The 115,343-nt window shown below is 43.6% G+C and carries 120 protein-coding genes and 2 tRNA genes; 36 read left to right on the top strand and 86 right to left on the bottom strand.

The window, feature by feature from the left end; all coding sequences use genetic code 11:
* Window positions 1-424 precede the first annotated feature (424 nt).
* The gene (gene ctlX / locus DN53_RS04695) at window positions 425-1,330 is read right to left on the bottom strand and encodes a citrulline utilization hydrolase CtlX (protein ID WP_129653360.1); all 906 of its coding nucleotides are present in this window, start codon (window positions 1,328-1,330) and stop codon (window positions 425-427) included.
* Between the two features lie 67 nt (window positions 1,331-1,397).
* Window positions 1,398-2,312 carry a dimethylarginine dimethylaminohydrolase family protein gene (locus tag DN53_RS04700; RefSeq protein ID WP_129653228.1) on the bottom strand — a complete coding sequence of 305 codons (915 nt, stop codon included), beginning with the start codon at window positions 2,310-2,312 and terminating at the stop codon, window positions 1,398-1,400.
* Between the two features lie 283 nt (window positions 2,313-2,595).
* On the opposite strand from DN53_RS04700, the gene DN53_RS04705 reads away from it, so the two are divergent.
* Window positions 2,596-3,057 (top strand): hypothetical protein, encoded by a 462-nt coding sequence (locus tag DN53_RS04705; protein ID WP_129653229.1) that lies wholly within the window; start codon window positions 2,596-2,598, stop codon window positions 3,055-3,057.
* Between the two features lie 52 nt (window positions 3,058-3,109).
* On the opposite strand, the gene DN53_RS04710 is transcribed toward DN53_RS04705, so the two are convergent.
* From DN53_RS04710 to DN53_RS04905, 40 genes are all read right to left on the bottom strand, one after another.
* Complete coding sequence (locus tag DN53_RS04710) at window positions 3,110-4,393, bottom strand: citrate synthase (protein ID WP_129653230.1); 1,284 nt, start codon at window positions 4,391-4,393, stop codon at window positions 3,110-3,112.
* Between the two features lie 122 nt (window positions 4,394-4,515).
* Window positions 4,516-6,057 carry a glycogen synthase gene (locus DN53_RS04715; RefSeq protein WP_129653231.1) on the bottom strand — a complete coding sequence of 514 codons (1,542 nt, stop codon included), beginning with the start codon at window positions 6,055-6,057 and terminating at the stop codon, window positions 4,516-4,518.
* Window positions 6,058-6,175: 118 nt separating this feature from the next.
* The gene (eno, locus tag DN53_RS04720; RefSeq protein ID WP_129653232.1) at window positions 6,176-7,468 is read right to left on the bottom strand and encodes a phosphopyruvate hydratase; all 1,293 of its coding nucleotides are present in this window, start codon (window positions 7,466-7,468) and stop codon (window positions 6,176-6,178) included.
* Between the two features lie 118 nt (window positions 7,469-7,586).
* Window positions 7,587-8,699 carry a glutamine-hydrolyzing carbamoyl-phosphate synthase small subunit gene (gene carA, locus DN53_RS04725; RefSeq protein ID WP_129653233.1) on the bottom strand — a complete coding sequence of 371 codons (1,113 nt, stop codon included), beginning with the start codon at window positions 8,697-8,699 and terminating at the stop codon, window positions 7,587-7,589.
* 98 nt (window positions 8,700-8,797) lie between these two features.
* Window positions 8,798-9,298 (bottom strand): 50S ribosomal protein L17, encoded by a 501-nt coding sequence (rplQ, locus tag DN53_RS04730; RefSeq protein WP_129653234.1) that lies wholly within the window; start codon window positions 9,296-9,298, stop codon window positions 8,798-8,800.
* Between the two features lie 61 nt (window positions 9,299-9,359).
* On the bottom strand, window positions 9,360-10,352 hold the full coding sequence (locus DN53_RS04735) for a DNA-directed RNA polymerase subunit alpha (protein ID WP_116218571.1): 993 nt from the start codon (window positions 10,350-10,352) through the stop codon (window positions 9,360-9,362).
* 21 nt (window positions 10,353-10,373) lie between these two features.
* Entirely contained in the window at window positions 10,374-10,979 is a 606-nt protein-coding gene (gene rpsD, locus DN53_RS04740) for a 30S ribosomal protein S4 (RefSeq protein ID WP_129653235.1), read from the bottom strand.
* 104 nt (window positions 10,980-11,083) lie between these two features.
* Window positions 11,084-11,476, bottom strand: a complete 393-nt coding sequence (gene rpsK / locus DN53_RS04745; protein ID WP_129653236.1) for a 30S ribosomal protein S11 — start codon at window positions 11,474-11,476, stop codon at window positions 11,084-11,086.
* 107 nt (window positions 11,477-11,583) lie between these two features.
* Window positions 11,584-11,958 (bottom strand): 30S ribosomal protein S13, encoded by a 375-nt coding sequence (gene rpsM / locus DN53_RS04750; RefSeq protein WP_116218574.1) that lies wholly within the window; start codon window positions 11,956-11,958, stop codon window positions 11,584-11,586.
* Window positions 11,959-11,960: 2 nt separating this feature from the next.
* Entirely contained in the window at window positions 11,961-12,077 is a 117-nt protein-coding gene (ykgO, locus tag DN53_RS04755; protein WP_013621733.1) for a type B 50S ribosomal protein L36, read from the bottom strand.
* 5 nt (window positions 12,078-12,082) lie between these two features.
* On the bottom strand, window positions 12,083-12,298 hold the full coding sequence (gene infA / locus DN53_RS04760) for a translation initiation factor IF-1 (RefSeq protein WP_008613577.1): 216 nt from the start codon (window positions 12,296-12,298) through the stop codon (window positions 12,083-12,085).
* 3 nt (window positions 12,299-12,301) lie between these two features.
* On the bottom strand, window positions 12,302-13,645 hold the full coding sequence (secY, locus tag DN53_RS04765; RefSeq protein WP_116218575.1) for a preprotein translocase subunit SecY: 1,344 nt from the start codon (window positions 13,643-13,645) through the stop codon (window positions 12,302-12,304).
* A 14-nt stretch (window positions 13,646-13,659) separates the two neighbouring features.
* Complete coding sequence (rplO, locus tag DN53_RS04770; RefSeq protein WP_116218576.1) at window positions 13,660-14,112, bottom strand: 50S ribosomal protein L15; 453 nt, start codon at window positions 14,110-14,112, stop codon at window positions 13,660-13,662.
* Between the two features lie 13 nt (window positions 14,113-14,125).
* Window positions 14,126-14,305 carry a 50S ribosomal protein L30 gene (gene rpmD / locus DN53_RS04775; RefSeq protein ID WP_207211079.1) on the bottom strand — a complete coding sequence of 60 codons (180 nt, stop codon included), beginning with the start codon at window positions 14,303-14,305 and terminating at the stop codon, window positions 14,126-14,128.
* Between the two features lie 13 nt (window positions 14,306-14,318).
* The gene (rpsE, locus tag DN53_RS04780) at window positions 14,319-14,843 is read right to left on the bottom strand and encodes a 30S ribosomal protein S5 (protein ID WP_116218578.1); all 525 of its coding nucleotides are present in this window, start codon (window positions 14,841-14,843) and stop codon (window positions 14,319-14,321) included.
* A gap of 7 nt (window positions 14,844-14,850) precedes the next feature.
* A complete protein-coding gene (rplR, locus tag DN53_RS04785; RefSeq protein ID WP_129653237.1) occupies window positions 14,851-15,204 on the bottom strand; it encodes a 50S ribosomal protein L18 in 354 nt (117 codons plus the stop codon).
* 11 nt (window positions 15,205-15,215) lie between these two features.
* The gene (rplF, locus tag DN53_RS04790; RefSeq protein WP_129653238.1) at window positions 15,216-15,758 is read right to left on the bottom strand and encodes a 50S ribosomal protein L6; all 543 of its coding nucleotides are present in this window, start codon (window positions 15,756-15,758) and stop codon (window positions 15,216-15,218) included.
* An 18-nt stretch (window positions 15,759-15,776) separates the two neighbouring features.
* Complete coding sequence (gene rpsH / locus DN53_RS04795) at window positions 15,777-16,175, bottom strand: 30S ribosomal protein S8 (RefSeq protein WP_129653239.1); 399 nt, start codon at window positions 16,173-16,175, stop codon at window positions 15,777-15,779.
* Window positions 16,176-16,193: 18 nt separating this feature from the next.
* Complete coding sequence (rpsN, locus tag DN53_RS04800; RefSeq protein ID WP_116218582.1) at window positions 16,194-16,463, bottom strand: 30S ribosomal protein S14; 270 nt, start codon at window positions 16,461-16,463, stop codon at window positions 16,194-16,196.
* A gap of 1 nt (window position 16,464) precedes the next feature.
* Window positions 16,465-17,016 (bottom strand): 50S ribosomal protein L5, encoded by a 552-nt coding sequence (gene rplE, locus DN53_RS04805; protein ID WP_116218583.1) that lies wholly within the window; start codon window positions 17,014-17,016, stop codon window positions 16,465-16,467.
* A 2-nt stretch (window positions 17,017-17,018) separates the two neighbouring features.
* The gene (rplX, locus tag DN53_RS04810; RefSeq protein ID WP_116218584.1) at window positions 17,019-17,330 is read right to left on the bottom strand and encodes a 50S ribosomal protein L24; all 312 of its coding nucleotides are present in this window, start codon (window positions 17,328-17,330) and stop codon (window positions 17,019-17,021) included.
* 14 nt (window positions 17,331-17,344) lie between these two features.
* Window positions 17,345-17,713, bottom strand: coding sequence for a 50S ribosomal protein L14 (gene rplN, locus DN53_RS04815; protein ID WP_106145060.1), 369 nt, complete (start codon window positions 17,711-17,713; stop codon window positions 17,345-17,347).
* A 2-nt stretch (window positions 17,714-17,715) separates the two neighbouring features.
* Window positions 17,716-17,973 carry a 30S ribosomal protein S17 gene (rpsQ, locus tag DN53_RS04820; RefSeq protein ID WP_014032003.1) on the bottom strand — a complete coding sequence of 86 codons (258 nt, stop codon included), beginning with the start codon at window positions 17,971-17,973 and terminating at the stop codon, window positions 17,716-17,718.
* Window positions 17,974-17,986: 13 nt separating this feature from the next.
* Window positions 17,987-18,178: a 50S ribosomal protein L29 gene (gene rpmC / locus DN53_RS04825; RefSeq protein ID WP_116218585.1), complete on the bottom strand. Its 192-nt coding sequence runs from the start codon at window positions 18,176-18,178 to the stop codon at window positions 17,987-17,989.
* 19 nt (window positions 18,179-18,197) lie between these two features.
* Window positions 18,198-18,617 carry a 50S ribosomal protein L16 gene (gene rplP / locus DN53_RS04830; RefSeq protein WP_129653240.1) on the bottom strand — a complete coding sequence of 140 codons (420 nt, stop codon included), beginning with the start codon at window positions 18,615-18,617 and terminating at the stop codon, window positions 18,198-18,200.
* 19 nt (window positions 18,618-18,636) lie between these two features.
* A complete protein-coding gene (gene rpsC, locus DN53_RS04835; protein WP_116218587.1) occupies window positions 18,637-19,356 on the bottom strand; it encodes a 30S ribosomal protein S3 in 720 nt (239 codons plus the stop codon).
* A gap of 10 nt (window positions 19,357-19,366) precedes the next feature.
* The gene (rplV, locus tag DN53_RS04840; RefSeq protein ID WP_129653241.1) at window positions 19,367-19,774 is read right to left on the bottom strand and encodes a 50S ribosomal protein L22; all 408 of its coding nucleotides are present in this window, start codon (window positions 19,772-19,774) and stop codon (window positions 19,367-19,369) included.
* A gap of 7 nt (window positions 19,775-19,781) precedes the next feature.
* Complete coding sequence (gene rpsS / locus DN53_RS04845; protein ID WP_116218589.1) at window positions 19,782-20,060, bottom strand: 30S ribosomal protein S19; 279 nt, start codon at window positions 20,058-20,060, stop codon at window positions 19,782-19,784.
* 12 nt (window positions 20,061-20,072) lie between these two features.
* Window positions 20,073-20,897, bottom strand: a complete 825-nt coding sequence (gene rplB, locus DN53_RS04850) for a 50S ribosomal protein L2 (protein WP_129653242.1) — start codon at window positions 20,895-20,897, stop codon at window positions 20,073-20,075.
* A 9-nt stretch (window positions 20,898-20,906) separates the two neighbouring features.
* Entirely contained in the window at window positions 20,907-21,197 is a 291-nt protein-coding gene (gene rplW / locus DN53_RS04855; RefSeq protein WP_129653243.1) for a 50S ribosomal protein L23, read from the bottom strand.
* A gap of 7 nt (window positions 21,198-21,204) precedes the next feature.
* Window positions 21,205-21,834, bottom strand: coding sequence for a 50S ribosomal protein L4 (gene rplD / locus DN53_RS04860; RefSeq protein WP_116218592.1), 630 nt, complete (start codon window positions 21,832-21,834; stop codon window positions 21,205-21,207).
* A complete protein-coding gene (gene rplC / locus DN53_RS04865) occupies window positions 21,834-22,451 on the bottom strand; it encodes a 50S ribosomal protein L3 (protein ID WP_129653244.1) in 618 nt (205 codons plus the stop codon). Before rplC ends, rplD begins: the two co-directional genes overlap by 1 nt.
* A 204-nt stretch (window positions 22,452-22,655) precedes the next feature.
* Complete coding sequence (rpsJ, locus tag DN53_RS04870) at window positions 22,656-22,961, bottom strand: 30S ribosomal protein S10 (RefSeq protein WP_007094989.1); 306 nt, start codon at window positions 22,959-22,961, stop codon at window positions 22,656-22,658.
* 10 nt (window positions 22,962-22,971) lie between these two features.
* Entirely contained in the window at window positions 22,972-25,101 is a 2,130-nt protein-coding gene (gene fusA / locus DN53_RS04875; protein WP_129653245.1) for an elongation factor G, read from the bottom strand.
* A gap of 8 nt (window positions 25,102-25,109) precedes the next feature.
* Window positions 25,110-25,586, bottom strand: coding sequence for a 30S ribosomal protein S7 (gene rpsG, locus DN53_RS04880; RefSeq protein ID WP_116218595.1), 477 nt, complete (start codon window positions 25,584-25,586; stop codon window positions 25,110-25,112).
* Window positions 25,587-25,605: 19 nt separating this feature from the next.
* Window positions 25,606-25,980, bottom strand: coding sequence for a 30S ribosomal protein S12 (rpsL, locus tag DN53_RS04885; protein WP_013305196.1), 375 nt, complete (start codon window positions 25,978-25,980; stop codon window positions 25,606-25,608).
* Between the two features lie 227 nt (window positions 25,981-26,207).
* Window positions 26,208-27,029, bottom strand: coding sequence for a hypothetical protein (locus DN53_RS04890; protein ID WP_129653246.1), 822 nt, complete (start codon window positions 27,027-27,029; stop codon window positions 26,208-26,210).
* Between the two features lie 393 nt (window positions 27,030-27,422).
* Complete coding sequence (locus tag DN53_RS04895; RefSeq protein WP_129653247.1) at window positions 27,423-28,190, bottom strand: hypothetical protein; 768 nt, start codon at window positions 28,188-28,190, stop codon at window positions 27,423-27,425.
* 59 nt (window positions 28,191-28,249) lie between these two features.
* Window positions 28,250-29,017 (bottom strand): hypothetical protein, encoded by a 768-nt coding sequence (locus DN53_RS04900; RefSeq protein WP_129653248.1) that lies wholly within the window; start codon window positions 29,015-29,017, stop codon window positions 28,250-28,252.
* 32 nt (window positions 29,018-29,049) lie between these two features.
* Window positions 29,050-29,808 (bottom strand): hypothetical protein, encoded by a 759-nt coding sequence (locus DN53_RS04905; RefSeq protein ID WP_129653249.1) that lies wholly within the window; start codon window positions 29,806-29,808, stop codon window positions 29,050-29,052.
* Window positions 29,809-30,350: 542 nt separating this feature from the next.
* Here DN53_RS04905 and DN53_RS04910 point away from each other — a divergent pair.
* The 5 genes from DN53_RS04910 (at window position 30,351) to rlmB (ending at window position 41,073) form a co-directional block, all read left to right on the top strand.
* On the top strand, window positions 30,351-33,602 hold the full coding sequence (locus tag DN53_RS04910; protein ID WP_129653250.1) for a SusC/RagA family TonB-linked outer membrane protein: 3,252 nt from the start codon (window positions 30,351-30,353) through the stop codon (window positions 33,600-33,602).
* Between the two features lie 22 nt (window positions 33,603-33,624).
* Window positions 33,625-35,355: a SusD/RagB family nutrient-binding outer membrane lipoprotein gene (locus DN53_RS04915; protein WP_129653251.1), complete on the top strand. Its 1,731-nt coding sequence runs from the start codon at window positions 33,625-33,627 to the stop codon at window positions 35,353-35,355.
* 28 nt (window positions 35,356-35,383) lie between these two features.
* Window positions 35,384-36,703: a hypothetical protein gene (locus DN53_RS04920; RefSeq protein ID WP_129653252.1), complete on the top strand. Its 1,320-nt coding sequence runs from the start codon at window positions 35,384-35,386 to the stop codon at window positions 36,701-36,703.
* A gap of 283 nt (window positions 36,704-36,986) precedes the next feature.
* The gene (locus tag DN53_RS04925) at window positions 36,987-40,316 is read left to right on the top strand and encodes a VCBS repeat-containing protein (RefSeq protein WP_129653253.1); all 3,330 of its coding nucleotides are present in this window, start codon (window positions 36,987-36,989) and stop codon (window positions 40,314-40,316) included.
* A gap of 25 nt (window positions 40,317-40,341) precedes the next feature.
* Window positions 40,342-41,073, top strand: coding sequence for a 23S rRNA (guanosine(2251)-2'-O)-methyltransferase RlmB (gene rlmB, locus DN53_RS04930; RefSeq protein ID WP_129653254.1), 732 nt, complete (start codon window positions 40,342-40,344; stop codon window positions 41,071-41,073).
* A 3-nt stretch (window positions 41,074-41,076) separates the two neighbouring features.
* Here the strand turns inward: rlmB and DN53_RS04935 are convergent, their stop codons facing one another.
* Window positions 41,077-41,799, bottom strand: coding sequence for a rhomboid family intramembrane serine protease (locus DN53_RS04935; RefSeq protein WP_129653255.1), 723 nt, complete (start codon window positions 41,797-41,799; stop codon window positions 41,077-41,079).
* 122 nt (window positions 41,800-41,921) lie between these two features.
* Between DN53_RS04935 and DN53_RS04940 the strand changes: the two genes are divergently transcribed.
* Entirely contained in the window at window positions 41,922-43,199 is a 1,278-nt protein-coding gene (locus DN53_RS04940; protein ID WP_129653256.1) for a replication-associated recombination protein A, read from the top strand.
* Here DN53_RS04940 and DN53_RS04945 read toward each other — a convergent pair.
* The 6 genes from DN53_RS04945 to radC all read right to left on the bottom strand — a co-directional run bounded on the left by DN53_RS04945 (window position 43,196) and on the right by radC (window position 48,814).
* Entirely contained in the window at window positions 43,196-44,044 is an 849-nt protein-coding gene (locus DN53_RS04945; RefSeq protein ID WP_129653257.1) for a hypothetical protein, read from the bottom strand. The genes DN53_RS04940 and DN53_RS04945 overlap by 4 nt on opposite strands.
* A gap of 13 nt (window positions 44,045-44,057) precedes the next feature.
* On the bottom strand, window positions 44,058-45,446 hold the full coding sequence (locus tag DN53_RS04950) for a DUF5723 family protein (protein ID WP_242502062.1): 1,389 nt from the start codon (window positions 45,444-45,446) through the stop codon (window positions 44,058-44,060).
* Between the two features lie 68 nt (window positions 45,447-45,514).
* Window positions 45,515-46,069 carry a hypothetical protein gene (locus DN53_RS04955; protein ID WP_129653259.1) on the bottom strand — a complete coding sequence of 185 codons (555 nt, stop codon included), beginning with the start codon at window positions 46,067-46,069 and terminating at the stop codon, window positions 45,515-45,517.
* A 56-nt stretch (window positions 46,070-46,125) separates the two neighbouring features.
* A complete protein-coding gene (locus DN53_RS04960) occupies window positions 46,126-46,815 on the bottom strand; it encodes a YjjG family noncanonical pyrimidine nucleotidase (RefSeq protein WP_129653260.1) in 690 nt (229 codons plus the stop codon).
* On the bottom strand, window positions 46,808-48,103 hold the full coding sequence (locus DN53_RS04965; protein WP_129653261.1) for a polysaccharide deacetylase family protein: 1,296 nt from the start codon (window positions 48,101-48,103) through the stop codon (window positions 46,808-46,810). Before DN53_RS04965 ends, DN53_RS04960 begins: the two co-directional genes overlap by 8 nt.
* Window positions 48,104-48,115: 12 nt before the next feature.
* Window positions 48,116-48,814, bottom strand: a complete 699-nt coding sequence (radC, locus tag DN53_RS04970; protein WP_129653262.1) for a RadC family protein — start codon at window positions 48,812-48,814, stop codon at window positions 48,116-48,118.
* Between the two features lie 53 nt (window positions 48,815-48,867).
* Between radC and DN53_RS04975 the strand changes: the two genes are divergently transcribed.
* On the top strand, window positions 48,868-49,317 hold the full coding sequence (locus DN53_RS04975; protein ID WP_129653263.1) for a DUF1569 domain-containing protein: 450 nt from the start codon (window positions 48,868-48,870) through the stop codon (window positions 49,315-49,317).
* A gap of 3 nt (window positions 49,318-49,320) precedes the next feature.
* On the opposite strand, the gene DN53_RS04980 is transcribed toward DN53_RS04975, so the two are convergent.
* Window positions 49,321-50,241: a Mur ligase domain-containing protein gene (locus DN53_RS04980; protein WP_129653264.1), complete on the bottom strand. Its 921-nt coding sequence runs from the start codon at window positions 50,239-50,241 to the stop codon at window positions 49,321-49,323.
* A gap of 95 nt (window positions 50,242-50,336) precedes the next feature.
* On the opposite strand from DN53_RS04980, the gene DN53_RS04985 reads away from it, so the two are divergent.
* The 3 genes from DN53_RS04985 to DN53_RS04995 all read left to right on the top strand — a co-directional run bounded on the left by DN53_RS04985 (window position 50,337) and on the right by DN53_RS04995 (window position 51,910).
* Entirely contained in the window at window positions 50,337-50,648 is a 312-nt protein-coding gene (locus DN53_RS04985) for a cupin domain-containing protein (protein WP_129653265.1), read from the top strand.
* Window positions 50,649-50,650: 2 nt separating this feature from the next.
* Entirely contained in the window at window positions 50,651-51,436 is a 786-nt protein-coding gene (locus tag DN53_RS04990; RefSeq protein WP_129653266.1) for an SDR family oxidoreductase, read from the top strand.
* A gap of 96 nt (window positions 51,437-51,532) precedes the next feature.
* On the top strand, window positions 51,533-51,910 hold the full coding sequence (locus DN53_RS04995) for a DoxX family membrane protein (protein ID WP_129653267.1): 378 nt from the start codon (window positions 51,533-51,535) through the stop codon (window positions 51,908-51,910).
* Window positions 51,911-52,012: 102 nt separating this feature from the next.
* Here DN53_RS04995 and DN53_RS05000 read toward each other — a convergent pair whose 3' ends face one another.
* The 7 genes from DN53_RS05000 to DN53_RS05030 all read right to left on the bottom strand — a co-directional run bounded on the left by DN53_RS05000 (window position 52,013) and on the right by DN53_RS05030 (window position 59,238).
* A complete protein-coding gene (locus DN53_RS05000; protein WP_129653268.1) occupies window positions 52,013-52,738 on the bottom strand; it encodes a LytR/AlgR family response regulator transcription factor in 726 nt (241 codons plus the stop codon).
* A complete protein-coding gene (locus tag DN53_RS05005) occupies window positions 52,735-53,793 on the bottom strand; it encodes a sensor histidine kinase (protein WP_129653269.1) in 1,059 nt (352 codons plus the stop codon). The genes DN53_RS05000 and DN53_RS05005 overlap by 4 nt, the downstream gene beginning before the upstream one ends.
* A gap of 59 nt (window positions 53,794-53,852) precedes the next feature.
* A complete protein-coding gene (locus tag DN53_RS05010; RefSeq protein WP_129653270.1) occupies window positions 53,853-54,062 on the bottom strand; it encodes a hypothetical protein in 210 nt (69 codons plus the stop codon).
* Window positions 54,063-54,320: 258 nt separating this feature from the next.
* Window positions 54,321-56,345: a S9 family peptidase gene (locus DN53_RS05015; protein ID WP_129653271.1), complete on the bottom strand. Its 2,025-nt coding sequence runs from the start codon at window positions 56,343-56,345 to the stop codon at window positions 54,321-54,323.
* 141 nt (window positions 56,346-56,486) lie between these two features.
* Window positions 56,487-57,011 (bottom strand): DUF4136 domain-containing protein, encoded by a 525-nt coding sequence (locus tag DN53_RS05020; protein WP_129653272.1) that lies wholly within the window; start codon window positions 57,009-57,011, stop codon window positions 56,487-56,489.
* A gap of 65 nt (window positions 57,012-57,076) precedes the next feature.
* Window positions 57,077-58,078: a GTPase ObgE gene (gene obgE, locus DN53_RS05025; RefSeq protein ID WP_129653273.1), complete on the bottom strand. Its 1,002-nt coding sequence runs from the start codon at window positions 58,076-58,078 to the stop codon at window positions 57,077-57,079.
* Between the two features lie 50 nt (window positions 58,079-58,128).
* Window positions 58,129-59,238, bottom strand: a complete 1,110-nt coding sequence (locus DN53_RS05030; protein ID WP_129653362.1) for an adenylate kinase — start codon at window positions 59,236-59,238, stop codon at window positions 58,129-58,131.
* A 118-nt stretch (window positions 59,239-59,356) separates the two neighbouring features.
* Between DN53_RS05030 and DN53_RS05035 the strand changes: the two genes are divergently transcribed.
* From DN53_RS05035 to DN53_RS05050, 4 genes are read left to right on the top strand one after another with little or no spacing between them, the layout of a single operon-like run.
* Entirely contained in the window at window positions 59,357-60,511 is a 1,155-nt protein-coding gene (locus DN53_RS05035) for a 5-(carboxyamino)imidazole ribonucleotide synthase (RefSeq protein WP_129653274.1), read from the top strand.
* A gap of 4 nt (window positions 60,512-60,515) precedes the next feature.
* Entirely contained in the window at window positions 60,516-61,004 is a 489-nt protein-coding gene (purE, locus tag DN53_RS05040) for a 5-(carboxyamino)imidazole ribonucleotide mutase (protein ID WP_129653275.1), read from the top strand.
* A gap of 12 nt (window positions 61,005-61,016) precedes the next feature.
* A complete protein-coding gene (locus tag DN53_RS05045) occupies window positions 61,017-61,412 on the top strand; it encodes a hypothetical protein (RefSeq protein ID WP_129653276.1) in 396 nt (131 codons plus the stop codon).
* A 2-nt stretch (window positions 61,413-61,414) separates the two neighbouring features.
* Window positions 61,415-63,445: a M3 family metallopeptidase gene (locus DN53_RS05050; RefSeq protein WP_129653363.1), complete on the top strand. Its 2,031-nt coding sequence runs from the start codon at window positions 61,415-61,417 to the stop codon at window positions 63,443-63,445.
* On the opposite strand, the gene DN53_RS05055 is transcribed toward DN53_RS05050, so the two are convergent.
* A complete protein-coding gene (locus tag DN53_RS05055; RefSeq protein WP_129653277.1) occupies window positions 63,442-63,801 on the bottom strand; it encodes a hypothetical protein in 360 nt (119 codons plus the stop codon). The genes DN53_RS05050 and DN53_RS05055 overlap by 4 nt on opposite strands.
* A gap of 228 nt (window positions 63,802-64,029) precedes the next feature.
* Here DN53_RS05055 and DN53_RS05060 point away from each other — a divergent pair, with 228 nt between their 5' ends.
* Both DN53_RS05060 and DN53_RS05065 read left to right on the top strand, forming a co-directional pair.
* Window positions 64,030-64,584, top strand: coding sequence for a sigma-70 family RNA polymerase sigma factor (locus DN53_RS05060; RefSeq protein WP_129653364.1), 555 nt, complete (start codon window positions 64,030-64,032; stop codon window positions 64,582-64,584).
* Window positions 64,585-64,586: 2 nt separating this feature from the next.
* A complete protein-coding gene (locus DN53_RS05065; protein WP_129653278.1) occupies window positions 64,587-64,817 on the top strand; it encodes a hypothetical protein in 231 nt (76 codons plus the stop codon).
* Here DN53_RS05065 and DN53_RS05070 read toward each other — a convergent pair.
* A complete protein-coding gene (locus DN53_RS05070; RefSeq protein ID WP_129653279.1) occupies window positions 64,814-65,641 on the bottom strand; it encodes a UbiA prenyltransferase family protein in 828 nt (275 codons plus the stop codon). The genes DN53_RS05065 and DN53_RS05070 overlap by 4 nt on opposite strands.
* Window positions 65,642-65,763: 122 nt before the next feature.
* Between DN53_RS05070 and gcvP the strand changes: the two genes are divergently transcribed.
* From gcvP to DN53_RS05095, 5 genes are all read left to right on the top strand, one after another.
* Window positions 65,764-68,616 (top strand): aminomethyl-transferring glycine dehydrogenase, encoded by a 2,853-nt coding sequence (gcvP, locus tag DN53_RS05075; RefSeq protein WP_129653280.1) that lies wholly within the window; start codon window positions 65,764-65,766, stop codon window positions 68,614-68,616.
* A gap of 164 nt (window positions 68,617-68,780) precedes the next feature.
* Window positions 68,781-69,839: a 3-oxoacyl-ACP synthase III family protein gene (locus tag DN53_RS05080; RefSeq protein WP_129653281.1), complete on the top strand. Its 1,059-nt coding sequence runs from the start codon at window positions 68,781-68,783 to the stop codon at window positions 69,837-69,839.
* Window positions 69,840-70,358 (top strand): class I SAM-dependent methyltransferase, encoded by a 519-nt coding sequence (locus DN53_RS05085; RefSeq protein WP_129653282.1) that lies wholly within the window; start codon window positions 69,840-69,842, stop codon window positions 70,356-70,358.
* Between the two features lie 193 nt (window positions 70,359-70,551).
* Complete coding sequence (locus DN53_RS05090) at window positions 70,552-71,394, top strand: glycosyltransferase family 2 protein (RefSeq protein WP_129653283.1); 843 nt, start codon at window positions 70,552-70,554, stop codon at window positions 71,392-71,394.
* A gap of 414 nt (window positions 71,395-71,808) precedes the next feature.
* Window positions 71,809-72,384: a hypothetical protein gene (locus tag DN53_RS05095; protein WP_129653284.1), complete on the top strand. Its 576-nt coding sequence runs from the start codon at window positions 71,809-71,811 to the stop codon at window positions 72,382-72,384.
* Window positions 72,385-72,616: 232 nt separating this feature from the next.
* On the opposite strand, the gene pafA is transcribed toward DN53_RS05095, so the two are convergent.
* Window positions 72,617-74,299 carry an alkaline phosphatase PafA gene (gene pafA / locus DN53_RS05100; protein WP_129653285.1) on the bottom strand — a complete coding sequence of 561 codons (1,683 nt, stop codon included), beginning with the start codon at window positions 74,297-74,299 and terminating at the stop codon, window positions 72,617-72,619.
* Between the two features lie 116 nt (window positions 74,300-74,415).
* Here pafA and DN53_RS05105 point away from each other — a divergent pair, with 116 nt between their 5' ends.
* The 3 genes from DN53_RS05105 to DN53_RS05115 all read left to right on the top strand — a co-directional run bounded on the left by DN53_RS05105 (window position 74,416) and on the right by DN53_RS05115 (window position 77,868).
* Window positions 74,416-75,153: an MlaE family ABC transporter permease gene (locus tag DN53_RS05105; protein ID WP_116218634.1), complete on the top strand. Its 738-nt coding sequence runs from the start codon at window positions 74,416-74,418 to the stop codon at window positions 75,151-75,153.
* Entirely contained in the window at window positions 75,153-75,920 is a 768-nt protein-coding gene (locus DN53_RS05110) for an ABC transporter ATP-binding protein (RefSeq protein ID WP_129653286.1), read from the top strand. The genes DN53_RS05105 and DN53_RS05110 overlap by 1 nt, the downstream gene beginning before the upstream one ends.
* 118 nt (window positions 75,921-76,038) lie before the next feature.
* Window positions 76,039-77,868: a metallophosphoesterase gene (locus tag DN53_RS05115; RefSeq protein WP_129653287.1), complete on the top strand. Its 1,830-nt coding sequence runs from the start codon at window positions 76,039-76,041 to the stop codon at window positions 77,866-77,868.
* Window positions 77,869-77,871: 3 nt separating this feature from the next.
* Here DN53_RS05115 and DN53_RS05120 read toward each other — a convergent pair whose 3' ends face one another.
* The 9 genes from DN53_RS05120 to porV form a co-directional block, all read right to left on the bottom strand.
* The gene (locus DN53_RS05120; RefSeq protein WP_129653288.1) at window positions 77,872-79,326 is read right to left on the bottom strand and encodes a DUF389 domain-containing protein; all 1,455 of its coding nucleotides are present in this window, start codon (window positions 79,324-79,326) and stop codon (window positions 77,872-77,874) included.
* Between the two features lie 3 nt (window positions 79,327-79,329).
* Entirely contained in the window at window positions 79,330-80,409 is a 1,080-nt protein-coding gene (locus tag DN53_RS05125; protein WP_129653289.1) for a mannose-1-phosphate guanylyltransferase, read from the bottom strand.
* A 166-nt stretch (window positions 80,410-80,575) separates the two neighbouring features.
* Complete coding sequence (locus DN53_RS05130; protein WP_129653290.1) at window positions 80,576-81,175, bottom strand: SprT-like domain-containing protein; 600 nt, start codon at window positions 81,173-81,175, stop codon at window positions 80,576-80,578.
* Window positions 81,176-81,245: 70 nt separating this feature from the next.
* Window positions 81,246-81,923, bottom strand: coding sequence for an SDR family NAD(P)-dependent oxidoreductase (locus tag DN53_RS05135; protein WP_129653291.1), 678 nt, complete (start codon window positions 81,921-81,923; stop codon window positions 81,246-81,248).
* A gap of 87 nt (window positions 81,924-82,010) precedes the next feature.
* Window positions 82,011-83,036, bottom strand: a complete 1,026-nt coding sequence (locus DN53_RS05140; protein WP_129653292.1) for a M28 family metallopeptidase — start codon at window positions 83,034-83,036, stop codon at window positions 82,011-82,013.
* A gap of 94 nt (window positions 83,037-83,130) precedes the next feature.
* On the bottom strand, window positions 83,131-84,756 hold the full coding sequence (locus tag DN53_RS05145; protein ID WP_129653293.1) for a pyruvate dehydrogenase complex dihydrolipoamide acetyltransferase: 1,626 nt from the start codon (window positions 84,754-84,756) through the stop codon (window positions 83,131-83,133).
* 4 nt (window positions 84,757-84,760) lie between these two features.
* Window positions 84,761-85,759 (bottom strand): pyruvate dehydrogenase (acetyl-transferring) E1 component subunit alpha, encoded by a 999-nt coding sequence (gene pdhA / locus DN53_RS05150; protein WP_129653294.1) that lies wholly within the window; start codon window positions 85,757-85,759, stop codon window positions 84,761-84,763.
* Between the two features lie 81 nt (window positions 85,760-85,840).
* Window positions 85,841-86,332 carry a cytidine deaminase gene (cdd, locus tag DN53_RS05155; protein WP_129653295.1) on the bottom strand — a complete coding sequence of 164 codons (492 nt, stop codon included), beginning with the start codon at window positions 86,330-86,332 and terminating at the stop codon, window positions 85,841-85,843.
* A gap of 78 nt (window positions 86,333-86,410) precedes the next feature.
* Window positions 86,411-87,556: a type IX secretion system outer membrane channel protein PorV gene (porV, locus tag DN53_RS05160; RefSeq protein WP_129653296.1), complete on the bottom strand. Its 1,146-nt coding sequence runs from the start codon at window positions 87,554-87,556 to the stop codon at window positions 86,411-86,413.
* Window positions 87,557-87,940: 384 nt separating this feature from the next.
* On the opposite strand from porV, the gene gldJ reads away from it, so the two are divergent.
* Window positions 87,941-89,596, top strand: coding sequence for a gliding motility lipoprotein GldJ (gene gldJ, locus DN53_RS05165; protein WP_116218645.1), 1,656 nt, complete (start codon window positions 87,941-87,943; stop codon window positions 89,594-89,596).
* Window positions 89,597-89,660: 64 nt separating this feature from the next.
* The gene (locus tag DN53_RS05170) at window positions 89,661-90,935 is read left to right on the top strand and encodes a UDP-N-acetylmuramoyl-tripeptide--D-alanyl-D-alanine ligase (protein WP_129653297.1); all 1,275 of its coding nucleotides are present in this window, start codon (window positions 89,661-89,663) and stop codon (window positions 90,933-90,935) included.
* 19 nt (window positions 90,936-90,954) lie between these two features.
* Here the strand turns inward: DN53_RS05170 and DN53_RS05175 are convergent, their stop codons facing one another.
* From DN53_RS05175 to DN53_RS05190, 4 genes are all read right to left on the bottom strand, one after another.
* Window positions 90,955-91,401, bottom strand: coding sequence for a hypothetical protein (locus tag DN53_RS05175; protein WP_129653298.1), 447 nt, complete (start codon window positions 91,399-91,401; stop codon window positions 90,955-90,957).
* 72 nt (window positions 91,402-91,473) lie between these two features.
* Window positions 91,474-92,052 carry a hypothetical protein gene (locus tag DN53_RS05180; RefSeq protein ID WP_129653299.1) on the bottom strand — a complete coding sequence of 193 codons (579 nt, stop codon included), beginning with the start codon at window positions 92,050-92,052 and terminating at the stop codon, window positions 91,474-91,476.
* A 153-nt stretch (window positions 92,053-92,205) separates the two neighbouring features.
* Window positions 92,206-93,465, bottom strand: coding sequence for an AlbA family DNA-binding domain-containing protein (locus tag DN53_RS05185; RefSeq protein ID WP_207211080.1), 1,260 nt, complete (start codon window positions 93,463-93,465; stop codon window positions 92,206-92,208).
* Between the two features lies 1 nt (window position 93,466).
* Window positions 93,467-93,673: a helix-turn-helix transcriptional regulator gene (locus DN53_RS05190; RefSeq protein WP_129653301.1), complete on the bottom strand. Its 207-nt coding sequence runs from the start codon at window positions 93,671-93,673 to the stop codon at window positions 93,467-93,469.
* Window positions 93,674-93,835: 162 nt separating this feature from the next.
* On the opposite strand from DN53_RS05190, the gene DN53_RS17880 reads away from it, so the two are divergent.
* A complete protein-coding gene (locus DN53_RS17880) occupies window positions 93,836-93,997 on the top strand; it encodes a hypothetical protein (protein ID WP_161594437.1) in 162 nt (53 codons plus the stop codon).
* Window positions 93,998-94,047: 50 nt separating this feature from the next.
* On the opposite strand, the gene DN53_RS05195 is transcribed toward DN53_RS17880, so the two are convergent.
* Together DN53_RS05195 and DN53_RS05200 are read right to left on the bottom strand one after the other, a co-directional pair.
* Window positions 94,048-94,122, bottom strand: a tRNA-Val gene (locus tag DN53_RS05195).
* A 31-nt stretch (window positions 94,123-94,153) separates the two neighbouring features.
* Window positions 94,154-94,564 carry a 6-pyruvoyl trahydropterin synthase family protein gene (locus DN53_RS05200; RefSeq protein WP_116218652.1) on the bottom strand — a complete coding sequence of 137 codons (411 nt, stop codon included), beginning with the start codon at window positions 94,562-94,564 and terminating at the stop codon, window positions 94,154-94,156.
* Between the two features lie 89 nt (window positions 94,565-94,653).
* Between DN53_RS05200 and DN53_RS05205 the strand changes: the two genes are divergently transcribed.
* Window positions 94,654-97,401, top strand: a complete 2,748-nt coding sequence (locus DN53_RS05205) for a glycoside hydrolase family 78 protein (protein ID WP_242502063.1) — start codon at window positions 94,654-94,656, stop codon at window positions 97,399-97,401.
* 6 nt (window positions 97,402-97,407) lie between these two features.
* Here DN53_RS05205 and DN53_RS05210 read toward each other — a convergent pair whose 3' ends face one another.
* The 3 genes from DN53_RS05210 to DN53_RS05220 form a co-directional block, all read right to left on the bottom strand.
* Entirely contained in the window at window positions 97,408-98,535 is a 1,128-nt protein-coding gene (locus DN53_RS05210) for an aldose epimerase family protein (RefSeq protein ID WP_129653302.1), read from the bottom strand.
* Window positions 98,536-98,540: 5 nt separating this feature from the next.
* Window positions 98,541-100,379: a glycoside hydrolase family 2 protein gene (locus DN53_RS05215; RefSeq protein WP_207211081.1), complete on the bottom strand. Its 1,839-nt coding sequence runs from the start codon at window positions 100,377-100,379 to the stop codon at window positions 98,541-98,543.
* A 142-nt stretch (window positions 100,380-100,521) separates the two neighbouring features.
* Window positions 100,522-101,430 carry a DUF1338 domain-containing protein gene (locus DN53_RS05220; protein WP_129653303.1) on the bottom strand — a complete coding sequence of 303 codons (909 nt, stop codon included), beginning with the start codon at window positions 101,428-101,430 and terminating at the stop codon, window positions 100,522-100,524.
* Window positions 101,431-101,503: 73 nt separating this feature from the next.
* Between DN53_RS05220 and DN53_RS05225 the strand changes: the two genes are divergently transcribed.
* Window positions 101,504-102,391 (top strand): LysR family transcriptional regulator, encoded by an 888-nt coding sequence (locus DN53_RS05225; RefSeq protein ID WP_129653304.1) that lies wholly within the window; start codon window positions 101,504-101,506, stop codon window positions 102,389-102,391.
* 14 nt (window positions 102,392-102,405) lie between these two features.
* Here DN53_RS05225 and DN53_RS05230 read toward each other — a convergent pair whose 3' ends face one another.
* Both DN53_RS05230 and DN53_RS05235 read right to left on the bottom strand, forming a co-directional pair.
* Window positions 102,406-103,956, bottom strand: coding sequence for a sodium/sugar symporter (locus DN53_RS05230; RefSeq protein WP_129653305.1), 1,551 nt, complete (start codon window positions 103,954-103,956; stop codon window positions 102,406-102,408).
* 91 nt (window positions 103,957-104,047) lie between these two features.
* Window positions 104,048-104,761, bottom strand: a complete 714-nt coding sequence (locus DN53_RS05235) for an NUDIX hydrolase (protein WP_242502064.1) — start codon at window positions 104,759-104,761, stop codon at window positions 104,048-104,050.
* 162 nt (window positions 104,762-104,923) lie between these two features.
* Between DN53_RS05235 and galK the strand changes: the two genes are divergently transcribed.
* The 6 genes from galK (at window position 104,924) to DN53_RS05260 (ending at window position 110,280) form a co-directional block, all read left to right on the top strand.
* On the top strand, window positions 104,924-106,075 hold the full coding sequence (gene galK / locus DN53_RS05240; protein WP_242502065.1) for a galactokinase: 1,152 nt from the start codon (window positions 104,924-104,926) through the stop codon (window positions 106,073-106,075).
* Window positions 106,062-107,096 (top strand): UDP-glucose--hexose-1-phosphate uridylyltransferase, encoded by a 1,035-nt coding sequence (locus DN53_RS05245; RefSeq protein WP_129653306.1) that lies wholly within the window; start codon window positions 106,062-106,064, stop codon window positions 107,094-107,096. The genes galK and DN53_RS05245 overlap by 14 nt, the downstream gene beginning before the upstream one ends.
* A gap of 92 nt (window positions 107,097-107,188) precedes the next feature.
* Window positions 107,189-107,548: an outer membrane protein assembly factor BamE gene (locus DN53_RS05250; RefSeq protein ID WP_242502066.1), complete on the top strand. Its 360-nt coding sequence runs from the start codon at window positions 107,189-107,191 to the stop codon at window positions 107,546-107,548.
* A 9-nt stretch (window positions 107,549-107,557) separates the two neighbouring features.
* On the top strand, window positions 107,558-107,713 hold the full coding sequence (locus tag DN53_RS17885; protein ID WP_165357280.1) for a hypothetical protein: 156 nt from the start codon (window positions 107,558-107,560) through the stop codon (window positions 107,711-107,713).
* 35 nt (window positions 107,714-107,748) lie between these two features.
* The gene (locus DN53_RS05255; protein WP_129653307.1) at window positions 107,749-108,978 is read left to right on the top strand and encodes a glycoside hydrolase family protein; all 1,230 of its coding nucleotides are present in this window, start codon (window positions 107,749-107,751) and stop codon (window positions 108,976-108,978) included.
* A gap of 9 nt (window positions 108,979-108,987) precedes the next feature.
* Window positions 108,988-110,280, top strand: a complete 1,293-nt coding sequence (locus DN53_RS05260; RefSeq protein WP_129653308.1) for an APC family permease — start codon at window positions 108,988-108,990, stop codon at window positions 110,278-110,280.
* 99 nt (window positions 110,281-110,379) lie between these two features.
* Here the strand turns inward: DN53_RS05260 and DN53_RS05265 are convergent.
* The 6 genes from DN53_RS05265 to nhaD all read right to left on the bottom strand — a co-directional run bounded on the left by DN53_RS05265 (window position 110,380) and on the right by nhaD (window position 115,153).
* Window positions 110,380-110,454 (bottom strand) — tRNA-Val (locus tag DN53_RS05265).
* A 74-nt stretch (window positions 110,455-110,528) separates the two neighbouring features.
* Window positions 110,529-111,740, bottom strand: coding sequence for a bifunctional folylpolyglutamate synthase/dihydrofolate synthase (locus DN53_RS05270; protein WP_129653309.1), 1,212 nt, complete (start codon window positions 111,738-111,740; stop codon window positions 110,529-110,531).
* Window positions 111,740-112,621, bottom strand: a complete 882-nt coding sequence (locus tag DN53_RS05275; protein WP_129653310.1) for an energy transducer TonB — start codon at window positions 112,619-112,621, stop codon at window positions 111,740-111,742. Before DN53_RS05275 ends, DN53_RS05270 begins: the two co-directional genes overlap by 1 nt.
* Window positions 112,621-113,007 carry an ExbD/TolR family protein gene (locus tag DN53_RS05280; RefSeq protein WP_116218663.1) on the bottom strand — a complete coding sequence of 129 codons (387 nt, stop codon included), beginning with the start codon at window positions 113,005-113,007 and terminating at the stop codon, window positions 112,621-112,623. Before DN53_RS05280 ends, DN53_RS05275 begins: the two co-directional genes overlap by 1 nt.
* A 9-nt stretch (window positions 113,008-113,016) precedes the next feature.
* Entirely contained in the window at window positions 113,017-113,709 is a 693-nt protein-coding gene (locus tag DN53_RS05285; protein WP_129653311.1) for a MotA/TolQ/ExbB proton channel family protein, read from the bottom strand.
* Between the two features lie 58 nt (window positions 113,710-113,767).
* On the bottom strand, window positions 113,768-115,153 hold the full coding sequence (gene nhaD / locus DN53_RS05290; protein ID WP_129653312.1) for a sodium:proton antiporter NhaD: 1,386 nt from the start codon (window positions 115,151-115,153) through the stop codon (window positions 113,768-113,770).
* Window positions 115,154-115,343: the final 190 nt, after the last annotated feature.

Genomic DNA, 115,343 nt, shown 5'->3' on the forward strand with positions numbered 1-115,343 from the left:
CCATAGTCTCAGGACAGGGTTCAGAATGACATTGGAGATTCGTGAAAGTTTGTGCCATTAGTGTCAAACCATAAAAGATTTCTCGACTGCGCTCGAAATGACAAAAAAGGCAAATCATCATTTCGATATGAGATGCAAAACATCGATTGAGAAATCCCATCCAACCCTTAGATTTCTCACAGCCCCTTCGTCATACGCTCAGGGCAGGGTTCGAAATGACATAAGGTTTTTGGGAAAATTCGTGTAGTTCGTGTCAAACCCCAAAAGGAGATTTCTCACATTGGTTCGAAATGACCCAGAGCATTCGAGAAAATTGGTGCCATTCGTGTCAAAACCTCAGAAGAGATTCTTCGCTTTGCTCAGAATGACAAATAAAAACTAACATCATAAGAGATGCGCCCCTGAAACGAGTTCAGGGTGACGGCTACTTCTTTGGGAGAAAAACTTCCGCCATCATACAACGGGCACTGCCACCGCCGCAGGTCTCAATAGTATCCAACGGACTGTGGATGATAGCACAATGTTTTTCAATGGCCTTGATTTGATTATCGCGAAGACTGTTGTAGGCCGCTGAACTCATCACCATAAAACGTTGGTCGTTGGCCCCGATTACTTGGAGCATGTTCCCGGCAAAGTGGTACATCTGCTCCTCGGTAATGTCTATGATTTCCTTACCGTCCATCTTAAGATGGTCCACCACATTCTTACGCTCCTTTTTGTCATCGATCGTGGCCAAACAAATCACTGCAAAGGTCTCGGCCATGGCCATCATCACATTGGTATGGTAAATGGGCAAACGCTGCCCGTCCACGGTCTGGTTGGCCGTAAAAATCACAGGGAAACAGTCAAAATCCTCACAAAACTCAATAAAAAGTTCCTCATGGGCCCGTTCGGATAGGGCGCAATAGGCCTTTTGATGGACCCGGTCCAAAAGAATGCTTCCCGTTCCCTCCAAAAACACGCCCTCTTCCTCAGCTTCTGTATAGTCCATGACATTGTTGATGGCAAAGCCTTGCTGCTCCAGAATGTCCAAAATGTCCTCACGACGTTCCTTTCTTCGGTTTTCGGCAAACATAGGATATACGCAAACTGTTCCATCTTCATGAAAGGAGACCCAGTTGTTCGGAAAAATGGAATCCGGGGTATCCTGTTCCTTGATATCGTCCACCACAACCACATGGACCCCATGCCCCCTAAGTTCCTGTACAAAGGCGTCAAACTCCTGCTGCGCCTTTTGGTTGATCTCCGTGTTCTTCAGGTCGAGGTCTTCCTGAAAATAATTGTTGACGGCCGTTTGTTCGTTCATCCGGAAAGCCACCGGACGAATCATGAGAATGGTATTGGTGATCTGTGTTCTCAATGCTTGTTTTGTTAAGTTTTCTAGACAAAGGTGGGTATTATTCCCGAATCAAGGGCATGGTACTGCAACGAAGTAACCCTTCTTGTTTGGCGATTTCGGCATAGGGGATTTCCTCTACGGTAAAACCTTGCTCGCGCAACCAGTTGTTGAGTCGGGTAAATCCTTTTTCGGACACCACCACTTCGGGGGAAATGGAAAATACGTTGCTGAACATTTGGTACATCTCGTCCTTGGTGATCTCAAAAACATTGTCTTTTCCAAAATAGTCCACCAACCATTGGTATTCCTCTTCCAACAAAAATCCATTTTTATGTAAAATGGCCTTGTCCTTCCCCACCGGCTGAAAACAGCAATCCAAATGCAAGGCATTTTCCTTGGGGTCTGTGTTGGATTTTCGAAGTTCAAAAGACTTTACGGTTTTGTGGGGAAACATCCTTCGGATGTACTCCACAGCCTCCTTATTGGTACGGGCCGTAATAAAATCCGGATAGTCCGGGCCGATGTAGGTTCCAATAAAGATATGATCGTTCCAGGGCATTACATCCCCTCCTTCGATATGGACTTCTTCCGGAGGACGAATGACCTTGTTGGGGTCTATTTTGTACAACACCTCATGAATAGCCACAAACTCCCGTTCGCGATCTGGAAGGATATTGGCATGGAAAAGTTTGTCCTCTATTACAAAAGCAATATCTCGGGCAAAAATCTGATTGCAGTCCTCCAATACTTCCGGGCGGTATACCTCCACTCCATGTTTCTGGAACACTTGGGCAAAGGCATCCATTTCCAAGATCATATCGGCTTCCTTAGGATAGGTTCCTGCCAAAATATGCTCCAAGGATTTGGGATCATAGGCCTCATCAGGACTAGGTATGGGACCACAGCTCTTGGCCGTACCCAAAATTACCGCCTTCAAGGGGCTGGTTTCATCCACAATATTCAATTGCATCATACCGGGTTATGCTATTATTGATACATGAGTATCAAGATACATGGGGTTTTCCCTGAAATTTTAAGGCAAATCTAGTGTTTTACTATCTATTTTCCATTTGTAGGAAAAGAAAAAACCATAGTCTTTTTATGGGTTTCCTTTAGTTGACATTAGCAATTAGGCAAAATCTTAATAATTTGATTATCATGTTATTAAAAACCACTACTTCATGCATTTTTTTACCCTAGAAATGTGAAGACTACTTTTTTAATTATTACATTTGTACTAAGATTTTTCTTACAAAATGAAAAAAGTGTTTTTTTCTTCCATATTGGTCGTAGGGCTGGTTGCCATCCTTGGTCAAATCAATGCCAAGCATTACGGAGGTCTCTTTTCAGACGACACCAAGGCTGAGCATAAAGAGCCTGTGGTGTATTCCGCAAAATTCAAGGAATGCATCGATATGAAGGATTTCCCCAAAAAGAAAACCTCAAAATATGAAGCTGCTTTTGAAGAAAGTGGCAGGGATATGGAGATGGTCGAAGCTTCCCTAAAAAAATTCAGGGCTTCTCTGGACTCTACCTTAAAAAACTTGAGCTATATAGACGCGCACGAATTTTTGCACGCACGGTTTGAACAATCCAAAGCGTTTGTGTCGCTTCATGACGATATCTCCAAAACACAAGAATACTACCACCGCGAAATTATGCGGATATGCTATGACAATGATCGGCTCCTAAATCTTGATTCGGGTAACTTCCATTAAAGGTTCAACAAAAAAGGCGATTGAAAATTCAATCGCCTTTTTATTATGTTGTCTATCTTTTTTCCAAGGGAACAAAAGACCTTAAGTTTTCGCCAATATAAATCTGACGTGGTCTTCCGATAGGCTCTTTTCGCAATCGCATCTCTCTCCATTGTGCAATCCACCCGGGTAGTCTACCCAAAGCAAACATCACGGTGAACATTTCGGTTGGGATGCCCAACGCCCTGTATATAATTCCGGAATAGAAATCCACGTTGGGATATAGTTTTCTATCCACAAAGTACTTATCCTCCAAAGCTTCTTTCTCCAATCCTTTGGCGATATCCAAGATAGGATCATCTATTCCCAAGTTGCCCAATACTTCATCGGCAGCTTTTTTGATGATCCTTGCCCTTGGGTCAAAGTTTTTGTACACTCGGTGTCCAAAGCCCATCAACCTGAAAGGATCGTTCTTATCCTTGGCCTTGGCCATATATTTTTTGGTATCCCCACCATCTTCCTGTATAGCTTCCAACATCTCCAAAACGGCTTGGTTGGCCCCACCGTGCAATGGCCCCCATAGCGCAGAGATTCCCGCTGATAGCGAAGCAAACAAACCTGCATGGGACGATCCCACAATACGTACCGTAGATGTGGAACAGTTTTGCTCATGGTCTGCATGCAAAATCAATAGTTTGTCCAATGCATTGATGGCAATAGGGTCTTTCCTGTATTCTTGGTTGGGCCTTTTGAACATCATTTTATGGATGTTCTCCACGTAACCCAAACTATCATCACCATAATCCAACGGCAATCCTTTTTTCTTGCGCTGTGTCCAAGCGACCAAAACCGGAAACTTGGCCAGAATACGTACAATGGAGGTATACATAGCCTTTTCGGAAGAGACATCAACAGAACTTGGATTGAAAGCAACCAAGGCACTGGTCAAGGAGGACAGGACACCCATGGGGTGCGCTGATTTTGGAAAGCCATCCAAGATTTTCTTCATCTCTTCATCCACTTGCGACTCTTCTTTGATATCACTGTGGAATTTTTCCAATTGTTCTTTATTGGGCAATTCGCCAAAAATCAACAAATATGCCACTTCCAAAAAGTCGGCCTTCTCCGCCAGCTCTTCAATGGAGTACCCTCGATACCTTAAAATTCCTTTTTCTCCGTCCAAAAAGGTAATGGCACTTTCACAGGATCCTGTGTTCTTGTACCCTGGATCCAAGGTCACTATCCCACTTTCCGCCCTCAAGTTTTTTATATCAATTGCCAATTCATCTTCAGTACCTTTCACCACGGGAAATTCATACCGTTTCCCTCCATATTCGAGTATAGCTGTATCCGACATTTTATGTTTTAATAGATTAGTAAAAATAGAGGTGGAAAAATACGAAAAAGCAGAACCATTAACAATTTACAATTACTATTTGTGTTGGTATTAACAGTAAAATACCAATTGCCAAAAAATTGTTACGATTCTAATCGGTATAGGACCTTGTAATACTCATCCACAGACTTCTTCCATGTAAATCGCATGCGTTTGGCGGATGTCTGTATCTTCTTCCACATAGGCTTATCGTTTTGATATACATCCAACGCTTGGTCCAGAACTTCCAACATGTTCTTGATCTTTTCCTCATAGTTCTCGCCATCAAAACTGAAACCGGTCTTCATGTGTTTCACGGTATCTTTCAGTCCACCTGTATTGTGCACCAGACAAGGGTTTCCGTTACGCATGGCCAACATCTGGCTAATCCCACAAGGCTCAAAAAGGCTGGGCATAAAATAAAGATCCGATTCCAGATAAATGGAGTCTATCAAATTTTCCGATTGACCGTTGGTAAAAATGAAGTTTTTATGTTCGTAGCTCAATTTTCGGAAGAGCTCCTCATACTCCGGAGCCCCAGTGCCCAACAGCATGAAGATACCGTCCACTTTTTCCAGCTTCTTTAAAATCTCCACAAAGGCTTCCGGGGAACGCATAAAAAAGTAAAACTTTTGTTCGGTCAACCGGGCCACACTGGAGGCAATGAACTTGGGTCTGTTATCCACAAATTCCATGATCTTTTCACCCGTATGGGCCAGAAAATCCGCCTTGTACTTTTTGGACTCTTCCTGCAACCATCTGAACAAGGCCTTTACCGTATTTCTATATATAAAGCCTTTTGATTCCTTGTTGATGTTTTTGTAATTGCATCCGTTCAGGATGCCGAACAGTCTTCCTTCCTTATCCGCTTTTTGTAGGTCTCTTTCCAGTCCCTCTCCCCCTATGAATTCCGGTGGCGAGCTCGGCAATAAAATATCTTCTTTGTAGGAGGGGGAAACGGTGTGTACCGCATCAGCAAAACGGATTCCGACGGCCATAAGGTTGATGCAATCCTTGTACCTGTAATCCATTAGCGCCTTATAATCAAGGGGCACATTGGGGAACCAGTTTTTCACGGACGAATAGTTGTCATCAAAAGGTCGTATGCCCTGAATCGCCAAATTATGGATGCTATATACAAACCGTATGTCCTTTAGGTTTTTGTACTCAGGATGATATTGTCTTAAAAACAGCAAAAGACTGGAATGCCAATCGTGTAAATGGACCACATCCAAATCGCCAAAGGCACCTTTTTTTATGGCCTCGGCCACTGCGGTACAAAAAATGAAATATTTAATGGCATCGGTATAAAAAGGCTCTTCGGGGTCATTATGGTAAATATGGGCAATATCCCCTGCCTCAATCTCTGGGTGGTGCAACACATAGTGCACAATATTCGGGTATTCCTTTTTGGGCTTTACCTCATAGAGTTCTGCCATGTATCCCAAGCCCCTAAGGCTAAAGTTCAGGTTGGTCCTAAGCAACTCTCCATGATGTAACCTTCCGTAGGAAGGCACTACAACATGTACCTTGTCTCCACGTTCGGAAATCATCCGGGGCACATCCCGGACCACATCACCCATTCCTCCGGCCTTGCAATTGGCCAGTCCATCATTTTCCGCAGCAACAAAAAGGAAATTGTTCATAGGTACGTTTTAGTTTGTTCAGTTACAAACATTAATTTATATAAAGTTTGCTACTGTTACAAATAAAAAGCCTTTCTCTGTTGAGAAAGGCTTTCCTATGCTAAAAAAACATTATGATTTACTTTACCTTAAAGGCTTTTTCCTTAGGGTAATAGGCTACACTTCCCAACTCCTCCTCTATGCGGAGCAATTGGTTGTATTTTGCCATACGGTCACTTCTTGAAGCTGAACCGGTCTTGATCTGACCCGTGTTCAACGCCACGGCCAAATCGGCAATGGTATTGTCTTCGGTCTCCCCGGAGCGGTGCGACATTACTGAAGTATACCCGGCATTTTTGGCCATGTTCACGGCAGCAATGGTCTCTGTAAGCGTACCTATTTGGTTTACCTTGATCAAGATGGAATTGGCAATACCGTTTTCGATACCTCTGGACAAACGCTCTACATTGGTCACGAACAAATCGTCACCTACCAACTGTACCTTGTCACCAACCTTATCGGTAAGCATCTTCCAGCCATCCCAGTCGTTTTCATCCATACCGTCCTCAATGGAGATGATTGGATATTTTTCACAAAGATCGGCCAAGTATTGGGCTTGCTCTTCAGAAGTCCTTACCATTCCTTTATCTCCTTCAAACTTGGTGTAGTCGTACTTTCCATCCACATAAAACTCCGCAGATGCACAGTCCAAAGCAATCATGACATCATCACCCAATTTATATCCAGCCTTTTCAACCGCTTTTGCAATGGTATCCAAAGCATCTTCGGTACCACCTTCCAAAGTAGGGGCAAAACCACCTTCATCACCAACAGCGGTACTCAAACCACGATCGTGCAATACTTTTTTCAGGTTGTGGAAAATCTCGGTCCCCATTTGCATGGCGTGGGTAAAGTTTTTGGCTTTGACCGGCATTACCATAAACTCTTGGAATGCGATAGGAGCATCTGAGTGCGACCCACCGTTGATAATGTTCATCATGGGCACGGGAAGCGTGTTGGCACTTACCCCACCTACATAACGATACAAGGGCATACCCAATTCGTTGGCAGCAGCTTTGGCCACAGCCAAGGAAACCCCTAGAATGGCATTGGCGCCAAGCTTGGATTTGTTGGCAGTTCCGTCCAACGCTATCATGGTCTGGTCTATAAGGTTCTGCTCAAATACAGAGGTACCCACCAATTCTTCGGCAATGATCGAATTGACATTGTCCACAGCCTTGGCCACACCTTTACCCATATAGGTATTTCCTCCATCCCTTAGTTCAACAGCTTCATGCTCTCCTGTTGAGGCGCCTGAAGGTACGGCAGCCCTTCCCAAAATTCCATTTTCGGTAACTACATCTACCTCTACCGTAGGATTACCTCTTGAATCCAATATCTGTCTTGCATGAATGTTGATAATAATGCTCATTTTTAACTAAATGTTTGTTGTTTTTATTAATTGGGCTAAGATACGAAAGGCGTCTCTTTTTACGCCATCTTACTGCCCATAAAACGTGCTAAATAACCTAAAAATAAACTATAACGTTTTAGTTTTTCCCAGTCTTGATCGCATCAAAAAATTGGTCGAAAAGGTAATCGGCATCGTGTGGTCCAGGACTTGCTTCTGGGTGATATTGCACAGAGAACACCTCTTTATCCTTCATCCGTATTCCGGCCACCGTTTGGTCGTTCAAATGGGTATGGGTAATCTCCAAATCGGGGTGGGCCTCGGTCTCTTCCCTATTGATGGCAAAACCGTGGTTTTGCGAAGTGATTTCTCCCTTCCCTGTCACCAAATTAAGGATAGGATGATTGATTCCCCTGTGCCCATTGTACATTTTATAGGTGGAAACCCCATTGGCCAAGGCCAATACTTGGTGTCCCAAACAAATCCCAAAAAGCGGTTTGTCCGAATTGATCATTTTCTTGGCCGCGGCAATGGCATCCGTCAACGGCTCTGGATCACCAGGCCCATTGGAGATGAAATACCCATCCGGGTTCCATTCCTTCATCTCTTCAAAAGAGGCGTTGTATGGAAAGACTTTAATGTAAGCTCCCCTTTTCGCCAAGTTTCTCAGGATGTTCTTTTTGATTCCGATATCCAAAGCGGATATTTTGTATGTTGAATTTTCATCGCCATAGTAATAAGGCTCTTTGGTGGACACTTTTGAGGAAAGCTCCAAACCTTCCATACTTGGAACGCTTTTCAACTCTTCCTTTAGGGCGTCTATTTCATCCACACGGGTAGAGATCAAAGCGTTCATGGCCCCATGGTCCCTGATATAGCTTACCAAGGCTCGGGTATCCACATCCGAAATGGCCAAAAGGTTATTCTTGTCCAAGAACTCCAAAAGGCTCATATTGGCGCTGGGCCTGGAGTATTCGTAACTGAAATTTTTACAGATAAGACCTGCAATCTTAACGGAGTCAGACTCGATCTCATCGGCGTGCGTGCCATAGTTTCCAATGTGGGCATTGGTGGTCACCATCAACTGCCCAAAATAAGAGGGGTCGGTAAAAATTTCCTGATAACCGGTCATCCCGGTATTAAAACAAACCTCTCCTACAGCGGTGCCTTCTTTTCCTCCCACGGCCTTACCATAAAAAATGGTTCCATCGGCCAACAATAGTAATGCTCTTTTTTTCGCGTGATACTTCATTTGTGTGCTCTAATTTCAGTTATGACAAAAAAACATAAAAAAAGGATAAGTTCTCACTTATCCTTTTTCCACTAATACAATAGTTAATAACATTGTTCTTATTCTTCAGAATCGTCGGTTTTGGTTTCGGCCACTGGCGCTACAGGCTCAGCTTTCTTAGTTCCTCCCCTTCTACTTCTTCTTGTGGTTTTCTTCTTAGGCTGACCTGCGTTGTACAGTTCGTTGAAATCCACCAATTCTATCATGGCCATATCGGCGTTATCCCCTAGTCGGTTACCCAACTTAATGATTCGGGTATACCCTCCTGGTCTATCAGCAACTTTTTCAGCTACGCTTCCAAAAAGTTCTGTAATGGCCTCCTTGTTTCTTAGGCTACTGAAAACAATCCTTCTGTTGTGCATGCCTTTTTCGGCAGTTTGGTTGTTCTCTGTCTTGGCCTTGGTGATCAAGGGCTCCACAAATTGTTTCAAAGCCTTGGCCTTGGCAACTGTGGTGTTGATTCTCTTGTGCTCTATAAGTGAGCAAGCCATATTGGCCAACATCGCCTTTCTGTGGGCCGATTTTCTTCCTAAGTGATTAAACTTCTTTCCGTGTCTCATTGTTTCTATTTATCATCTTGCTACCAAATCCCTACGTTATGGGGAGAGCAAAATATGATTGTTAATCTTTATCTAATTTGTATTTGGAAAGGTCCATACCAAATTGTAGGCCTTTATTGATGACCAACTCTTCCAATTCGGTCAGGGATTTTTTACCAAAGTTCCTGAACTTCATCAAATCGTTCTTGTTGAAGGAAACCAAGTCTCCCAAAGTATCCACTTCGGCAGCCTTAAGGCAGTTCAAGGCTCTTACGGAAAGGTCCATGTCTACCAATTTGGTCTTCAACAGCTGACGCATGTGCAAAGATTCCTCATCGTAGGTCTCTGTTTGTGCTATTTCATCAGCCTCAAGGGTGATGCGTTCATCAGAGAACAACATAAAGTGATGGATCAAAACCTTGGCAGCTTCGGTCAACGCATCTTTTGGGTGGATGGAACCATCGGTAAGAATCTCGAAAACCAATTTTTCGTAATCGGTCTTTTGTTCTACCCTGAAGTTCTCAATGCTGTATTTTACGTTTTTCACCGGAGTGTAAACGGAATCCACGGCAATGCTTCCCAAAGGTGCATTGGATTTTTTGTTTTCCTCGGCAGGAACGTAACCACGTCCTTTTTCTATAACGATCTCAAGGTTGATGCTCACTTTGGGATCCATGTTACAGATCACCAACTCTGGGTTGAGTACTTGGTATCCTGAGATAAATTTTTGGAAATCACCAGCGGTCAATTGTTCCTTTCCACTAACGGAAATGGAAACAGTCTCGCTCTCAACATCATCAATCTGTCTTTTAAAACGAACCTGCTTAAGGTTCAAAATGATTTCAGTTACGTCTTCAACAACGCCTGGGATAACAGAAAACTCATGTTCAACTCCATCTATGCGCACAGAAGTGATGGCAAAACCTTCCAAAGAGGAAAGCAATACCCTTCTCAGCGCATTCCCAACTGTTAATCCATAGCCAGGTTCCAAAGGGCGGAATTCAAATTTCCCTTCGAAATCTGTTGAATCGATCATTATAACTTTATCGGGCTTCTGAAAATTAAGTAATGCCATAATTGGATTAATGTTGAATTCTTATTTAGAGTACAATTCGACGATCAGTTGTTCCTTGATGTTTTCAGGAATCTGAAGTCTTTCTGGAATGGTTACAAAAGTTCCTTCTTTTGTAGCCGAGTTCCAAGTGATCCATTCGTAAACACTACTGTTGTTGGCCAATGAATCTTCGATAGCTTGAACGGATTTGGATTTTTCCCTAACACCTACTACATCACCTGGCTTCAATTTGTAGGAAGGAATGTTCACTACATCACCATTTACGGTAATGTGACGGTGCGATACCAACTGGCGCGCTCCTCTTCTGGAAGGGGAAATACCCATTCTGTAGACCACATTGTCCAAACGGGATTCGCACAATTGAAGCAATACCTCACCAGTTACTCCTTCTTTTCTTTTCGCTTCAGCGAAAAGGTTACGGAACTGACGCTCCAAAATACCATAGGTATACTTGGCCTTTTGCTTTTCGGCCAACTGAACGGCATATTCCGATTTTTTACCACGGCGTCTGTTGTTACCGTGTTGTCCTGGAGGGTAATTTTTCTTTTCAAAAGACTTGTCGTCCCCGAATATCGCTTCTCCAAACTTTCTAGCGATCTTTGTTTTTGGTCCTGTGTATCTTGCCATCTTCTTTAAAAATTGGAAAGTGCGATTATGAATTAAGGCTTATCCTTCGATAATCTAACTGCACCTTCGGTGAAGACCCTATTGGGCCGTTGAATATACTAAAATTAAACTCTTCTTCTTTTGGGTGGTCTACAACCGTTGTGTGGAAGTGGTGTAACATCTACAATCTCGGTAACTTCGATTCCCGAATTGTGGATGGAACGGATGGCAGATTCCCTACCGTTTCCTGGTCCTTTCACGTATACCTTAACTTTGCGCAAACCTGCTTCGTGGGCGATTTTTGCACAATCCTCTGCTGCTATCTGGGCAGCATAAGGGGTATTTTTCTTGGAACCACGGAATCCCATTTTTCCTGCGGAAGACCATGAAATCACATCTCCTTTTTTGTTGGTAAGGGATATGATGATGTTATTAAAAGATGCAACAACGTGTGCTTCGCCAGTAGATTCGACGATTACTTTACGCTTTTTTGCTGTTTTGGTATTTGCCTTTGCCATATTTTTTAGTTTCTAGTGTTAGCTCTTAGTTATTGGAATCCTAGACTTTTACATTTCAAACAGATTCTTCTAACGTCTAAATACTAACTAATGACTGTTACTGCTTATTATTTAGTTGCTTTTTTCTTGTTGGCAACCGTCTTTCTTTTTCCTTTTCTGGTCCTAGAGTTGTTCTTGGTACGCTGACCTCTAAGCGGCAATCCTGCTCTGTGGCGAATTCCACGGTAACAACCGATGTCCATCAATCGTTTGATGTTCAATTGGGTCTCTGAGCGAAGTTCACCTTCAATGGTATAAGCGGAAACAGCTTCCCTGATACGACCGATTTCATCATCGTTCCATTCAGAAACTTTTGTATCCTCACTTACTTGGGCGGTCTTCAAAATCTCTTGCGCCCTACTTTTACCTACTCCGAAGATGTAGGTAAGTGCAATAACGCCACGCTTTTGTTTAGGTATATCTACACCTGCAATTCTTGCCATAATTACCCTTGTCTTTGTTTAAATCTAGGATTCTTTTTGTTGATTACGTACAATCTGCCTTTTCTGCGAACTATTTTGCATTCGGCACTCCTCTTCTTTATTGATGCTCTTACTTTCATCGTAATTAGTATCTATAAGTAATTCTTGCTTTCGTTAAATCGTATGGACTCATTTCCAACTTTACTTTATCCCCGGGGAGCAACTTGATGTAGTGCATCCTCATTTTCCCGGAGATGTGTGCCGTTACCACGTGTCCGTTTTCCAATTCTACCCTGAACATTGCATTGGACAATGCTTCAATGATAGATCCGTCTTGTTCTATTGCTGGCTGTTTTGCCATAAATTATGCTACTTTTCTATTCTTTCCGGTTTTCATCAAACCGTCGTAATGCCTGTTCAACAAATACGAGTTCACTTGCTGCACGGTATCTATTGCCACACCAACCATGATCAGCAATGATGTTCCTCCGTAGAACAGTGCCCATCCGGCCTGTACATCCATCAACTTTACCACGATGGCCGGCAAAACGGCCAACAGTGCCAAGAACACGGAACCCGGAAGGGTAATCAATGACATGATCTTGTCCAAATAATCACCAGTTTCCTTTCCAGGTCTGATCCCGGGAATAAAACCTCCACTTCTCTTTAAATCATCTGCCATTTTATTGGTAGGCACGGTGATGGCTGTATAGAAGTAGGTGAAAATGATGATCAATACTCCAAACAAGATGTTGTAGGCCAATCCGAATATATCGGCAAACTGAACCTCCATCCATTGTCCCACAGCTGTATTGTTGAATGTTCTTCCCAATAAACTTGGTGCAAACATAATAGCTTGTGCGAAAATGATAGGCATTACTCCAGAGGCATTCAATTTTAAAGGAATGTACTGGCGCGCTCCCATTACGTTTTTCTCGTATCCACCTGAAGCTGTTCTTCTGGCGTATTGTACCGGAATCTGTCTTACGGCCATGACCAAAAGTACACTGGCCAAGATAACCAAGAACCAAACAATGACCTCAATCAACATAAACATGATACCTCCCGTGTTATTGGTAGTCCTTGAAACAAATTCCTGAACAAAGGACTGTGGCATGGTGGCAATAATACCGATCATGATCAATAGGGAGATACCGTTACCGATACCTTTATCCGTGATTTTCTCACCCAACCACATGGCAAAAACACATCCGGTCACCAAAATAATCACTGCTGGAACAATAAAGTCCAACCCCTTGCCCAATACAAAGGCGCTATCTGGAACTCCAAGTGCTCCAAGTCCGTACAAATATGCAGGAGCTTGAACAATACAGATACCAATGGTCAACCATCGTGTAATCTGGTTGATGGTCTTTCTACCACTTTCTCCTTCTTTCTGCAATTTTTGCAGATAAGGAATGGCAATTCCCATCAACTGTACCACAATGGATGCGGAGATATAAGGCATAATTCCCAGTGCAAATACGGACGCATTGGCAAAAGCTCCTCCGGTGAACGCATTAAGCAATCCCAAAATACCATCCTCTGCGGCCGTATTCAATTGGGTCAATTGCGTAGTATCAATACCAGGAAGGACAATTCGGGTACCGAAACGGTATACCAACAACAACCCTAGGGTAAGGATGATACGTTGTCTCAGTTCCTCAATCTTCCAGATATTTGATATGGTATCTATAAATTTCTTCATGCTATACGAATTCCTTATAAACTTATTGCTTCGCCTCCTGCAGCTTCAATGGCAGCTTTGGCGGAAGCCGTAAATTTATGTACAGATACTTTTAGGCCGGCTTTCAATTCGCCATCACCCAAAATCTTAACCAAGTCATTTTTGTGGGCCAATCCGTTTTCCACAAGCGTGTCCAAAGTAACCTCTTTTTTCACAGTTCCATTGTCCACCAATTCTTGTAGTTTACCAAGATTGATTCCTCTGTATTCCTTTCTGTTGATGTTTTTGAACCCAAACTTGGGGACACGTCTTTGCAAAGGCATTTGACCTCCTTCAAAACCAATCTTTTTGGAATATCCTGATCTGGACTTGGCACCTTTGTGTCCACGGGCGGCAGTACCTCCCTTACCGGAGCCTTCTCCCCTACCTAAGCGTTTTCCCTCTTTGTGAACAGCGCCTTCCGCTGGTTTAAGATTGTGTAAATCCATGTTCCGTTATATTTTAAGCTTCCTCTGTGGAAACCAAGTGTTTTACCTTATTTACCATTCCAAGGATACTAGGTGTTGCTTCATGCTCAACAACATGCCCGATCTTGCGCAGTCCAAGGGCCTCCAAAGTCCTTTTTTGGTCCTGTGTCCTTTTGATAGCGCTCTTTACTTGTGTAACCTTAATCTTTGACATAATATCCTCGTGTTTATCCTTTAAAGACTTTTTCCAAAGAAACTCCTCTCTGCTTGGCCACGGTATCGGCACTCCTTAACTGCAACAAGGCATCAAAGGTAGCTTTTACCACGTTGTGTGGGTTGGATGAACCTTGGGACTTGGACAATACGTCTTGTACCCCAACAGCTTCCAATACGGCCCTTACAGCTCCACCGGCGATTACCCCGGTACCGTGTGATGCAGGCTTAATGAAAACCCTAGCACCTCCATATTTTCCTTTTTGTTCGTGGGGAAGTGTGGCTTTGGTCAAAGGAATACGAACCAAATTCTTTTTGGCATCCTCAATGGCCTTTGCAATTGCAGTGGCTACTTCCTTGGATTTTCCCAAACCATGTCCAACAACACCGTTTTCATCACCAACAACAACTATGGCTGAAAAACCAAAAGCTCTACCACCCTTGGTTACTTTGGTAACCCGTTGTACACCAACCAAACGGTCTTTCAACTCAAGTCCTCCTGGCTTTACTATTTCTACGTTCTTGTAATTCTGGTACATAGTCTTATTAGAATTTTAGTCCTGCTTCCCTAGCTCCTTCAGCCAATGATTTAACTCTTCCGTGATAAAGGTTTCCACCTCGATCAAAAGACACGGTCTCAACCCCTAGCTTAAGCGCTTTTTCCGCTATGGCCTTACCCACATTGGTTGCGACCTCACTTTTGGTTCCTTTGGCTTCCACATCCTTATCGCGTGATGAGGCTGCGGCCAAAGTTACTCCCTTGTTGTCGTCGATCAACTGGGCATATATTTCCTTATTGCTTCTGAAGACAGACAATCTTGGTCTTGCCTCAGTTCCGAAGGATACCTTTCGTATTCTTCTTCGGATGCGTAATTTTCTTTCAGTCTTAGATAATCCCATAGTCTTAATTATTAAGCTGATTTACCTGCTTTTCTTCTCAATTGTTCACCCACAAACTTGACACCTTTTCCTTTGTAAGGTTCTGGCTTACGGAAGGATCGTATCTTGGCGGCCACCTGACCTACCAATTGCTTATCGTGGGATGTTAGTTTTATGATAGGGTTTTTCCCTTTTTCGGAGACGGTCTCAACTTTTACTTCTGGAGCAATGTCCATAACGATGTTATGAGAGAATCCGAGGGCCAAGTCCAATTTCTGACCTTGGTTGCTGGCTCTGTATCCAACACCCACAAGTTCCAATTCCTTGCTCCATCCTTGAGAGACTCCTTTTACCATATTGGCAAAAAGGGCACGATATAACCCATGCTTTGCTTTGTGTTCCTTGGAATCAGAGGGTCTTTCTACCAAAACGTTACCATCCTCAACCTTTACATCAACTCCAGAGAATTCTTGGGAAAGCTCTCCCATTTTACCTTTTACGGTAACCAAGGTATCTTTCACCTCTACGGTGACTCCTTCTGGAATTGCAACTGGACTGTTACCTATTCTTGACATTTTCTTCTCTTTTCTCGATTAATATACGTAGCACAATACTTCACCACCTACATTCTCCTGCTTGGCTTGTTTGCTGGTCATTACACCGTGGGATGTAGACACAATGGCTATCCCCAAACCGTTCAATACCCTTGGTAGTTCATCTGAACTGGAATACTTTCTCAAACCGGGCTTACTTACCCGTTGCAGTTTCTTTATAATGGGCTCCTTGGAAAACTTATCGTACTTAAGGGCTATTTTGATGTTCCCCTGTGCACCGTCATCCTCGAACTTGTAACTCAAAATATAGCCTTGATCAAACAATATTTTGGTAATTTGTTTCTTTAGATTGGAAGCGGGAACGTCCACTACCCTATGACCTGCCATGTTGGCATTTCTGATTCTGGTCAAATAATCTGAAATTGGATCTGTAAGCATTTCTTTTCTTTATCTAAATTACCAACTTGCCTTTTTAACTCCTGGTATCAAACCTTGATTGGCCATCTCCCTGAAAGTAACCCTTGATATTCCAAAAGTTCTCATATAACCTCTTGGTCTTCCTGTCAATTTGCAACGGTTACGCATACGTACCGGAGATGCATTCTTAGGCAACTTCTGAAGGGCTTCGTAATCTCCAGCCTCCTTTAGCGCCTTTCTTTTCTCGGCATATTTTGCAACCATTTTTGCCCTTTTTCTCTCACGGGCTTTCATTGATTCCTTGGCCATACTAGTTCTTTTTAAAGGGTACTCCCATTTCGGTTAACAATGATTTTGCTTCTTTATCGGTTTGTGCCGATGTAACAAACGTGATGTCCATCCCGTTGATCCTATTGATCCTGTCTATATTGATCTCTGGGAAGATGATCTGCTCAGTGATACCCAAGTTGTAGTTACCTCTACCGTCAAAACCAGTAGCTTTAACCCCTTGGAAATCCCTTACCCTTGGTAGGGCAGATGTGATCAATCTATCCAAGAATTCGTACATACGCTCACCTCTCAAGGTAACTTTGGCTCCAATGGGCATTCCCTTTCTCAATTTAAAGGTAGCAACGTCCTTTTTGGAAAGAGTGGCAACTGCTTTCTGACCTGTAATGTTGGTCAACTCGTCCACTGCATGATCAATAAGCTTCTTGTCGGAAACAGCTGCTCCAACACCACGGCTTACCACAATCTTTTCCAACTTGGGAACCTGCATTACGTTACTGTAACCGAATTCTTCGGTAAGCGCCTTTATTACACGCTCTTTATATTCCTGCTTTAATCTTGGTATATAACTCATGACTAAATTACTTCATTGGATTTTTTGGAAACCCTTACTTTTTTCCCATCTCTTTCTTCGTACCCAACTCGGGTTGCATCACCAGATTTTGGATCGATCAAGGAAAGATTGGAAACATGTATTGGCGCCTCCTTTTTGGTTATACCTCCCTGAGGGTTTTGTGCGCTCGGCTTTTCGTGCTTGGATACCTCATTGACACCCTCCACGATAGCTTTGTTCTTTTCACGGAATACGCGAAGCACTTTACCTTCACTGCCTTTGTGGTCTCCCGCAATGACTCTTACCGTATCCCCTGTTTTTATTTTCAACTTCATCTCTCTGTATTCTTTTACAGCACTTCGGGTGCCAATGAAACAATCTTCATAAACTGCTTGTCCCTAAGCTCCCTTGCAACCGGTCCAAAGACACGGGTTCCTCTCATTTCACCAGTAGGGTTCAACAATACGCAGGCATTGTCATCAAAACGGATGTAAGAACCGTCGGGTCTTCTGACCTCTTTTTTGGTTCGAACAACCACTGCAGTGGAAACAGAACCTTTCTTTACAGTACCGTTTGGAGTAGCTTCCTTAACCGTGACAACAATCTTGTCACCCAATGAAGCATACCTTCTCTTTGTTCCTCCAAGTACGCGGATGGTCAAAACTTCTTTTGCACCAGTATTGTCCGCAACCTTTAATCGTGATTCTTGCTGTACCATAATTATTTAGCTCTTTCAAGGATTTCTACCAACCTCCAGCACTTGGTCTTACTCAAGGGCCTGGTCTCCATTATCTTCACGGTATCACCTTCGTTGCAATCGTTCTTTTCGTCGTGGGCAACATATTTCTTGGTCTTCAAAACGAATTTACCGTACATAGGGTGTTTTACTCGCTTTACCTCAGAAACCACAATTGATTTCTCCATTTTGTTGCTGGTAACAACGCCTATTCTTTCTTTTCTTAAATTTCTGTTTTCCATAAGGCAGAACCAATTATTGTAATTCCCTTTTAGTTAATTCTGTTGCAAGTCTAGCTACCGTCCTTCTTGCCTTTCTGATCTGTAAAGGATTTTCCAAAGGAGTTACGGCATGTGCCATTTTAAGGTCGGCATGTTGTTTCTTGAACTCGGCCAACTTCTCCTTTAGCTCTTCAATTGAAAGTTCTTTTACTTCTGATTGTCTCATCTTTCTTCTCAATTAAAAATTAAGCGGAATAATCCCTAGCTACGATAAACTTGGTTTTGACTGGCAATTTCTGGGCCGCTAGTCTTAGGGCTTCTTTAGCCACATCCATTGGCACCCCAGCAATTTCGAACATGATTCTTCCAGGCTTCACAACAGCTACCCAATATTCTGGAGCACCCTTACCTTTACCCATACGTACCTCAAGAGGCTTTTTGGTGATGGGCTTGTCCGGGAATATTTTGATCCACAACTGGCCTTGTCTTTTCATGTACCTTGTCGCAGCAATACGCGCAGCCTCGATTTGACGGGAAGTAATGAAGTGTGAATCCATGGACTTGATACCGAACATCCCATTGGAAAGTTGGTGTCCTCTTTGTGAGATTCCTTTCATACGCCCCTTCTGGGCTTTACGAAATTTCGTTCTTTTTGGCTGTAACATCTTACCTTACTTTATCTTATTACTTTCTACGGCGTGGTTTTTTACCACCATCTTGTTTACCGCCTTTTCCTCCTTGACTCTTGCTCAATCCTACCAATGGGGAAAGCTCTCTTTTTCCATAGACCTCACCCTTCATGATCCAAACTTTGATACCCAATCTACCATAGGTAGTGTGGGCTTCGTGCAATGCATAATCTACATCGGCACGGAAAGTGGACAATGGGATTCTTCCTTCCTTGTAAGATTCGGAACGCGCCATCTCAGCACCGTTCAAACGTCCAGAAATCTGAATCTTGATTCCTTCGGCATTCATACGGATTGCCGCAGCAATGGCCATCTTAATGGCTCTTCTGTATGAAATCCTGCTCTCAATTTGTCTTGCTACACTGGCAGCAACCAAATTGGCATCAAGCTCAGGTCTCTTGATCTCGTGAATATTGATCTGAACCTCTTTGTTGGTAATTTTCTTAAGCTCTTCCTTAAGCTTATCAACTTCTTGACCTCCTTTACCAATGATGATACCTGGACGAGCCGTGGTAATGGTAATAGTGATCAATTTTAAGGTTCTCTCTATGATAACCCGTGATACACTGGCCTTGGCCAAACGTGCATGCACGTACTTTCTAATTTTATCATCCTCAGCCAGCTTATCGCCGTAATCGTTTCCTCCGTACCAGTTGGATTCCCATCCTCTGATAATTCCCAAGCGATTTCCTATTGGATTGGTCTTCTGTCCCATATTCTATTTTCTAGCTTTGAACGTTGTTATTGGATTCCAAAATCATGGTCACATGATTGGAACGCTTTCTGATTCTGTGAGCCCTTCCTTGTGGAGCGGGACGCAAACGTTTCAACATGGTTCCACCATCCACTCGGATTTCCTTGATATAAAGATCTGCATCCTCAATGCTGGCATCTTCATTCTTGGCCTCCCAGTTGGCAATGGCAGAAAGCAATAGTTTCTCCATTTTTCTGGAAGCTTCCTTTGAGTTGAACCTCAAGATGGCCAAAGCCATTTCGATTTGTTTTCCTCTTACCAAATCTGCCACCAAACGCATCTTTCTTGGAGATGTTGGGCAGTTGTTAAGCTTTGCAATAGCAAGTTGCTTTTTCTCTTCCTTTAACCTTTCGGCCATTTGTCTTTTACGAACTCCCATAGCTTACTTACTTTTTACCTTTGTTTTTGGCTCCTGCATGACCCCTGAAAGATCGTGTAGGTGAAAATTCTCCAAGTTTGTGACCCACCATGTTCTCGGTAACATAAACGGGAACAAACTGTTTACCGTTGTGGACCGCGATGGTCTGTCCTACGAAATCCGGCGTTATCATTGAGGCTCTAGACCACGTTTTGATAACCGTTTTCTTTCCTGATTCTATATTGGTTTGGACTTTCTTCTCCAGACTATGATGAACGAATGGTCCTTTTTTTAACGAACGTGCCATTTACTTTTTCTTTTATTTCTTTCTACGTTCTATGATGTATCTATTGGTATCCTTGGTCTTGGAACGGGTTCTGAATCCTTTTGCAGGAATACCGTTCTTAGATCTTGGGTGACCTCCGGAAGCCCTTCCTTCACCACCACCCATTGGGTGATCGACAGGGTTCATGGCTACTGGCCTAGTTCGTGGTCTTCTACCCAACCATCTGCTTCTACCAGCTTTACCGGACACCAACAATTGGTGATCGGAGTTGGAAACCGCACCGATGGTAGCCAAACAAGTGGCCAATATCATACGGGTTTCACCAGAAGGCAACTTAATGGTAACGAACTTACCGTCCTTTGCCATCAACTGGGCAAATGTACCGGCACTTCTCGCCATGATCGCTCCTTGACCAGGTCTCAATTCTATGCAAGAGATAATGGTACCCAATGGAACCTCGCTCAATGGAAGTGCATTTCCAATTTCAGGGGCAGAACCTGTTCCGGATTGGATCGTTTGTCCTACCTGCAAACCATTTTGGGCAACCACATATCTTTTTTCACCATCCTTGTACTCTACCAAGGCGATAAATGCAGTTCTGTTGGGATCGTATTGGACAGAAACCACAGTGGCTTCAACTCCTTGTTTGTCCCTTTTGAAATCGATGATTCGATATCTTCTCTTATGACCCCCACCTCTATGGCGCATGGTCATTTTTCCTTGACTGTTCCTACCACCTGACTTTTTTAACGGAGCAAGCAAGCTTTTTTCCGGCTTATCAGTAGTAATCGCGTCAAATCCGTTTACTACTCTAAAACGCTGTCCAGGGGTTATCGGTTTTAATTTTCTAACTGACATTTCTCGTCTTTATAGATTACTGTAAAAATCAATAATATCACCTTCAGCCACATCAACAATTGCTTTTTTCATCGCATTTGTCTTACCGTGCTGGATTCCGGTTTTTGTATAACGACTCTTACGCGCTGGTCCATAGTTCATGGTTCTCACCTTTTCCACAGAAACACCATAAGTAGCCTCTACCGCTTCCTTGATTTCCAATTTGTTAGCCCCAGGCTGAACATAGAAACCGTAACGATTGAAAAGCTCGCTGTCAGCGGTCATCTTTTCCGTAATAATCGGTCTTATCAACACACTCATGATACTTTTATTTCTTTAGGTTCGATTCAATTCCTTCCAAAGCGCTTTCGGTCAATACTAAACTGTTAGCGTTAACTATTTTGTAAGTATTTAATTCTGAGCCAGTTACAACTTCGGAGCGTTCCAAATTACGCGACGACAAATATACGTTATTATTTGTATCGCCCAACACTATAAGGGACTTTTTATTTTCCAGACCCAAAGAGGTTAGGAAAGCTACAAAATCCTTGGTCTTTGGAGTTTCAAAATTGAAATCTTCCACAACCACTACGGATTTCTCCTTGGTTTTAAGGCTCAAGGCCGACCTACGGGCCAATCGCTTTACATTTTTGTTCAATTTTTGGGTATAGTCCTTTGGTCTTGGACCGAAGATTCTACCTCCACCTCTAAAAACAGGGGATTTAATACTACCGGCCCTTGCGGTACCAGTTCCCTTTTGCTTTTTGATCTTACGGGTACTCCCGGCAATCTCAGCTCTCTCTTTAGCTTTGTGGGTCCCTTGTCTTTGATGCGCCAAATACTGCTTTACATCCAAATAGATGGCATGCTCATTGGGCTCTATGGCGAAAACGTCGTCAGAAAGGTCTACCTTTCTTCCGGTCTCTTTTCCTTTGATATCTAAAACTGCAACCTTCATTACTTCTCAATTGTTACGTAAGCATTCTTGTGTCCTGGAACACACCCTTTCACTACGATAAGGTTTTTCTCAGGAACCACTTTCAATACTCTCAAGTTTTGGACTGTTACTCTATCGCCACCCATTCTACCGGCCATTTTCATTCCTTTGAAAACTCGGGCAGGATATGATGCGGCTCCAATGGAACCAGGAGCTCTCAATCGGTTGTGCTGACCGTGGGTAGCTTGACCAACTCCACCAAAACCATGACGCTTAACAACCCCTTGGAATCCTTTTCCTTTTGATGTACCAATTACATCAACAAATTCACCTTCCACAAATAGGTCCGCACCTACGACGTCCCCTAATTTGTATTCACCTTCAAAATCTTGGAATTCAACGACTTGTTTCTTTGGAGAAGTACCTGCTTTCTTAAAGTGACCGGTTTCGGCCTTGTTAGCACGTTTTTCTGCCTTGTCATCGAAACCAAGCTGAAGGGCACTGTACCCGTCAACCTCTTCGGTTCTGACTTGGGTAACCACGCATGGTCCAGCTTCGATAACGGTACACGGAACGTTCTTTCCATTCTCGTCGAAGATGCTGGTCATACCGATTTTTCTTCCTATTAACCCAGACATATTTAACTAATTATTAATTGTTTACTTTTCTTTATTTACGCCAATTTCTTGGCAAAAAAATTGGGTCAAGAAAAACATTCTGCTCTGACCCAGATTTTTTTCTTTCACCGTTTTTCCCGAACCATCGTCCGAGACATGTACTTTTTTAGTTTTAAGTGTTGAGTTTTAACTTCAATGCTTAAAACTCAACACCTACAACTTTTATCAGACCTTGATCTCAACCTCAACACCGCTGGGAAGCTCAAGCTTCATAAGGGCATCAATGGTTTTTGATGAAGAGCTGTAAATATCCAAAAGCCTCTTGTAAGAGCTCAATTGGAACTGCTCTCTTGATTTTTTGTTCACGTGGGGTGAACGCAAAACCGTGAATATCTTCTTGTGCGTAGGCAATGGAATGGGTCCAGTTACCACAGCACCGGTCGTTTTTACTGTTTTCACGATCTTCTCAGCAGATTTGTCCACCAAATTGTGATCGTAAGATTTCAATTTTATTCTAATTTTTTGACTCATCTTGCTGAAATTAAGCGGTTACTCCTTTAGCTGCTTTGATCACCTCTTCCGCAATATTGGAAGGAGTTTCTGCATAGTGTGAAAATTCCATGGTGGATGTTGCCCTACCTGAAGACAATGTTCTCAAGGAAGTTACATATCCGAACATTTCCGATAGTGGAACCTCTGCTTTTACCACTTTGGCACCAGCCCTATCATCCATGTTGTTCACCTGACCTCTTCTTCGGTTCAAGTCACCTACAATATCACCCATGTTCTCTTCTGGTGTAAGCACCTCCAACTTCATGATGGGCTCCATTAGAACGGCACGGGCTTTCTTGGCGGCTACTTTGTAACCAAGCTTTGCAGCCAACTCAAAGGACAAGGAATCAGAATCCACAGGGTGGAAAGATCCATCCTTAAGGGTAATTTTCATGCTATCCATTTCAAAACCAGCCAACGGCCCGTTTTTCATAGCTTCCTTGAAACCTTTTTCTACAGATGGGATATATTCCTTTGGAATGTTACCACCTTTAATTTCGTTGACAAATTCCAATCCGGCCTTGGTCTCGTCACTTGCAGGCTCCATCGTAAATACGATATCCGCAAATTTACCACGACCACCGGTTTGTTTCTTATATGTTTCTCTGTGATCCGCTGTAGCGGTAAGGGCTTCCTTGTACTCAACCTGTGGTTGACCTTGGTTCACCTCTACCTTAAACTCACGTCTTAAACGATCCACGATGATATCCAAGTGAAGCTCACCCATACCAGAAATAATGGTCTGTCCTGAAGCTTCGTCTGTTTTCACCTGGAAGGTTGGATCTTCTTCCGCCAATTTGGCCAAAGCCATACCCAATTTATCCACATCAGCCTTGGTTTTTGGCTCAACCGCGATACCAATAACGGGATCGGGGAAGTTCATACTTTCCAAAACTATAGGTGCATTTTCAGCAGACATGGTATCTCCTGTCTTGATATCCTTAAATCCAACAGCCGCACCAATATCACCAGCCTCAATATAATCGATGGCGTTTTGTTTATTGGAGTGCATCTGATAGATTCGAGAAATACGCTCTTTCTTACCTGAACGGTTGTTCAAGATGTACGAACCTGCATCCAAACGACCAGAATATGCTCTAAAGAAAGCCAAACGACCTACGAAAGGATCGGTAGCAATTTTAAAGGCAAGTGCCGCAAAGGGCTCTTTAGGGTCTGGTTTTCTGGTAACTTCCTCACCAGTATCAGGATTGGTTCCTACAATATCATCTTTATCCAAAGGAGAAGGCAAGTAGCGACAAACGGCATCCAAAAGGAACTGAACCCCTTTGTTCTTAAAGGAAGAACCACAAACCATAGGAATGATAGCCCTGTCCATTACCGCAGCACGCAATGCAGCATGCACTTCTTCTTCTGTGATGGAATCTTCATCCTCGAAGAATTTCTCCATCAAATTCTCATCATATTCCGCAACAGCTTCAATCAAGGCAGCTCTATACTCCTTCACCTCATCCAACATATCAGAAGGAATATCCACAACATCAAATGTAGACCCGAAGTTGTCATCGTGCCATACGATCGCCCTGTTCTTGGCCAAATCAACAATACCTTTAAAGTCGGCTTCGTCACCTATTGGCAATACAATTGGCACAGCATTGGAACCCAACATCTCACGAACCTGTTTGCACACGTTCAAGAAGTTGGAACCTTGACGGTCCATTTTGTTCACGAATCCAATTCTAGGCACTTTATAGTTATCAGCCAATCTCCAGTTGGTCTCGGATTGTGGCTCAACACCATCTACCGCACTGAACAAGAACACCAAACCATCCAAAACACGTAAAGAACGGTTTACCTCAACGGTAAAATCCACGTGTCCGGGAGTGTCAATAATATTAAAGTGGTAATCCTTGGTATCAGGCAATGGCTGCGCGTTCTCCATTGGGAACTTCCATGTACAAGTAGTAGCCGCGGAAGTAATGGTAATACCACGCTCCTGCTCTTGCTCCATCCAGTCCATGGTAGCTGCACCATCATGCACCTCACCAATTTTGTGACTCACACCTGTATAAAAAAGAATACGCTCTGTAGTAGTTGTTTTACCAGCATCAATGTGAGCTGCAATACCTATATTCCTTGTATATTTTAAATCTCTTCCCATTGTAATGATTAGAATCTAAAGTGTGAGAATGCTTTATTGGCCTCGGCCATTTTGTGTGTATCTACTCTTTTCTTCACTGCGGCACCTTCTTCTTTGGCAGCGGCCAAAATTTCAGAGGCCAATTTTTGCGCCATGGATTTCTCGTTACGCTTTCTTGCGTAAAGAATCAACCACTTCATTGCAGTGGATATCTTTCTATCTGGACGAATCTGCATTGGAATCTGAAATGTTGCACCACCCACTCTTCTACTTCTTACTTCAACGTGCGGCATAACATTGGAAAGCGCATCTTTCCATAGCTCCAAAGCTGTTTTTTCCTCGTCCGTGTTCTTTTCATCAACGATATCAATTGCATCGTAGAAAATCTTGAATGCAATTGACTTTTTACCATCCCACATCATCATGTTCACGAAACGCGTAACAAGCTGATCGTTAAATCTTGGATCTGGTAAAAGTGGTCTTTTCTTTGCCTGCTTTTTTCTCATTGCTTCTTCTTAAAGTTGATTACTTTTTGGGACGCTTAGCACCATACTTTGATCTTCGCTGCGTTCTTCCCGCCACACCGGCAGTATCCAACGCCCCGCGAACGATGTGGTATCGCACACCAGGCAAATCCTTTACTCTTCCGCCTCTAACCAATACTATCGAGTGCTCTTGGAGGTTGTGACCTTCTCCAGGGATGTATGCGTTCACCTCTTTACCGTTGGTCAACCTTACCCTTGCAACTTTACGCATTGCAGAGTTTGGTTTCTTTGGCGTAGTGGTGTAAACCCGCGTACAAACCCCTCTTCTTTGAGGACACGAATCCAAAGCAGCCGATTTACTCTTCTTGGTAATTGTGGCCCTTCCTTTTCGTACTAATTGTGAAATTGTTGGCATTAAAATTCCTATTAAAAACTAAATAACCCCCATTTTGAGGGCTGCAAATGTAGTGATATTTCGTTAGTAATCAAATCCCTTAAAGATTAATTTCAAATATTTTTTATTGAGCATTATGTTTTGAAGCATTTAACACATTCAACTATACCTGAAAAATGATGCAAACGATCATTTTTGCCACAAAAAAAAGCACCCCTCAAGGTGCCTTGCCCAATAGCTTGATCTTTTCATTGACTGGCCACAGCAACCAGGTCGCCCATCAAGTCTGCTTTTCTGAAAACAGAAACTAAATCTTCTGCGTTTTTAAAACCTATACCCTTTTTCTTGATATACCTGGCCAATTCCTTTTTAGAAGGGTCATTAAAAAAATCCAATACTCTATTCTTGCTCAACTTAACAAATATGGGGTCGTTATCCAAAACAGCGACATAGTACTCCGTCTTGTCCGAAAAGCGTGGCGGAAAATCAGTCCCATGGGATGTCTTTGCATATTTCCCGTCGCGATAGGTTTTGCGCAATCTCTCATAGACCGTATATGTGTTTCCGGAATAGATAGAGACCACGTAACCCCTTTTAATATTGTTTTTCTCATCCTTAAAGGCGAGATATTTATACTCCCGTCCATCCACTACACAAGAGACATCCTTATCCCGAATAAGTGATTCCGCAGTAATACTATACTTGTTGCGCTTAACCTCCAAATCATCATTAAAAGCATCATATCGCACATAAAATTCTGCCACTTCCTCCCCATTGTCATAAATGGCAGCCTTTTTAAACTCCTTTACATAATATGCACTTCCCTGCACCTTGGCGTAACCATCCGCCTTAGTAAAGCTCACATCACCAAACTTATTCTTCAAGTCAGAGAAGAAGTTCATTACCGTAGGGTTGTTTCCCATTGAGGCCTGGGATGTGCAACAAAGCCCCAGTCCAGCCCTGCCAGCCTTATCGCCTCCTGGAGCAAAGGCAGGATTCATTAACTGGTATTGTCCAAAAACTGATACCCCAAACATTAAAAGAACACAAGAAATCAGTTGCCTTTTCATTCCTTTCTATTTTAAGATTAACTTCAAAAAAAACCTCGTTTCAATCTTTATGAAACGTGCGCATCCGACCGTAGCCAAATATGGCAATTCCCATTTCTTTTCAATTTACATAAATTTTCCATATAACACACTGAATTATAATAAAATACAATTGTTACCGCAATGAATTTGCATATGCAAAATAGAGTGGGGCCATCCATAGCCCCAGCATTCATAAACTTTTCTTTGGCACACCTTTAACTATGCTTTAGGAAATACAGAAATGGCCACTGAAGCTTTTGTATTGAAGAAAAAAAGGGAAGGGCTTGACTTTAAGTGATATTCAATTTTATCCAAAAAACCGATGGGCACCGATTTTGAATGATATTAAAATTCTGTCTTGTCGATTTTTTACTACAACGTGTTGGCGTAAGTAAACAAATTCAACAAGTCATCATCGTCATTAACATTGGGGCGTTTGTCCTTAAAATAACCTTTGATGGCCTTCTGGTCCCCCTCCGCAAATATGGAAAGTACATCGGATTTTTTGGTTTTCATAAAAACCGGCATTTCATCTGTACGGGAAACATAGTATTCGGTCCTGTCCAAAAACCGGTGCGGAAACGATTTCTCCAAGGAGTTCCTGGCCTCCTTCCCTTCTTTGAACACTTTCCTGTGTTTTACGAAGAGCGTGTAATACCCTCCTGCCACCACCGGCGTCAGATATCCCTTTTGGGATTCCCCATCCTCATCGGTATACATTATATAATGATACTCATTGCCATTTACCGAGCACGAGTACACCGGATGCTTCAACATGGATCTTACCACATCGGAACCCAAACTCTCCTTCAACTCCACTTCATCATTATAGGCATCATACCTAATGTAGAGTTTCTTGAAGGCCACACCTTCATCGTAAAGAGTCCCCAAAGTAAAGTTTTCATTGAGATAAATGGTTCCATCAATATCCTCCAAGGTAAGGTTCACTTCCTCACCCAAGCGACCGAACTTAATCCTCATGTCATTATAGAGGTTCTCCATGGAAGGGTTGTTCCCGAACGCTTGATCTGGGTTACGAGCAGTCTGGATCACTCCCCAAGGTTGAATAATCTTATTTTGGGCCACACCAACCGCAAAACCAAAAACCACGAAAACAGCAATAAAATATGGTCTCTTCATACATCCTAAATTTAAGACCTCAACCAACCTATCGTCCAGAAGAAAACGGACGTATAATATTATAAGGTATTGGCATAGGTGAACAGATTCTGCAAATCAGCACTGTCGTTCACATTGGGGCGCTTTTCTTTTATATAGCCTTTGATTGCGTTTTGATCTTCATCCAAAAACATGGAAAGCACGTCGGATTTTTTGGTTTTCATAAAAACCGGCACCTCACCTGCACGGGAAACATAGTATTCCGTCCTGTCCAAAAATCGGTGCGGGAATGATTTCTCCAAGGAGTTTCTGGCCTCCTTCCCTTCTTTGAACACTTTTTTATGCTTTACAAAAAGATTGTAACCTTCTCCAGTCACTACCGGTGTTAGATATCCTTTTTGGGAATTCCCATCCTCATCGGTGTATATGGCATAATAATAGTCATTGCCATTCATGGAGCAAGAGTACACTGGATGCTTCAACATGGACCTCACCACATCAGCACCCAAACTCTCCTTCAATTCCACTTCATCATTATAGGCATCATAACGCATATACAGTTTCTTGAAGGCCACACCTTCATCATAGAGCGTTCCCAAGGTAAAGTTTTCATTGAGATAGATGGTGCCATCAATGTCCTCAAGGGTAAGGTTCACCTCTTCCCCCATTCTCCCAAATTTAACCCGCATATCATTGTACAGGTTTTCCATGGAAGGATTGTTCCCGAACGACTGCTCCTTACTCCAAGTAATTCCGGAAATGACACTATACGATTGGACCTTGGCCTGACCCGCAGCAGTCATCACCACAAACCAAACACATCCTGCAGCAACAAATAACTTTCCCATAATCCTTTCTTTAAATAAACGACAACAGTTGTTTAAAGGGTATTCGCATAGGCAAACAAGTTGGCAAGACCCATATTGTCTCCTAAGTTGATATGCTTATCCTTCATGAATTGTTTGACCTTTTTTTGATCTTCATCGGAAAACATGTCAAGCACTTCAGATTTCTTGGCCTTCATGTATTCTGGTGTTCCACCATTCACGGACACATAGTACTCTACCTTATCCAAAAATCGATGGGGAAATCCCCTTTCCAGTGAGGTTTTTGCAGGCTTGCCTTCTTTAAAGACTTTCACACGTTTCTCATAGAGCACATATTCTCCCCCTTTCACCAATGGCGAAAGATAACCTTTAACAGTAGCACCTTTGTCATCAGTGTATTGCATGTACATAAATTCATCCCCATTGATAGAGCAGGAATACTCTTCGTTTTTGACCATGGACCTAGTGACATCCGAATCAGGGCTTTCCCTAAGCTCCACTTCATCATTATACGCGTCAAAACGCATATACATTCTCTTAAAGGCGACACCGTTTTGATAAAGCCCACCAATTTTAAAAGATTCGTCTAGGTATATGGTCCCATCTATATCCTCCAAGGTAAGGTTGACATCTTCACCCAAACGGCCCATTTTGGTCCGCATATCATTATAGAGGTCCATCATCCATGGGTTATTGCCCATATCAGCATCTTCAGCACCGGTACCTTTCATTAGAGCCAGCCTATCTTGGGTAAACATACCTCCCTCTCCGGGAGAATGGATATTTCCTTGGGCATTTGCAAATGAAACCATCAATGCAAATAGTACAAAGGAAAAGATACGAGCTTTATTGGTATAACAAGTTTTCATCTTACTTCTATGATTTTTGATTTAAGTTAAATATATAAAAATTAAGGAGTTAAACATAACAATCCTTAGATCTATTTAGAAGAGACACACCCATAAAGAGTCCATTCATGCACCAAAAAGAGTCATAAAGCCTGCAATTCCCACAAACACCATACTGAACCACATCATAGCCAAAGCAAGCCCTACTCAAAAGAAACCCTCAATAGTCCCCATATATATTAAGGTATACTAACAAAATGTTAAACCCTTTTTAAGAAGCACAATTAAGGATGTTGTTGCAAAACACCTTATTAAGTGAACTAAATGGATGTTTTTTTAACAACACCTAATTTTTATAGGTTAAAATTAACAAGTTTTTTAAATACATGCACTCATTTTATTGTTAACGCATTTGCTAACATCATCTTAAAAATTTAATAAAATTAGTTTGGATTATTAACATGAAATTATGATTTTAGCGCCTAGCTAATTCAAATAATTTAAAAATGAGAACAAAACTTAATGGATTGTTAACGCTGTTATTGGCGTTTGTTGTGCATCTATCCTTTGCACAAGACAAGACGATTACAGGTACTGTCACGGATGCCGATGGGCTGCCGCTACCTGGGGTCAACATTGTCGTCGAAGGGACCACCAACGGTACCCAAACGGATTTTGATGGAAACTATTCAATCAGTGCAAGTCAAGGTCAAACACTACTTTTCACTTATATAGGCCAAAGAGCCACAAGTAGGGTTGTTGGCGCAGGAAGCGTGGTCAATGTTCAAATGGAAGAGGACACCCAAGCCCTTGAAGAGGTAATTGTTACTGCCCTTGGTATCAAGAGGGAGAAGCAAGCCTTGGGATATGCGGTTGCCGAAGTAAGTTCTGAACAGCTGGAGGAAAAAGCCGAAGGTGATTTGGGACGTGTACTTATGGGTAAGGCCTCCGGGGTTAACATTACCCAACAGAGTGGTCTTTCCGGATCCGGTACCAATATCATTATACGGGGTTTCAACTCCTTTAGCCAAAGTAACCAACCTTTGTTCATTGTGGATGGTGTACCATTCAACGGTGACACCAACCCATCTGGTAGACAAGGTAGCCGTAATGACTTCATTAATGGTAACAACGGTTCCAGTAGGTTCTTGGATTTGGACCCAAACAGTATTGAAAGCGTGAACGTATTGAAAGGTCTTGCGGCCTCCACCCTTTACGGATCTCTAGGTAGAAACGGTGTGATCTTGATTACCACCAAAGCTGGATCTGGAGGAGAAGGAGCTAAAAAGACCGAAATTACGGTCACTTCTTCCATGTTCTTCAATGAAATAGCCTCAACACCAAAATATCAAAACGAATACGGTAACGGTTTTGACCAAGCTTTTGGTTGGTTCTTCAGTAACTGGGGACCAAGCTTTAGAAGAGAAGGTCTTTCCGGCTGGGGCAACAGCTCCGCTTTTGATGCCAATGGAACACTGGCCCACCCTTATTCCACTTCCACGGATGCCATTCAGGCTGCCTTTCCAGAGTATCAAGGTGCCCGATATGTGTGGAAGCCCTATAAAAGTTTTGAGAATTTCTTTAAGACCGGTACGGTTACCAATACTTCCATCAATGTTGCGGGAGCTTCTTCAGATGGCAAGATTTCCTACAACGTGAACTACGGTTACTTAAAAGACCAAGGTTTCACCCCTGGAAACAGCCTTAACCGAAACAACTTTGGTGTAGGTGGTAGAGCCGTATTGAGCAACAAGTTCACGGTTTCAGGTACTTTAAACTACGCAAGGACCAAGTTTATCTCCCCACCAGTTGCCTTGAGTTTGGGTAACGGTGCCACTGGTAGCGGCTCCTCAGTATTTGGAGACCTTTACTTTACACCACGTTCGGTTGACGTTCTTGGATTACCTTACCAAGATCCAATTACCGGAGGAAGTGTTTATTATCGTCAGAACAACTCCATCCAGCACCCCTTGTGGACCGTTAACAACTCTGGTACACAACAACAAACCAATAGGGTGTTCGGTAACATGGCTATACAATATGACCTAAGCGAGAACCTAAACCTTTCTTACCGTGTTGGTATTGACAACTATAGCGAGAACAACGTTAACTACCAGAACAAAGGTGGTGTAAACAGTAACAGTAATGACATTAGGCTTCAGAGCGGTGTCTACGAAACTTGGAACAACACCAATACCATTTGGGACCACAACTTGGCCTTTAACGGTGATTTTGATTTGACAGAAACTGTTGGAAGTACTTTCAACTTAGGTTTCAACGGAAGAAGGGAAGTATTTAACCAAACCGGTGTTTCCAGTGATGGTCAGCAGGTGTTTGGCGTACTTCGCCACTTCAACTTCTTGAACAATAACGAAATCCAGCAGACCTCAGAACGTAACGTAATTGGTTTGTACGGACAGGTGGAATTTGATTATGACAACTTTGTCTTCGTTACTTTGGCAGGAAGAAACGACTGGGTATCCAACTTGGATAAAGCCAACCGCTCTTTGTTCTATCCTAGTGCGAGTTTGTCATTCGTTCCAACAACCGCTTTTGACGGATTGAAAAGTGATGTATTGAACTACTTGAAAATTAGGGCCGGTTACGGAACCTCCGCTGGTTTCCCTGATCAGAACTCTGATTCTTACCCTGTAGCCAGTAGATTGGTTTTGGACACACAGGATTTCCAAGATAATACCGGAAGAAACATCGTGACCAATACAACCCCTCTAAACTTGGGCAACCCTGAATTGAAACCTGAGCAGGTATCAGAAATTGAACTAGGGGTTGAATCCAGATGGTGGGACGGAAGAGTTACTTTGGATGCTTCCATCTATCAAAGGACCACTACAGACCTTATTGTAACACAACCATTGGATCCATCATCCGGATATTACAGGACCACTACCAACGTAGGTGAGATTAAGGGTGAAGGTGTAGAGGTTGATTTGGGTCTGAATCTCATCCGTAGCGATAGTGATGGATTTAACTGGAATTCCAACGTAAACTTCAGTGCCACTGAGACTACCGTTGAGGATTTGGGTGCCGATACTGATTTGATCGTGTACTCTGGTTATTCAAACTTGGGTAACGCGGCTATCGAAGGTGAACCTTTAGGGGTAATCTACAGTAGCCGAGTATTGAGGGATGATGCCGGAAACCTAGTGGTCAACTCCGCTGGTGACTATGTGTTCGATTCCCAAGATGGTATCATTGGTGATCCCAACCCGGATTTCACCGTGAACTTTAACAACCAGTTCTCTTACAAGAATTTCAACTTTGGATTCCAGTTCAACTGGACACAAGGTGGCGACATCTACTCCGGTACCATTGCAACATTGTTGGGTAGAGGTTTGATTGAAGAGACTGTTGACAGGGAAAACACATTTATCCTTCCTGGTGTTCAACAGAGTGACGGACGAGTGAACGATGTACAGATAAACAACTCGGATTACTACTTTACAAACGTTCTTTTTGGTCCTAGTGAACTGCAAGTTTACGATGCAACCTTGCTAAGACTTCAGGAAGTTTCCTTGGGTTACTCAGTACCTAAGAAGTTCTTGGACAAAACTCCATTTGGAAGTCTTTCTTTCACAGTTTCTGGATTCAACCTGTGGTATGATGCCATAAACACTCCGGATGGTGCCAACTTTGATCCTAACACATCTGGTACTGGTGTTGGTAACGGATTCGGGTTTGATTTCTTGAACGGACCTAGCTCCAGGAGATATGGATTTAGTGTTAAAGCAACATTCTAAGATGAAAAAAATAGTTATAAAAATGAAAAACATAAGCACATATATAGCATCGGTCTTGTTTGTTGGGTCATTGATGGTATCCTGTGAATCCACCGAGTTGGATCTTACACAGGACCCTAACTTTCTGACTCCTGAACAGGCAAGCCCCGATTTCTTTCTGAACTCCATTCAGGAAGATTTCGCAAGACAGATTGATGGGGAGGCCACGGGCGACCCCAACGATAACTTCACCACAGGTGGTAACGTAACCGGTGATGGATTCTCCATCTTGGGAAGTGAATTGACCCGCTTGATGCCTTTCGGCTCAAGGGATTATAGAGGTGGTTATCAGGATATTGATACAGACGACGAATGGGACAACGCCTATCGAGGTATCTTGTTCGACATTCGCTCAATGACTCCTCTTGCCGAGGAAGCTGGTTTGTCCAGACATTTGGGAATGGCCCAATTCTTTGAAGCTTATACCTTGGTGACTTTGGTAGATTTCTTCGGGGATGTACCTTACTCAGAGGCTTTGCAAGCTCCAGAAATTGTGAATCCTAATTTGGATAGCGGTGAATCTGTTTACGCAGCGGCATTGTCTTTATTGGATCAAGCCATTGTAAACTTCACCAATGAAACGGCTTCACCTCCAACAACCGATTATTTTTATGGAGGGGATTTCGAAATGTGGGTAAAAGCAGCCAATACATTGAAATTGAAGATTTATGTCCAGACCCGTTTGGTAGATGCTTCTGCTGCAGCTAGTTTCAACGCCATCATTACTTCGGGAAATTACATTACGGACACTTCTGAGGATTTCGATTGGAATTGGCCAGGAACAAGTGCTTCGCAACCAGACACAAGACACCCTAACTATGGTATCAACTATGCTTCGGCCGGTGCCGCGCATTACATATCCAACTGGCTGGCCAACATTATGGACACCACGGATGACCCAAGGTTACGGTACTACTTCTATCGTCAGACCATTAATGTACCAGGACAATCAGGATTCCCTGCAAACGAGGAACTTTTGACCTGTTCATTACAAACCGCACCTGCACACTATGTTACAGGAGGGTTTACATTCTGCGCCTTGCCTAACGGATACTGGGGTAGAGACCATGGTGATGACGAAGGTGGACCACCAGATGGTTTGTTGAAAACTACTTTTGGTGTGTATCCTGCCGGAGGACGTTTCGACGATGACAGTTTCCAAGCCATTGCCCAAGCAATCAATCCCGCTTCATTTGGGGCTGGAGGTAAAGGAATCACTCCTATTTTGGATGCCTATATGGTTGATTTCTGGAGAGCAGAAATGGCTTTGGCAGCCAATCAGCCAGGAGTAGCGGCCACTCATTTTGAAAATGCCCTTGTAAAGCAAATCGCCAAGGTTCAATCCTATGTAGCCAATGATGGAAATGCAGACCTATCTTTTGAGCCAACTACAGGAGCAATCAATGATTTCGTTCTTGCCACCATTACTGCATTCAACGATGCAACCGGAAGCGAGAAATGGGATGTATTTGGAGAGCAGTACATGGTAAGCCACTATGGCAATGGTATTGAGACCTACAATTTCTATAGAAGAACAGGATATCCTAGCACCATGCAGCCTAACAGGGAACCAGAACCAGGAGCGTACATTCGTTCCATGTACTACCCTAACCAAGCTGTTACCAGTAATCCCAACATTACACAGAAGTCCGATCAGACCGTACCTGTGTTCTGGGATACCAATCCATCAAGTGGATTCCCATTCTCTAACTAATAGGCATAGAACGTAAAAAAATTAAATCATGAAAAAATTTAAAAAACATATCTCATTGCTTTTTTTCGTTTGCATTGCCTTCTCATGTAGCGAAGAAAAACTAATTGACAAAATCTACAGCGATACCACAACCGGTATTGTTATTAGAACGTTGACTGATCCAGATACCATTTCTTTTGACATTTTTGATACTTCACCCACCTGGGACATGGAAGTTGAAATACAGGATAAGGAAAATGGAAGTACACTATCTGAAGTTAGATTGTATTTCACTTTCATTGACAACAATGATGAACCATCTGACGACACTTCAACAGAGGCTTTGGTAGCAACCTACCCCGCTTCACACTTTTCAACACCAGGTGAGTTTGGATTGCCAACAGGAGTTCTTTCCTTGTCGTACGCGGAGGCTTTGTCCACTGCGGGCATTACAGTTGCCGATGTACTTCCAGGGGACACCTTCTTCTACAGAGTGGAAGCTGAATTGGCCGACGGCAGAGTATTCACCAACGATGCCAATGGTACCGTATCCGGTGGTACATTCTTTACCTCTCCATTCCAGTATTCAGAATCTTTGGATGACGGTATTGAATTTGAAGTAGCTGATGAAAACAGAAACATAGTTGATGTTACGGAAGGCGCCACTAACGATGACTTCTTGTTCACCATCAGTATAGATATGAGCGACCCAGCCTTTGCTGAAGCTGACTATCTAGAGTCTGTAACCGTATATCGTTCATTCTCCGATAGAAACATCCTGGAAGGTGAAGAAGATATGTCTGAAGAAGAAGCTGTTTTTGGTGAATTTGTTTTGACCGATTTCACGGATACCGAAGGTGTTTTAACCATGGAGTATGGTTTTACTCAATCTGAACTGTATGGCCCAGATTTGGCATTCGAAGATTTGTTGCCCAATGACCAATTCCGTTTGCGCTATGAGATCATGACCACGGATGGACGTATCATTACAACTACAGAAAGTGGAACAGAATACTATTTCACTTACGATGTATTTGAATGTATCCAATTGAATGCCGAAGAGCCTTATCCAGGTGAGTATACCATTGCCTTTATCGATGATTGGGGTGATGGATGGAATGGAGCGTCAATTGAAGTAATCATTGATGGTGGTGAGCCTCAAAACTACACCCTTGAAAATGGTGAAGAAGGACTTGCCAATTTCACAATTCCTGAAGGCACAACTACTTTGGAACTATTCTTTAGAGGTGGTGATTATGACATAGAATGTGGTTTCACCATCTATGATCCAAATGATAAGCCAGCTGCAAGTGTTGCTGTTGAAAGTGCAGTGGCAGACACACCAATTGAACTATTGGTTTGTGAATAATTTTTAAGCACATTCATTATCATATCTAAAAGGGCATCTAACGATGCCCTTTTTATTTTACACTGGACACCCATTCCCAAGCTTCAATGGGCTCCGGTCTCGGCCATTTAATCCCTAGCGTAGATATTCCCATTATAACAACCGTAAAATGACGGTTGCCGTTTTAGGAGGTACAAAAAGAACATTCAAAATTTTCATTGATATCATATTAGTGTATAATCCAAAGGGATAACATTGGCTTTTAAGAGAATTTTATGATATATTAACTTAAAATTTTCTTAAAATGAACAAACCCCTACTAACAGCTCTTCTAAGTGTTCTAACATTCGCTTGCAATGATCAAAAAAAAGATGATTCTGCATCATCGACCAAGGACACTACAGAAGAAAATATTGCCATATTTCAAAAAGTCGACCCCAATACCAGTCACATTACATTTGCCAATAATATTACCCACGATGTTGGCAGCCTAAGCAATCTTTTCGATTACGATTACTTCTACAATGGAGCCGGTGTTGGCGTGGAAGATTTAAATAATGACGGTCTTCTGGATGTGTTCTTTTCCGGAAACCAAGTCAATAATACCCTATACCTAAATCAAGGCAATCTAACGTTCAAAGATGTTTCGGAACCTGCCAATATCAATGCCGGAAAGGTATGGTCCAATGGGGTAACCTTTGCAGACATAAACACCGATGGCTGGATGGACATTTATGTGTCCCAAGGTGGCCCAAACACCAGAGACAAACGCAAAAACTTGCTGTTCATCAACCAACAAGACGGAACCTTCGAGGAAAAAGCGGAAGAATATGGCCTCGCGGACATGGGCATTAGCACCCAATCCGTATTTTTTGATTTGGATAAGGATGGTGACCTTGATTGCCTTGTCATGAACGAGAACGAGCTTTATGGCCTAGATCCAATTTCTTTTAACCAATATGTCAATTCAAATGAGGAGACCGCCTATTTCAATTCCTCCCATTTGTACCGAAACGATGGCGGAACTTTTTCCGATATCACCAAAGCCGCTGGACTAAACAAGCCCATCTTTGGATTGGGCCTTGCTGTTGCCGACATCAATGAGGATGGGTGGATGGACATCTATATGGCAAGTGACTATTACTTGCCCGATGCCCTTTACATCAACAATCATGACGGCACCTTTTCCGACCAAATAAAAGAGGCAACCGACCAGATTTCCTTTTACGGTATGGGAATAGATATTGCCGACCTCGACAATGATGACCTTCAAGATATTTTTGTATTGGATATGGCGGCCAACGACCATGTCCGCTCCAAAACATTGATGGCATCCATGAACACCAAACGGTTTGATTATTTGGTCAATAAGGCAGGATACCACTATCAATATATGTACAACTCCTTACAAAAGAACATGGGCCAAAACAAGTTCAGTAACATTTCGCAATTATCGGGAGTGGCCAACACGGATTGGAGTTGGTCCGTGCTCATGAACGATTTTGACCTTGACGGAAACAAAGAAATCCATGTTACCAACGGGTATCGTCGGTATGCGCTGGACAATGATCTACAAATGAAGGTCTTTGAAGCGCGACAAAAATATGGGCAAAACGTGCCTTTGGAAGTTAAACGGCAACTCTATGAGTCCATGCCTTCCGAAAAACTGCCCAATATCATGTACAAGAGAACCTCAGACCTTATTTATGATGACGTGGCCAAAGATTGGGGCTTGGCAGATTTTTCTTTCAGCAACGGGGCGACCTCTGGGGACTTGGACAATGATGGTGACCTGGATATCATCATCAACAACATGGATCAAGAAGCCTTTGTGTATCAAAATCTCTCCGTGGAAAAGGAATTGGGCAATTTTTTAAAGGTAATTGCCAAAGGGAATACTTCCGAAGAATTTGCCAAGGTGAAAATCAGCGTGGGCAATCAGTCCCAAATGATTGAAATAAAAAGGGTACGGGGATACCGTTCGGCCCAAGAGAACAGTGCACTCTTTGGTCTGGGCCAGAATCAAACCGTGGACACCGTTACCGTTTACTGGAAATCGGGCATGATGGAACAAAGACTCAATGTAACGGCCAATACCACACTAACCTTCACCAAAGCAGATGCCACGCAACGCATCCAACCGGCGAAAGGAAAAATAAAATATTTTGCCCCAAGTGAAATCAGAGGATTGGATTTCGTGCACCAAGAAAATGTTTACGACGATTTTGAGGAAGAAATCCTCTTACCCTACAAACAATCCAATATAGGGCCCTTTTTGGCCAAGGGCGATATCAACGGTGACGGTTTGGAAGATATCTTCGTAGGGGGCGCTTCTGGGCAATCTGGGCAGTTATATGTACAATCCAACAACGGTTTTTCCAAGATCAACTCCCCCGCCCTTGTCAACGATGCCCAATTTGAGGATATGGAGTCGGTTTTCTTTGACTTTGATGGAGATGGGGACTTGGATCTCTATGTAGTGAGCGGAGGCAACGAATTTGCCGAAAACTCTTCGTACCATACAGACCGTATCTACCTCAACAATGGAGCGGGTCAATTTTCCCGGGCGCAAAGTGACGCACTCTCCCAGCTCCCTAAAAATGGCAAATCGGTGGCCATCATCGATTTTGATAGTGATGGGGACAACGATATTTTGGTGGGGAACCGTGTGGTACCCAAACAATACCCCAAACCCCAAACCTCCGTGCTTTATGAAAATATAGGTGGCGAACTTGTGGACGTTACCGAAAAAGTGGCCCCTGAATTTTTGGATTTTGGTATCGTCAACGATTTACAGACCACGGACATCAACAATGATGGCTGGCCAGATTTCATCGCCGTGGGTGAATGGACAGGCATTGGAGTATTCCTGAATCAAAAGGGTACATTCAAGAACATTGGAAAAGAAGATTCCATTCTCGGTGAAAAAGGATGGTGGTTCTCCGTGACCGAAACCGACGTAAACCATGATGGGCTCAAGGATTATATCCTTGGGAATGTAGGGCTGAACATCAAGTTCAAGGCATCGGAAGAAAAACCCTTTAAAGTATATGCCACGGATTTTGATGAAAATGGCACCAACGACATCGTTCTCAGTAAAAAATACCATGGTACATACGTCCCCGTTCGGGGAAGGGAATGTTCTTCGCAGCAAATGCCCTTTATCAAGGAAAAATTTGAAACCTACTCCGAATTTGCCAATGCCAGTTTAGTGGACATTTACGGGGATAAACTAAAAACTTCCTATGAAAACAGTGTCACCGAACTTAGGTCCATGGTGTTGATCAATAAAGGTGACCTTGTATTTGAAAAATATGCCCTTCCCGTGGCCGCACAAACGTTCCCCATCTTGGATGTCGTGGTGACGGATGTGAACCATGACGGTTTTGAGGATATCATTGCCGCAGGCAACATCTATGAGACCGAGGTTGAAACCCCAAGATTGGATGCCCTCTCCGGGGTAATTCTCCTTTCAAATGGAAAAGATGGGTACATCAGTGTGCCCTATCAAAACTCCGGGCTTTTCATGAACGGTAATGTAAAAAGTATTGAATGGATCACCACAAACCAGGGAACTTTCCTATTGAACACAACAAATAATGGTCCTATGGGCATTCACAAGATCTCTTCTTGATATATTTGCACTTTGAGATACTAATATGAGTGACCAAATTTACGGTATAAGGGCGGTTCTGGAAGCCATAGGCGCAGAACAGCCCATAAACAAGATATTCCTCCAGAAGGGGCTTAAAGGTGAACTTTTCAAGGAATTGGAGACGACCATCCGAAAAAATGGCATCAGCACTTCCTATGTCCCTATTGAAAAGCTCAACCGCCTTACTCGGAACAATCACCAAGGAGTGGTCGCCCAGATTTCCCCTGTTAAGTTCCATGTATTTGAAACGCTGGTTGAAAACATCCTTGCCCAAGAGGAAAAGCCTTTTTTCCTGCTCTTGGACCAGGTCTCCGATGTGCGAAATTTTGGGGCCATTATCCGGACCGCGGAATGCTGTGGGGTACACGCTATCATTGTACCCAAAAATGGAGCGGCACCCATTACGGACGACACGGTGAAAACTTCGGCTGGAGCTGCTTTTACCGTGCCCATTGCCAAAGTAGACCATTTAAAGGATGCGCTGTTCTATCTGCAATCTTCCAATATACAGGTGGTAGCCGCTACAGAGAAGACCGAGGACGAAATCTACGCTATGGATTTTGACCAACCCACCGCCATCATTATGGGCTCCGAGGACAAGGGTATTTCCCCCTCCATCCTTAGCATGGTGGATCACAAGGCAAAGCTTCCGCTTTTGGGAAAGATTGGCTCCTTAAATGTCTCTGTGGCCTGTGGGGTGTTTTTGTACGAAGTGGTGCGACAAAGAAAGGCATAAGCCTTACGCTTCCCCGTCCTTTTTGTAGTGATACTTTATTTTGATTGGTTCATCGGGCTCCTCCTTCTGTTCGATGAAATTCCCATCTTCATCAAAATGCTGTAGGAACGGATCGTTCTCTTCACGATAATCCTCCCTTTCCCAATCGTACTTTTTTTCAAGGGGAACCTTTACCCGTATGGTCAATGCCAACAAAAGTCCCGTTAGAAATCCTGCCAAGTGTCCTTCCCAAGAAATATTGTCCTTGACCGGAAAAATATACCAGATCATACTTCCATAGATAAAAACCACCACCAAGGAAAGCGCCACCAACCGAAAATGTTTCGCGAAAATTCCCTTGAAGAAAATAAAACTCGCCAAAACATAAATGACCCCACTTGCCCCAATATGGTACGATGGCCTTGCGATAATCCATGTCAGCAGTCCTGAAACAAGGATTCCCAAAACCAACACCTTCAAGGCGGCCCTCTGGTAAAAATAAAAGAGAAATGCCGTTAAGATGGCCAAGGGCAAGGTATTGTTATAAAGATGTTCCACCGACCCATGGATAAAGGGACTCAATACAACTCCCCTTAACCCTTCCAGTGTTCTAGGGTATATGCCATAGTCGTTAAAATTGACCCCGTATTGGATTTCAATCCAAAACACGATCCAAATGGAGAGCACTGCCACCAATGGAGCCAGCAGCACCCCATCCGAAAACCTGAAATGTTCGTTCGTTTTCATGCAAATGCTAAAATCAAATTTCCGACCATACCGTTGAAATTACACAAATTGTCATGTTTCCAAAAAAAGTACAGCCCCAAAGAAGCTTCGCTTCCCTCTAAATTTGTTTTATTTTTACCGTTATGAACGAACCCTTGGCAGAACGCATACGTCCAAAAACCTTGGAGGATTACATTAGTCAACAACATTTGATAGGTCCCCATGGTTCATTGACCAACCAAATCAAGAACGGTGTTATCCCATCATTGATTTTTTGGGGTCCTCCGGGAACGGGAAAGACTACGCTTGCCAATATCATTGCCCATGAAAGTCAAAGACCGTTCTACACTCTGAGTGCGATAAGCAGTGGTGTAAAGGATGTGCGGGAAGTCATTGAAAAAGCCAAACAGAGCGGTGGATTGTTCACTTCCAAGAACCCCATTTTGTTCATTGATGAGATCCATCGCTTTAGCAAATCACAACAGGACTCCTTGTTGGGTGCCGTTGAAAAAGGTTGGGTCACCCTGATTGGCGCCACAACAGAAAACCCAAGTTTTGAAGTAATCCCCGCCCTTTTGTCCCGGTGTCAGGTCTATGTATTGAATCCCTTTGGTAAAGAAGATTTGGAAGCCCTTTTGGAACGCGCCATGAAAACTGACGCCTCTTTAAAAGACAAAAAAATCCAACTGAAAGAGACCGAGGCCCTGTTACGGCTTTCAGGAGGTGATGGCAGAAAACTTTTGAACATTTTTGAGCTCATCGTCAATTCGGAAATGGGAAAGGAAGTGACCATTACCAACGAATCTGTATTGAACAAGGTCCAAAAGAACACGGTTCTTTATGATAAAACCGGAGAACAGCACTACGATATCATTTCGGCTTTCATAAAGTCTATCCGAGGGAGCGACCCCAATGCTGCAGTTTATTGGCTGGCCCGTATGATCGAGGGAGGCGAGGATGTAAAGTTCATTGCCCGAAGGATGGTCATTTTAGCTTCGGAAGACATTGGAAATGCGAACCCAACCGCCCTTGTTATGGCCAATACCACGTTCCAGGCCGTAAATACCATTGGACATCCCGAAGCTCGAATCATCTTGAGCCAGTGCGCCACTTATCTGGCCAGTTCACCCAAGAGCAACTCCAGCTATATGGCCATCAACCTTGCACAACAGAAAGTGCGGGAAACGGGCGACCTGTCAGTTCCCATGGCCATCCGAAACGCACCCACCAAACTTATGAAGGACTTAGGATACGGAAAGGGATACGATTATGCCCACAATCACGAAAACAACTTTGTAGACCATGAGTTTCTACCCGATGAAATCAAGGGAACCCCTTTCTACCAACCCGGCAATAATCCAAGGGAAAATGCCATGCGGGAGTTTTTAAAAAAACGTTGGAAAGACAAATACGGGTTTTAAAACTTGATGTTGAGCTCCTTTAGCTTCTTTTCCCCATTTTCCGAGTACTCCAGAAACCATTTCCCGTCCTTTTGAAAGACTACGGCATTGCCGGCATAATCGGTTAAAAAGACATTCTCAATGGATGTTTCCTCAAGCTTCAAGACCACTTTAGGGGTACTGTCCACCAGTTGATACCCATTAGCTGTAGGTTGGGCATACAACACTTCGGAGGCGAGTGGTTCTGCCTTCACTTTTTCTTCCGCCTTTACCATATCCGAGGGTTTGGGCTCCAAACTTTTATAGCTCTGGTTTTCAGGTGTAGCTTCTTGCTGAACCACTTTGGTCTGTGCAGGTTCATCCAAATTTTGGATATCGTTTCTATAACTTACCGTAATGGGTTTTTCCTGTACTTCCTCTTTTAGGCCATCTTTTTTGGGCACATACTTATAGTCTATTCCATCGAATGAAACAAAGGCCTTTTCCAACGCCTCCCTGTAAGCCGGCTGGTACTCTTTTATTCTACTTACACCTTGCATGGTCCTATAGACTTCTTTAGCTTGGCAATCTATCAACGCCACGCTTACTTTGGTTGAAAACATGGGAGATTCATCAACCAAACTGGCCGTTAGTCCCAGACATCTATTGTTGGCCAAATCCTCAGGCAGTGCATCATCATATACCGCAGTAAACCCTTTTTTGGTAAAAAGATGCTTTACAATGGTACTGGTCTGGTATTGATTTTGGGACTTAAATCCCTCAAATCTCTTCGGGACTATAATGTATTTATAGTCGTTCAATTGTCCGTTCACCAAATTGCTTGCCCCAAGGACAAACACCAATATGTACAATAGTTTAGATTTCATATAGTGTGTATGCTCAATTATCGTTCCAAGATATGATATTAAATCCGAACTGTAAAGAAGCATAGTGGCTATCAGCAACATTCCTATAGCTCAAAAGATTGTCGCCCAATACATAAAAGTTAACCGGCCCAGCTTGAAGGTTGAGCCCCAACCCTATGTTGGTCCATGAATATTTGTCAACTGTATAAGTGGTCTTTAAAGCCAAGGTTCTTCCCAACCTTTTTTGATAAAAACCGGTCAGGGCAGGCTGAATACCCCTGGGTCTTTTCATTAAGAACAGCTGCCCACCAACACTATTTCTGTAAATACCGGACATTCCACCTCCCCTTTCCATATTGACCCCACAACCACAGTTTTCGAGGGAGCGTCCATCTCCTTCTCCAAAATCATATCGGATGGATCCATAAACTTTCACTGGCCTCAGGGATATGTACCCCGAACTGTTTTCTTCATAAGGAAGGGATTCTTCAATATCGTCCACCAATTCCTGCCACAAATCATTGTTGACATCATTGATATCCTCAGGTAAGAATACAGTGATTCCTTCTGTACTGGCATTTCCGCGAAGGGTATAGTTCTGGATATCTTTTGAATTGTAGATGAACCCAACATCAAGGACACTTGCGGTAATGGTGGTTTGAGGGTTTAAGTTGTAGCTGAAACCTGCATCAAATCCAAGGCCCAGATTACCTCCCAATAAGACCCTTTTGGTAAAAAGACTGGTCAAGTCCTTTGTAGTGGTGGACGTATCTTCATCCAAAATATCATAAAAACCCTTAACCCCTGCGGTCTGTAGCTGCATATCGGCAACCATACTGCTCACATAAACATTGTTCTGTCCAGGGCTGGTCCTAAAAGAACCCGAGTTGTGTATGGACTGGAATTGAAAAACACTGGAATACAGTTTAGCCCGTGCCCCTACAATAAGGTCGTTGCTTATTTTCCTATTGACCCCGAAATGGAATACGTTCACCATTTCACCCCTTAGGCTAAGGTCTCCCAGGTCAAAACTCCTGCCAATATTGGCGCCTCCATTACCTTCAAAAGCAAGTAAGGCCAAATCTTTGGGCCAATAGACAATGATGTCGGTCTCCCCGTACATTCCAAAGGAATAATAGTCGTCCGGCCTGTTTCGTCCCCTAAATCCAACATAAAATCCTTCTATCTGGCTGGTGGTACTAAAATCGTCCTTTCGTGTCATCGCATCCAACACACGCTCCCGAACCTTTGTGGTGAAGTCAATTCCGTCATCTGCGAACAAATCGTTTACGGTAACGCCACTTGTCCCGGCCTGAAAAGAGAGGCCCGACAGTAGTGGTATTCCCACATGCCATTTTTCCGAAGTCTTTACCCCTGGGTTTAGCATAAGTGACTGTGGAATCTCATAGAAATCGTACAGCAACTGTTTGTTTTGCGCGCAAAGCGCATGCATTCCTAACCAAACAACAAAAATGAGCCTAATCCCCTTCCTCATTTTAATCGGAATAAAAATTCAGCTCCAGAGCTAAGCTTTACTTTGGGGTCTGATGTTGAAGAAACACTGGTACTGTCGCTTAAATTCCCCCCACTTATCCGTAGACTTGAAGTTGTTACCAAGATATCGATGCTCTTTCCCCCTGGCCCATAAAATACATCTCTAGTAAAAACTTCAGGCATATTGGGTTCCACGGTAAAGGACTCAACGTCCAAAACATTACCGTCTTCATCCAAAAACTCTATGGTAATTCCCAACCTTTTGCTGGTAGTGTTCTCAAGCTCATAATGGATGGTCCCTTCCAAAAGTCGTTCGGCAACAAACTCTTCATTGAAGGCGTCGAAATTTACCGTCTGTGCATAAAAAACCCCAACATTACCTGCAGCGTTAATGGTTGCTTCATCCGATTCCAGATAAAAAATACCCGAAGCCAAGGTAGGGGTTATGGAAAGATCTTCGAACTGATCAAAATCCTGTTTCTCGGAACATGAATTGAGCAGAAATGAGAAAAAAATGAGTGCCACCAACAAACGGCAAAATAATCCTTTCATAGATTAAAATTCATTTTCAAGTGAAACAATGGGGCATGCCGTACCCTATGTTAACTCTATAAAATGCTTTTTATTTCAATGAGATTGTTAATTGTTTTGCAGTGGTCGTGACCTGGTTCTTTGTTGGAATTAAAGTGAAGCGCCTGCATCTTAACTGTTTTGGCACCAATAATATCCGCTTCAAGGCTATCCCCGATCATTATGGTGTGTTTGGCTTCTACTTGCGCCCTGTCCAATGCCAGCTTAAAAATGTAGGGGTCCGGTTTTTTTACACCGGCCATCTCAGAGTTGACCACATGCTCAAAAAAATGATGGATGTTACTTCCTTTGAGCTTTTTTTCCTGTACTTCCTGAAAACCGTTGGTGATGATATGTAGTCGGTACTTGGGTTCAAGATACTCCAATACCTGCCTAGCATTGGGCATTAGATGGGTAAATGAAGACAGGTGTGCTATATATTCATGGGCCAGTTCATAGATAAGCTTATCCGGTATTGTAGCCGCCATAGTGTCGAACGTGCGCCTTAATCTCTGAAATCGGAGTTCTGACTCATCAATCCTATTCTCCCGATAGAGTTTCCAATATTCAAGGTTGATGGGGGCATAAATCCTCAAAAAGTCATCCAATTCCACAGAAACCCCATTCTCCTTAAAAATCCTCTCGAAAGTAAGGGCAGAATTCCTTTCAAAATCCCACAGCGTGTGGTCCAGATCGAAAAAAACATCGGTAATCCTATGCTCAAACATAATATCTCTTCAGAAACGATTGATATAGCTCCATCCAATCAATCTTATGATTGCTACCCAATAGCTCATTGGAGAAAATAATGGTCATATTCCCATTTACTTGCTTTATCCATCTATACACATTGTCCATTTTTTCGAATATCTCCTCTTTATTCCTATAATTTGTCAATGCATAATCATGAACCGTAAAAGGATGCACCTTTAAAGGTTGTCGCACCTCCATGTTGATATCATAAAAATGGAAAGGGGTACAGGTACCGGCCCTAAACCCTATTTCATGGGTATACCCCATGGAAAAATCATCCGTAAACTCCGTTTCCACCAAATTCCGATACGTGGTGGGCACGCTTACCCTGTTATACCGAAGTCTGGCATAATTGATGGGCCTATTAATGAGATTGCCCAATTGTTTTTTTTCCTCTTTCAGGACCGACTTGTCCGTTGAGGACAAAAACGATGTACTTAAGGAGACCACACTATAATCCGCCACTGATTTTATGAGATAGCGAAACTTATTGTTGTTGGGGGATATGTTCTTATCATGGGCGGAGTGCTTTGCAAACTGAAAAAAGAACATGGTCTTAATGGGCAGTTTTTTATGGATGTCCACCAATTCATAAAAATTGTCATAGGGATCTTTGCTGAAGCCCAACAAGACCGAAAACCGCTTTGCGACATCCCTTAACTTAAAATTGCCCAAATCAAGTAAAAAACCTCCCAGACTTCTCATAAACCCACGCATGGCATAACAGTGCGAGGTGGTAACGTTAATGATCGATGTAAAACTGTACTCCCTTTGCCCAACTTCCATATCCGGAAACCGTTCCTTGAGGGCATCCAAAAGTTTATAAGCCCAAATATCCACCACGGGAAGCTGCAGGAAATTGTTCTGGTAGGCCAAGCTTTCCTTTACCGGAAACCTCCCCACACTATCTTTCACATGGGGGAGATATTCTTCATATCGGCTCAAAAGGAAAAAGCTTGCCGAAAAAACATCATAAGGAATGGAGCTTTTCTCTCCGCACATAAAAAAACAGGGGATACCGTCCCAGTCACCTACTTTAATTTCCAAGTCGTTGATACCCTGTTCAAACAAAAGGTCGTTGCTCCTAATAAAAAATTCGTTCTGTAGGGGCTGCTTGGAATAGGTCATTTTGGGCCCCGAATGTTTGATAAAGTCCTCTACCCTTGTGGTGAACGAAATTTCCACACCCAATATCTTCTCGAAAAGCTGACGGGCGGTATACGTAAGTCGATTGGTGATCTTATGGGTAAATATCAATAGCATAAATGGCGATAATCATAACATGCCTTGATCGGCAAAACTCAAATAATCGTGTCGTGTCAAAATCAAATGGTCCAATACTTTTATGTCCAAAGCCTCCGAAGCATTTTTCAGTTTCTCAGTAATATGTTTGTCCGAGGCGCTGGGCTTCAAGGTTCCGGAAGGGTGATTATGGGCCAGGATGATCCCCACGGCACCCAACTCAAGGGCCTCTTTCAAAACCAATCGTACATCTACCAGGGTTCCGGTAATTCCTCCTTTGCTCAATTGAGACTTATGGATGACTTTATTGGAATTGTTGAGGTACACAATCCAGAATTCCTCATGTTGCAATTCTCCCATAATTGGATACAAAAGCTCAAAAGCATCCCTACTGCCAGATATCTTGGTAATCTTCCCGGTATCCTGCATCCGTCTTCGTCTACCCACCTCCAAAGCGGCAGCAATGGTAACGGCCTTGGCTTCCCCAATTCCCTTAAACTTCATCAATTGGTTTACCGAAAGTTTCCCCATCTCACTTAAATTGTGGCCCACCGAGGCCAAAATCCGCTTGGACAGCTCCACGGCACTCTCATCCCTGTTCCCTGAACCAATGAGAATTGCAATCAATTCCGCATCGGACAGGACAAAACTGCCTTTATGCCGCAGTTTTTCCCTAGGCTTGTCGTCATCTGCCCAATTTTTGATTGAAAAGGAAACCAATTTTTCTTGCATCCTCTAAAGATAGGAGATTAAATTTATGTAATTTTCGTAGTAAATCTTATCCTATGAAATCTTTGTTCAACACTGAGGCCCATGCTGAAATCCTTTCCCGAATTGATAAACTTTCGGAATCCACCCAGAGGCAATGGGGCAAGATGGAGGTTGGACAAATGCTATACCATTGTCAGTTTCCCCTAAAGGTGGCTTTGGGCAAACTTACAATAAAAAAACCCAATCCTTTTATGAAGCTTATGTTCAAAGTTTTTAAAAAGAGCATGTACAATGACAAACCTTGGAAGCACAATTTACCCACTGCGCCGGGGTTTAGGGTCAAGGATGGGAAAGATTTCCCAAAGGAAAAACAAGCCTTGATTACCCTTATCAATGATTTTTATGGGGAGCGGGATATTAAGGACCGGGGACCCCACCCCGCTTTTGGCGACCTCACTTACGATCAGTGGGGACAAATACAGTACAAGCATCTGGACCACCATTTAAGGCAATTTGGGGTTTAACCTTTATCTCTGGGCAGCCACTTTAAAAGAAGCTATGGCCTCATAGAAATCATCTTCATCCACACCCATTTGTTGGCAAATCCATTTGGCCCCGATCAAATTGTCCAAGGACTTATTTTCTAAAATCTCCAAAGGCATTTCACCTTCAGGTGTATCCAGAAGGACCATACCGTTTTCAACACGGTAATCCGGGGATTGGTACGCAAATTTTCGGATAGGGTTTTCTGTAGCCTCCACCATTTTTTTCACCTCAGGGTCTTTTTCATTATAGGTAATGCTTCCTCCCTTTATGATACCATCCACAAAAATCCTGAACTGTTCCAGAGGGTTTTGCATAGTTGAAACCTCACTATCATCACTCTTGACCATCCTACTCAAAAGGGCAATATTGGGTTGATACACCTGAAATCTAGGCCTTGGATCCAAAACCGATGAAAATTGCTCGCCACCCTCCAATATCACAAAGTCATTCTCCTCGGTAAAGTGCACGCTGCGTTCAAATCCTTCCAAGCGAGTTTCCAACATATAGTCCACCTCAACAGCATTGTAGTGCAGTACATGCAAAATCATGGAAACAATCTCCGCCTTTCCATCTCCTGCCACAACCACCCGGGTCTTGTATTTGGATTGCCCATACACGAATGCTGGATAGGAAAAAATCTGCAATCCCAATTCCTTCGCTTTATGCAGTTCAGGGTTATCCAATGGTACCTGCGGCCCCAAAACCACGGCATCCAATTGGTCATGGATTGTTTCAGGGTTCCACCCCATGGTTTCCGGAAGAAGCCCAAAAGGCTCCAATCTACTTTTCAGGGATTCTTCAACACCTCTGTCGCTCCCGGTAATGATGTGCCCATTGTCCCTCAACGTCAAGGCTAAATCACTCAGGACAGCTTCCCCTATACCTATAAAGTGTATTTGCATCAAATTGATTTATCTTTCAAAAATAGGTATTGATAAAACCAATCCAAACAAACACCCAATCTTATTAATTTCTATCTTGGGAAAAACTTGAACAGATGAACCTATCACAAATTCAATCCAAGGAAATCATGCCGGGTTATCATGGAAAATTGGTACATGGGGATACCATATCCTGGGCCTTTTGGAGGGTGGAAAAGGATGCCGAGGTACCGGAACATTCCCACCACCATGAACAGATCATGCATGTTGTGGAGGGTGATTTTAAATTTACCCTTGATGGAAATACAGCCGTCTACCGTTCTGGGGATGTGGTGGTAATTCCTTCCAACAGTCCCCATAGTGGAAAAGCGTTGACGGCATGTAAATTAATGGATGTTTTTAGCCCTGTTCGGGAAGAATATAAATAAGTATGAATATATCCCTTAAAGGAAAGACCGCTCTTGTGGGCGGCAGTAGCAAAGGAATTGGCGAGGCAATAGCCCGACAATTGGCCGAAAGTGGTGCAAGCGTTACCCTAATGGCCAGAAATGAGGGAAAAATGAAGTCCATCATCAAGGAAATGGACACTTCCTCAGGGCAAGAACACCAATTTTTGGTTGTTGATTTCTCTAATTTTGAAATTTTCAAAAAGACTATTTCCTCGTTTTTCAAACATAATGATGTAGATATTCTAGTCAACAACACACAAGGGCCTTCGGCGGGTGGCGCACTGGAAAAATCCATTGAAGACTACCAACAGGCCTTTGATCTACTCTTTAAATCGGTTGTACTCACCACGGAACTGGCTTTAAAACATATGCAAAAGAAAAAGTGGGGACGTATTATCAATGTGGCATCCATCTCGGTCAAGGAACCTTTAAATTACTTGGCCTTGTCCAATTCCATTCGTGCCGCCGTGGTCACTTGGTCTAAAAGTTTGGCCTATGATATTGCCCAAGAGGATATTACAGCCAACAGTGTTTTGACCGGATATTTTGATACGGACCGCATTGCCCAACTCAACACAAAAAAAGCGGAAAAAATGGGGGTCACTCCTGAGGAAGTACGCTCCACCATGGAGGAGCAGGTGCCCATGAAGCGTATTGGAAAACCCGAAGAATATGGATATCTGGTAGCATTTCTGGCCTCGGATAAGGCAGCGTACATTACTGGGACCAACATCCCCATTGACGGAGGGCTCCTAAAATCTTTATGAGAATTTTTTTATTTATAACAAAATATTTTTAGGGTTAAATTATCATATATTTAATTTTTAGGTATTTTTATTGCTCAACCAATAAAAATTACACCCATGAATTCAAAAGTTTTTTTGGCAGTTCGAATCCTATTGGGACTTTTTGTTCTGGTTTTTGGACTCAACAAGTTCCTGAACTTCTTACCTCCTCCAGGTGACCTACCGGATGCGGCCATTACCTATTTCGGTGCAGTTTCATCAACCTATACCCTTAAATTAGTCGCCATTGTAGAAATTTTGGCAGGACTTGCCCTTATTCTCAACAAATATGGTGCACTTATGGCCGTTATATTGATGAGTGTATCCGTAAATGTTGTATTGTTCCACGCCACCTTAGCTCAGGCAGGTATAGGTCCCGGTCTGGGTCTATTGATCTTGAATATTGTGGTCTTAATTGGCTACAAGGATAGATACAAGGACCTTTTACGCCCTTAAAGTATTTATTATATTATATCGAACGAAGCCGGGAGTTTGTTCAACACATCCCGGCTTCGCTCGAACTGACATAAAACAGTACCGTTTCTTTTCCTTTTTTGATTATAGACTCATACGATCCTTAAAGATGTAGGACTGTCTTCGTGAAACCTCTATTTCTTCCCCATTTTGCATGGTAAGCTTGAGTTTTCCGTTGAACCATGGTACCACTCCTTCAATAAAATGGGTATTCACGATCTGCTGGCGGTTGGCCCTAAAAAAAGATGCTTCGGGAAGTTTTTCCTCCACTAGGTTCAATGATTTGTACAGCAAAGGCTTTTTATCCCCAAAAAACACGCGGGTATAGTTGCCCACAATCTCAAAATGGGAAATATCCCCAATTTTTACCAACCAGCACGATTCCCCATCTTTGATGAAAATCTGACTGCTCTCCTTGAGTCTTTTTGACTTATCGGCTCCTGTTTGGACAGACTCCAATTTTGTCCGCACCTTTTCCATGGCCATGTCAAATCGCTTTTCACTCACAGGTTTCAGCAAATAATCCAAGGCGTTGTACTCGAAGGATTTTATGGCATACTCGTCAAAAGCTGTGGTAAATATGGTAATGGGCACCTCATCCAACATCTCCAAAAGCTCAAAACCATCTTTTTCGGGCATGTTGATATCCAAAAACAACAAATCTGGTGAAGTATTCTGAATAAGCTCAAACCCTGCATCCACATTTTCAGCCTCTCCCAGAAGATCAATATCATCATGCTTTTTGATCAGCTCCTTCAACTCGTTCCGGGCCAATCTGGAATCCTCTACAATCACAGCTTTGATGTTCATGTCAGTGGAATTTTAATGTTGGCCACCACCTCATCGGAAACTTCTTCCAAATTAAAGGAAGCTCTGTTGCCATAAAGCAATTTTAACCGCTGCTGTATATTTTGCAGCCCCAATTGAGTGGAATCTTTGGCTATCTTGAGTTTGCCCGTATTGAGGACCTCCAGTATCAACTGTTCTTTTTCCTTTTTGATGTTCAACACAATGGTTCCTCCTTGTTTGAGGTTGGAGATACCGTGTTTGGTGGCATTTTCCACCAATAGCTGTATGATCATGGGTGGGATTTGTAAATCAAGGGTTTCGCTATCCACATTCTGGACAAATTCCAAACGATCTTCCAGTTGGATCTTGGATAGCGCTATATAATTGTCCACCATTTCCAATTCTTCCCGGACCGAAATGGCATTGTTGCTGTTCTTGGTCAGTGAGAACCGTAAGATTTCTGAAAGTTTGGTAAGCATTTCCCGGGATTTTTCCACGTCTTCCAACATCAATCCCCTAATATTATTGAGGCTGTTGAACATAAAGTGGGGGTTTATCTGACCCTTCAAGGTATTCAGCTGTGCTTGCTTCAGGTGGGTATTGAGTTCCAAGCGTTCTATTCGGTCCTTATTAAGTTTAAGAAGTAATTTGATCACCAAATAGGTGACCGTCCAAGCTCCAATAAGAAACAGGGAATTGAGTACTTGTATCCCAACATTGTCGTGATACTTGAACATCTGGAGTTCTGAAGGGGTCAATGCCGGACCAAACTCAACATAGACATACCCAAAAACAAAGTTCAAGACCCCAAACAAAGTGGCCGCCATTAGATAGGAAACCAGAATCTTCACAAACTCGTTAATCCCAAAAGCGTCAAACTGTATGGTTCTTTTAAGGTACAGTCGCAACAGCGAAGTCGCAAAAATACCTAAAATCGTCCCCATGACCACGGAGTAGACGAGCAGGGACATACTTATCTGCTTCACTACAAAAACAGAAACCAGATTGATAAAACCCCATCCCAAAATCTGAAGGGTCCAAAAGGCTTGTTCTCGTTTTTTAGTGCTCAATTCCATGGATATGGTCTACGGTATCCCAAATATACTTTAAGCAGTTCAACCTATGGGAACGCCCTTTACTGATTTTGTGTTTGCTTTTTCCAGAATGGTCTGCTACAAGATTTGCTCGAAGTAAGAAAAGCTACCCATACCAAGGACATACCCGTATAAAAGAAAACAAAATAATCATCATAGGCCCAGGCATTGTACCTACCATAGATTCCTGTCAGGACCCCGATAATCCCTAGGGTCAAAATAACTTTACGTTCCGTGTTCAATTTCCGCATTGTTTAGATTTTTAAAAAATTCACAAATTGCTTTTTACAAGAAGATGTCCACCAATAGGGTTATCATCAATCGTACAAGTGCTATCATTGCTTTGGGTTTTAGGATTTTGTACGGAGCTAAATTACAGGGCTTTACATTGGCACACACCTGAATTATGGGCAGCGGTAAAAAAGACCCAGTGAACGGTAATCATAATTTTCCAAAAGAAAAAAAGGAGCTAAAAAAGCTCCTTTTAAATTGAAAATCAGTCCTATAAATCAATCTTTCAACGGCTGGGGAATTTCCTGTTGTCCCAAATGTTTGGCATAAAAGCCCATCATGGCCTTGTAAAGCTCAAGACGGTTCTCCTCTTTACCAAATCCATGGCCCTCATCATATTTTACCATATAGGGCACGTCATAACCTTTTCCTCTCAAAGCGCTTACAATTTGGTCCGATTCATCTATATTGACCCTTGGGTCGTTGGCTCCCTGCACCACAAACAAAGGTTTATTTATTTTATCAATTTGATACACCGGGGAAACCTCTTCCATAATTTTCTTTTCTTCGGGAACATCCTCATCATACCATATTTCCTTAATGATCTTTAGGTAGGGTTTCCAATACGGCGGAATGGTCTTCATAAAAGTGAACAAATTGGATACCCCCACATAATCCACCCCACAGGCGTAGAGATCAGGGGTCTTGGTCAAACCTCTCAATACGGCGTACCCTCCATGACTGCCTCCATAAATTGCGGCTTTATCTGGATCGACCCAGCCTTGTTCCACTACGTATTGCAGTCCATCCTCCACATCATCCATGGCCTTTCTTCCTATCTGTTTAAACCCAGATTCCAAGAATTCCCTGCCATACCCCCCGGAAATCCTAAAATTCACCTGAAGGGTGGCATAGCCCCTACTGGCAAATAATTGCGCTTCCGGGTTAAAGCCCCAAGAATCCCGGATGCCTTGCGGTCCACCATGCGGGTTTACAATAACGGGCACCTTTTGGCCGGCCAAAGCTGCTTTGGGCAAGGTAATATAGCCATGTAGGGTAATACCGTCCCTACTGGTAAAGGTTATGGGGCGCATTTCGGCCATATCCTCCTTTTTCAACTGGGGCATGGTGTTGTACAGCTCTGTGAGTTCATCCTTGGCCACATTGTACGCGTAATACATACCATACACCCGATCACTGTCCACATAGAGCATGTACAGGTTTTCATCTTCAGTGCTGTCCAAAATACTGTACTGCATTCCAGGAAGTTCCTCATTTACTTTAGCATTCAGTTTTTTAAAGACCTCACTCACCGGAACCACAACACTTTTTTCTCCCTCATAGGTAAAATAGTCCACTTCATGGTTTCTGGTTCTGGAGAGTCTCATGTTCTGCACATCATATTGATCATTGGAAAAGACCTTCTTTATGACCTTGTTCTCCTTAAGATCGAACAATTGCACTTCTGCTTTATCATTGTCCAAATTGGAAACCACATAGGCATCATGCGGATATTCTGTTGCGTAGTTAAAGCTGGTGATGAAAAAGTTGTCTTTCCAATTCAGCTGTTTCAAGACTTGGAAACCTCCATTACCATCCTCATAATAGGTATCCTGTTCCACTCCATCCCGAAGGCGCGTAAATCCTTTGAGCTTTCCGTTTCTATCAAAATCATATCCCAAAATAGGATTGGCCGGGTCATCATTGGTATATAGTTGGGTCAATTCGCCGGTGACCACATTCAGTTTAAAAGGTTCAAAGACCTGAGCATTGTTCTTGTTCATGGAAACAATGATATGCTCCTTATCATCGCGCAGCAGCTCCGTGAAATCTGCCCGTACCCCATCAAAGGGAGTGAGGTCCTTCAAGTTGCTTCCATCCAAGTCCACCGCATAAATATGATAGTTTTCATTACCTCCCTGGTCCATGGAGAAGTACAGCCTTGTGGTATTGAGCCATCCGTATATCCTTACCAACTCGTCCTTTTCCTCAATAGCTTTTTTTACCTCGTTCGTCTCCAGGTTTTTGACATAAATATGACGCTTACCATTCTCATCACTTTCCCTGTAGGACAAGTACTTTCCATCCGGGGAAAATCGAAATGTGAACCCCTTGGGATTGCCAAAATAATCTTCTACCGTGTACCGATAATCTCCTTGATCCAATGCGGCCAAGGAAACCAGCTCTTCTTGGGAACTGGCCAAGGTAGTGTCGCCAGGTTTTTCTTGGGCGTGAAGGGCAACTCCCAAAAACATGATTAGGGAAACCCCACAGGCCCATTTGATCCTTTGTGTTGTTTTCATACGTGTTGAATTAAGTGTTTCTCTTGAAAAATGATGTTATAACAAATTAGACTGTTCGCACATATCTTTGTTACAAAAACCAACAAAAAACTGATAATCAACCACAAACCTCCAATCCTAAGGTTGATTGCATTCTTGTCTTTATCTTGTTTCTGGGGGAAACTTTGACAATGTTTTCTTGACCAAGGCCCTCAATCTTTCTTCACGAACGCTCGGGGAAGCGTTATCTCGATAGCCACTTTCAGTGGAAGCCTGCCAAAACAATGCATCACGTTGGGCATCCACAAAATCAAATAGGATATGACGCTGTATTCCGGAATTTCCAATGGGCAATCCAAGGGAAACACCGCCACCCACATTTCTGCCCGTGCCACCAATACCAACACCCACGGCACTATTGGAACCGCTGCGGTATTCACTGCTTTGAATGTTGATAAAAAAATCGGGCTCCTCGGCCAAACGGTACCCTTTGAGTTGCAAGGTGGAATCCAAAATTCGAATGAGACGTCTTTCGTCTAATTGGCTCAAGCCCGAATCCAGATCAGAAAAATAATTGTAGGTGGTATAGCTCGTAAAGTCGGTTCCCCTATCGTAATCGTAATTGACCCGAATGGAGACACAAGAGGCCAATAGGCAACACAGCACAATAATCCATAGGTTTCGCATGGCAGATAAATCTGGATTACTTAAAAATAAGGATTATTTGGCTTAGGTGGGAGAAACAGCAGTCTTTATTCGTTCAATAGCGCCCAGAGCTTATCCTTGAGCTTCTGAATGCCCAATTGGCTTACTGATGAGATAAATAGATAATCAACATCCTTAAAATCGGCCTTCATTTCCTCTCGCATTTCCTCAATGAGCTCCTCATCCAACATATCGCATTTGGAAATGGCCACAATGCGCTGTTTGTCCAACAACTCCGGATTGTACCGTCTCAGCTCATCCAAAAGAATGGCATATTCCTGACTGATGTCCTTACTATCGGCAGGGATTAGGAAAAGTAAGGTGGCGTTGCGTTCAATATGACGCAAAAAGTAGTGGCCCAAGCCTTTGCCTTCTGCAGCCCCTTCAATAATTCCGGGGATATCGGCCATGACAAAACTTTGGAAATCCCGATGTTCCACAATGCCCAGATTGGGTTTTAACGTGGTAAACTCGTAATTGGCGATTTTGGGTTTTGCCGAGGTCATCACGGACAGCAAAGTGGATTTGCCGGCATTGGGGAATCCCACAAGACCCACATCGGCCAAAACCTTAAGCTCCAAGGTTAAATGCGCCTCCTGCCCAGGGATTCCGGGTTGTGCATATCTGGGAGTCTGATTGGTAGGACTTTTAAAATGCCAATTACCTCGACCTCCCATTCCACCTTCCAGTACGATTTTCTCTTCTTGGTCCTCGGTAATCTCAAAAAGAACGGCATTGGTCTCGGTATCCCGTATCACGGTCCCAAGGGGAACCTCCAAATAGGTGTCGGCACCATCGGCCCCAGTACTCCTATTCTTGCTGCCATGTTCCCCATGACCTGCCTTAAAATGTTTTTTGAACTTGTAATGGACCAAGGTCCATAGGTTTTTGTTCCCCTTCACGATTACGTGGCCTCCACGGCCACCATCACCACCATCCGGGCCTCCCTTGGCAACATACTTTTCCCGATGTAAATGCGCAGAACCCTTGCCTCCGTTCCCGGAAGATACATGCACTTTCACATAATCCACAAAATTGCCTTCGGTCATGTCAATGGTTTTTTTTAGCAGAAAGGTGAAGGGTAAATGTTACCTCTGTCTTAGTCCAAAGCGTCTATCACCTTGCCCAAACGCTCGGTAATCTCTGCAATATCCCCAATTCCGTTTACGGAATGGAATTTCCCCTGCTTTTCGTAATAGGCTTTTAAAGGAGCTGTTTTTTCGTTGTATTCATCAAAACGATTACGGATTTTGCTCTCATCTTGATCATCGGAACGGCCACTGCTCTTCCCTCGCTCCAACAAACGGGCAATCAACACCTCATCATCGGCTTCCAAGGCGATAGTGGCATTCACCTTCATATCCTTGGATTCCAAAAAATTGTCCAAAGCCTCTGCTTGTGCAGCAGTTCGGGGGAAACCATCAAAAATAAAGCCTGACGCTTCTGGGTTTTTCTCCACTTCGTCCTTTAGCATATCAATGGTGACCTCATCGGGAACCAAGTCACCTTTATCAATATAGGATTTGGCCAAATTGCCCAATTCCGTTCCGTTTTTAATGTTGTATCGGAACACATCCCCTGTGGAAATGTGTTTCAAATTGTACTTCTCTTTCAAGAACCCGGCCTGGGTCCCTTTTCCTGCTCCTGGCTTTCCAAAAAGCACTAGGTTGATCATATCTGCTTGGTTTAATTGGTATACTTCCCTCAAATTTCTTCCCATTTCATTATAGTCCAGACCGTAACCCACAATAAAATTATCCGGGATTTCCAATCCCACATAATCAATGGTGTATTCACCATTATAGATTTCGGACTTGTAAAAAAGGGCAGCAATTTTAAATTCCTTTACATTGGTCTGGGAGAACAGATGTACCAATTGTTTCAATGTTCTTCCCGTATCGACCACATCCTCCAAAATAATGACGCTCTTTCCTTCCATGTCTTCCTGTACGTCCAACAAGGTCTCTACAATGCCTGTGGAGGTCAATCCTTGGTAGGAGCTCAACCGCACAAAAGAAACTTGGCAAGGGTGCTGATACGCCTTTAAAAAATCAGCCACAAACATGAAGGCCCCATTGAGCACACCTACAAAAAGGGGGGTTTCATCCTTGTAGTCCTCAGCGATTTCCGCCGCCATCTTTTTGATGGCCGCAAGGATTTGTTCTTCCTTTAAGTAAGGTTTAAACAACTTGTTGTTTAGCTTGATCAACGTATCATTATTTTGGTCAGGTTGGCAAAGATAGCATTTTTTGGGGGTGGTATGCCCAGCATCTTTCATCCCTTCAAGGAATTCATGTATTTTTGCAGTCATTCCAATTTAATGATCCATGGATTTTTTCTCTTCCAATTTTAAACTCGGTATTTTAGGAGGCGGGCAATTAGGCAAAATGATGCTCTACGAAACCCGAAAATGGGACATTCATACCAAGGTTATGGATGCTTCACCCGAAGCGCCCTGCAAAATCTCCTGCAATGAGTTCGTGGAAGGCAGCCTTATGGATTTTGGTGCCGTTTACAATTTTGGAAAGGATGTGGATGTCCTCACCATTGAAATTGAAAATGTGAATGTGGACGCCCTAGAGAAGTTGGAACATGAGGGCAAAAAGGTATTTCCCCCAACCAAAGCGTTGCGGACCATACAGAACAAGGCCACCCAGAAATTATTCTATACGGACCACAACATTCCAACAGCCCCATTCATGCGTTTTGCCTATACCTCCGAGATAAAAGACAGTATTTCCAACGGTGGCCTCCAGCTCCCTTTTGTTTGGAAAAGTGCCCAATTTGGATACGATGGCCAAGGTGTGAAGGTGGTTCGGAAAATGGAAGATTTAAACGGGCTTCCCAATGTGGAGTGCATTGCGGAAAAAATGGTGGATTTTAAAAACGAATTGGCCGTTATCGTAGCACGCAGCACCAAGGGTGAAGTAAAAACATACCCCGTGGTGGAAATGGAGTTCCACCCTGAGGCCAATCAGGTTGAGTATGTTATCTGTCCAGCCAGAATTGAGGATTCTGTGGCACAAAAGGCCACTGAAGTGGCTCTCAAGGTGGCCGAACATTTACAACCCGTAGGGTTATTGGCCGTGGAATTGTTTCAAACCCAGGATGACCAAATTCTGGTCAACGAAGTGGCTCCAAGACCACACAACAGCGGACATTACAGCATTGAGGCCAGTTATACCAACCAGTTTGAACAGCACATCCGGGCCATTTTGGGCCTGCCTTTGGGAAAAACAGATAGCAAAGTGGCAGGAATCATGGTAAATTTGGTCGGTGCCGAAGGCCATACCGGTGATGTGGTCTATGAACATATGGACACCATTTTGGAAATGGATGGGGTAACGCCCCATATCTACGGAAAAAAACAGACTAGGCCATTTCGTAAAATGGGACATGTGACCATTGTGGACGAAGATATGTCCAGAGCCCGAGAAGTAGCCCAAAAAGTAAAAGAAACCATCAACGTTGTAAGCAAATAACACTATGAGCAAAGTAGCCGTAATCATGGGAAGTACCAGCGACCTACCCGTTATGCAGGACGCCATCGATATCTTGAAAGAGTTCCATATTGAGGTGGATGTGGACATTGTCTCCGCACACCGAACCCCGGAAAAACTTTTTGATTTTGGTAAAAATGCCCATAACAATGGATACTCGGTGATTATAGCCGGGGCCGGAGGAGCAGCACATCTTCCAGGAATGGTGGCCTCCTTGTCCCCATTGCCAGTAATCGGTGTTCCTGTAAAAAGCAGCAATTCCATTGACGGATGGGATTCCGTATTGTCCATATTGCAAATGCCCGGAGGAGTTCCTGTTGCTACCGTAGCCCTGAACGGTGCAAAAAACGCCGGTATCTTGGCCGCCCAGATTATTGGAAGTTCCAATAGCGAAATTTTGGGCAGGATAGAGGCATACAAACAAGGATTAAAGGACAAAGTCATTAAAGGCGCAGAGGAAGTAAAGAAAAAATAGTCCGAAAACCGCATGAGCTATAACCAAATCGGAATTTTACTGGGGATATGTGCCGTTCTCATTATCCTTCTAACGTGGAAGAAAATCCATAATCCATATCTAAAAAGTTTATGGAAAAGTGGACTATTGCTTTTTTCCCTCTATGCCACCTTATTGGTTTTGATTGAGATAAGATGGCACTTTATCTCCGAATTCACCAGCAAGTTTGATACCAACGGAAATGGGTTTGTGGATTTAAGCGAATATTCGGAAGAAGCCATAGAAGCTATGAACAGAAGAGCGTATGTTGCCAATGTAAGAAACTATGCCCCGTTGACCTTGGCTGCCTTATCTTCCATCATTGGTTTTAGCTATTTGGTCAGTGATGTTATGGTACTACGATTACAAAATAAAGAATTCACGAAATGAGTATGAAAAATCCATTGTTGGAACCTTTTGAAAAAGCTCCATTTTCCAAAATAAAAAGTGAACATTTTAAACCTGCTTTTCTTCAAGCCATTGAAGATGCCAGGGCAGAAATCAATGCCATTGTAGAAAACCCCGAAGCACCCACCTTTGAGAACACGCTGGAGGCTTTGGATTTTTCAGGACAACAATTGGACAGGATTTCCAGTATTTTTTTCAACCTGAATTCCGCGGAGACCAATGAGGAAATCCAAAAGATAGCGCAGGAGGTGTCCCCTTTGCTTTCGGAATTCAGCAATGACATCACCCTGAACCAACCGCTTTTTGAACGTATCAAAACAGTTTATGGGCAAAGAGAGAACCTCTCCCTCATCCCTGAGCAACAGACCTTGCTGGAGAAACGCTATAAAAGTTTTAGCAGAAACGGTGCAAACTTGAACGAAGCGGATAAAAAAAGACTTAGGGAGATTGATGCCGAGTTGTCCAAACTAAAACTGAAATTCGGTGAAAATGTACTTGCCGAAACCAACAAATACGAAATGTTGCTGTCCAATGAAGAGGACTTAAAAGGTCTTCCCGAAGGCAGTAAAGAGGCCGCTGCACAATTGGCACAATCCAAAGACAAAGAAGGTTGGTTGATCACCTTGGACTACCCCAGCTATATTCCTTTTATGAAATATGCCGAAAACCGGGCGCTGCGCAAGGAATTGTCTTTGGCCTTTGGTAGTAAGGGATTCCACAATGATGCCTTGGACAATCAGGAAAATGTGCTCCAAATTGTTGCCCTTCGTCATGAACGCGCCAACCTATTGGGCTATGCCACGCACGCCCATTTTGTCTTGGAAGAACGCATGGCCGAAACTCCTGAAAAGGTGTTGGAGTTTTTGAATGAACTTTTGGAGAAGGCCAAACCTGCAGCGGAAAGGGAGTTTGCAGAATTGGAGGCCTTTGCCAAAGAATTGGATGGTATTGCCCATTTGGAAAAATGGGACAGCGCGTACTACTCTGAAAAATTAAAGCAGAAACTGTTCAATTTGGATGATGAAAAATTGAAACCCTATTTTAAGCTGGAGAATGTAATCAGTGGGGTTTTTCAAGTTGCTGAAAAACTTTTCGGACTAACCTTCAAGGAGGTTTTTAATGTGGACAAATACCATGATGAGGTAAAAACTTACGAAGTCTACGAGGACTCGGGCAACTTTGTTTCCCTTTTTTATGCCGATTTCCATCCCCGTCCCGGAAAACGTGGAGGGGCTTGGATGACCTCGTACAAACCACAGTATACCCTTAACGGTAAGAATAGCCGCCCACATGTTTCCAACGTGTGCAATTTCACCAAGCCAACCACTTCAAAACCCTCATTGCTCACCTTTAATGAGGTAACCACTTTGTTCCATGAGTTTGGACATGCCCTTCATGGGATGTTGGCCAATACGGTCTACCCTGGTCTTTCGGGAACTTCGGTGTATTGGGATTTTGTGGAACTACCCAGTCAGGTAATGGAAAACTGGTGCTATGAAAAGGAGGCCTTGGAACTTTTTGCCTTTCACTATGAAACGGGGGAACTTATTCCCATGGAACTCGTGGAAAAAATAAAGGAGTCTGCCACTTTTCAAGAAGGCATGGCCACTATTCGACAATTGAGTTTTGGCTTTTTGGACATGGCATGGCATGGTTCGGACCCATCCGACATCAAAAATGTAAAAGATTACGAAACCAAAGCCTTTGAAAGTACCGCTTTGTTCCCGGATACCGCAGAAACCTGCATGAGCACTTCTTTCTCCCATATTTTTCAAGGCGGGTATTCCTCTGGGTATTACAGTTATAAATGGGCCGAGGTCTTGGATGCGGATGCCTTTGCCTATTTCAAGGAAAAAGGGATTTTCAATAAAGAAATTGCGTATAGGTTCAAAGAACATGTGCTTTCCAAGGGAGGTACGGAAAATCCAATGGAACTGTACAAACGTTTTAGGGGTTCCGAACCTAAAATAGATGCCTTATTGGAACGGGCCGGGCTGCTGGAAACTAAGGACTAGCAGCACACAAAAAACGGCTCGTTACTTCCGCTATTCCAAGAAATTATCCCTATAGTGGCAATGACCACAAGCGCACCCAATGCTGAGGCCACAATGGTTCTTCCCACGGAATATTTCCGTATTCGGCTTTCGGTAATCATGGATTTCTGAATGGTCATCTCGGTGTTGTCCTGTACCACCACCAAGGTCGAATCGGTAACCGCTACAATAAGTACCTTTTCCATCTTGCGGTCCCCCATCCTGATTTCGTATCGCTTCCCAACCACATAATCGGGATTCTCGGTATTGAGTTGCTGATAGGTATAACAACTGTTGAGCAATATCAAAATAGACAATACATATGCAATTTTGACCATAACCGTAGCATCTAATAAAATGGTTACTTGCTGATTTTCATAAATTTACAAATAAAAACCACATGACCGACCCATAGCTATTTCCATAAATCAAAAATTGACTCCCTGTTAATCTTAGATTAAAGGAACATTCCAATTGCCATCAATACCTTTCCTTTGAATGTTTTGCAACAAATTGGGTATAAGATCATTCGGTAAAATCCATTACTTTTGACACTTCTAACAACTATGGCCGAGCATCAACTTCATCCGGACAATTGGGTAGACCAATACGCAGATTATCTGTTCAACTATGCCGTGGCTCGCGTCAGTGATGCCGAAATTGCCAAGGATTTGGTACAGGAGACTTTTTTTGCCGGACTCAATTCTGCCAAAAACTACAAAGGTGATGCAGCGGAAAGGACATGGTTGATTGCTATCTTAAAGCGTAAAGTCATTGACCATTACCGAAAAATAAATTCCAAAAAAGGAAAGGCAGAGGTTCGGATAAACTACGCTGCCAGTTCAGATTCGGAGGGAGATTGGATCGAAGAACAAGTAGCGGACCCTTTCAGCCAAGATGGAGACAATACACTTGAGAATGAAGAACTGGGGTCGGCCATACAGGAGTGTATCTCCAAGTTGCCCCGTAAACAGGCCATGGTATTTCAAATGAAAACCATTCAAGGCATGAGCACTGAGGATATCTGTAATGAATTGGATATTAATCCGTCCAACCTATGGGTAATGATCCACAGGGCAAGAACGGCACTTATGGGTTGTTTAAATGATAATTGGTTTTAGCTATGAAGATTTCATGTGAAGAGGCATCACATATCTGCACCAAATCACAGTACAAGGAAGCCAGCTTTTGGGAAATCCTAAAGCTTCGGTTGCACATACTGTATTGCAAGACTTGTGAACATTACTCCAAGCGAAACGGCACCCTTACTTCTTTGTGCGATAGGGCGGGATTGAATGTCCTTTCCAAAGAAGACAAGGAGAGCATGAAAAAAGACTTGGAAAAAAGACTTTAAAAAAGCCCGTTCAATACCCAAAAAAGCAACAACCACAAAATGGGCAGTCCTTCTACCCAAAACGAAGCAAAATAGCGTCCTTGCATCTTCCTGTGGGACCATAACACAACAACCAATACAACACCCAAGATCAATCGCATGACTATTTCATAGGGATGGATATCATCCTTGAAGAACGTCAGCACAAAGAAAAGGACCACCAATACCATTCCCAACTGCCGTGTACTTTTAACACCCAAAACCTGAGGCAGGGTCCTGAGGTTTTCATCATCCCATTTAAGGTCCCTTATTTCAAAGGGCAATATGAGCACCACCACCAAAATAAAACGTTGCAGGAACCATATCCACACATCCCAATCCAAAGGAACTTGGGCATCCATAATAGGTAAGAGAACCGTAAACCCAACCCAAACCATGGCCACAATATAAATCTTGAAACCTCCCAGGTTTCTAAGGTTTTTGGCCTCGGGCAACAAGGGTACCGCATACAATGTGGATACCAGCCCCAAAAGCCCAATGGCCATCCATATGTCACGATCTAATTGAAGGAAGAAATAAACCGCAAAGCCAAAAGACAGAAAGCTGAAAACCTGTATGTATTTATGGTACACATTGGAAACAATCAGGTATTTATAGGCCTCCACCCCATACTTGATAAAATTATAGCACACAATCACCCCAAAAAAGGTGAAACCCATCAAGTAAAAATCCCAAGGAACCTCCAACAGGTCAAAGGTGACCCCCATAAGTGAAACCACGGCAAGGGCCACATGCACACTGGCATCCAAATAGAAATCAAAAATTAATTTTAGGCTTCTCATCATACAAAATAGGAACGCCCCTGCCCAAGGTTAATTGGTGGTTAACAACTTTGGTTTGGAGACTACCAAAATTGCTTATTTTCATTGAATTAATCCCTAATTTTGTGCACTTTATTGGATTGAACATGAACACAGAAACATTTGCCGCCAGACACATTGGCATTGCTGAAAATGACCTCTCCAAAATGTTTGGGACCATTGGGGTCGACAATATGGAGCAATTGATTTATGAAACCATTCCCGATGATATCAGATTGAAGGAACCCTTAAACCTTCCCAAAGGGATAAGTGAACATGAATTTTTGGCCCATATTCAAAAGTTATCGGAAAAAAACCAGATTTTCAAAAGTTATATCGGATTGGGGTATCATGAATCCCTGACCCCATCCGTAATCAAAAGAAACATCTTGGAGAACGCAGGATGGTATACGGCATACACTCCCTATCAAGCGGAGATAGCACAGGGAAGGCTGGAAGCCCTACTGAATTTCCAGACCATGGTCAGTGACCTTACTGGAATGGAATTGGCCAATGCTTCCCTTTTGGATGAAAGTACCGCGGCCGCGGAAGCCATGACCATGCTGTTTGAGCTTCGGTCAAGGGAACAGAAAAAAAATGGAGTCGTAAAATTCTTTGTTTCGGAAGAAATCCTTCCGCAAACCTTGAGCTTGCTCGAGACCAGGGCCATTCCGTTGGGTATAGAACTGGTGGTTGGCAATCATGAAACCTTTGGTTTCTCCGAGGATTTTTATGGAGCCATCCTCCAATATCCCGGAAAATTTGGTCAAGTGAACGACTATGCCGGCTTTGTCCAAAAAGCCAAGGCCAATGAGATTAAAGTGGCTGTTGCCGCCGATATTTTAAGCTTGGTGCTACTGACCCCTCCTGGTGAATGGGGTGTTGATGTGGTTGTGGGCACCACCCAACGCTTTGGTATTCCACTGGGGTATGGCGGACCCCATGCCGCATTTTTTGCCACCAAGGAAGAATACAAAAGAAATATACCCGGTAGAATCATTGGAATCACCAAGGATACCGATGGAAACCGTGCCCTGCGTATGGCCCTCCAAACCAGGGAACAGCATATTAAAAGGGATAAGGCCACATCCAACATCTGTACGGCCCAAGTACTTTTGGCCGTAATGGCAGGAATGTATGCCGTTTATCACGGTCCCAACGGATTAAAATATATTGCCGGCAAAGTGCATGGACAAGCGTCACAATTGGCCAAAACATTGGAATCCTTTGGTTTTGAACAACTGAATTCTTGCTACTTTGACACCATTAGGGTCAAAGTAAAAAACAGCATTGCGTTGCGGGAAATCACCGAAGGTCATGGTATCAATCTTAATTATATTGATGCCGAAACGGTTTCCATATCACTCAACGAGGCCGTTTCCGAAGAGAACGTTAAGACCATTGCTCTTTGCTTTGCGGAGGCCCACGGTATAAAAACACACGATGCAGCCCCCCTTGCTTCAGAAGGGATCATTCCAAATGCATTACAGCGCAAAACACCTTTCTTGGAACATGAGGTGTTCAATGCCTACCATTCCGAAACGGAATTGATGCGTTATATCAAAAAATTGGAACGAAAGGATTTGGCACTGAACCACTCCATGATCTCTTTGGGAAGTTGTACCATGAAACTGAACGCTGCCTCCGAAATGCTACCATTGAGCTGGGCACACTGGGGAAACATCCACCCCTTTGTACCTCTAAAACAAGCACAAGGATATCAGGAAATGCTCAAAGCATTGGAATCCCAATTGAATACGATTACCGGCTTTGCCGCTACCTCCCTACAACCCAATTCGGGAGCACAAGGAGAATATGCCGGGCTTATGGTGATAAGGGCCTATCATGAATCGCGAGGTGAAGGGCATCGAAATATATGCCTCATCCCAGCTTCGGCGCATGGAACCAATCCTGCTTCGGCCGTTATGGCAGGTATGAAGGTCGTAGTGACCAAAACCGATGAAAAAGGGAACATTGATGTGGCCGATTTGGAAGAAAAAGTACAGTTACATTCCGAAAACTTGGCCGCTTTGATGGTCACTTATCCATCTACTCACGGCGTTTTTGAATCGTCCATAAAACAAATTACAAGATTGATCCACGAAAACGGCGGACAAGTGTATATGGATGGTGCCAATATGAATGCCCAAGTTGGACTTACCAACCCGGCTACCATTGGCGCCGATGTATGCCACCTGAATCTCCACAAAACCTTTGCCATCCCCCATGGAGGTGGGGGCCCTGGAGTAGGTCCTATTTGTGTGGCGGAACAATTAAAGCCGTTTTTGCCAACAAACCCTGTGATTGAAACCGGTGGTGACACGCCCATATCGGCAATTTCCGCAGCGCCTTGGGGAAGTGCCTTGGTGTGCCTGATTTCATACGGATATATCAAAATGTTGGGAACAGGAGGTCTTACCAATGCCACCAAAGCCGCCATCCTCAACGCCAATTACATCAAAGACCGCCTCAAAGGCAAGTTTGATGTTCTCTATACCGGGGAACGTGGCAGGGCCGCACATGAAATGATCATTGATTGTAGACCGTTTAAAGCCAATGGCATTGAGGTTACCGATATTGCCAAAAGGTTGATTGATTACGGGTTCCACGCCCCCACAGTTTCATTTCCAGTGGCTGGTACACTTATGATCGAGCCCACCGAAAGTGAAAGTTTGGCCGAATTGGATCGTTTTTGCGATGCCATGCTATCCATCAGAAAAGAAATTGATGAAGCCAGTGCGGACAATCCCAACAACGTTTTGAAGAATGCCCCGCATACCTTAGGCATGATCACCCATGACGTTTGGGAGTTTCCGTACAGTAGACAACAAGCTGCATTCCCATTGCCCTATGTGGCCGAAAACAAGTTTTGGCCCAGCATCCGAAGAACGGACGAAGCTTTTGGGGATCGTAATTTAATGTGCACCTGTGCGCCCATGGAGGCCTACGCAGAAGCATAGGTGAACCGCTGTACGTATTGATAAAAAGCCCTGTTTCAATTTGAGAATCAGGGTTTTTCATTTAGCCGGATTTTTAAAACAGTATCTTGGACATCATATTCCTTGTTATGCATGCATAACAAAAGCAGAAAGGACGCAGTACCTTATATTGATAAAACCTCAACATGAAAATAGGTATCACCGGCACTGGAAGCCATATCCCTTCCTTGGTCACCAAAAACGAAGATTTTTTGGAGCATGAATTTCTGGAAGCGGATGGGTCTTCCTTTCATCAGGACAATGCGGTCACGATAGAAAAGTTCAAGGCCATTACCGGTATCCAGGAACGGCGTTATGCAGACCCCGATTTAAAGACTTCGGATTTAGGGTTCATTGCCGCCGAAGAAGCACTTGTAGATGCCAAAGTGGACAAAGAAACTTTGGATTATATCATTTTTGCGCACAATTTTGGGGACATGACCTATGGAAAAATCCAAGGCGACACCTTACCTAGCTTGGCCACTCGGGTAAAGCATTTGCTACAGATCAAAAATCCAAGCTGTGTGGCCTACGATCTCATTTTTGGTTGCCCAGGTTGGATTGAAGGGACCATACAGGCCCACGCCTTTATCAAAAGTGGAATGGCCAAAAAATGTCTGGTCATTGGAGGGGAAACCCTTTCCCGTGTCGTAGATCATCATGATAGGGACAGTATGATTTTTTCCGACGGTGCCGGTGCCACCATCATTGAAGCCAATCCCGATTCCGGAGAGATACTTTCCCATGTATCGGCCACCTATGCCAATGAGGAAGCCTATTATCTCTATTTTGATAAGACCAACTCGGCACAAGGCTGTACGGATACCCGATATATTAAAATGCAGGGGCGAAAAATCTATGAGTTTGCCTGTACCCATGTTCCCCAGGCCATGAAAGATTGTCTGGATCAAAGCGGTATTGGGATTGATGAGTTGAAAAAGATATTCATCCATCAAGCCAATGAGAAGATGGACGAGGCCATTGTGAAGCGTTTCTATAGGCTTTATGGTAAAGAGGTTCCTGAAAACATTATGCCGATGAGCATCCAAAAACTAGGAAACAGCTCTGTGGCCACGGTTCCTACATTATATGATATGGTATTGAAAGGTGAACTTCCGCAACATCGATTAAAAAAGGGAGATGTTGTTATCTTTGCAAGCGTTGGTGCCGGAATGAACATCAATGCCATTGCTTATAGATACTGAATGTACGAGAACAACTTTCCCAACAAACGCTACAAACATACCTTGGCGTTTTTGCAAAAACACGTGAACACTTCGGAATCCATTTTGGATCTGGGCGTGGAAAATCCATTTTCGGAAATCATGAAATCCCAAGGATTCCAAGTAGAAAACACCCAAGGAGAGGATTTGGACGTGAATTTTGGCGTGGTTTCCCAATCCAGTGCTGAAGTGGTCACTGCCTTTGAGATATTTGAGCATTTGGTGGCCCCGTTCAACGTGCTCAAGGAAATCAAGGCCCAAAAATTGGTGGCCAGCATCCCCATGCGGCTCTGGTTTGCATCGGCCTACAGGAGCAAGACAGATCCTTGGGACCGCCATTACCACGAATTTGAGGATTGGCAATTTGATTGGTTGTTGGAAAAAGCCGGATGGACCATAAAAGATTCCGCCAAATGGACCAACCCCACCAAAAAAGTTGGGATACGCCCCCTTTTACGTCTTTTCACACCGAGATACTATATTGTCTATGCCGAACGGTGATCCTCATCAATTTACAATAGACAATTATCAATGTTGAATTCGGTATTGTCATTTCGAGCGCAGTCGAGAAATATTTATATGGAGTTTCAATATCCATATCTAAAGAGATTCTTCAGTCACTATGTTCCTTCAGAATGACAGAAACCACAAAACTATATTGGGAATTATGGTTTGTTTTTTGGAATTTTAGCACATGCAGATCAGCATTATCATCCCCGCACACAACGAGGCAGCCTACCTAAAAGATTGTTTGGACTCCTTTGTGACACAGACCCATGTTCCTGACGAGGTCATTGTGGTGGATGACAATTCATCGGACAACACCTACGCCATTGCTTTGGACTATGCAAAAAAGCATGACTGGATCAAAGTAGTACAGCGACAATCGGTGGACGAACACATCCCAGGAAAAAAAGTGGTGGATACGTTCAATTTTGGACTCCGGAATGCTTCGAACTATAATTTAATTGGCAAGTTCGACGCCGACATCATCCTGCCCCCTACCTATTTTGAATCCGTTTTGAATGCATTCCAGTCCAACTGGAAACTAGGTATGTGTTCTGGGCTGCTCTACATTGAAAAAGGTAACGAATGGGTCTATGAGAACATTGCGGACAAATCCCATATCCGTGGCCCCATAAAACTGTACCACAAGGCTTGTTTTGATAAAATGGATGGTCTCCGCCCCGGTGTGGGTTGGGACACTGTGGACACCCTTCTGGCCAAATACCATGGTTTTGATACCCAAACCCTACCCCAGCTGAAGGTAAAACACCTCCGCCCCACAGGGCATGGGTATAGTACCAAAAATTATCAGGCTAAGGGCGAAGCCCTGTATAGAATGCGTTACGGTCTTGTGCTCACCAAGATTGCTGCCCTAAAAATGGCTTGGCAGGCCAAAAGTCCCAAACTGTATCTTCAAACCATACTAGGTTATCTAAAGGCATGCTTCCAACGGCAAAAGCGCTATGTTTCCCAGGAAGAAGGTGTCTTTATCCGCAAGTATCGTTGGCAAGGCATCTGGTCCAAGCTCTAAGACCTATTTATTCCCTAATACTTTTTCTTCCAAAATGCAGTATTAATGGCATCCGTCAATTCAAAACGGGCATCCGTCAATTCATTCGGCTCTCTTATCAATTTTGAGCGTATTTTCTTTCTCGAATTATAAACTATTACAACAATTCTTAGGGTTGTGTATCAAGAAAATTACTGAATCTAAACGCCATACTATGAACAAATTAATCCCGCTGAACCTTTGCCTATTGTTTCTCATGGTTGTCATATTATTTCAAAGGTTTAGTTATACCAAAAAAAGGTTTCGGCTTGGGTAAACAAAACTTAAGTAATCTATAGTGGGAGAACCAAAGGAAGTAAAGGTTTCTTTGGTGGCATTTTGCAAGTTTCAACACTCCTAAAAATGTTGAAGCACAAATTTTTTAAATATTAAACAATGAAAAAAAATGGTACATTTTTATTTTTTCTGTCTTGTCTTTCATTACTCCTTTCATGTACGAAGCAAAATGAAGAATTAACAATTGAATCACTTCATGAAGAATTTTCAACCTTTAAAAAGGCTTTCCCAAATTTGTATGTTAATATTAATCCAGATTATATTCAAAAATCCGACATTAACAGTCTTGAAACCCTAACTGCAAAAGCGGAAGTAGGCATAACATTTCCAATTATAGAAAACGAAAAAGTAATAGGTCGCTACTTCGGCCTGTGTGATGAATCCATCGCATTGTATATTGATTATTCTGATTATGAAAATCAAATAGTAATCTATAACGTGAACAACTCTGCTCAATTTGCTATTGTTGAAATGGAATTAAATTTAGAAACCCTTACATACATACCTATTCAAGTTTCATCAAAAGAATATAGTGCAAAAGGAAGTAGTTGGTGTGCGGTGAGTTGTGGAATTGGCGCAACCGCAATTGCATTATCAGATGGACCTGCCCCACTTATGGATTTAGTTGCCGTTACCTATATGGCGGCTTGTTTGACAGACTGTGAATTAGGATAATATGAAAATTTTCGATAAAAACAAAAAAAAAATTACTGGGTTTGGACTGTTTTTAATCCTATTAATTTTATTATTAATAAAGTTGATTTCGAAATAAAAATCATATAAGGATACAGTACTAAAAACTAAATGACCAACGCTTTACTCTTAAAGAGAAAACTGGCGAGATTAAAAAGGTACTGACCGAACCCCTCTGAATTGTTTAATTTAAAAATTATTAAAACTAATACCTCTATTCCAACACTTCCCCAATCGGCTTGCCGGTGGTCCCATTGGGGAACGCAATGCCCAAAAGGGACGCAATGGTAGGGGCAATATCCGGTATTTCTGTACGGTTTACGGTACTGCCCTGTTTAATGCCCTTTCCGTAGAGCAATAGAGGGGCGTGGGTATCATAAATATGGGGCGAACCATGAGTAGACCCCGTTCTTCCATAGGAAGCAAAACCGGGCCTGGGCACCATGAGAACATCTCCCGAACGTTTTTGGTTGTAGCCGTTCTGTAGAATGTACGGAATGCCGTGGGTATAATCGCCCTCCCACATCTGGTGGCCCGTATATACCCTGAAAATACCATCATACCCCAACACTTCTTGGGCAATGATTTCTTCCGCATCGTCCAAGTCTATATCCAGATTGTTCAACACCTTATAGTCCAAAAACAATTGATAGTTGGAGATGTTCTTCACCACATCCGTGGTTCCAAACCTATATTTTAAAAATTCCATGAGCTGTTCGCGCATACCTCCCATATCCAAATACCCTGCTGGAATCTTTTGATCTTCCAAATAGGCAGGTACATTTATGGCCGCATGATCTGCGGTCAAGAAAACGGTATACTCACCTGCTCCCACCTTTTCATCCAAAGTAGCGAACAAACGGGCCAAATCCCTATCCAATCTTAGGTAGGTATCTTGGATTTCCTTGGAATTCACCCCAAAAAAATGTCCTACATAATCCGTACTGGAAAAACTGATGGCCAAGAAATCCGTAATGGCATCCGCACCCAGATTTTCACCTTCCAAAGCTGCCAACGCAAAATCTGCTGTAATGCTATTGCCATAGGGGGTTACCCTGAGCAAACCGAACTTACCGTTGGCTTCCCAAAGTTTTGGAAGGTCATGGGGAAACGCGGTATTGGTCTCTCCATCAATCTTTCCCTCGTAAACGTTGTCATCCGTTCCACTCTGCACATAGGTTTCAATGGGTTTTAAGGTTTCCCATGGCTTTTTGTACGATTCAACTACATCCGAGGCATTAAAATCGTTTACCCATTGTGGTAGGGCATCCATGTAGTACGAACTGGTGATCCAGTTTCCTTGCTCCCCACCTTCAAACCAATAGGCCGCATTGGCCATATGGCCTCCAGGAAGCACCGCTCCCCTATCCTTCAAGGCCACGGCAATCACCTTGCCCCTCTGTTGGGTGTGCAATCGCAATTGGTCGGTCACCGTAGTGGTAAGCATCCTGTGAGGCGACATTTGACCGGCATCTGAAGTGGTACCCACTGATTGGTAACCGTTGTCCCCCGCACAGTAGACTTCCTCGCCCGTTGTTTTATCGTACCAAGCATTTCCAATAATGCCATGGGTAGCCGGAGTGGTCCCCGTATATACCGAAGCATGGCCCGGACCCGTACTGGTAGGCGCATAATTAAAATGATGGTTTTTGCAATTAAATCCTTCGTTTACCAATCTTTTAAAACCTCCTTCACCATATTGGTCCCAAAAACGGGTAAGATAGTCGTATCGCATTTGGTCCACCACAATTCCCACTACCAGTTTTGGTGATTGGGCAATGGGGGCTGGCGGTATCACAGCCACGACTTCATCTTTGTTTTTCTTTTTACGTTGACCGAAGGATACACCACCAATGCATAGCATTAGCAATACGATAACAAGACTGGTTTTTTTCATGGAATTTATTTCAAACGGATACAAAACTATTCATTTATATTTTTTAAAAATTTAATTCAAGGTTAAAAGCGTGACAATATTCTTATTTTTATGGCCGCAAGTCTATTTTTTAGCACATGAACTACCTTGAAGCGATCGGGAAATACTTCATCATGATACGTGAAGTATTTAAAAAGCCTACCAAGTGGCCCATCATGAGGACCCTGATCCTAAAGGAAATCGATGAACTCATATATGGTTCCATGGGCATCATCATTTTTATTTCCTTTTTTATTGGTGGGGTGGTCACCATACAGACCGCTTTGAACCTGAACAGTCCCTTTTTGCCCAAAAGCCTTATTGGATTTGCTACCCGACAATCCGTGATCTTGGAGTTTGCGCCAACCTTCACCTCCATTATTATGGCTGGTAAAGTGGGTTCCTACATTACTTCGAGCATTGGAACCATGCGGGTCACGGAGCAAATAGATGCATTGGATGTTATGGGGGTCAACTCCCTGAACTATTTGGTTTTCCCGAAGATCATTGCCATGCTCATGTACCCCTTTGCCGTAGCCATTTCCATGTTTGTGGGTATCTTGGGCGGATGGGTTGCCGCGGTTTTCGGTGGGTATGCCCCCAGCGGTGAGTTCATAAAAGGCTTGCAACTGGATTTTGATTCGTTCCACGTTACCTATGCCTTTATAAAGACCATTGTGTTCTCCTTTGTTATTGCGACACTACCATCGTATCATGGCTTTTACATGAAGGGCGGTGCCTTGGAAGTGGGTAAGGCCAGTACCACCTCGTTTGTTTGGACCAGTGTGGTCATTATTATCCTGAATTATGTGCTAACCCAATTGCTCCTAGGCTGATGATCGAAGTAGACAACATACACAAATCATTTGGCGACAACCATGTTTTGAAAGGGATATCCACCCGTTTTGAACAAGGCAAGACCAATCTCATCATTGGGCAAAGTGGTTCGGGAAAAACGGTTTTTCTAAAATGTCTTTTAGGCCTTTTTGAACCTGAAGAGGGGAAAATCTGTTATAACGGTCGTGTCTATTCTGACCTTACCATGAATGAAAAGCGCGATCTTAGGCAGGAAATGGGCATGGTGTTCCAAGGAAGCGCCCTGTTCGATTCCATGACGGTGGAAGGTAATGTGATGTTCCCCTTGGAAATGTTCACCAAACAATCCAAGGCGGAAATGCAGGAACGTGTGGATTTTGTATTGAAACGGGTAAATCTCATTGATGCCCATGAAAGATACCCTTCTGAAATTTCTGGCGGTATGCAAAAAAGAGTAGCCATTGCCAGGGCCATCGTCATGAACCCCAAATACCTGTTCTGTGACGAACCCAACTCAGGATTGGACCCTAAAACGGCCATTCTAATCGACAATTTGATACAGGAAATCACACAGGAATACAACATCACCACCATCATAAACACCCACGACATGAACTCGGTAATGGAAATCGGGGAAAAAATCCTTTTTTTAAAAGACGGTTACAAGGAATGGGAAGGCACCAATAAGGAAATCTTCAAGACTGACAATAAGGCGGTCACCGACTTTGTATATTCCTCGGAGCTCTTTAAAAAAGTGCGACAAATGTATCTGGAGGAACGTAATTAGTTCTTCGGATGCCTGAGATCTGACATCAAAAATATGACTCCCACAATCTTAACCTAACCTTAATTTGTGCAGTGGCTTTTATTGACTGAAAATTACCAACTTTCAAAAAAAACCAACCATGCCTCGTTTTACACTCTTTTTTCTAGTCTTTTTATCCGTTTCAATATCCATGGCTCAAGACAAGCCTACCATTTATATTGATATTCCCACCCAACAGAAACCCTGGAACCATATTGATTGGAACGCTTCACCGGAACAATTTCAATTTGCCATAGTTACAGATCGTACCGGTGGACACAGACCTGGAGTTTTTCCAACCGGGGTGAAAAAACTCAACCTTCTACAACCCGAGTTCGTGATGAGCGTTGGTGACCTTATTGAAGGCTATACGCGCGACACGGTACGGTTAAACCAAGAGTGGAAGGAGTTCAATGGCTTTATTTCCCAATTGGAGGCTCCTTTCTTTTATGTGCCGGGCAACCACGATATCACCAACGAGGTCATGGAAAAGAAATGGAAAGAAATGTTCGGGGTATCTTACTACCATTTCGTGTATAAGGATGTTCTCTTTCTCTGCCTGAATTCAGAAGATAATATTCGTGGGGCCGGTAAAGGCACCATTGACGACGAACAGTACGAATACATCAAAAAAGTCCTTGAAGAAAACAAGGATGTAAAATGGACCCTTGCTTTTTTACACCAGCCCCTGTGGGTCCAAGAAGATACCAAGAGATGGAACGATGTGGAAGAGTTGCTTCAGGACCGACCCCACAATGTATTTGCAGGGCACTACCACCGGTATTGGAAAACACAAAGAAACAACGGGAAATATATAGCCTTGGCCACAACAGGTGGGGGCAGCGCATTGAGGGGCAAGGCTTATGGCGAATTTGACCATGTGGTCTGGGTCACTATGACCGAAGAGGGCCCTATTCTAGCCAACTTGTTCTTGGATGGTATTTGGGACGAAGATGTGGTTACCGAAGAATTGGTGGACCTCGTGCGGAACCAACCCTTTCCCGTTAAAATAGAACCGGTTTATGTTGATGACCAACATGCCAAAAACGTGGTGGGCAAGGTTCGGGCCACCAACCATTCCGATACTCGTATGCGGGTACGGCTCAAGGGTATTTCCAATGATGATCTATTATATCAACTTGAACAGACCGATATCATCGTGGAACCCAATGATGTTACTGTTTTGGATTTGAACATGCAAAATGTTGACCAAAAAGCATTGGAAGACCTATCCGCCATGCAAATTGAGGTCGATATCACCTACTTGTTCGAGGAAAAGCCCAATGTGGAATTTTCATCCACTTTAAATTATCTGCCCTTTTACAAGTATCATGTTGGGAAAGCTAAAAAAGTGAAGCTGGACGGTAATTTAAAGGAGTGGTCCAAAGCTGATTGGAACTCAGTGAAACAAATGGATGGCGCTCCTTTTGACTTTGATGGTCCATCAGACTTTGAAATGAAATTTGCCACAGCTTACGACGATGACTATTTCTATGTAGCGGTAGACCTTAAGGACAACGACCTTTATATTGATGAAGAGGCTTCCCATTCGGCCCAAGATGCCATTTTGATTGGTTTGGATGCAAGACCCATTCAGGCTAGCGCCTTTAACGCAGGTTCCGGGAGAGGAAAGGACTGGTTTGCCCTATTAAGGACTTTTAAGGAAAATGACCCGATTTACCGTGAAGATTTACTTCCTGAAGATGTACAGTCAGTCGTAAAACAAACCGAAACAGGCGCCCAAATGGAAGTGGCCATACCTGTAGCGTATCTAAACAAAATGTATGGAGGTACATGGTCCTCCTTGCGTTTGGGTGTGGGTTATTATGATTTTGATTCGGATGACGAAGGAGCCACCACACATTTCTGGTTTCCGGCATGGAATGGGAAAAATGATGTTCCAGGATCAGGAATGCTGTTCAAAGAGTAGTCTTTAGTCTACCTCTTTGATGACCAAGGTCGAGTCTTGAAGCCTCAACTTTAACCAAGTCAATATTTTCTTGGTGTCCGCCTCCTTTTGAGAGTTTGCCACAGCCTTTTTCCATTGCACTTCAAAAACGGGGATGGTGTCCAATTTGTTGAAATCTGTCCGTAACTGATATGAGAACCCCAGCCCTGTTATGTTTTCGTAGTTGGCTTTGGCCTCGGCACTGACTTCCCTAAAGGGAATCTGCTTTCCAACATTCCGGGTCAGATTGGACACTTCCTCCTCCAATAGTCGGATTTGCTCATCCTTGTTCAACAATTCGGCCTTGTTCTTCTCATAAAGCTCACTCACATAATTGAACTTTTCTTGGGAATCGTCCTTACCCCCCTGGATGATGTGCAACTCGGCATCCTTTAGTCTGGAATATTGACTTTTTTGGGTCCTCCATGTGTTCACCACATTTTCTGGAATAAGCTCATCACCCATACAGACCAACTCTATCAACGGCGCTTCCCCGTCATTATATTCCAATTTCGTTAAATTGTCCACATACCTTCCCGCTCCATTAAATTGGTACACCTCAATGGTCTCCCTCAAAAATTCTTGGGCCTGTTTGGTAAAAAGGGATTCCTGAAACACTTGATAAAAGGTAAATCCCGCCGGAATCATCACCAAAATACCGGTAATGGAAGCCACTCTGGCGATAAACCTTCGCCTTTGCGAATTGGCGTAGCGCACCATGGGAAACCGTAAAAATTTGATGACCAAAAAAGTGGCCAGACCAATAAATATGGTATTGATGATAAAAAGATACATGGCCCCTGCGGCATACCAAGGCTTACCGATGGCCAGACCAAAACCTACGGTGCATAAAGGTGGCATAAGTGCGGTTGCAATAGCCACCCCGAATATCACACTGGCTATGGTACCCTTTTTGGCACGTGCAATGACTAACGCCAATCCTCCAAAGAAGGCAATGAGCACATCGCGAATATCCGGCTTGGTTCGGGCCAACAACTCAGAAGACTCATCCCGAAGCGGGAAGAGATAGAAGAACAGGAAAGCCGTAATCACACTCAGCACCACCATTACGGTGAAATTTTTGAGTGATCTTCGCAGGGTATCAATATCATTGATGGCCAAGGACATGCCCATCCCTAAAATAGGACCCATTAAGGGAGAAATCAACATGGCTCCGATAACCACTGCCGTAGAGTTGGCGTTCAATCCGATGGAAGCTATAAAAATGGAACAAATCAAAATCCATGAGGTATGCCCTTTAAAGGGGATATCCGCGGTAATGGATTCCTTGGTGGCCACAGCATCCGTATTGGTCCGAATCTCCAAAAGTTCGGACAGGAACTTCCGGACACTTCCCAACAATCCTTTAAAATCCTTTTTTACATCCTCCCCACTATCATGTTGTGGGGGTGTAGCCCCTGCAAATTGATTTTCATCCATAAATTATGCAAACTGATCTCCAAACTTGTTCTTGACTTGTTCCAGTACTTTTTTGATATCCTGTTGTTTTTCCTTGGGATAAATCAACAGCACTTCTTCCTTATCCACTATGATATAATCCTCCAATCCATCAACCACAACAATCTTTCCCTTGGGAGAGCGAATCATATTTCCTTTGGCATTGTCCAAAAGGGTCTTGGCATTGACCACGGCATTGTCAGCATCATCCTTATCCAATTTATCATAGAGCGCACCCCAAGTACCTAGGTCGTTCCAATCAAAAGTGGCCGGTAAAGTATATATGGATTTGGATTGTTCCAAGATAGCATAATCTATGGATATGTTTTCTGCCTTGGCGTAGTTTTCTTGTATAAAATCCCGCTCTAAATTGGTATTGTAAACAGAAACTCCGTCTGCGAACAGTTTATACTGGTTAGGCTGATATTCCTTAAAGGCATCCACAATGGTTTGCACACTCCACATAAAAATACCGGCGTTCCACAGGAAATTGCCCTGGGCCAAAAATTCCTTGGCCGTTTCATAATCGGGTTTTTCCCTGAATTGGGACACTTTTTTCACTTTTTGGTCACTTCCCTTTTCAAATTCGATATACCCAAAACCAGTGTTAGGAAACGTAGGCTGAATTCCAAGGGTGCATAGCACTTGCTCCTTTTCACATTTATGAAAGCAGGTAGTGACATCCTGTTCAAATGCCTCTTCATCCTCAATCCAATGGTCACTGGGCGCCACGATCATCACAGCATTGGGGTTCATTTTTTGAATTTTCAAGGAGGCATATAGAATACAGGGAGCTGTATTACGCATAGCGGGCTCCAGAACCACTTGATCGGGTCTTACCTTTGGCAACTGCTCCAAAACCAAGTCGTTGTATCGCTCGTTGGTCAATATCAGAATATTTTCGGTAGGTATAAACCGGTTCAACCGATCAAAGGTTTTCTGGATCAAGGTCTTTCCCGAACCCAGCATGTCATGGAACTGTTTGGGATGGTCCGTAGTGCTCACGGGCCAAAACCGCGATCCTACACCTCCGGCCATTAATATTGCGTAATAATTCTGGTTCATTTTAATTTATTTCGTGTTGTCATTTCGAACGTATGTGAGAAATCTAAGAAACAATCAATTCGAGATTTCTCAATCGCTTTGCTCATTTCGAAATGACGTTACTTTCTTTTTATAAAAAAACTCAATTTGGAGTTATTGTTTACCTCAACTCCGCTCAAAGTGACAATTATTCTACCAATTCCACCTCAGCATTGGGCTGAAACAAATATAATCTGCCCGAGGCTAATTCCACGCACTCGTACCGCTTTACTTTTTTCTTTCCTTTTTTAAACAATCGACCATTGTACAACCTAAATACACTTCCCATGGGCAGCTCATACACGTAGCTATGTTTTCGCTCTTCCTCATCAAAAGCCTTAAGGGCAATGGACAAGCGGGCATCTGTACTGCTACTGGCCTTTGGGTTTTTAAAGTGATGGGCAATAATGGGCAACAACTGTGATGGAAACACCTCAGGTCTGATAAAAGGGACCATTAACTGCTGAAAGGTTCGTTTCCATTCCTCGCCATGGGGTTTTATTCGGCGACCGTAGTTTTCAAAAGCTACCAAATGCGCTATCTCATGGACGAGCGTGATCAGAAACCGGTACTTATTGAGCGAGGCATTCACCGTAATCTGATGGAGCCCAGTGGGCATTCTCCGATAATCCCCATGCCGGGTAACCCTATGGCTTACAATTTTCAAATGCACTCTATGGGTCTTGATCAACTCAAAACAAGGAGTCACGGCTCGTTCCGGCAAGTATTTTTGGAGGGTGGTTTCCACTGAGACAAATTTACAGGTTTGCCAGAGACCTCAGGTATCTCAAAAGACAATTCTAAAAGAATCCTTACCATTAAGGTGTGCTATTGCTCACTTGCAGCAACTTCCCGTTGTACATTTTGTGCCCGGTCAAAGCAAACTCCTTAATATACAAAGCCATTTCCGAGGCAGTTACGGGGGCTTGATAGCCCGGAAAGGCCTCTTCCAGCATCTCAGTCTGCACGGCACCCAAGGCCAGCACGTTAAAGCTTGGTCCCGTTTCTTTAAATTCCTCGGCCCAAAGTTCGGTCAGGGTAATGACCGCTCCCTTACTGGAGCTATAGGCCGATAGTCCGGGAAACTTTACACTGCCCTGCACCCCACCCATGGAACTGATAGTGACCACATGGCCCGTTCTACCCATGTTGGGAAGTACTTTCTTGGTCATCTCGGCCACGCCGAACACGTTTACTTTGTAAACAGCCTCAAATTCTTCCGGAGTGATGTCCAAAAAAGGTTTGTTCAACAAACGTCCGGCATTGTTGATAAGGACGTCAATAGATTCCCATTGTTTAAGGAATTCATCCACTTTATCAAAATCCAATGGGTTTCCCAAATCAAACGAAAAGGCATGAACGTTAGGCAGCTTTAAATCGATGATGGGTTGGGCATTTCTGGACAATGCCAATACCCGATGCCCTTCTTGGGCAAACAATTTGACCAATTCAAAACCAATTCCCCTGCTTGTTCCTGTAATGATGATGTTTGCCATAAATTTCATGATTTATCATTCCCTCAAAAACGGGAATCCAAAAAAATATAGATTTCTCACCCCTAAAAGGGGATTCGAAATGACATTCTATTCTGCTAATTGTATTTCTTGGGTGGGTGCGTTGGCAATTCCCTCCAAAACAGGGATGGACTTGTTTACCAAGTTTGCCATATGTCCAAAATCCATAATATCCACCTCATCCCCTACTTTGTGATAATGGTCAAAGTTGGTGAAATCAAAGGTGCAAAACGTATGTGAAGGTACTCCAAACTCTTTGTGGAACGGATAGTTATCCGACCGCTGAAAGAGATTGTATTCCTTAGCCGTTGGTAAAAATCCTACTAGATTTTCCTTAGCGTAGGCATTGCACACCTCAGCAAGATTGGAGTTGTCATAACCCGTGATATACATAAAATAATCCTTCCCCACCAAAGGCACCCCCGTCATTTCAAAATTGAGCATGGCATACAGGTTCAGATTCTGTTCCTTCAATTTTTTGGCCAGATGTTCAGACCCCAACAGTCCTTTTTCCTCTGCACTGAAGAGGGCAAAAATCAGGCTTCGCTTGTTACTTTTCTTGGCACCAAAGTATCGGGCCAATTCCATCACGGTAGCCGTTCCCGAAGCATTGTCATTGGCCCCGTTGGCAATCCCATCGCCATTTTCCGGCGTAACGGTCCCTATGTGATCATAATGGGCGCCGATGACAATATATTCGTTCTTCAATGTAGGGTCATTGCCTTCAACAACTCCAACAATATTATAGGCTGGAGCCTCAAAATTGGCCAAGGTATCGCGATACGATTCAAAATAGGGAGTTACTCCATACGAACTAAAATGCTCTTCGATATACTTTGCGGCCATCTCTATCCCTTCGCTCCCCGAATCCCTTCCCTGTAACTCATCCGAGGCCATAAAGTTCATAATGGATCCAATCCTGTCTGCATTGGAGAATGTCTCTGAACCTTTTCTTGGCGAAGCAGTCAATGGTTCTGCGGATGCTGCCGTACTTGCCCGTGAAGTAGGAGATGCCAAAGTGGTGGTTTCCTGAATCTGGGTAGAACCACAGCTGAGCACCAATAGGGAAACAAAAGTGTATAAAATGGACTTCATTGTTTTCGTTTTTTGAATTTTCTAAAGATAAAAAAAGCATCCTTAAAAGGATGCTTCTTTATATTGGTATGCTTTTTATTACTCCAAAAAGGCACTATGCCAACATGGTCACAGGGTTTTCCAAATAAGCCCTCAAGGTTTGAAGGAATTGGGCCCCAGTAGCTCCGTCCACAGTTCTGTGGTCACAGGCCAAAGTAATCTTCATGGTACTTCCTGCTACAACCTCCCCATTTTTCACCACGGGTTTGTCCACAATGGCCCCAACGGATAAAATGGCCGAATTGGGTTGGTTGATGATAGAGGTAAACTCCAATATTCCGAACATCCCCAAGTTGGAAACGGTAAAGGTGCTCCCTTCCATTTCATCGGGCTTGATCTTCTTGTTACGGGCCCTACCGGCCAAATCTTTAACGGCTACTCCTAGTTGGGTCAAGGAAAGTTGATCCGCAAACTTGATTACGGGAACCACAAGACCTTCATCCACCGCTACGGCTACCCCCATATGTACATGGTGTTTGTATACCGTGGTATCCCCATTCCATGAGGTATTTACCTGAGGATGTTTTTTCAAAGCCATGGCACAAGCTTTCAACACCATATCGTTGAACGACACTTTGGTGTCGGGTAGATTGTTGATCTGTGCACGTGATGCCTTGGCATTGTCCATATCCACCTCAATGGTAAGGTAGTAATGTGGTGCAGAGAATTTGGACTCCCCCAAACGCTTGGCGATTACCTTACGCATGGTTGAATTCTTCACCTCTTCCATGCTCTCCTCACCCACAGGCAAGCTTATTGGTGCAACAGGCGCAGATGCCTCAGCTGTTTTTTCAACTGCCGGCGTGGCTGTTTTGGAAGGTTGGAAGTTTTCCACATCCTTCTTCACAATTCTTCCGCCATCGCCAGAACCTTTCACCTGGGCTAGGTCAATTCCTTTGTCTCCTGCTATTTTCTTGGCCAATGGAGATGCAAAAATGCGTTGTCCGTTTGGCGCGGTAACCACTTCTTCTTTTGTGGTTTCCTCTTCTTTTGTTTGTTCTTGTTGGGCCTCCTCTTTTGGGGCACTGGCAGTGGCACCTCCACCAGATTGTGCTTTCAATACCGCATCTACATCAGTTCCTTCTGGCCCTATGATGGCCAAAAGCGAATCTACAGGAGCTCCTTCGCCTTCTTGGATACCAATATGCAACAAGGTTCCGGAGTAGAAAGACTCAAACTCCATGGTAGCCTTATCGGTTTCGATTTCGGCCAAGATATCACCTTCTTCCACAGTATCACCCACCTTTTTCAACCAACTGGCCACGGTACCTTCCTCCATGGTATCACTCAATCGGGGCATGGTAATGATCTCTACGCCTTCTGGCAAAGCCGCAGGCTCACTTGTCGTTTGGGCAGGTGCAGAGACTTCGGTTTGGGCCTCAGGAGCTGCTTTTTCTTCTTGTGGAGCGGCACCTCCATTGAGCAGGGCAGAAATGTCCTCACCTTCTTCTCCAATAATGGCCAAAAGTGAATCAACCGGTGCACCATCTCCTTCTTCAATTCCAATATGGAGCAGGGTTCCTTCATGAAAGGATTCAAATTCCATGGTGGCCTTATCGGTTTCTATTTCGGCCAAAATATCGCCTTCTTCCACTTTATCGCCTACTTTCTTGAGCCACTTTGCCACAGTACCTTCCTCCATGGTATCACTCAATCTGGGCATGTTGATTACTTCTGCCATCTACTTATAATTTATGTTGTAAAAATGGATAGTCTTCTTGTTCGTAAACCATATCGTACAATTGTTCTTTTGGTGGGAAATCTGATTCCTCTGCGAATTTTTCACATTCGGAAACCAAATTTTTCACTCTTTTGTCAATTGCCTTGATCTCCTCCTCAGTGGCATATCCTTTTTCAAGAATAACATCCTTTACCTGGGTTATGGGATCTATTTTTTTGTACTCTTCTACCTCTTCCTTGGTTCTGTAGTGTTGTGCATCTGACATGGAATGTCCACGGTAGCGGTATGTTTTCATTTCCAAGAAAGTAGGACCTCCTCCTGTCCTGGCGCGTTCCACAGCCTTGTCCACTTCCTTGGCCACAATGGAAGGATCCATTCCGTCAACAGGACCACAGGGCATTTCATAGCCCAATCCCAGTTTCCAGATTTCAGTGGAGTATGATGTTCTGGCCACAGAAGTTCCCATGGCATACCCATTGTTTTCACAGATGAAAACTACGGGCAGCTGCCATAACATGGCCAAGTTGAACGCTTCGTGCAAGGAACCTTGACGCACAGCACCATCGCCCATATAACACAAGGTGACAGAATCCCTATTAAAATATTTATCGCCAAAGGCCAATCCAGCTCCCAAAGGAATCTGTCCCCCAACAATACCATGTCCACCATAGAACCGGTGTTCCTTGGAGAAAATGTGCATGGATCCCCCCATACCTTTGGAGGTTCCTGTAACTTTTCCGTATAGCTCCGCCATAACACGTCTTGGATCAACTCCCATACCTATAGGTTGAACGTGGTTACGGTACGCGGTGATCATTCTGTCCTTGGTAAGGTCCATAGCGTGCAAAGACCCCGCCAAAACGGCTTCCTGCCCATTGTACAAATGCAGGAATCCGCGAACTTTTTGCTGGATATATACAGCGGCCAATTTGTCCTCGAACTTTCTCCAGAACAACATGTCCTCATACCATTTCAAGTAAACTTCTTTGGTGATTTTTTTCATCAACGATACAATTATGTGAAATTCCCCTGTGGTGGGGAGGAGCAAAAATACATATATATCTGTTTTGGAAAAAGTATTGGTTTAAGAATCGCTCAAAAATGAGCTATTGAAGGCCAACGGCAAAATATCTGCCATGGAGGTACATTTGTAGACAGGGCCTTTTTCCGCCTTCATCAAAAGGGTTATGGGCGATTTTTGTTTTTGTTCGTATTCCATGATGGATTGCCGGCAATTACCACATGGGGCGGCGGGCATTTGAAGTACATGGTCTTGGGACGCAGCACTGATGGCCACTGCTTTAAAGGCCACTCCGGGATATCTTGCCCCAGCTTGGAACACCGCCACCCGCTCCGCACACAGGCCTGATGGATAGGAAGCATTTTCTTGATTGTTTCCTATGACCACCTCCCCATTCTCCAATAAAACAGCTGCCCCCACATTAAACCTTGAGTACGGGGCATAGGCATTTTCACGGGCCTGTTCCGCCATGTGCAACAATTTTTGTTCGTTTTGTGACAACTCAGAAGTGTCCTCAAAAACCAAAAGTTCAAATCCTATCTGTCTTTTTTTCATTTTGACCCATGGGTGTTTCCCAAAAATAAGAAAACCTGTCCATGGACAGGTTTTTCTTCTATGTTATGTATGGTTTGATCAATCATTATAAAACTCTTCCCCAAAATTAAAGGTAAGCGAGAAACGCAATGTGTTTTCCAAGGGGTTCTTCACTTGGGAGGTAGAGAACAAGTATGATAAATCTATTTGTGCTGTTTTAAACTTGAATCCGGCCCCCAACGTAAAAAACTTTCTGGAGCCCTTTTCCTGACTTTCATTAAAATATCCGCTTCGGAGCATAAAAGTTTCCCTAAATCGGTACTCTGCCCCGAGCGCCCAAGTAATTTCCTTGAGTTCTTCGCTAAAACCATCGGGAGCATCCCCGAAGGATTCAAAAATCCCGCTAAAGAAACTTATGTTCTGGTATTCATCATTATCTTCCGCTGTAATGACACCGTCCCCGTTGAAATCCCTAGGGGTAGGCACCAACAATTTGTTGAACTCCGTGTTCAATGACAACACATTGTCTTGGTCGAAGATAAAATCGAATCCTCCCCCAAACTTAAGATTGGTGGGCAAAAAGTTTTCCTGACCGCCTTCATCATATTGAAGGGACCCTCCTATATTGGATATATTGAATCCACCCCTCCAGCGTCCATCAAAACTTTCATAGGCAATTTCCCTGGAACGGAAAAAACCGGAAATATCGACCGCAAAGGCATTGGCCGCCCGGGAATCTTGTGTACCATCCTGAAATCTAAGATTGGAGCTGATGAACCTACCTCCCACGGCCATGGAAAACGTCTGGCTGAGTTTTAGGGCATAGGTCCCATCAATGGCAAATTCATTGGGTTTTACCAAAGTTGGATTCTCATCGATGGTTTGCCGGAGCTCTATTTCCCCCAATCCAAAATAACGGATACTGAAGGCAAAGGCACTTCGCTCATTGAGCTTATTGTAAAAATTGGCGTTCAAAAGGGATACATCGTTGACAATGCTTTCCAAATAAGGGGTATAACTGATTCCCACACCGGTCTTTTGGGTCGCAAATGCGTACTTGGCAGGGTTCCATTGTTGTGAATAGGCATCAACTGAAGTTGCCACCCCCATATCTCCCATACCCGATGCGCGAGCATCCGCGGCGATGGTCAAAAATGGAACGGCCGTAGTGATTACCCTTTCCTGCTGTGCTTTCACACATGGGGCCATAGCAAGCAACACTACCACTGTAAGTAACTTTTTCATTCTTGTCTTTTAGTGCTTAGAAAAGATTTGAGGTTTCTAGCTATTAACATATTACATGTGTAAACGGGTTTTTGAGCAAATTCGTGTGATCATCCCCGCTTTTTTTACTTCAACGTTCCACTAAAAGTATACATTAAAGTATTATTAGAGGTCTAGGATTGGACAAAACCGTTAAAACTCGGTGACATCCATACTATTTTGACAGTGCATGCGTTAAAAAAGTGTAGCAAAGGTGAACAACGCCTTTGTCACAATTATTTTAAGAGCGCAAAATATTATGGTAAAAACATCGTTTTAAGCCATTGTAAGGATTAAAATAATCAAAACCAGTTGAAGTAGCTGAAGGCAAAAAGCCTTAATTTTTAAAGTACTCAAGCCCAAATTATGAAAAAACACTTTATCAAAGTTGTACTTTCTTCCGCCGTTGTGATGGCAAGTTTTTCAAGTTGTAAAAACTCTTCATCCTCTTCAAAGAATGTATCCAGAGCCACGGGATGGAAAATAAATGCCAAGGAAGGAGGTTTTCAATACAATTCGGATTTCAAGGAGCAGGAAACTCCTCCGGGAACCGTATTCGTTGAAGGTGGAACCTTTACCAAAGGAAAGGTACAGGACGATATCATGCATGATTGGAACAATACGCCCACGCAACAGCACGTGCAATCGTTCTACATGGATGAAACCGAGGTGACCAATGTAATGTACCTCGAGTACTTGGATTATCTAAAAGCGGTATACCCGCCAGACAATCCCAACTACGCCAACATCTATAAAGGGGCATTGCCCGATACCTTGGTCTGGAGAAACCGATTGGGCTTTAACGAGACCATGACCAACAACTACCTAAGGCACCCGGCCTATGCCGAGTATCCCGTAGTTGGGGTAAACTGGGTACAAGCTTCCCAATATGCCGAGTGGAGGACCGATAGGGTCAACGAGGTGATGTTGGAACGAGAAGGCTATTTGGCCGAAGATGCCAAGTACAAGGTATTGAACGGTGATATAGGCGGTACGTTCAGCACAGAGGCTTATTTGAACAATCCTGAATCCGTGTACGGTGGCGAAATAGACTCCTTGCAAGGAAAACAAAAGCGTGACTCCATCAACGCTTTTGCCAAAAGAAGTAGCGGGGTGATCATGCCCGAGTACAGGCTTCCCACCGAAACCGAATGGGAATATGCCGCACAGGCCCTTGTTGGAACCAGAGAGTACAATAACTACAGAGGTAGAAAAAAATATCCTTGGGAAGGGGACTACACCCGAAACGGTCAGCGTGTAGGTCGTGGAGACCAGTTGGCCAACTTTAAGCAAGGAAAAGGGGATTACGGCGGTATTGCCGGATGGTCCGATGACGGTGCCGATATCACCGCCCAAGTAAAATCATACAAACCCAACGATTTTGGTCTTTATGACATGGCCGGTAACGTAAGCGAGTGGGTTGCCGATGTATACCGTCCTATTGTGGATGACGAGATCAGCGACTTTAACTACTACCGTGGAAACGTCTTCATGAAAAAGGCCATAGGTGAGGATGGAAAAGTAGAGATCCTTGAGGACCAAATCGTATATGACACTTTGCCCAACGGTAAGATCGTAGCCGTAAACCTTCCCGGAGAGATCAAGGAAGTACCAGTTGGCGAGGAAGAAACGTATCTAAGGACCAACTTTGACCATAGTGACAACCGTGGTTATCGTGATGGTGACCCAGGTTCTTCAAGATTCTTCCAAAGGTTCAGCGATGAATCCGATAACAGAAAAATGTACGATTCACCAAAGCATAAGGTAGAGCGTGATTCCACAGGAAACCTTATCCGTCAGTACGACACTTCCAACTACAGGACTTCATTGATCAATGATGAGGTACGGGTATACAAAGGAGGTTCGTGGAGAGACCGTGCTTTCTGGTTGGATCCCGCACAACGAAGATATTTGCCTCAATATATGGCCACGGACGACATCGGGTTCAGATGTGCCATGTCTAGGGTCGGGTCTAAATCCAAGTCCAAGAACAAGAGTGTGAGGCACAAGAAAGCAAAATAATAATAGCTAGAGTATTTTTAAAAGGCCCTGACGTTTAGTTGGGGCTTTTTTTTATCTTCGATTTATGACAATGAAACAGCTTCACGAGCTCTTTTTGGAGCATCCCGTTATCTGTACGGACACGCGAAAGATCACCAAAGACTGCCTGTTCTTCGCGCTCAAGGGACCCAACTTCAACGGCAATGCCTTTGCCAAGGATGCCTTGGAAAAAGGAGCAGCCTATGCCGTGATCGATGAAGAGGAATACAACGCCTCCGGCCAATACATCCTCTGCCAAAACGTGCTGGAAACCCTCCAAGAACTGGCCCTGTACCATAGAAAACAGAGCAAGGCCCGCATCATTGGGCTTACCGGTAGCAATGGCAAGACCACGACCAAGGAGCTCATCAATGCCGTGCTTTCCAAAACGTATAGGACCATTGCCACCCAAGGCAACCTGAACAACCATATTGGCGTGCCCCTCACCCTCTTGTCCATTACGGAGGATACAGAGATTGCCATTGTGGAAATGGGGGCCAACCACAAAAAGGAGATCGCTTTTCTGAGCAACATTGCCCAGCCGGATTTTGGCTACATCACCAATTTCGGAAAGGCCCACCTCGAGGGTTTTGGCAGCGTGGAAGGCGTGATCGAGGGAAAAAGTGAGCTGTACGACCATTTAATGGCCCACGACAAGTACATTTTCATGAATGCCGATGACCCCATACAAGCGGAAAAACTGGGCAGCTACGTAAAAAAGATGGGCTTTAGCACCAAGGACCACCAGTACTACAACATCCAATATACGGGGGCCAACCCCTATGTGGTCTTGGAGGCCGAAGGCACCCGAATGCAGACCCAACTCATTGGAAAATATAATTTTCCCAACTGCTGTGCCGCCATTGTGATGGGCAAATATTTTAATGTGCCGTTGGAGGACATCAAGGCGGCCTTGGAAGCCTACGCCCCACAGAACAACCGCTCGCAGATCATGGAAAAGAACGGCCACCACATTATTTTGGATGCCTACAACGCCAACCCTACGAGCATGCGGGCCGCCTTGGAAAATTTTAACCTGATGGAGGGCCCAAACAAGGTGCTGATCATTGGCGATATGTTTGAACTGGGCCAAACAGCTGCGGAAGAACACCAGGCCATTGCGGATCTGGCCGCCGGGTTGGATTTTGGCTCCGTGTATCTGGTGGGTGAAAACTTCTTTGGCACCACGACCACTTTGAACACCTACCGAACGTTTGATGATCTAAAGCAGCATCTGGCCAAAAACCCCCTGCCCAAGGGCACCTTGCTGATCAAGGGATCACGGGGCATGGCCTTGGAACGGGTGTTGGAGTTACTTTAAACCGACCGACTATTTGAACTTACATCCCTAACAAATCAAGCAATTCTGACTTTATATAAAACCGATGAACTTTTCTTGGTTTCATTGGATGATTTGGATCATATTTTTCTGTGAAATCAAATTCTATCCTTCCTTTCAAACCCGATTGAGGATATGACCTTAAAACCAAAGTATCCATTGAGCTAATTAACGTTAAAGAGAAATTTGGCTTAACACCATTAAACTTCCTCAACTCATCTTTAAAATAATTACCCTTGTCCTGAAAGTATTCTTTAACTGTTTCGATAGTTGAGATATCATCAATGAAAAGCTGTTCTTCGGTTTCCATATCAAAATAAACAACCTTCTCAAGTAAACTAAAGTCATAATCCGGATAACCTTGAGGGCGATCTTGACTTTTGAAGAAGTCACATGACATCAATGATAAAATTAACAGAAGAACGGCAATTGAATTTCTTGTTATCATTGAATTTTGGATATAAATCAGGATTTACAATCGTTTACTTGAACTTTACCAACACTCCCGTATAACCTTCAGTTATCGGTTTGGTTTACTTTGTTTTTTATATTCATTTATTATTTCATGATCCCACACTTGAGCTTCTATGTACTTATCGAATTTTAAACTTTCGTGGGTTTGGGATTTTTCTTCTGTCGGAAGTCCATACACATTGATCAGATCACTGATCTCACTCAACAAAAAAACCTGTCCATTACAATTCTTTCTATACGTTGCCAGTTTTGGTTGGTCATAAAATTGAAATGAAACCATACTGTCTGGATAGGTAAAACTGATGTGGTCAGATCTAAAGTCGGTCAATGGTATTTTTATCACTCCAGGGTTTTCATACCAAGATTTTGCCCAATCACATTCGCCTAAAGTAAAATAGAAAGGGTCGTCCCTATTTGGTTTTCCACCTTTAGAGATAAATTGTTTTTTAATTCTTTTCTCCAGTGAAAACCTCAGATCCATATAGTTGTCCGGCCTTTTACTGTTAAACCCTTTGGATATTTGACCTTGAATGCTTTCCGCTTTTTCCAACCCATGTTCCGTGATATTTCTAAATGGTCCATTGTCACGTTCGTAATAATGGAATAAAAATTTAGGGGTGTTCATATTTTTCTCAAATAAAGCCTACCGTCTCGGCTATGAGTAGTTGCGTGGGTTAGCACTTAACTTTGCAAGTACACACCAAACTGAAAATCCTTGCGGATTTTCGTAAATAAGCTTACACTAGCAATTAATTTTATAAGGTGTTGGCAAACATATTTATTCAACTATTTTTATTATTAATTGGTCCTCGATAGGTTTGCTCAAGTTTTTCCCAAATATTTTAATTTTTACTATTTTTTCAGTTTGGATAATTTTTGGGTCTATTGCTATCCTCAAATCCACATTTAAAGCATTTTCACTTATTTGATGTTTTAAATCCCCCAAGTTTTCAAAGATTACATATTCCGTTTCATTTTCCATTACTTCCGGATAATTTATATCCTCCCAAGATGGTGGGCTTGGTGTATAATTTAAATACAAAAAACTATTTGAATTATCTGGCTTAGAATAAATTTTGTCAGCAATATATAATCCTTCTTTTTCAATTTTCAATTCAATTGAAGCGTCTTCCAAATATTCTGTATAGTCATTTAAAATTCTAAAGTTAAATTTATGAGCCTTTATCTCGAAAAGATAATGTAGGTCATCATCTCGATAAGTTTCTGCTACATTTTCCAAATCTTCTTCTAATGTTTTAATACTTCTATTTTTATAAGGTGTTCCGCCTAACATTGGAATGTCTTGGTCTAAAAACGACACAAACATTCCTTCGGCTTTTTTTAATTTCTCCCTTTTTTCTAGAAGTATTTTTTTGATTTTTTCAGCGGCTTTATCTGATGGATAACCTCCATTACTTAATACATTGAGTGCTATTGACTTTTGATTTAATTTATCAAAAAAAGTATGGATTTTACCTGTAAACTTCTTTTCAGTTATTTTCTCTTCAATGTAAAAGTCAAAATCTTTTCTTGTTAATCTTGTTTGATGCGAGCCTTTTCTAATAAATGCCTCTCCAATTTTTAATTTCCCAAAGTCCTTTTTCATCATATATGGTCGGTCATTGGAATTAAAGATTTTGAATACTCCGAGAGTTTTATTTTGAAATTGATAAGAGAAGTAAGAAAAGTTTAGTTCAGGTTCAATATTGTTATGGATTAGTTGTTGGTAAGTTGCCTCGTCAATAAAATCTTCTGTGATACCTAAAATATCTCTTTTCCCATTTCCCAATAACTTAACTCCAACTATTATATATTTATCATCATCGGATTTAGCATTAGCCATAGACATTAAATCTTTCAATAAATCTTGAAACTTGACTTTTTGATATTGAATTGCTTTAAAATCCAATTCAGTATTTTCATTCTCAAACCCTATTATATCATCAAGATTTTCTGTCATATGTTTGCCAACCTGTTTATATAAATATAAAACACATCCATACACCCCAATCGATGTATGGGATTCGCTTTTATCCAAACTATTTGGTCGAGACCAGAAGCTCCCTCACATTAACATCCAAAACCTCGGCTATCTGAAATAGATTTTCCACCCTTGGTTGCATTTCGTTTCTGCACCACTTCGAAATAGTGGTTCTATTCATATCCAATTGTTCAGCCAACCAATTATTGGTTTTTCCCTTTTCAGCCAAAACTGCTTTGATACGATTGAATACTTCTTTTTCCATATTTGGGACGGTGTTTCTCTCAAAAATAGCCACTTAACTCTAGACGCTTTTAGCTTAATTTTAAGTCTTATTATATTCATTAGAATATTTTAAATATATTTATGATGCTTTTAAGACCTTAAATAAATATTTCAAAGTATTTTTTGAACCTAAACATATATCATGAGCAAAACCTACACCAAATCCGACCTGGAACAGATCATAGGCCTACAGTTAGAGAGCCTCCAGATCCTTCAAAAAGCAATGGACCGCCTACAACTGCGCAACGAGCGTTTGGTACGGGACAACCTAAAATTACGGGACAAGATCGCGGAATACGAGTAAAAAAATACCCGAAGAACATCGGGCGGTAACGGCCAAGGGGCCAAAGAAAGTGGGATATACTGGATTCGAACCAGTGACCTCTGCCCTGTCAAGGCAGCGCTCTAAACCAACTGAGCTAATATCCCATTAAAAAGCGGTGCAATATCGGAAAAATTGTTACCAATCCCCATATTCCGCAGAATTCTTTTGCGTTTCGTGCAGGGTAATGTGCAACAATTGGCCTTGGGCCAGTTTGGGCTTTAAAATATCGTAGATCACCTTCACAAAATACTCCGTGGTGGGCAGCAGGTCCGCAAACTCGGGGCAGTCCTCGTTCAGGTTCTTATGGTCAAAGCGTTCCTCCACTTCCGCCCGGATCAATTCGCCCAGTACGGCCAGGTCCATCACAAAGCCCGTGTCCGGGTCCACCTCTCCCCTGATCCGCACCTCAAGGTCAAAATTGTGCCCGTGATAGTTGGGGCTGTTGCATTTGCCAAACATGGCAATGTTCTTCTCTTGGCTCCATTTGGGATTGTGGAGCCGGTGCGCTGCATTGAAATGGGCCTTTCTACATATTGTCGCAATCATACCGCAGATCATTTTTAACAAAGGGATGCATCAGAAAATCCCTCCGAGGCTGCAAAATTAATCAGGTTTTTTAAGAAACCCTCGTTTTTATGAAAAAAGCGGGCAAGCTGCCGTTTTACGGATCCGTTCCCGTAATTTTAGCACAGACCAAAAACCCGACCATGCTCAGATTGCCATTGCTTACCCTGATTTCTGCCACCATCCTTATCCATTGTACCCCAAAAAAGAACCCCATTGCTTTGACGGACCTTCGCACCGAGCACATGGAAGAGCCTTTGGGACTGGATACTGACCATCCCCGGTTTTCATGGCGGATCGCCGCAGGGGACCAGCCCGTGAAACATCAGCAGGAATTCTATATGTATGTGGATGTGGATTCTGCAGCCGTGGCCCAAGGCAAGGGCGGTCTATGGGAAAAGCACAGCGCATCGGACAGTATGTTGTTGACCTACGACGGAAAAACGCTCCAAGCGCATACCAAATACTATTGGGGCGTGCAGATCACTTCGGACGATGGCCGCCAGAGCGATATCACCGTTTCCTCTTTTGAAACAGGGCTGATGACAACTTCTGACTGGAAAGGGATTTGGATCACCGATGTGGAGGACATGGAGCTAAAACCTGCCCCCTATTTTCGAAAGGAATTCACACCCGAAAAGAAAGTGGTGAAGGCCCGGGCCTACATCACTGCGGCCGGACTGTACGAGCTGTACCTGAACGGACAAAAGGTGGACGACCATTGGTTGAACCCCATCTACACCCGTTTTGACCGTCGCAACCTGTACGTGACCCATGATGTCACTTCCTTTTTTCAGGAAGGCGAAGTGGCCATTGGGGTGTTGTTGGGGAATGGGTGGTACAACCATCAATCCACCGCGGTCTGGAACTTTCACGAAGCGGGATGGCGCAACCGGCCCCGTTTTCTGATGGACCTCCAAGTGTGGTACGCCGATGGCACTACCGAAGAATTGGGCACGGACGACACATGGAAGACCGCCTTGGGCCCGGTGGTGTTCAACAGCATCTATACGGCTGAACACTACGACGCCCGTTTGGAACTCCCGGGCTGGAACATTTCAGGATTTGACGATTCCCAATGGAAAAATGCCTTGGAGACCAAAGCGCCCTCGGAGCAGATCACGGCACAATCCCTCCCTGCCATCACCGGAAAAAAACTGCCCTTCGCCAGCATGGACAAACGGAGCGACCAACGCTATATTTTCGACTTGGGCCGAAACATCTCCGGGGTCACCGAACTGGCACTGAAAGGGGAAAAAGGCACGGAAATTAGGGTGACGCACGCCGAACAATTGGACAGTCTGGGCAATCTGGACCTCTCCAACATCATTGTGCATTACCGCCCAAAAGACAGCTTGGACCCTTTCCAAACGGATATCTACACCCTTAAGGGTGGCGATGAGGAAATGTTCAGGCCACGGTTCAATTACAAGGGTTTTCAATATGTGGAGGTCCAAAGCAACAGGCCCATTGACCTGTCCTTGGAGGACATCACGGCCCATTTTATCCATAGCGATGTGAAACCCATTGGGAAGATCCATACCTCCAACGAGACCATCAACAAAATCTGGGAAGCCACCAACGCCAGTTACCTATCCAATCTGGTGGGCTACCCCACGGACTGCCCGCAACGTGAAAAGAACGGTTGGACGGGCGATGCGCACATCAACATAGAAACGGGGCTCTATAATTTTGATGCCCTGGGCGTCTATGAAAAATGGATGGACGACCACCGGGACGAACAGCAGGAAAACGGGGTGCTTCCCTCCATTATTCCCACTTGGGGCGGATGGGGCTACGATTGGGGCAACGGCCCGGATTGGACCAGTACCATTGCCATCATCCCGTGGGAGCTGTACCAGTTTTATGGCGATGATCGTGCTTTGCACGAGATGTACGGACCCTTGAAAAAGTATGTGGACCATATCACTTCGTTGAGTTATGAGGGTGGACTCACAGATTGGGGCCTTGGGGATTGGGTTCCCGTAAAATCCGTTACGCCCAAGGAATTCACCTCATCCATTTACTATTATGTGGATGCCACCATCCTGGCCAAAACGGCCCAACATTTTGGCAAGGAAGAAGATTATCAACAATATGCAACGCTGGCCGAGAACATCAAAAATGCCATCAATACCAAATATTTAAATCCAGAAACGGGTCTGTACGGCAGTGGTTTTCAAACTGAGCTGAGTGCCCCCTTGTATTGGGGCATTGTCCCTGACTCATTGAAACAAAAAGTGGCGGACCAACTGGCCAAGGAAGTCAAAAAAACCAATCATATTGATGTGGGGCTGTTGGGCACAAAGACCATTTTGGGGGCCTTGAGCCAAAATGGCCATGCAGACCTGGCCTATATGCTCGCCTCGCAGGAAACCTATCCCTCATGGGGATGGTGGATCAAGAACGGGGCCACCACCCTCTATGAAAACTGGGACATTGATGCGTCTTCGGACCTTTCCCGGAACCATATCATGTTCGGGGCCATCAGCGCTTGGTTCTACAAGGGAATCGGGGGCATTTTGCCCAATGAAGATTCACCCGGATTCAAGGACTTTACCCTAAAACCCAACTTTGTGGAGGGCCTCACCGATTTTGAAGCGGAGTTCCAAAGTCGTTATGGATTGATTGTATCCCAATGGGAAAGAAAGGGGGGACAGGTAACATATTCCTGCACAATCCCACCCAATAGCACCGCCACTGTGGTACTGCACGGGAAGCACATTTCCATGAACGGAGAATCCATGGAACCGACCCAAGAAGGGGCATACGAAATTCCCCTTACTGCAGGTGACTATAGCTTTTTGATAACCGAATAGAGCGTATTATTCCACGGAGAATTTATACACGCAAATGGAATAATATTCCTCGCCCGGGTCCAATCGGGTGGATGGAAAATTAGGTTGGTTGGGACTATCTGGAAAATGTTGGGTCTCCAAACAAAATGCCGTCCTAAACTCATAGGCCTTGCCTTCCTTGCCCACAATGGAACCATCCAAAAAGTTGCCTCCGTAGAACTGCAGTCCGGGCTCATTGGTATATACTTCCAAGGCTCTTCCTGAAGTAGGCTCTACCACCTTGGCCGCATAGTTAAGGCCTTCGCCGTTTTGCTCAAGCACAAAATTATGATCATATCCCATACCGTAGTCCAACTGTTGGTTTTTGACCTCCAATTCTGCCCCGATGGGCTTTGATTCCTGAAAATCGAACGGAGTACCTTCCACGGCTGCGATCTCCCCAGTCGGGATCAATCCCGCATCCACAGGCGTATAATGCGCCGCATGTATCTGAAGGAGATGGTCATTGATCGTACCATTACCCGCGCCATGCAGGTTAAAGAACGAATGGTGGGTAAGGTTCACCACGGTGCTTTGGTCCGTAGTGGCCCAATATTCTATTTTGAGTTCATTGGCATCCGTCAATTGGTACAACACCCGTACCGATAGATTCCCCGGATACCCTTCTTCCCCATCTTTGGAGAGATAGGTCAGTTCCAAGGTCTGTCCATCCACCTGTTCGGCATCCCATACCACGGCATCAAAACCCTTGTTTCCCCCATGAAGGGAATTGGCTCCGTTATTGGTGGCCAAAGTATACTCTTTGCCATCCAAGGTGAACTTTCCATGAGCGATCCGATTGCCGTAACGCCCAATAAGGGCACCAAAATATTTCTCCTTGGCGTTTAGGAAATCTTCGATATTTTCATGGCCAAGTACCACGTCCTCATAATTACCAGACTTATCGGGCAGCCACAAGGAAACGACCTTGCCGCCGTAATTGGTGATCTCGGCCACTGTACCTTGGTCGTTTTCAAGAACATAAAGGCTAACTGGCTTGCCATCTACAATCTTCTCGAAATTTTTCTTGTCTATCCGTTTTATGGTCTTTTCTTGAGGTTTCACGCAGCTAAAAAGGAGTAAAGAAACTACTATTAAATGAAATATTCTTTTCATGGACCTTAGTTTTTGTACAAGGCTGAATTGGCTTTGTGCACTTCATCCACATCCATTTTGATGATGGCCCTATCATAGGTCATGAGACCATTGACCTCGCCTTCAACATCCGTGGTCTGGGTATAGATGGCCGCAGAAAGTCCGTCCTTGATCAAGGTAGGGATTTTGGCCAAAAGGTCTTTATATGAACTCAGCAATTCGTCTCTTCCGGTAAGGTTTCTGTACCCCCAGTTTTTATCCTTTTGCCACAAGTGTCCTTCCAATGGCAATCCCAATCCCCCAAATTCACCTAACAAAAGGATTCTTCCATTGATGATGTCCGGGGCGTGAAGATTTCTTTGAGGCATGGAGGGTCCGGGGTATCTGTGCTCATCCACCGTATGGCCGGCCGCGAAGAAATTCCCTCCACTGGGTCCATTGACCAAGCGGGAAGGGTCATAATCCATGGTCCAATTGATGACCTCCACCGTATTGAACTGCCCCCAAGCCTCATTGAAGGGCACCCACATGACTATGGAGGGTTTGTTGTGATTGGCGTCCATGATCGCTTTCCATTCCTTATAATATTGATGGGCCGATTGTGCGCTTCGCTCCATTTCCCTTCCATCATAGCCGGATGGCCCTCTCCAGTCGGCACTTTTATCGCCATTGGGCATATCCTGCCATACCAACATGCCCAACCGGTCACAGTGGTAGTACCACCTGGCCGGCTCTACTTTCACATGCTTTCTGATGGTATTGAACCCCAGTTTTTTGGTCACCTTAATGTCGTAAGCCAAAGCTTCATCCGAAGGAGCCGTGTACAGACCATCGGGCCACCAGCCTTGGTCCAAGGTGCCGTATTGGAAAAGCACTTGATTGTTCAGGGCCATTCGCATGTGGCCGTTGGCATCCTTTACTGCGGAAATCTTTCGCATGCCAAAATAGCTTTCCACTTCGTCCACTTTTTTGCCATTGCGCAACAAGGCGACCTTTAGGTCATACAAAAATGGATTGTCCGGTGACCATAGTTTGGCGTCCTTGATGTTCAACGCCACATCTTGTCCAACGGAACCTTTGGCCGAAGCTACCGTAGTGCCTCCATCAAGCGCCGTAAGCTGTACCGAATACCCATCTCCGAGTTGTCCATTGCCCACGGTCTTGACCATCAATCTGCCCTGATCAATATCGGGGGTGATTTTTATATTTTGGATGGATTGTTGGGGTACGGGTTCCATCCAAACGGTTTGCCAAATTCCCGTAACCGGGGTATACCATATGCCGCTGGGTTTTGTCACCTGCTTGCCCCTGGGTTGGGTGCCGTCGCTGGAGGGGTCCCACACTTTTACCATCAGTTCTTGCCAACCTGAACGGCTCAAGGTAGTGGTGACATCAAATGAAAAAGGATCATACCCGCCTTGGTGCATCCCCACCAACTTGCCGTTCACATATACCGTGGCTTCCCAATCCACTGCTCCAAAGTGCAATACCACATTTTGATTCTTCCATGAGGCCGGCACTTGGAATTTTGTACGGTACCAGACCACTTCATCGTCCCCTACCCTTTTTTTGACGCCAGATAAAGAGGATTCAACCGCAAAGGGAACCGTGATCTTCCCATCGAAGGTGGTGGGTCGTTCTACAGCCTGATTCGTGATACCATAATCCCATTGCCCATTGAGGTTTTCCCATTTATCCCTTTTTAACTGGGGCCGTGGGTACTCCGGCAAAGGCTCATCAACATTTAGCTGACTGGCCCATTGGGTCTTCAAATCCGAAGAACTCTCTTGGGCATCCGCAAATTGGGAAAGGGCCAGAAAGCAAAGAATAAAAATGCCGCTGACCAGGGTCTTTGTACGAATCATATCTGTTTTGTTTTGAGGGGTCGAGCAAAACGCACATCGACCCTTTTTATGTACAGAATAAAAGTACAAAAAACTTTTATTAAAATACCACTGATAATGAGCAGAGTATTTTTTAGCGGTAAATCGCTCTAAACCAAACAGTTTATTTAAGTGTCTTGGTCTGCTCGCTATAGGTGCTTTCGAAAATCTTGTCGGCATTGGCAGATTCAAAACCATCCCTTCGTTGGGCACGCTCCACCAGTCCTGATTGCTTTACATGGCCTGGTAACGGCAACCGCTCCGCAAATTCCACATAACTCCCCGCGATTTTGGAGGTCTCGCCATCCGCAAATTCCGCATCGATCATGTGCGCTATGGAACTACTCTGTTTCAATAATCCATCCGCACTTGTTTTGATCTTTCCCCCGGAGGAATTCAGTTGTATGCCGATGGATTCCAAAAATGTATTGAACTTTTCAATAGTGTTGTATGTCTCCGGTAAATCGTGAACACTAATGGTGTAATGGTTCAGGTAATAGCGGTTATAGATGACCCATGCGGCATACTCGCTTTCCTTGGCCAGTGCATTAAAATCGGGCAAGGTAGGCAATTGCCAAAGGGGTTTGTAAAAGAAGTCTCCCACCTCTTGGGGATTATCCAAGTCCAGTTGATCCACAGGGTCTCCTTTAAGATTCCCTGCATACTTATGGATGATGCCCTGGACTTCTTCGGACATGTCATCCACCCTTAATTCACTGATAAAGATTCTTGGAAAATCAGGACTGGGCGGCGCATACCAATAGGCATTCAATTTTTTCCCCTCAAAATAGTAGTAGTCCCGTTTTGAGTATCCATAATGCAAGAAGATTTTTTCAAAAGAAGCGATTCCCAAATGAGGCACTCCCAAGGTCCTAAAGGCGATATGGTCGTTAACGATATCATCCGTGTTCCCTATCATGGCATTCTCCACCATGGCGGAAGTGATCTTTTCCACATCGGGCACCCTTTGCTTGTAAGGGTCCATCAGGGCTTTAAGAATTTGCTGCAAACCTTTGGTATCTGTTGTTTTCATAGCGTATGATCAATAATCAGGATATCAAAATTAGCTGTACCTTTGATTCTAAACAATTCTTATTTTTAATGAAATGATAAGAATAACTAATCAATTGGAATTTCATCATCTGCGTAGTTTTCTGGCTTTGGCGGAAACCTTACACTTTGGGAAAGCCGCAGAAACCTTACATATTTCGCAATCTGCGTTAAGTCAACAAATTAAGCAGCTCGAGGCGATACTGGGCACCACCTTGTTTGATCGGACCAACCGAAGCGTAGCGCTTAATAGGGCCGGGCAGCTTTTCTTGCGGGAAGCCCAGTTGGTGGAGGCCCAATTGAAAAAGTCCATTGCCCGTTGGCAATCCGAACACCAAGGAAATCAGGGTAAAATACACATTGGCTTTGTAGGTTCCGCCATGCAATGCTATCTGCCTCCCTTATTAAAGGAATTTGGGCGCAGTCATACCCACATACAGCTCCACCTTGAGGAACTTACCAACGAGGAACAACTCGAAGCCCTTGAGTCTGGGGATTTGGACATTGGTTTTATGCGGTCCAACCAGATTGCCCCCAACATGAACATCAAATCCGTTTATGAAGAAAATTTTTCCTTGGTATTGCCCAACGAGCATCCCATTACCCAAGAAAATTTTAAAAACCTTGGCCAGTTGGCCCAAGAGCGCTTCATCCTTTTTCCGAATGAAAAAAGTCCCCTCTACTACCAACAGATCTTGAATATGTGTGCCTTTCATGGGTTTGTTCCGCAGATTTCGCACCGTTCCATCCATGGCCCTACCATCTTTATGTTGGTTGAAAACGGCATGGGCGTTTCCATTGTGCCCAATTCATTGCGCGATGAGCACAACTACAACATCCGATTTATAGAATTGGACAACATCCAACAAAAAACCAATCTCTTTGCGGTCTGGAACAAAACCAACGATAATGCTGCGTTCCAGAATTTTCTACCGATGCTGTGATCAATCTTTGAATGCTACCACCAGATGGCGTAAAGGAAGGCAAGGATTCCGATAATGATGAAGGTGGATATGTTAAAGGCCCTTGAAGTCTTAAAAAGTTCCGGATTGATGGAAATCGCTTTTTTATCCCCTTCCTTATTTTCCACCAATGAAATAATCACCAATACTGCTGTAAGCACCAAAAAGCTTACCCCCATACGATCCATGAAAGGGAAGTCGGGAAACGCATACTTGATAACAATGGAAAGAGGTATGGAGAACATTATGGTCCAAAAAGCACCATTGGCGGAGGCCTTCTTCCAAAACATTCCAAACAAGAACACCACCACTACCCCGGGACTGATAAAACCGGTATATTCCTGTATGTATTGAAACGCTTGGTCCAATCCACCCAGCATCGGGGCAACGATCACCCCCAAGAGCAGTGACAGACCCGCAAATGCCTTTCCGATGAAAACGAGTTTTTTGCTCGACTCCTCCTTGAACAACGGTTTGTAGATGTCCAAGGTGAAAATGGTGGTGGCACTGTTGACCATGGAACTTAGGGAAGATCCAATGGCTGAAATCAAGGCGGCAAACGCCAACCCTTTTAGCCCTGTTCCCACATAATTTTTCAGTACCCAGGGATAAGCTTCATCAGGTAGATCTAAATCGGCACCCAAGACATAGGCTGCTATACCGGGCACCACCACAATGATGGGCAACAAAATCTTCAGGAAGGCGGCAAAAATGGTTCCTTTCTGCGCTTCCTTGATGTTCTTGGCTCCCAAAGAACGCTGGATGATGTATTGATTGGTTCCCCAGTAATACAAGTTCGCCACCCATAACCCGCCAACCAACACACTGATTCCTGGCAGGTTTTTATACTCGGGATGGCCTTTGTCCAAAATCATATCGAATTTCTCCGGGGCCTTCTCGATCAACGTCATAAAGCCGTTAAGAAAATCCCCTCCCAAGGCCTCAAGCACCAAAATACTGGAGACCAGTCCGCCAAACACCAACACGACCACTTGGATGACATCCGTCCATACCACAGCCTTTAAGCCCCCAAAAATGGAGAATGTCGCCGCGAACAGTGCCAACCCTATTACCCCATACAGCATATCGATATCCAATATGGTCTTCAGGGCCAAACTACCCAAGTAGAGTACCGAAGTAATGTTCACGAACACAAAGAGCAACACCCAAAACACCGCCATGGTACTTTTGACACGCTTATCAAAACGTCGCTCCAAAAACTGGGGCATGGTGTATATGTTGTTTTTCAAAAAAATAGGCAAGAAGAACTTGGCCACAATGATAAGGGTCAGGGCCGCCATCAATTCATAGGAAGCAATCGCCATACCCACCACATAGCCCGATCCGGACATTCCTATAAATTGCTCCGCAGAAATGTTGGAGGCAATCAAAGACCCTCCAATGGCCCACCATGGAAGGGATTTCCCCGCCAAAAAATATTCTTGTTCGTTCCGGTTTCTATTCTTGACCGAAATCCAAATACCTATACTGGCCAATATGACCAAGTATCCGATAAAAACAATGAAATCCAGTTTGGCAAAATCCATAATTTCAAATTATCTCCGAAGGGAATGTTTGGGTTCCAATATAGAAATAATAAATGTAAAATAAACTTTTATTGTTTCAATGAATTGGTTTTTAGAATTTTATCACCTCTTTTATACTTTCAAAATCCCCTGTCTGGGTTGGAAACTGTTTCAGATTTTCTTTTTTGAAACGATATAGGTAAGCTCCTTTCTTGGAAGCCGATTTGTCCTTTTTGCCCGTTCTTTCCAAAATATGAAGGGAAAGCATCTTTTTTCTGAAATTGCCCGGGTCAAAAGCTGTCCGGTATATACTTTCGTAAAGCGTTTGCAATTGTTGGATCGTAAAGTATTCGGGAAGAAGTTCAAAGCCCAACGGATTGTATCGTGCACTAGATCGCAGGCTTCTGATGGCATCATCCACCATTTGGCCATGATCCAAGATCAACTCCGGGATTTGGTCAAAATCAAACCACTTGGCATCATGGTTTTCCAGAGATTGAAGGTTGAACTCATCTATCCGAATCAAACTATAATAGGCCACGGAAACCACGCGCTCCAAGGGGTCCCTATCCACTAGACCGTAGGTTCTGAGCTGTTTCAGGAAAACATTCTTGAGACCAGACAACCTGTATAGTATGTCTTTGGCACTCTGGTCCAAGGATACATCATTATCTATCAGTTCACCTATCAAGGACCAAGACCCTTTAAGCGGGTCTGTTTTACGCCGAAATAACAAAAGCTTCAAATCTTTGGAATCAAAACCAAATATGATACAATCCACAGCGATTGCAATACTTTGTTCGGGTCTATACTTATGAATGGTCAAGATATGTATGGATAGGTTGATAAAATGTTTCCAAATATACCAAAATGAATCATTTACCTTTTTTAAATATAAGTACTTTGTTCCATCAATGGCATTCAATTTTTCTTCGATTGGGCCAAAAAAATAAAAGTTTTTTTTACTTTTATTTTGTATCATTGCACCATGGATAGTATTATGGCCCAGACCTTGAATGAAATAGCGGTTGATTCTCCCGGCAGAATCAATTTGATTGGCGGCCATACCGATTACAACAATGGCTACGTCCTTCCAGCTGCGATAGACCGAAAAATTGCTTTCAGGCTCAAGAAAAATGGTTCTGCCCAAATGTGCCACATCCAGAGCAAGGGCTATGGGACGCCTTTACGCCTTAATCTGCAAAAGGTTGAAAAAAGTTCTGTTGAATGGGAAAACTATCTATTGGGGGTCATTGCGGGAATACAAAAACTTGGACATTCCCTTAAAGGATTTGATTGCGAGATCGAGAGCGATCTTCCCATTGGATCGGGATTGAGTTCTTCGGCCGCTTTGGAATGTGGGCTTGCTTCCGGACTCAATGCCTTATTTGAACTAGGGCTTTCAAAATTGGAGATCATTACCCTTTCCAGACGGGCCGAGCATGAGTTTGTGGGCACCAAGTGCGGTATCATGGACCAATTTTCATCGGTCTATGGAAAATCCGATCACTTTATCTTTTTGGATTGCTCCAACCTACATCATACGTATGTCCCTGCATCCATGGGTCCGTATGAGTTGCTGCTGTTGAACACCAATATATCGCACCAGCTTTCGGACGGACAGTACAATTCTAGACAGGATGAGTGCTTTGAGGCCGTTGCCCAAATACAAAAACAGCATCCCCGCATTACATCCCTTCGGGATGTTGACTTGGACCTATTGAGTTCGTGCAAAGCTTTGTTGACCGATATCCAATACCAAAGGGCCTTATTCATTGTCCAGGAAAACCAAAGGGTAGTGGATGCTGCCGAGGCCTTAAAATCAAAAGACATTGAGCAATTGGGCAGCTTATTGTATGCCTGCCATGAGGGGCTCAGAGACCTTTACGACATCAGCTGTCCCGAACTGAACTTTTTGGTAGACTACGCCAAAGAGCAAAATTATGTAGCAGGTGCCCGGATGGTGGGCGGCGGATTTGGCGGCTGCACCATCCATTTGGTGCACGGAGATCACATGGAAAGTTATATCAAAGAAATCTCGGAAGCCTACAAAAGGGAGTTTGGCATAGACCTAGGTGCCTTCCCAGTACGTACAAGCAATGGCACAACCCTCAGAAAACTTTCCGATGCAGCTCTATGAAAAACCCCATTACCGCTTAAACATTCTTACCAACGAATGGGTCTTGGTATCGCCACAACGGACCAAACGCCCATGGCAGGGCAAGAGTGAAAAGGCCGTTGTTGTACCTCAAAAGACTTACGACCCCTCTTGTTACCTGTGTCCGGGAAATGTTAGGGCCAATGGTGCCACCAATCCAGAATACACCGAGCCCTATTCCTTTGTCAATGATTTTGCCGCTTTGTTGCCCGATGTGCCCCATGAGGTATTCAACCAAGGGTTGACCCAAGCCAAGAGCGAAAGTGGTATTTGTAAGGTGGTATGTTTTTCACCTGACCATTCCCTTACCTTACCCCTGATGAAAGTGGAAGATATTGAAAAAGTCATCGTACTGTGGCAAAAGGAATATGATGAACTGGGAAAACTTCCCGACATCAACCATGTGCTGATCTTTGAAAACAAGGGTGAGCTCATGGGGTGCAGCAATCCCCATCCACATGGGCAGATATGGGCACAGCAATCCATTCCCACCGAAGTCCTGAAAAAAAACAATGCTTTTGCCTCCTATTGGGAACAACATCAAAAAACCATACTGTCCGACTACATATCCCAAGAAATTGAAGCAGGGGAGCGCATCGTTGTTCAAAACAACCATTTTGTTGCCTTGGTACCGTATTGGGCAGTCTGGCCTTATGAAATCATGATTGTTCCTTTGGAACCTTTGGCCCACATATCCCAATTGGATGAGGCCCAAAGAAACTCCTTTGCCCAGATCATCAAGGAGGTGACCACTCTCTATGACAATCTTTTTGAAACCAGTTTTCCCTATTCCGCTGGCATCAATCAAGCCCCAACCGACGGAAAAGACCATCCCGAGTGGCATTTCCACATGTCTTTTTACCCCCCTTTGTTGCGATCGGCCACGGTAAAGAAATTTATGGTGGGCTATGAAATGTTTGCCAACCCCCAACGCGATATTACAGCGGAACAAGCGGCAGATATTCTCCGCAAACTGCCCCTTATCCATTATACCAAAGCGTAGACGCTACGTTTGACGCTTTCCAAAAGATTACTATCTTGTTGGTGACCGAAGTATTTGCCCGCGAACAAATGCGAAACGCCAAGCGATATATAGTGAAAAAGATTTTTACATATGGCCTATTGATTTTCGGAGCGACCATCTTGATTGGACTGGTACTGCGGGGAAACGTAGTCCAGGAATCCTTCGAACCGGATAGATGGAAAAATTGGGTGGAGTCTGAATCTGAACCTTCCTTACGCTGGAATATGATGAACAGTCTGCGAGAGAAACACCCGTTAAAAGGAATGACAAAAACTGAAGTCCTTGAGTTATTGGGTGAACCCGAATCCAAGACAAAAAAGAAGTTTGATTATTATTTGGGAGCTTCAAAACGGGGAATCAGCACGGGCAGACTTACCATTCTCTTTGATGATAACAACAGAGTCTCCGACTTTTCGGTTTGGGACGGATAAACAGATATTATGGTTTATACAGAAGAAACAAAAGACAATGAGTTGTATGTGTACATGAACGGGAAGCTCATTTACAAAAAATGGCTGAACACAGGGCAATCCAAAATATTTGATGTAATGGCCTACGACAAATACACCCTCAAATCAATACAAGAAAAGGAATAAAATCCACCTCAAAAAGCCAACCAACGAAAAACCACATGAATAAAAAGACAACCCCTACTACCAACATATTACTGCTCTTAATGGCAAGTGTGTTTCTATGGAGCTGCCATGAGGACAAATCCCCTACACTTACCATTCACCCCTTGCCCATTGACGCCACTATACAGGGTGATATTCTTGAAGGGCCATCCGTATTGAACGATCCAGATAGATTTGTATGGGGTGGAAGTGCCCTCAAAGGAGACGATGGAAAATACCATATGCTCTACAGTACATGGGAAGCTGGGGATTCCGTTCCTAAATTCGGGGATTCATGGGTGCTCCATTCCAAAATTGCCTATGCGGTTTCTGACCATCCCGATAGAGATTTTAAATTCCAAAAAATCGTGTTGCGCGGAAGGGCCCTTGAAGGCGACTCATTGGCCTGGGACGCTCAAATGGTACACAATCCGCACCTAAAAAGATTCAATGGAACCTATTACCTGTATTATATCGGCTCTAAAGATCCAGGTCCACAGCCACCAGGTTCAAAAGGAGAAAATGTAAACAAGAGAAATAGGGTACAGCAATCCCAAAAAATCGGGGTCATTGCATTTAATGATTTTCAAGACCTGATGTCGGGCAACTTTGAAAGACCGGACCAACCCCTATTGTCACCGAGAACCCGGGTAAAAAGCAGTGACGTTGTAGACCCTTCCCCAGAAGGTACCCAAGCCAAGCCCGATAATATTATTGTTGTCAATCCAGCCGTGGTCCAACGACCTTCAGATGGAAAATTCCTGTTGTTTTTCAAAGGAAATCTCTATGAACCTCGCTGGAAAGGGGTCCATGGTGTTGCGATTTCGGACTCCCCAATGGGTCCCTTTGTCCCTTCCGATGATTTTGTTTTTGACATTAAGGATAAAAATGGCAAAATAAGCTCTGCGGAGGACCCCTACGTCTGGTATCACCAAAAACATAAAAGGTTTTATGCCGTCTTTAAGGACTTCACCGGAAACATTACAGGCAAAGAACCTGGATTGGCCGTACTTGAATCCTTGGATGGTATGGATTGGACCAAACCAGAGTCGTCCTTTTTCATGGCCAAGGAAGTCATCTTAAAGAATTCTGACACCATTAAGGTACATCACTTGGAGCGACCACAGCTCCTACTGGATGATATGGGGAACCCGTTGGTCCTGTACGGTGCCTGTTCCCTTATAAACGTGGGACCAAGACAGGATGGCTCATCGTTCAACGTACAGATTCCAATAAAGACGGATTAACCCCAGAAAATGAAAGATACCTCTAAAATAAGTCTCAAAGATGCCATTTCCATAGGAATTGGCGGAATGGTAGGTGGTGGCATATTTGCCGTATTGGGCTTGGCCGCTTCCTTGGCCAAAGGCGGCACCCCAGTAGCGTTTTTGTTTGCCGGGATTCTAGCCCTCCTTACTTCATACAGCTACGTGAAGCTCTCCAAAAAATATCCCGATCGTGGCGGAACCGTAAAATTTATCAACCAAGGGTTCGGGAAAACCATCTTTAGTGGGGCCATAAACAATTTATTATGGGTAAGTTATATTGTAATGCTCTCTTTGTACGCCTCTGCCTTTGGCTCCTACGCACCCAATCTATGGGAAATCACCGCAAACAAAACTGTGGATTTCCATATTTATGCAAGTGCTATTATCCTATTGGCCACGGGCATCAACTATTATAGTATTGCAGTGGTGGGCAAGATTGAATCATATGCCGTGATCATTAAACTCATCATTCTTCTTGGATTCATCGGTATTGGGGCCTACGGGCTTATGGGAAACCCCAATCTAGATCAATTGGCTTTGGAAAACTGGGAAACCCCTATAAAATTGTTCGCAGGCGGAATGGTCATTTTTGTGGCGTATGAGGGGTTTGAATTGATTGCGAATGCCGCCCCGGACATAGAAAACCCTGAAAAGAACATCCCAAGGGCCTATTACTTCTCTGTAATTTTTGTGATACTGCTTTATATTGTGATAGCCGTGGTCACCGTTGGATCACTTCCATTTGAACAAATCGCAAAGGCAGAAGACTATGTATTGGCGGAAGCGGCCAAACCCATGCTGGGACAGCTTGGATTCACCGTAATCACCATTGCGGCCCTAATTTCCACGTTTTCAGCAATAAACGCCTCACTGTACGGAGGCAGCAAGGTGAATTATGAGATTGCGGAAGATGATGAATTGCCCCATCACTTTTTGTCCAAACTCTGGGGACAGCCCATTGGTCTGTTGATTACCGCAGTGACCACATTGATTCTAGTAAATATTCTTCAACTTGAAAGTATCTCCACTGCCGGGAGTGTAGGGTTCATCCTCATTTTCGGTATTGTGAATTTTGTATGCTTTAAACTGTCCCATGAATTGCAGGCCAACAAAGTAATCCCCATATCAGGCTTTGTGCTTTGCCTTGTGGCCTTGGGCATTCTTATTCACCAGCAATTGCAATCCAACCTAACAGGAGTATTGGTTAGCATGGCCATTATTCTATTTTGCCTTTTGGTGGAATGGATCTATAAAAAAAGAAAGGTTCAGAACAATCCCTAAAACCTTGGGGCATGGAAATATGCAACGGTGTTTCCCATACCGACCGACCACAAATAAAAAAGGTTGTATCTTAAAAGATACAACCTTTTTGTTTTGATGTGGGCCCTACTGGATTCGAACCAGTGACCCCCTGCTTGTAAGGCAGGTGCTCTGAACCAACTGAGCTAAGAGCCCCACTTATTTCCCTAATTGGGAGTGCAAATATAGCACCATTTTTTTTATACAAACAAGAATAATCAGAAAAAAAATTACACTACTTCAGCAACCACAAAAGTGCTGCCGCCAATAAAGATCAAATCATCCGGTTTAGCACTTGATTTTGCAGCTTTAAGACCTTTTTTTACCGTGCCATACGTATTTCCAAAAATACCTTGTTCGCCGGCAATTTCCTTTAATTGTTCAACTCCCATTCCCCTAGGTATATTGGGTTTCACAAAATAGAAAGTGGCCTCCTTGGGAAATAGGGACAGCACCCCTTTTACATCCTTATCATTCACAAAGCCAAGGACCAAGTGCAATTTGTCGTATTTCTGTCTCGCCATTTGCCTAACCACCAATTGCAGACCTTCTTTGTTGTGTGCGGTATCGCAAACCACCAATGGCTTTTCCTTCAAAATTTGCCACCTCCCCATAAGTCCGGTGTTCTTGACAATGTTCTTCAGTCCTTCTACTATATTTTTTTCGGATACTTCAAAGCCTATCAAAGATCTAATGGTACCGACCACTCCTCTCAAGTTTCGTTTCTGATAATCTCCAAGCAAATCGGTTCCATAGTCTGGAATATCCATATCATCTGCAAAAGCGATGCCCGAACCCAATTGATGCGCTATCAAGGTAAATATGGTCTCGGTTTCAGGTTGCCTCTCACTGATAATCACAGGAACCCCTCTTTTAATGATTCCCGCCTTTTCCAAAGCGATTTTCTCCAAGGTATCCCCCAAAATATGGGTATGGTCCAATCCAATATTGGTGATTAAAGACACTTCCGGAACAATGATATTGGTGGAATCCAGTCGACCTCCCAAACCGACCTCAATGATGGCAATATCAACCTTCTCATCGGCGAAATAGGTAAAGGCCATCCCGACGGTCATTTCAAAAAACGACAGCTCATGTCCTTCCATATAGGCTTTATGGTCTCGCACAAAATCCTTGACAAATTTCTTGCCGACCACTTGGCCATTGATCTTAATGCGCTCCCTAAAATCCTTTAAATGAGGGGAAGTATATAGACCCACCTTATAACCGGCTTCCTGCAATATTGAAGCCAACATATGGCTACTGGAGCCTTTTCCATTGGTTCCGGCCACATGGATACTCTTGAATTTTTTCTCAGGGTTTCCCAAAAAGTCCGAAAAATGGATGATGTTATCCATTTTGGCGTTAAGGGCCGAAATTCCCTTCTGCTGGTACATGGGAAGTTGGGAAAACATCCAATCCAGCGTTTCCTTGTAGGTCACTATTGTCCCAGTTTAAAGTTGACCACCACAAATCCGATTTGTTCAGGCTTAGCCTTGCTTTCGGTGTTCCATTTGTAGGTTAGAGCTGTTTTCCGTGCAGCTTCCAATAGACAAGGAGCTGTATTCTCAGTACCTTTTATTCCAGGTTCAGCTTTAACCACCCTTCCACTTCGATCAACAAAAATTCTAACTACAACTTTGCCAGATTCATTACAATCTTGTTGAAATTTATTGCTGCTTAAAAGCCTCCTACCATTTAGACCATATCCACTACCCCCACTACCGCTTCCGGGGTCACCGTAATAGCTATTGGCATAGGGATCGCCATCAGGTTGTCCCTTGTCCCCTGTCTTATTATCATCCCCTTCACTTCCAGTGGCAGTACCATCGGATTTACCAATACCACCTATCAAAGCATCCAAGCTTTTTTTCTTGGCTTCCTGCTCTTGCCTTTTCTGTTCCTCAGCCTCCCTTTTCTCCCTTTCTATCCGTTCCGCTTCGGCTTGTGCCTTTTTGGCGGCTTCATCTGCTTTTCGCTTGGCTTCTTGCTGCTGCCTAATCCGAATGGTTTCCTCAGTTTCGCTGGTGAGCACTTTCTCGACAGGCTCTTCCTGTACTTCCTGCTCTTGGGGTTGTTGTTGCTGTTGCACGGGCTCTGCTGGTGGTTGTTCCACGTTTCTGGGTTCTGAGCGAACCCTTTCCATTGGCTGTACTTGCCCGCTCCCAAAATCCATGGTGCCAAAATTCACGGCAATTCCATTTTCAATGGGTGGATCCATATAGGTAAGACCTATGTAAAAAAGCAATAGTAGAAATACGCTCAAAATGAGAGTAGTGAGCGTAAAGGATTTTTTCTTGTGTCTCGTATCTAAAAACGGCATTATTTTGGCCGCACCGCCAAGATAACCTTATAGCTGTTCCTATTGGCAACATCCATAACGTTGACCGCCTCCTTGATGGCAACGCTTTCCTCTGCCCTTAAGATGATTGTCGGCTTTTCTTGACCTTCAAGTGCTTTTTTTAGTTCAATTTCAATGTATTCTTTGTTGATTCTCTCGTTGTTCACAAAATACTCCAGATTCTTATTGATGGTCACCGAGACATTTTGTGTATTGGTGGATTTCCCCTTTGCCTTTGGCAAAAGCAAATCCAGGGCGTTGGGTGCATTGGATGTTAGCATGAAGAACACCAATAACAAGAACACAATGTCCGTCATGGATGACATGCTAAACTCCGGGCTTATTTTGTTTCTCCCCTTCAGTTTCATATTGAAATCTTAAATGGGTTCGTTCAACAAATCCAAAAACTCAACGGCAGTAGCTTCCATTTGGTGTACTACTTTATCCGTACGGTTCACAAGGTGATTGTATCCGATATAGGCTATGATACCCACTACCAATCCTGCCACCGTTGTGGTCATGGCGGTATAAATTCCCGATGCCAGCGAGCCCATCTCGGCCTGTCCACCACTGCTTGCCATTTCATGGAAAGCCAAAATCATACCGATCACGGTTCCCAAAAACCCGATCATTGGTGCAGCACCGGCCACAGTGGCCAAAACACTCACGTTCTTTTCCAGCTTGTACACCTCAAGGGTACCAGCGTTCTCAATGGCCGTATTGATGTCATCCAAAGGTTTTCCAATCCTGGAAACCCCTTTTTCCGTCAACCGGGCCACAGGGGAATCTGTCTGTGCACATAGAAGTTTGGCCGCATCCACTTTCCCATTCATGATATGGTCACGAATCTGGTTCATAAAGTTCTTATCGATTTTGGACGCCGCCTTTATGGCAAAAATCCGTTCAAAATAGATGTAAAGTGCGACAAATAGAAGTATGAACAGCACTATGATGATAACAATGCTCCCTGTACCTCCGTTAACAATCAAATCGATGACGGAAAGGGTCTTTTCTTCCGAAATTGAAGCAGTCGCTTCAGCCCCTTCCGCTAAATCTTGAAAAATAATCATATAAAATCCCCAATTTAAGTTGCAATAATAACGGAGATTTTCGAGCTAAAGTATTTTTCTAGAACAAATTTCGCATCAACATGTAGCATATGGCCCCTCCTATAAATCCAAGGAGCGCCAACCACGAAATCTTTTTCAAATACCAAAAGAAGTCTATTTTCTCCATTCCCATGGCCACAACACCAGCCGCAGAACCTATGATAAGCATACTTCCTCCGGTTCCTGCGGAATAGGCAATGAAGTGCCACAACTGATCGTTGGTTGGCTCAGAGAACATTCCTAAACTAGCTGCCACCAAGGGCACGTTATCTATAACAGCAGAACCGATACCCAACAAAAGTATCACCAAATCAGAAACTTTGGTTCCTGCCATTTCAGTACCCATCAAAGGCATTCCCTGCTTCAAACCTTCGGCGAAGTTGAACAACATCCCCAAAGACTCCAATGCCGCAACGGCCATCAAGATTCCCAAGAAAAACAGGATACTGGGCAATTCGATCTTGGTAAGGGCACTGTGCACCGGACTATGGTGCGATGCCGCATCACTTTCCCCATCCACGTTTGAAATGGAAAACTTGGAACTACTGTAGATTTCAGCAAACGTAGCCACTATAGCCAAGGATAACATCATCCCCACATAAGGAGGCAAATGGGTAATGGTCTTAAAAATGGGTACAAAAATTATCGCTCCCAATCCCAAATACAGCATAGTGGCTCCAAACTTGGACTTGGAAGGTTCTTCATCCTCAACATCGATCTCACCTTTGAACACAGGAAGGAACGAGGCGATCAGCGATGGAATGACCATACAAACCAAGGAAGGCACCAACAAATGTTCTATCAAAAGTGCCGTGGTAACTTTATTTCCGATCCACAACATGGTGGTGGTAACGTCCCCAATAGGAGACCAAGCCCCACCAGCGTTGGCCGCAATAACAATTAAACCAGCAAACCACAATCTTGTTTCCCTATCCTTGATGATTTTCTGAAGGATGGATATCAATACGATTGTTGCGGTAAGGTTATCAATGATTGCAGAAAGAATAAAGGCCAAGAAAGAGAAAATCCAAAGGATCTTCTTTTTGCTCCTAGTTTTGATGAAGGTTTTAATCGTGGCAAACCCATCGAAATAATCAATGATTTCCACAATGGTCATTGCTCCCAATAGAAAGACCAAAATTTCCGAGGTCTTACCTAAGTGATGCAATAGGGTTTCTTCCAAAAGATGCAGTTTCTCTTCATGCCCAAACGCGGCAAAGTTTTCCAACAAAGCATGTTCCCCGGAATCAAACCAGGTGGTAAAACCGTCCAGGCCAAAGGTCATGAGCGCCCACATAATGGCCATCATTGCCAATGCGGGAATAAGTTTATCTATCTTTAAATTATGCTCAAGGGTAATGGCCAAATATCCAACGACAAAAATGACTACTAAAAGGGTCTCCATATAAAGTTTGGTTTAATTAAGGTATTTATTTTTTGAAGTAGTTCTCAACTGCGCTAAAGATATTCAAAATGACTTTTTTGGCATAATCTTCTTCCAATAAATTATTGTGAAATCAGTAAAAACCATTCCCTAAAAAAAGCATAAAACCTTATATCTTTCTCATTTTACATCTATTTTTCATGAAAATCTT

This window comes from Flagellimonas olearia (assembly GCF_004150225.1).
Taxonomy (GTDB): Bacteria; Bacteroidota; Bacteroidia; order Flavobacteriales; family Flavobacteriaceae; genus Flagellimonas; species Flagellimonas olearia.

Bases quoted from the DNA above. Each gene is read 5' to 3' on its own strand.
- ctlX (WP_129653360.1), bottom strand. From the start codon at position 1,330: ATGATTCGTCCGGTGGCTTTCCGGATGAACGAACAAACGGCCGTCAAC.
- DN53_RS04700 (WP_129653228.1), bottom strand. From the start codon at position 2,312: ATGATGCAATTGAATATTGTGGATGAAACCAGCCCCTTGAAGGCGGTA.
- DN53_RS04705 (WP_129653229.1), top strand. From the start codon at position 2,596: ATGAAAAAAGTGTTTTTTTCTTCCATATTGGTCGTAGGGCTGGTTGCC.
- DN53_RS04710 (WP_129653230.1), bottom strand. From the start codon at position 4,393: ATGTCGGATACAGCTATACTCGAATATGGAGGGAAACGGTATGAATTT.
- DN53_RS04715 (WP_129653231.1), bottom strand. From the start codon at position 6,057: ATGAACAATTTCCTTTTTGTTGCTGCGGAAAATGATGGACTGGCCAAT.
- eno (WP_129653232.1), bottom strand. From the start codon at position 7,468: ATGAGCATTATTATCAACATTCATGCAAGACAGATATTGGATTCAAGA.
- carA (WP_129653233.1), bottom strand. From the start codon at position 8,699: ATGAAGTATCACGCGAAAAAAAGAGCATTACTATTGTTGGCCGATGGA.
- rplQ (WP_129653234.1), bottom strand. From the start codon at position 9,298: ATGAGACACGGAAAGAAGTTTAATCACTTAGGAAGAAAATCGGCCCAC.
- DN53_RS04735 (WP_116218571.1), bottom strand. From the start codon at position 10,352: ATGGCATTACTTAATTTTCAGAAGCCCGATAAAGTTATAATGATCGAT.
- rpsD (WP_129653235.1), bottom strand. From the start codon at position 10,979: ATGGCAAGATACACAGGACCAAAAACAAAGATCGCTAGAAAGTTTGGA.
- rpsK (WP_129653236.1), bottom strand. From the start codon at position 11,476: ATGGCAAAGGCAAATACCAAAACAGCAAAAAAGCGTAAAGTAATCGTC.
- rpsM (WP_116218574.1), bottom strand. From the start codon at position 11,958: ATGGCAAGAATTGCAGGTGTAGATATACCTAAACAAAAGCGTGGCGTT.
- ykgO (WP_013621733.1), bottom strand. From the start codon at position 12,077: ATGAAAGTAAGAGCATCAATAAAGAAGAGGAGTGCCGAATGCAAAATA.
- infA (WP_008613577.1), bottom strand. From the start codon at position 12,298: ATGGCAAAACAGCCAGCAATAGAACAAGACGGATCTATCATTGAAGCA.
- secY (WP_116218575.1), bottom strand. From the start codon at position 13,645: ATGAAGAAATTTATAGATACCATATCAAATATCTGGAAGATTGAGGAA.
- rplO (WP_116218576.1), bottom strand. From the start codon at position 14,112: ATGGATTTACACAATCTTAAACCAGCGGAAGGCGCTGTTCACAAAGAG.
- rpmD (WP_207211079.1), bottom strand. From the start codon at position 14,305: ATGTCAAAGATTAAGGTTACACAAGTAAAGAGCGCTATCAAAAGGACA.
- rpsE (WP_116218578.1), bottom strand. From the start codon at position 14,843: ATGTACCAGAATTACAAGAACGTAGAAATAGTAAAGCCAGGAGGACTT.
- rplR (WP_129653237.1), bottom strand. From the start codon at position 15,204: ATGGGATTATCTAAGACTGAAAGAAAATTACGCATCCGAAGAAGAATA.
- rplF (WP_129653238.1), bottom strand. From the start codon at position 15,758: ATGTCAAGAATAGGTAACAGTCCAGTTGCAATTCCAGAAGGAGTCACC.
- rpsH (WP_129653239.1), bottom strand. From the start codon at position 16,175: ATGCTTACAGATCCAATTTCAGATTATTTGACCAGAATCAGAAATGCC.
- rpsN (WP_116218582.1), bottom strand. From the start codon at position 16,463: ATGGCCAAGGAATCAATGAAAGCCCGTGAGAGAAAAAGGGCAAAAATG.
- rplE (WP_116218583.1), bottom strand. From the start codon at position 17,016: ATGAGTTATATACCAAGATTAAAGCAGGAATATAAAGAGCGTGTAATA.
- rplX (WP_116218584.1), bottom strand. From the start codon at position 17,330: ATGAAGTTGAAAATAAAAACAGGGGATACGGTAAGAGTCATTGCGGGA.
- rplN (WP_106145060.1), bottom strand. From the start codon at position 17,713: ATGGTACAGCAAGAATCACGATTAAAGGTTGCGGACAATACTGGTGCA.
- rpsQ (WP_014032003.1), bottom strand. From the start codon at position 17,973: ATGGAAAACAGAAATTTAAGAAAAGAAAGAATAGGCGTTGTTACCAGC.
- rpmC (WP_116218585.1), bottom strand. From the start codon at position 18,178: ATGAGACAATCAGAAGTAAAAGAACTTTCAATTGAAGAGCTAAAGGAG.
- rplP (WP_129653240.1), bottom strand. From the start codon at position 18,617: ATGTTACAGCCAAAAAGAACGAAATTTCGTAAAGCCCAGAAGGGGCGT.
- rpsC (WP_116218587.1), bottom strand. From the start codon at position 19,356: ATGGGACAGAAGACCAATCCAATAGGAAATCGCTTGGGAATTATCAGA.
- rplV (WP_129653241.1), bottom strand. From the start codon at position 19,774: ATGGGAGTTCGTAAAAGACAAATGGCCGAAAGGTTAAAGGAAGAGAAA.
- rpsS (WP_116218589.1), bottom strand. From the start codon at position 20,060: ATGGCACGTTCGTTAAAAAAAGGACCATTCGTTCATCATAGTCTGGAG.
- rplB (WP_129653242.1), bottom strand. From the start codon at position 20,897: ATGTCAGTTAGAAAATTAAAACCGATAACCCCTGGACAGCGTTTTAGA.
- rplW (WP_129653243.1), bottom strand. From the start codon at position 21,197: ATGAGTGTGTTGATAAGACCGATTATTACGGAAAAGATGACCGCTGAC.
- rplD (WP_116218592.1), bottom strand. From the start codon at position 21,834: ATGAAGGTTGCAGTTTTAGATATCAAAGGAAAAGAGACCGGAAGAAAG.
- rplC (WP_129653244.1), bottom strand. From the start codon at position 22,451: ATGTCTGGGTTAATAGGAAGAAAAATCGGTATGACCAGCATCTTCGAC.
- rpsJ (WP_007094989.1), bottom strand. From the start codon at position 22,961: ATGAGTCAAAAAATTAGAATAAAATTGAAATCTTACGATCACAATTTG.
- fusA (WP_129653245.1), bottom strand. From the start codon at position 25,101: ATGGGAAGAGATTTAAAATATACAAGGAATATAGGTATTGCAGCTCAC.
- rpsG (WP_116218595.1), bottom strand. From the start codon at position 25,586: ATGAGAAAAAAGCAGGCAAAGAAAAGACCACTTTTACCAGATCCAAGA.
- rpsL (WP_013305196.1), bottom strand. From the start codon at position 25,980: ATGCCAACAATTTCACAATTAGTACGAAAAGGAAGGGCCACAATTACC.
- DN53_RS04890 (WP_129653246.1), bottom strand. From the start codon at position 27,029: ATGAAAAGGCAACTGATTTCTTGTGTTCTTTTAATGTTTGGGGTATCA.
- DN53_RS04895 (WP_129653247.1), bottom strand. From the start codon at position 28,190: ATGAAGAGACCATATTTTATTGCTGTTTTCGTGGTTTTTGGTTTTGCG.
- DN53_RS04900 (WP_129653248.1), bottom strand. From the start codon at position 29,017: ATGGGAAAGTTATTTGTTGCTGCAGGATGTGTTTGGTTTGTGGTGATG.
- DN53_RS04905 (WP_129653249.1), bottom strand. From the start codon at position 29,808: ATGGTTTCATTTGCAAATGCCCAAGGAAATATCCATTCTCCCGGAGAG.
- DN53_RS04910 (WP_129653250.1), top strand. From the start codon at position 30,351: ATGAGAACAAAACTTAATGGATTGTTAACGCTGTTATTGGCGTTTGTT.
- DN53_RS04915 (WP_129653251.1), top strand. From the start codon at position 33,625: ATGAAAAACATAAGCACATATATAGCATCGGTCTTGTTTGTTGGGTCA.
- DN53_RS04920 (WP_129653252.1), top strand. From the start codon at position 35,384: ATGAAAAAATTTAAAAAACATATCTCATTGCTTTTTTTCGTTTGCATT.
- DN53_RS04925 (WP_129653253.1), top strand. From the start codon at position 36,987: ATGAACAAACCCCTACTAACAGCTCTTCTAAGTGTTCTAACATTCGCT.
- rlmB (WP_129653254.1), top strand. From the start codon at position 40,342: ATGAGTGACCAAATTTACGGTATAAGGGCGGTTCTGGAAGCCATAGGC.
- DN53_RS04935 (WP_129653255.1), bottom strand. From the start codon at position 41,799: ATGAAAACGAACGAACATTTCAGGTTTTCGGATGGGGTGCTGCTGGCT.
- DN53_RS04940 (WP_129653256.1), top strand. From the start codon at position 41,922: ATGAACGAACCCTTGGCAGAACGCATACGTCCAAAAACCTTGGAGGAT.
- DN53_RS04945 (WP_129653257.1), bottom strand. From the start codon at position 44,044: ATGAAATCTAAACTATTGTACATATTGGTGTTTGTCCTTGGGGCAAGC.
- DN53_RS04955 (WP_129653259.1), bottom strand. From the start codon at position 46,069: ATGAAAGGATTATTTTGCCGTTTGTTGGTGGCACTCATTTTTTTCTCA.
- DN53_RS04960 (WP_129653260.1), bottom strand. From the start codon at position 46,815: ATGTTTGAGCATAGGATTACCGATGTTTTTTTCGATCTGGACCACACG.
- DN53_RS04965 (WP_129653261.1), bottom strand. From the start codon at position 48,103: ATGCTATTGATATTTACCCATAAGATCACCAATCGACTTACGTATACC.
- radC (WP_129653262.1), bottom strand. From the start codon at position 48,814: ATGCAAGAAAAATTGGTTTCCTTTTCAATCAAAAATTGGGCAGATGAC.
- DN53_RS04975 (WP_129653263.1), top strand. From the start codon at position 48,868: ATGAAATCTTTGTTCAACACTGAGGCCCATGCTGAAATCCTTTCCCGA.
- DN53_RS04980 (WP_129653264.1), bottom strand. From the start codon at position 50,241: ATGCAAATACACTTTATAGGTATAGGGGAAGCTGTCCTGAGTGATTTA.
- DN53_RS04985 (WP_129653265.1), top strand. From the start codon at position 50,337: ATGAACCTATCACAAATTCAATCCAAGGAAATCATGCCGGGTTATCAT.
- DN53_RS04990 (WP_129653266.1), top strand. From the start codon at position 50,651: ATGAATATATCCCTTAAAGGAAAGACCGCTCTTGTGGGCGGCAGTAGC.
- DN53_RS04995 (WP_129653267.1), top strand. From the start codon at position 51,533: ATGAATTCAAAAGTTTTTTTGGCAGTTCGAATCCTATTGGGACTTTTT.
- DN53_RS05000 (WP_129653268.1), bottom strand. From the start codon at position 52,738: ATGAACATCAAAGCTGTGATTGTAGAGGATTCCAGATTGGCCCGGAAC.
- DN53_RS05005 (WP_129653269.1), bottom strand. From the start codon at position 53,793: ATGGAATTGAGCACTAAAAAACGAGAACAAGCCTTTTGGACCCTTCAG.
- DN53_RS05010 (WP_129653270.1), bottom strand. From the start codon at position 54,062: ATGCGGAAATTGAACACGGAACGTAAAGTTATTTTGACCCTAGGGATT.
- DN53_RS05015 (WP_129653271.1), bottom strand. From the start codon at position 56,345: ATGAAAACAACACAAAGGATCAAATGGGCCTGTGGGGTTTCCCTAATC.
- DN53_RS05020 (WP_129653272.1), bottom strand. From the start codon at position 57,011: ATGCGAAACCTATGGATTATTGTGCTGTGTTGCCTATTGGCCTCTTGT.
- obgE (WP_129653273.1), bottom strand. From the start codon at position 58,078: ATGACCGAAGGCAATTTTGTGGATTATGTGAAAGTGCATGTATCTTCC.
- DN53_RS05035 (WP_129653274.1), top strand. From the start codon at position 59,357: ATGGATTTTTTCTCTTCCAATTTTAAACTCGGTATTTTAGGAGGCGGG.
- purE (WP_129653275.1), top strand. From the start codon at position 60,516: ATGAGCAAAGTAGCCGTAATCATGGGAAGTACCAGCGACCTACCCGTT.
- DN53_RS05045 (WP_129653276.1), top strand. From the start codon at position 61,017: ATGAGCTATAACCAAATCGGAATTTTACTGGGGATATGTGCCGTTCTC.
- DN53_RS05050 (WP_129653363.1), top strand. From the start codon at position 61,415: ATGAAAAATCCATTGTTGGAACCTTTTGAAAAAGCTCCATTTTCCAAA.
- DN53_RS05055 (WP_129653277.1), bottom strand. From the start codon at position 63,801: ATGGTCAAAATTGCATATGTATTGTCTATTTTGATATTGCTCAACAGT.
- DN53_RS05060 (WP_129653364.1), top strand. From the start codon at position 64,030: ATGGCCGAGCATCAACTTCATCCGGACAATTGGGTAGACCAATACGCA.
- DN53_RS05065 (WP_129653278.1), top strand. From the start codon at position 64,587: ATGAAGATTTCATGTGAAGAGGCATCACATATCTGCACCAAATCACAG.
- DN53_RS05070 (WP_129653279.1), bottom strand. From the start codon at position 65,641: ATGATGAGAAGCCTAAAATTAATTTTTGATTTCTATTTGGATGCCAGT.
- gcvP (WP_129653280.1), top strand. From the start codon at position 65,764: ATGAACACAGAAACATTTGCCGCCAGACACATTGGCATTGCTGAAAAT.
- DN53_RS05080 (WP_129653281.1), top strand. From the start codon at position 68,781: ATGAAAATAGGTATCACCGGCACTGGAAGCCATATCCCTTCCTTGGTC.
- DN53_RS05085 (WP_129653282.1), top strand. From the start codon at position 69,840: ATGTACGAGAACAACTTTCCCAACAAACGCTACAAACATACCTTGGCG.
- DN53_RS05090 (WP_129653283.1), top strand. From the start codon at position 70,552: ATGCAGATCAGCATTATCATCCCCGCACACAACGAGGCAGCCTACCTA.
- DN53_RS05095 (WP_129653284.1), top strand. From the start codon at position 71,809: ATGAAAAAAAATGGTACATTTTTATTTTTTCTGTCTTGTCTTTCATTA.
- pafA (WP_129653285.1), bottom strand. From the start codon at position 74,299: ATGAAAAAAACCAGTCTTGTTATCGTATTGCTAATGCTATGCATTGGT.
- DN53_RS05105 (WP_116218634.1), top strand. From the start codon at position 74,416: ATGAACTACCTTGAAGCGATCGGGAAATACTTCATCATGATACGTGAA.
- DN53_RS05110 (WP_129653286.1), top strand. From the start codon at position 75,153: ATGATCGAAGTAGACAACATACACAAATCATTTGGCGACAACCATGTT.
- DN53_RS05115 (WP_129653287.1), top strand. From the start codon at position 76,039: ATGCCTCGTTTTACACTCTTTTTTCTAGTCTTTTTATCCGTTTCAATA.
- DN53_RS05120 (WP_129653288.1), bottom strand. From the start codon at position 79,326: ATGGATGAAAATCAATTTGCAGGGGCTACACCCCCACAACATGATAGT.
- DN53_RS05125 (WP_129653289.1), bottom strand. From the start codon at position 80,409: ATGAACCAGAATTATTACGCAATATTAATGGCCGGAGGTGTAGGATCG.
- DN53_RS05135 (WP_129653291.1), bottom strand. From the start codon at position 81,923: ATGGCAAACATCATCATTACAGGAACAAGCAGGGGAATTGGTTTTGAA.
- DN53_RS05140 (WP_129653292.1), bottom strand. From the start codon at position 83,036: ATGAAGTCCATTTTATACACTTTTGTTTCCCTATTGGTGCTCAGCTGT.
- DN53_RS05145 (WP_129653293.1), bottom strand. From the start codon at position 84,756: ATGGCAGAAGTAATCAACATGCCCAGATTGAGTGATACCATGGAGGAA.
- pdhA (WP_129653294.1), bottom strand. From the start codon at position 85,759: ATGAAAAAAATCACCAAAGAAGTTTACTTGAAATGGTATGAGGACATG.
- cdd (WP_129653295.1), bottom strand. From the start codon at position 86,332: ATGAAAAAAAGACAGATAGGATTTGAACTTTTGGTTTTTGAGGACACT.
- porV (WP_129653296.1), bottom strand. From the start codon at position 87,556: ATGAAAAAGTTACTTACAGTGGTAGTGTTGCTTGCTATGGCCCCATGT.
- gldJ (WP_116218645.1), top strand. From the start codon at position 87,941: ATGAAAAAACACTTTATCAAAGTTGTACTTTCTTCCGCCGTTGTGATG.
- DN53_RS05170 (WP_129653297.1), top strand. From the start codon at position 89,661: ATGACAATGAAACAGCTTCACGAGCTCTTTTTGGAGCATCCCGTTATC.
- DN53_RS05175 (WP_129653298.1), bottom strand. From the start codon at position 91,401: ATGATAACAAGAAATTCAATTGCCGTTCTTCTGTTAATTTTATCATTG.
- DN53_RS05180 (WP_129653299.1), bottom strand. From the start codon at position 92,052: ATGAACACCCCTAAATTTTTATTCCATTATTACGAACGTGACAATGGA.
- DN53_RS05190 (WP_129653301.1), bottom strand. From the start codon at position 93,673: ATGGAAAAAGAAGTATTCAATCGTATCAAAGCAGTTTTGGCTGAAAAG.
- DN53_RS17880 (WP_161594437.1), top strand. From the start codon at position 93,836: ATGAGCAAAACCTACACCAAATCCGACCTGGAACAGATCATAGGCCTA.
- DN53_RS05200 (WP_116218652.1), bottom strand. From the start codon at position 94,564: ATGATTGCGACAATATGTAGAAAGGCCCATTTCAATGCAGCGCACCGG.
- DN53_RS05205 (WP_242502063.1), top strand. From the start codon at position 94,654: ATGAAAAAAGCGGGCAAGCTGCCGTTTTACGGATCCGTTCCCGTAATT.
- DN53_RS05210 (WP_129653302.1), bottom strand. From the start codon at position 98,535: ATGAAAAGAATATTTCATTTAATAGTAGTTTCTTTACTCCTTTTTAGC.
- DN53_RS05215 (WP_207211081.1), bottom strand. From the start codon at position 100,379: ATGATTCGTACAAAGACCCTGGTCAGCGGCATTTTTATTCTTTGCTTT.
- DN53_RS05220 (WP_129653303.1), bottom strand. From the start codon at position 101,430: ATGAAAACAACAGATACCAAAGGTTTGCAGCAAATTCTTAAAGCCCTG.
- DN53_RS05225 (WP_129653304.1), top strand. From the start codon at position 101,504: ATGATAAGAATAACTAATCAATTGGAATTTCATCATCTGCGTAGTTTT.
- DN53_RS05230 (WP_129653305.1), bottom strand. From the start codon at position 103,956: ATGGATTTTGCCAAACTGGATTTCATTGTTTTTATCGGATACTTGGTC.
- galK (WP_242502065.1), top strand. From the start codon at position 104,924: ATGGATAGTATTATGGCCCAGACCTTGAATGAAATAGCGGTTGATTCT.
- DN53_RS05245 (WP_129653306.1), top strand. From the start codon at position 106,062: ATGCAGCTCTATGAAAAACCCCATTACCGCTTAAACATTCTTACCAAC.
- DN53_RS17885 (WP_165357280.1), top strand. From the start codon at position 107,558: ATGGTTTATACAGAAGAAACAAAAGACAATGAGTTGTATGTGTACATG.
- DN53_RS05255 (WP_129653307.1), top strand. From the start codon at position 107,749: ATGAATAAAAAGACAACCCCTACTACCAACATATTACTGCTCTTAATG.
- DN53_RS05260 (WP_129653308.1), top strand. From the start codon at position 108,988: ATGAAAGATACCTCTAAAATAAGTCTCAAAGATGCCATTTCCATAGGA.
- DN53_RS05275 (WP_129653310.1), bottom strand. From the start codon at position 112,621: ATGCCGTTTTTAGATACGAGACACAAGAAAAAATCCTTTACGCTCACT.
- DN53_RS05280 (WP_116218663.1), bottom strand. From the start codon at position 113,007: ATGAAACTGAAGGGGAGAAACAAAATAAGCCCGGAGTTTAGCATGTCA.
- DN53_RS05285 (WP_129653311.1), bottom strand. From the start codon at position 113,709: ATGATTATTTTTCAAGATTTAGCGGAAGGGGCTGAAGCGACTGCTTCA.
- nhaD (WP_129653312.1), bottom strand. From the start codon at position 115,153: ATGGAGACCCTTTTAGTAGTCATTTTTGTCGTTGGATATTTGGCCATT.